Genomic DNA, 114,658 nt, shown 5'->3' with positions numbered 1-114,658 from the left:
ACAAACGTTTTTAAACGTGACACTTGCCATGTCGCTCGCCCTCAATCGCTTTTCATTAATTCGGCTCAATACGCATTATAGGTGGTTGTGTTATTCAATATCGGCCATTTTTGAGCGTTATCTTTTTTGTTGAACGCTGTTTGGTCATTGATTAAGCACATTGGATAGGTTCCACCCGATGCTTTTTTGATGACAGCAGTGTCGCGTATCTGCGCAAGCGGTACATCCTCCCGGGGGAAATTATTGCAGGGGGAGTAGGCGGGGAGGAGGATGATCTCCTCCCTAATTTAGTTTGAGGGCGTACATCACAAAATGATTAGCAAATTAGTTGAAGTTGATCACGTACCGTTTATTTTTGTGAGCCGCATCATTAGCGACGAGCGATATGGATCACGAATTCGCTCGCACAGGCGTAGGGCGTAGAAGCCAGGATGATGAGGAATGCGCGGGAATTACCCATGATAGACCGTGAAATACAGCTCATCCTCCATGGAATCGTGCTACACCTCAGTAGAAGAAGGATAGAAAGATGAAAAAATCACTTAGCGCTGTTGCTCTCGGTACCCTCATTGCACTGGGTTCATTTGGCGCACACGCCAATATCGAAGAAGGCCAACTGACGATTTGGATTAACGGTGATAAAGGCTATAACGGCCTAGCAGAAGTGGGTGACCGCTTTGAGCAAGACACGGGGATTCCTGTGACCGTTGTTCACCCTGATGGTTTGCAGGACAAGTTCCCGCAAACGGCGTCAACGGGCGATGGTCCAGATATTGTTTTTTGGGCGCATGACCGTTTTGGCGGCTACGCAGAGTCAGGCCTGTTGGCAGAAATTCGCCCTTCAGAACGTCTTAAAGAAGGCATGGTCGACTTTGCTTGGGATGCGGTGAAATACAAAGGCAAATACGTTGGCTACCCAGTGGCAGTAGAATCGCTTTCCCTTATCTACAACAAAGATTTGGTGCCAAACCCGCCAGAAACGTGGCAAGACGTAGTTGAGATGGATGCCAAGCTCAAAGAGCAAGGTAAGTCAGCCATCATGTGGAACTTAAAAGAACCCTACTTTACATGGCCATTAATGGCGGCTGATGGCGGCTACGCGTTTAAGCAAACGGCAAACGGCTATGATGTTAAAGACGCGGGTATCAATAACCAAGGTGTGCATGACGCGCTACATTTCATGAAGCAGATGGTCAAAGATGGCGTGATTTCATCAGATATGGACTACTCGGTTTCTGAGTCTTCTTTTAACCAAGGTGACACAGCGATGACCATTAACGGCCCATGGTCGTGGGGCAACATCGAAAAGTCAGGTATCAATTATGGTGTCACCACCTTACCTACCTTCCAAGGTGAAGCGTCCAAGCCTTTTGTTGGTGTGCTTAGTGCCGGTATTAGCACCGCATCGCCAAATAAAGCACTAGCGGTTGAGTTCCTTGAAAACTACCTGCTGACGAAAGAAGGCCTTTCAACGGTCAATGCGGATAAGCCCCTAGGTGCGGTGGCGCTGAATGCGTATCAAGCAGAGCTGGCTCAAGATAGTCGTATTGCTGCGACCATGGAAAACGCCAAACATGGCGAGGTGATGCCGAATATTCCACAAATGAATGGGTTCTGGGCGGCTGCCAAAAACGCCATCATCAATGTGGTCGATGGCCGTCAAAGCGTCGAGGAAGCGCTCGACGATGCGGAAACGCAAATGGTCAAATAAGCTCTATCTGCAGGGGGGCTTGCCTCCCTGCATTTTTTAAAACTATGTGAGTAGCGTTCCTTATGCAGTCAGTCCAAGGTTCCCAAGCTATGACAACGTCAGGCTCTTCTTTGCCCAGCAGCACAAAAGCGTTCATAAAATGGGCGTTACTGGCTACTGTGGCCATCATCAATGGCTATGCCACCGTCTTGATGTATTCGCGTGGTGAAACTGCCTTTGCCCTGTTAACTGTGGTATTAACCGCACTAGCGCTGTACATTTTTGGCAGTAAAAAAACATACGCCCATCGCTATATCTATCCAGGTATCGCGGGGATGATCCTCTTCATTATTTTTCCGTTGGTTTATACCGTTGGGCTGTCATTCACCAACTATAGCGCCAAAAATCAACTCTCTTTCGAGCGTGCCCAGTCCGTATTACTCGAGCGAACCTTTCAAAGTGGCGACAGTTATCCTTTCTCGTTATATCAAACGGATCAAGGCGTTCGTATTGTGGTGGAAGGCGACAACACACGTTTTGCCACCAAGCCATTTGAATTTGCAACACTGGCCGATGAAAACTTGTCACTTAGCCCAATTGACAGTGTTGAGGGACAAAAAGCGTCACTTCGCGATGTGATTCAAAATCGAGAGGCGCTCGGTAATCTAGATTTGCAATTGTCAGATGATCAAACCATTCGTATGAGTGGGTTACGTAAGTTCGCCGCCATTCAGCCTTTGTATAGTTTGCAAGAGGATGGTCGCACGCTGATCAATAATAAGACGGGTGAGACACTCAAACCCAATGATGAGGTAGGGTATTACCAACCGGTTAATGCTTCGGGTGAGTTTGTTGACGACACGGTGTCGCCCGGTTATGTGGTGCAAATTGGCACCGATAACTTTGAGCGTGTCTGGACAGATGAGGGGATTAAAGAGCCCTTTATTGGCATCTTTATTTGGACGATTGTTTTTTCTGTACTCACCGTGGTGTTTACCCTCTTTATCGGTTTGATATTGGCGAGCTTGGTGCAGTGGGAAGAGCTGAAAGGCAAATCGATCTACCGTTTATTATTGATCCTGCCTTATGCGGTGCCAGCCTTTATTTCGATTCTGATTTTCCGCGGTTTGTTTAACCAAAGCTTTGGTGAAATCAACATGGTATTGGAAGCCCTGTTTGGCATCAGTCCGAATTGGTTCTCTGACCCGTTCTTGGCGCGGAGCATGGTGCTAACTGTCAACACCTGGCTTGGTTTCCCTTATATGATGATCCTCTGTATGGGCTTGCTTAAAGCGATCCCCGATGATCTCTACGAAGCTTCAGCGATTGACGGCGCGAATTTCATTCAGAACTTCACCCGTATTACGCTGCCGATGATGATTAAACCATTAACACCGTTGCTGATTGCTGCTTTTGCCTTTAACTTCAATAACTTTGTGATGATTATGCTGTTAACAGAAGGTGGGCCAAACCGCATTGGCACCACGGAGCCGGCCGGTTATACCGACTTGCTGGTCAGCTACACCTATCGCATCGCCTTTGAAGGCAGTGGTGGTCAAGACTTTGGCTTGGCAAGTGCCATCGCCACACTGATTTTCTTGATTGTCGGCGCACTGGCGTTAATCAACCTCCGCATGACGCAGAAAAACGAGCACTGAGGGACGTAAATATGGCAATGGTACAAGGTAAATCCTTAAAATATCGCGTCTGGGCAACCCATATTGGCTTGTGCTTATTTTTGGCGCTGATCCTATTCCCGCTGTTAATGATTATTGCGATTTCATTCCGTGAAGGGAATTTCGCTACCGGGAGTTTGATCCCGAAAAATCCATCACTTGAACATTGGAAATTAGCATTGGGCTTCCCGGTGACTAATCCGGATGGCTCGGTCACGCCACCGCCGTTTCCCGTTCTATTATGGCTGTGGAATTCGGTAAAAGTGGCCGGGATCACCTCGCTGTTTATCGTGGTGCTCTCAACCACCTCGGCGTACGCCTTTGCGCGTATGCGATTTAAAGGCAAGCAAACCATCTTGAACGCGATGATGATCTTCCAGATGTTCCCAGCGGTGTTGGCATTGGTGGCTATCTACGCCTTGTTTGATAAGTTAGGGCAGTACATTCCGTTTTTGGGGCTCAACACGCACGGTGGCTTGATCTTTGCCTACTTGGGCGGGATTGCATTACACGTTTGGACCATTAAAGGTTACTTCGAGAGCATTGATGGTTCATTGGAAGAAGCCGCAGCACTGGATGGCGCCACTCCATGGCAGGCGTTTAGGCTGGTGCTGCTTCCGCTCTCCGTGCCTATCTTGGCTGTGGTCTTTATTCTGTCGTTTATCATGGCGGTAGGTGAGGTGCCAGTTGCTTCGATTCTGTTGTCGGATGTTGATTCGTATACCTTGGCGGTCGGCATGCAGCAGTACTTGTATCCGCAGAACTATCTGTGGGGCGACTTCGCGGCGGCAGCCGTGCTTTCAGCGGTACCGATCACAGGTGTTTTCTTACTCGCCCAACGTTGGTTAGTGGGTGGTTTGACGGCTGGTGGTGTGAAAGGCTAAGGCGTTACGCCCTCAGGCGAAGCAAGAGCACGAAAGTAAAGGCAGCTAACATTAGCTGCCTTTTTGATGTGGGTAATATTGGGCTACAGCCAGTCACCGTCAATACAGACTACAAAGTGCTTGCCTGCCAATATCAGGGACGGTTCGGGTGTGGTGATAGTCGTTTCATTGGTTGCGCTGTCACAGACAATACGCCACTGATGATTTGGTGGAAGCCGTAGGTTGTGCGCGGTGTCGCCGCTGTTAATGGCAATGAGCAGCGATTGACCCGCGTCAGAATGGTGTGCGCCTGGCGTGATCTGACAGCTAAGTGCTTGCAGGCTTGGCCATTGATGATCGTGAATAGAATCGCCATTCGGATGTCGCCACACAATCTGATTGCAATGGCGCTGTGTGCCACTCAACGCATCGATAAAGCGCGGTACGATAGCATTGCGACGTGCAATCATGGTGGCAAGCCAGTTTGACCAAACATGATCCTGCGTTTGCCAGTTTAACCAACTGATGGGGTTGTCTTGGCAATAGGCATTGTTGTTTCCCTGTTGCGAGTGCCCTAAAACATCGGCCATTAGAATGTGCGGCGCCCCCAGCGAGAAGAGGGTGCTCGCCATCATATTCCGTTTTTGCCGAGTTCTTATCTCAATAATATCAGTATTGTTTGTGGATCCTTCAACACCATAGTTGGCGGAGCGATTATCGCCATGGCCATCTCGGTTGTTCTCGCCATTGGCGTGATTATGCCGCTTGGCATAACTGACCACATCCTGCAGGGTAAAGCCATCATGGTAGGTGATGTAGTTGATGGGCAGGTGATCCGGCCAATACGCTGCGCTGAAAAAGTCGCGTGACCCCATCAACCGCGTGGCGAAATCCTGTAGCATACCTGGCTCTCCTCGCCATAAACTGCGCGTGATGTCGCGGATTTTATCGTTACATTCGGCCCAGTTAACCGGAAATTGTCCTAGCTGATAACCATCGGGACCTATATCCCATGGTTCCGCAATCAATTTGACCTTAGAAAGGATCGGATCTTGGGCGATGGCATGGAAAAAGGCATTGTAGGGATCAAAGATATCGCCGTCTCGCCCTAAGGTGGCGGCGAGATCGAACCGAAACCCATCCACGTGATAGTCGGTGACCCACATACGTAAGGTGTCGAGCACCTGCTTCATTGCAGCAGAATGGCGTATATCAATGGTATTGCCACAGCCGGTATGGTTGCGCAGCCGTTGGCCATCATGTAAGTACATGGCATGATCAAGCGCTTTATAATGAAGAATTGGCCCACCTTCTCCGCCTTCCGCCGTGTGATTAAACACCACGTCTAAAATGACTTCGATGTCGCGGCGGTGTAGTTCGCGTATCGCCGTTTTCAGCTCGTCAACCGCATTTTTCTCCGCGTAGCGCGGATCCGGTGCCATCCAAACGTATGGGTTGTAGCCCCAGTAGTTGGTTTTTTGCTGGCTGAGTAAATGCGGCTCCGGTAAGCAACAGGTAATCGGCAGCAGTTGCAGGCAATTAATCTGATGTTGTTGATAGAACGCCAACATCGCTGGTGACACCAAGCCTAAATAACGTCCTTGCTGTGTTGGCGAGACATCTGGGTGCTGTTGAGTTAGCCCTTTAACATGGGTTTCGAAAATAACGGTGTCGCACATTGAGCGTTGGGGCGATGACACGCCTTGCCAATCAAATAAGTCGTGATCGACGACTTGGCAGCGCGCAACCTGTGTGCTTTGCGATAATGTATAGGGAGGCTGATAGGTTAAAGGACCGGTAATGGCCTGAGCATAAGGGTCAGCCACACACCAGATTTGACCATCATGTGAGACCTCAAAGCTGTATTCTTGCCCTGCAACGACATCAGCAACATCTTGTGTCCAGTAGCCGCGCTTATATTCGTGCATAGCGATCCGCTGAGGTTGGTGCGCTTGATGCCACAATAGTAAATGTACGCAGTCCTGGTCTGGCGCATACAGTGTAAACCGACAGCCTGATGGGTGTAATTGCGCCCCTAATACATAAGGAGATGGGAAACAAACCGACATAACTAACACCGTTAAATGAGACGAGTCGCTATTAGAGCGGTTACCTATAAATAATTCAATCTGACGTCACATTTATGCTCATTGCCCCTCATGTAATAAAGTTTCATATTGCTATGAATAAAATTATTAATAGTGATCTGTTCGACGTTTTGTAGGGGGTAAAAAAGAAACCCAATTACCAATTACGCCTTGGTTCAGTGATCGATGTCGACAAGTTAGGATAATCCGCCTTAGCTCCTCCTTACTCCTCCTCCCCCTTCGCCCTCTCGATCGGATGACGCGAAAATGACCGCTCAGGGATAGGATATTTCCAGGATAACGAAGAAAGCTAAGCCTTGGACACACTGTCTTTTTCCACTACCCACTGCCGGTGTGAAGGGACACGTAAAAAAGGCGCATTATGGAGTAAGGTATGAGAAAAGTAAGTTTAATTGCGGCGGCTGTCGCAGCTGCTGTCACTGCCACCTCAGCGTTCGCTGTTGATTTTAATGGTTATGCTCGTGCGGGTGCTGCGATCGGTGGTGATGGTGCGGGTGATAGTGCTTTTGAAAAGAATAAAGTTGGTCGTTTGGGTAATGAAGACGACAACTATTACGAGTTCGGTTTTTCAGAAGAACTTCAAACGGGTGAGCAATCATGGAAACTGGAATCTATGATTGCCTCTAGCGATAAAGGCCAAAATGGTTGGGAAGATAGCGAAATCAATGTCGCGCAATTTAATGTCCAAGCCAAAGGTGTGATTGCATCCGATCCTGAAGCCGTTATTTGGGCGGGTAAGCGCTATTATCAACGTAAAGATATCCACATTACTGACTTCTATTTCTTGAATACATCAGGTACTGGTGGCGGTATTGAAAATATTTCACTGGGCGATCAAAAGCTTTCTTTAGCGTTTGTTCAAGATGGAGAAAATGATCAGTCCTCAGGCTATATTTTTGATGCGCGCTTAGCCAATATCGGCTTGTGGAAAGATGCTAGCTTAGAGCTCGCTACGGCCTATAACTTTGCGACAGAAAAAGATGACCAAACCGAAGCGGCTGATGATGGTATTATGCTTACCGGTATTGTGCATCAAAATATGGACAATGGTTTCAACCAAACAATCTTGCAATATGGTTCTGCAGGATACGGTGATCAGATTGCTGGCTTTGGTTCTGGTGCATGGTACAGCCGCGGCTCCGATGATAAAAACGATGCGAAAGGCTACCGTATTATCAACTGGGGTGTGATGAATGTTGGGTCATCGATGGAACTCGGACATCAGCTCTCTTATCATAATGGCTCGGACTTGACAGATGGTGAGGGCGACTCTGATATGTTCACTGCTGTTGTGCGTCCTGTTTATAAGTGGAACGACACGATGCGCACTATCGGTGAGGTAGGCTTCTTTGATGGAGAAAATCAAGGAACAGACCAAGGAGGCCACAAGTTTACTTTAGCTCAAGCATGGGCAATGGGTGACAGCTTCTGGTCGCGTCCTGAGATTCGCTTCTACGGTACGTATATTACGGATGAAGAAGGAGATACGTTTGGTGACAAAGGTGACTCAGAGTTCGTAACGGGTGTGCAATTGGAAGCTTGGTGGTAAGTCTTTTTTTAAACTGTCTTTTTTCATAGCCGACAATTGTCGGCTATTTTTTTAGGTGTTTTATATGAATAAGAAAGTGTTATTTATTTCTGGGCTATTATTACTTAGTGGGTGCTCGACGTTCGTTGATAACCAATATAAGGTTGCACCGACAGGAAAGGCAGTGACGCAGCTTGAAAAAGCGAAACAACTGCCGATAACAATGGACAAAGAGATAAAAATAGCGGTCACCGCGCAAACACAAGTCCTCGATATCTATAGCATTGATAGCCCTGGCGTCATTTTCGACTTACCAATGGTAAAAAATGGATTAGCTATCAATATTGAGGCAGAAGTCAACGACAGTGTTTTTGTCCCAAGTGCTAAAGTCATTAACCAGTCTGGCGATATTCGTGCTGAGCTTGATGATGATGGGTTAGTCTATCTAAAGCCCCGTCTAGCCGATGGAAACCGTTTGCAAGGTAATATTAAAGTCCATCCACAAATTGGCGACAGTTCGCTCTATTTAGTTATTTTTACCGATAAAGATAAACTTAATGAAACGGTGGCGGTTAGCCACCCAGCGAAATTGGACGCAGAGGGGAGAGGGAATTACTTTCCGGAGGTAGGTGATATTCAAGTGCCGCGCGCGTTGACTGGCACGTTTTCCATCGAAGCAACCGCTTTGGGCGCACATAACAATGCTCAGCCTATCGTCCTGCCAGCGCTCTCCGCCACTGAACGCCCGCAACAAGAAAGCGTTAGTTTTTATCACCAGGCTATTCGGGCCGCCATTGCAGACAACGATGTCGACAAAGCAATGGGCTTGCTGCGTGATGCGGAGCAATTGGGTATTACTGACGCTGACCAAGTCTTTCGTGACGCGATGAAAGCACAATTAGACAAGAAGTAATCTCACCATTTAAGCTACGTTTTACATCACGTCTTCAACAAGACATAACCTCAAAAGGGCAACGTTGATTGCCCTTTTTAGTATGAGAGGTAAGGCTGGAAACTAGACCGTAAACGTATCGACCAGTTGGCGAATCGTTTTGGCCTCGTGGTTGAGGGTTTGGTTTGCGCCTTGCGCTTGCTCACTGAGTGACAAGGTTTGTTCTATGCGTTGTGACAGTGCTTGGATGTTTTCAGCCACCTGCTGAGAGACTGCACTTTGCTCTTCCGCCGCTCCTGCGGTTTGGTAATTAATATCGCCTAGCTGCTGCACCAAATCAACAATCTCGGTTAAGGTCTCCTGCACGGAAACACTTGCTTGATAACCCTCCGCCGCACCACGTTCACCTTGTTGGATGACGGCTTCAATATCGGTAAGGAGTTGGTTGAAGGTTTCAAGCGTCGATACGATTTGGTCGACAGATTTTTGTGAGTGCTGGGCCAAGGCGCGCACCTCGTCAGCGACGACCGCAAACCCTCGGCCAGCTTCACCGGCGCGTGCCGACTCAATCGCGGCATTGAGCGCTAGCAAGTTGGTTTGATCTGAAATGCCGCGAATGTCGTCGAGTAAGGCGGCAATATCGCTACCACTGGCTTTGACTTCGCTGACAAAACTGTTGGCTTTTTGCAGATCTGTGTTGGCGGTTTGGTTACGTGCCACATTGTTAGCCACATTCTCCATGCATTGATTCAGCGATGAAACCACTGCGGTATTTTTCTCTTTTGAGGCTTCAGAGTTGGTTGCCACATCTTTTGAGGTCGCGGTCAGTTGCTCCATTGCCGTCGCGGCTTGGTGTAATGTCTCGGTATTATCAGACAGGGCTTGGTGGGCATCGGTGATGGCGTTATTGGCGGTCGTTGATGTGTCGGACAAACGTCCACCTGCTTGTTGAATTTGTCCCACCATCGATTGCAGCGCTTCCAACATGTGATTGACTGAGTGTTTAATACGATCAATCTCTGTCTTACCATTAACCGACAAACGCTGCGTTAAATCGCCACCACCTTGGGCTATCGCTTGAATCGATTGCTCGACGCTACTCAGCGGTGCTAATTGACGTTTGATAACGATTTGAATGATCACAAAGGCCAGCAGAAGCACGAGGCCACTCACCCAATATATGGTGTTTTGAATATCGCTTTCGGCGTCTGTCATCATTTGATTCAGCTGTGTGACGGGGGCCATCGCGGCCTGCTTGGGAGTCACAATCATCACTGACCACGTCTGAGACATATTGCCAAATTCGATCGGTTGCGACACATAAAAGTGCGAATCGGTTTGTTTGAATTGGCTTTTATGGCTTTGCTTTTGAAGCTTGGCAAGAGAGTGATAAGCGGGAGAGGATAGTTTGGAGACCGCGGTACCATGCTGGACTTGTTGATCGGTGCTGGCAACGATTCGTCCATTTTGACTGACAACAAACAGCTTACCGTTACTATCAGCACGTTTAGCCAGAATGGACTGGATTTGTGCTGTAGTCAGTGTACTCCCCACCATGGCAACGGTTTTATCGAAACGGAAAACGGGGGTTGTCACATCAAACACCGTTTGGGTTTTGCCATTAATCTCAGCGGTTCTCGGGTCGGTGATACAATCTTTTTGTGTGCTCACCGGGCATTGATACCAAGGGTTGGTTTCAGAGAAATTTTGCGCAGCGGTAAGGCGCATTTCCCCGCTCTCATCCACCGACACAGACGGCACATAGCGCCCATCTGCAGCGCTTGTTGGGTCGCCGTAGTAAAAAGCATCGGCGCCTAACACGTTTTTTTGCCACTCGGTGTAGATATTGTGCCATTCAGGTTGGCGTTTCAAAATCGAATACATGATCCGAGGTATATCATCTCGGTCGAGGATCCGTGCTGACTTATTCTTTTCCGCTTCGGAGGTATAAATCTGAGCGATAGTCCGTACCGTATCGAGGGGAGAGGCAATATACGCATGGATCTCTTCGCTAATCGCTGTCGCGCGATTTTGCATCTTAATCACCTGATCACGCTTTACGTTTTCAGTGACCTGGGATGACATTGCTGACTGACTGCTATTCAGCGTTGACAAGGAAACGGCACTCACTGCTCCAAGACCGATCAGGACGATGGACGAGGCAGCTAAGCTTATCCGTTGACTTATAGAAAGGGTACGCAACTTTTTCATAATCACTATCCGCACAAAGAAAACCGCACAAAGAAATACTCTGATTCGTCGAGTGGCGAGACAATGGCGTCGTGCGAAGAGTGATGGCACAACCGGTAGCGCGCCGACAGAGACGATAAGTGACACTAGTGTTACTTAATTAAGAAAAGGGCACATCCTCCTTAACTAAGTGGTCTTAGGGAGGAAATAAAACTCGTTAGACTCTTTTATTCCCCGCATGATCTGTCGCATATTTTTTTATGAGCAATGACGAGTAACTAGGGGCAAGTTCTCAATTCTTATAAGTTAAGCAGACACCAAAAAGCATTAGTTCACATTTTGCCAACTTGTTTGAGGGGCGTAGAGAGGGGGCGTAGGTTATATCGCTCCGGTTAACATCGCTAAATGACTCCTGGGAACTTGCGACACGAGAGTTATGGGGTCGATGTCTAAAAAAGCGAACAAAAAGTTGAGGCTGACTTAACTTTTCTGGTATTCACACTCAGTCGAATTTTTACTGTGTAAATAAGGAAGGGACATGACAGATACAGCACCTGCACCAGAGAAAGACTTGAAGAGTTTTAAACCCAAAAATAGAATAATTGCACTAATTCTAGGCATGTTTTTAGGGTTTGTCGGCGCAGATAGGTTCTATCTAGGTAAACCTGGTTCTGGGTTACTGAAAGCCTGCACGTTGGGTGGCTTTGGTTTATGGTGGTTTATTGATAATGCATTACTAATGGTTGACTTAATGGGTCATAGTCTAGGCAAAGATACCGGTATTGTTAAAGATGGTAATGGCAATGAGCTACAATTCGGTTTTTCGATGTACCGTTTCAAAGACGGGAAGCTAGAGCGCGATTGGAAATAGGGATAGCGAATATAAATTGCTTCACGTTTGCATAAAGGCGGGGGAAATTGATACGGCAGCCTTTTAAAGAATGTCTCCAATGTAGGCTCCCTCTAAAAAAGAGGGAGTTATCGGGCCTTATCTGTTCGGGAATGCTTTCTCGTCCATTCCCCTCTTTTTCTATTACTTATTGGCGAACAAACCTATCCAACGCTTTCTCCGCACTCATGGGGTTGAAGAAATAGAAACCTTGAATTTCATCGACATGTCACATGGGCAACATGCGTCATTTGCGTAATTGAGAGGCGGTTTCTACGCCTAATGCTGCGGCTGTCAGTCAAAAGAGGCAGGTGGCGAATGCCATGGTTTGAAAATAGGCGAAGGGCTGCCAATGTTCAATCTATTTGGTTTGATGGTGAGGAAGGCGTAACGTTTTACAGTGTAAACTGTGCGGAAGCGTGATTAACGCGGCGCCGCCAGGACGCCGCTTGTGGGCTAAGATGACCCATCAATTGATTTGAGGCTCATTTACGGCGGCAGAACTCTGCAATCACAAACAGGGTTTGGCCGTTTACTTTTCCTTGCACATGAGTAGGATCATCGGTCAAGTTAATGCCGCGTATCACCGTGCCTTGTTTGATCACTTGGCTTGAGCCTTTAACGGGCAAATCTTTAATCACGGTCACGTCGTCGCCTTTTTGCAGTGCCACGCCGTTAGCGTCCAATACTTTGACTTCTTCGATATCTTGACCGGTTTCTGCCCACTTACGGACATCGTCTTCCATATACATCATATCAAGATTATCTTGCGCCCAACTTTCGCTAGAAAGGCGAGAGAGCTGGCGGTAGGCAACTACCTGTACCGCAGGCTCTTGGCTCCACATACTATCGTTCAGGCAGCGCCAGTGGTTCACATCCATATTGTCTGGGTGTTGAAGTTGGTCGTGACACGTGCTGCAAACCAATACGCAACTGTTCGCTGTGGTGTCGGACGAGTAAGGGACTTCATACACAGATAAGTTGTCTGGGCTGGTGCAGAGTTCACATTGGCCGCCACTGCGCGCCTGAAGCGTTTGTTCAATACTCATTGATTATCTCACGGTTGGCAGGGGATCCCTGCAGTTACAGTGCTGCAGAGTGTAATCGCTGAAATAATTTCTTACAAGTTGTAAGGGATTAGGTCATCGCATGACGTTGCTTTATGTAGGCTCAGTACGAACACAAAAATGCCACGCATGGGCGTGGCATGGGTAACGTTTATTGTTTTCAATAATTAGGCATTTGCCGTGTCTTGCTTCACCACTTCATGGTGATCGAAGATGGTCTTATCTTGGCCACCGGTCAATCGAGAGGTGAGGGTACCGGCCGTCATTGAGCCGCTCACGTTCACAGCGGTTCGACCCATATCGATTAATGGTTCGATAGAAATCAACAGACCCGCTAGCGCGACAGGCATATCCAGTGCCGAGAGTACAATCAGTGCCGCAAAGGTCGCGCCGCCGCCCACACCGGCAATACCGAATGAACTGACAGTGACAATCGCAACCAAGGTGGCGATAAAGCCCGGATCGAGTGGATTAATGCCAATAGTAGGCGCAATCATGACCGCCAGCATAGCTGGATACAAGCCGGCACAGCCATTTTGACCCATGGTGGCACCGAATGACGCTGAGAAATTGGCGCTGGCCGGATCGTTACCCAAGTTCTTCATTTGCGAATCGATATTGAGCGGAATCGTGGCCGCGCTTGAGCGAGACGTAAAGGCAAACGTCAGCACAGGGAGCACTTTTTTGAGATATTGAATTGGGCTCATACCGACAAGGCCAATCAATACCAAGTGCATGACTAGGATGGCACCTAAGCCTACATAAGAGGCGGCAACAAAGTTGGCAAGTTCAAGAATTTCACTTACGTTTGAGCCAGCTACCACTTTGCTCATCAAAGCTAAAATACCGTAGGGAGTGAGGCCGATGATCATTCGAACCAACGTACGCACTAATTCTTGAGCCACATCCATAAAGCGCTCAAAACGCTCGCCAAGCTCAGGTTGAGTGCGCGACAATGTGACACCAGCGATACCCACGAGCGCAGAGAAAATCACCACAGCGATAGTCGAGGTTGGACGGCTACCGGCTAAATCTGCAAATGGGTTTTGTGGGAAGAAAGAGATAATCATATCAGCTAGTGATAAGTCTTCGACCGAGCCCAAGCGCTGCTCCAAGGCGGCACCACGCGCCATCTCTCGCGCACCTTGTACGATATCTTGCGCAGACAACCCAAACAGGTTGCTGACGAGTACACCAATGAGCGCAGACGCGGCGGTGGTGGCCAGCAAAATACCGATATTCAAGCTGGAAATTTTGCCCAGTGAGCCTGAGTCTTTCACTTTCAAAATCGCGCCAATAATCGACACCGTAATTAACGGCATGATGATCATCTTGAGCAGGCTGACGTAGCCTGAGCCGACGATATTGATATAGTTGATGGTTTCGCGCGTGATCGCGCCGTCAGCACCGTATAACGCTTGCAGCGCCGCACCGAAAGCAACCCCCAAGCCTAGGCCTGTAAACACACGTGTGGATAAGGATTTTTGTTGCTTGTGCAATTTGACAAGCACCGCCAGCAACAGCGCAAAAGCGATCAGATTTAAAAGGATAACTGTCATAGTCGGCGTTCCAATCTAGAGAATTATAATGACGTGAAGCTCTAACCCCGTTCAATGTATTCGAGGATTAGCGATTGCTTGGCATCATATGCCGGAAGGTGCATGCAATGAAGACCTATGTCACATTCTTGCTAGATAAAAAAAGCACTTATTAAAACCAAAAAGAATATGGCGCAAAATTTCAGCGATATTTGCTGAGTCAGTGTGCAATAGCATGAAAGGTCTACCAATGTTGGAGACGATGACACGGTCGGAGCGAATCTCAATTGGATAAAAACGAACGTTCGTACTATAAATGAAGGTATCGTTGGGTTAAGGTGAACCGACTGCGCCACTGTTAGCAATAGATAGTGGCGTATCAACTCGGCTGCTTTGAGGGAGAGTGTCATGGCCGTTTCCGCAGACTCAACATACTCGCTGTCTAAGCGCGAGCAAACGAGATTGCGTATTCTCGAAGCCGCGTTTGAAGCTGCCAGTGTATATGGGTTGGAGAGTTTAACGATAGGTAGTTTGGCGCGCGACGTGCAAATGTCAAAAAGTGGTCTCTTTGCGCATTTTAATTCGCGAGAAAACTTGCAGATCGCCGTGGTCCATTTTGCGGGCGATTGCTTTGTCGAGCGGGTAATCACTCCGAGCCGTGAAGCGGACCACGCGAGTATTGAAGCTAAATTGCAACACTTACTGCGTAATTGGATGGGTTGGCATCAGCACTTTCAGGGTCAGTGCTTGTTTTTAGATGCGTGGCATGAGCAGCGCGCGAGCAATGATCCCATCCATCAGGCGTTGCAGCGTGTTACTCGCCAGTGGCTCGATTACCTGGCCGCGCAATTTGAAAAGGGCAAACAAGCCGGAGAGTTTCGTGCCGATCTCGATACGTGGCAAGCTGTTTATCAGTTATATGGGCACTATTTGAGTAGCCAGTTATTTCTGCGTTTGTCACTTGAATCGCCGGAAGGAACACGCTTTTGGCATGGTGTCGAGCAGTTGCTCGCGCAAAGTCGCCGCTAATTTTCCCAATAAGATGAAGAGGGTGTCGGTATTGAAAACAACGACACTTTTCAGTGTAAAAACGAACATTCGTTCGATTTTAAGGATTCAATGACCATGAGTAAAAAAGTGTATTTTTCAACGCCGGGTCGCTTTAGCGCCAAACGCACGCTCGTGGGGGCGGTGAGCCGTTGTCATCACCGCTTGGCACCTCGACATGCTAGAAAAGTGGCGCGTAAGCTGTTTCTCACACCAACGCGCAGTCCAATGGTGAACGCAGAGCCTGAAGGTTTAGTGCGCTCTCAAGTGCAAAGCCAAGCAGGGGTCTTGCAAATGTATAGTTTGGGGGCGGGGCCAACTTGGCTGCTGACGCATGGCTGGTCTGGATCCGCCAGCCAGTTTTTCCCTCTGATGGCGCACATTGCCTCATTGGGCTTTCGTGCGGTGGCATTCGATCATCCCGCACATGGACAGAGTGAGGGGAATGAGAGCCATATTCCCGGTTTTGTACAGGCAATCAATGATGTATTAGATCAAGTCGATAATGTCTCTGGGGTGATTGCGCACAGTATGGGCGCTGCCGCAGTGTTGGAAAGCGAACACCCCCAGGTGGATGATTTACCGCTCTTTTTGGTCGCTCCCGTGTTGAATTATCGCGAGAATTTATACGCCACGGTCCGTAAATCGGGGTATTCACTGAAGTTATTTGATGAAATTGTCCAAGAAGTAGGCGATCAGCACGGGTATCCGATCGAGACTATTGAGCCGCTCGAAAAATTGTCGCGTCGCCGTCATCCGGTGGTGATTGCTCACGACAAAAACGACCGGTTTGCCTCCTTCGCCGTCACCGAGCGAGCAACCAGCTACCCGCATGTGACTGTGCTAGCCACCGAAGGGTTGGGGCACGGGCGTATTCTGACCAGTGACGTCGCCATGCAGGCATTCACCGATTTGGCGGCAAAGATGAATCCTGCGGTACACAGTGTGGAAGCACAAACCGAGAATAAAAAGGCATCAGCCTAAACCGATGCCTTTAGAGGATGCGCCGTTATTCACCCGCGATGGATAAGCGGGCGAAACGGATCCGTGGCGCAAAGAAGGCGCCATCATAGTTGGGTAATAAGGTATTGCCGATGGCATCTATCTCATTGAGCATGGTATAGAAATTGCCGGCGACTGTGATGCCGCGAACAGGACGAACGCGTTTGCCATCTCGGCAAACAAACCCACTTGCACCGAAAGAGAAGTCGCCACTGATGGCATTCGCGCCTGAATGCACACCTTGCAGTGACACCAACTCAAGATATTCACCCGCATGCACGTCTGCATCACTGTGTTTACCTGCGGCAATCACATCATGACGAGAGGTAACATCCAAACCGCCCTTAGGACTGCGGCCCGCGTTCGCCGTATGGGGAACACCAAAATGCTGTGCTGTGGCGCTGTTGTGTAAAAAGCCGACTAAGACGCCGTTTTCAATCAAAGGCGTGTCGGTGGTGGCAAAGCCTTCACTGTCAAACGCTTTAATACGCATCCCGCCATCAAGTCTTGCCACATCGGTGATGGTGAGCGCCGTATCAGCAACGGGCTTGCCAACTTTTTCACGCCACGGATTAGTCCCGCGCTTGGCGGCATCGCCGGAGAAGCAGCTGCCAAAGGCGCCCAGCAATTCGCTGAGACAATCATGCTCAAAAATCACCGGATACGAACCGGTTTTCACTGGACCACCCTCGAGCAAGGCGTCAGCGGTTTGGTAGGCCAGTTGGGTCGCATGGGCGAGATCTAGGTCAGCAAAGCGGCGTGACACTGACGCGCCGAGATGCATCGCTTGCTTACCGTCGTGATTGAGCAGTGCTGCGGTGTAGCAGCTAAAGCTACGCTCACTGTGATAGCAGCGTGTGCCTAGAGTATTAGCAAGCAACTGATATTGGGTTTGCTCACTGTAACCATTATAGGGCGCACCCGTTGCGCGGGGTTGGCTGACCACATCTTGCTCAAGGGCGAGCGCCAACGCGATCTTGTCTTCAATCGGCGTGTTATCTGCTTGCAGCAAGCTGGGATCTTGCTGATCAATTTGCTGCCCTTCAGCGCGAATTTGCTGATCCGGATCGGCCTTGGTAAAGCTTGCGTTGGTGAGTGCGGCGTTCACCATGCTGGCAAGACTGTCGCTATCTAGCGATTCTGAATAGCTGGTGGCGACTTGATCCCCTTTGATCACCCGCACGCCGATCACTTGACCAGCGGTGACTTTGTGCTCGGAGAGATCGCCTTGGTCGGCTTTGAGTGACAAGCTTTCGCTGGCGTTGGCAATCACGTCTGCTTGAGCACCTTGCTGTTTCACCAAGCTGAGGACCTGATCGACGGCATCGCTTAGGGTTGCTTTAATGATTTGCTCACTCATGCGTTACCGCCTCCTACTAGGATATTATCGACTTTCAATGCAGGTTGGCCCACGGTGGTGGGGACTGAGCCGCTCACCGAGCCACACATACCGGCGGCAAGGGCAAGATCTTTGCCGACCATGCTGATTTCTTTAAGCACCTTAGGCCCCGTACTGATTAAGGTGGCAGACTTGAGTGGCACAGTGATCTTGCCGTCTTCGACCAAGTAAGCTTCTTGAACCGCGAAGTTAAACTCGCCGGTGCCGGGCTGTACTGAGCCGCCCCCCATCTTCTTGGCGTAGATGCCACGCTCCATGGAGCCAATCATGGCGTCTAAGCTGTCGTTACCGGGCTCAATAAAGGTATTTCGCATCCGCGAGGTCGGTGCGAATTTATAAGACTCACGTCGGCCAGAGCCGGTGCGCGCATAACCGGTTTTCAGGCTGCCCATGTGATCGACCATAAAGGAGGTGAGCTTACCGTCTTTGATCAACTGGGTATGCTGGGTTTCCATGCCTTCATCATCGATATTGATTGAGCCCCACGCATTCGCCAAGGTGCCATCGTCCACCGCGCTCACTACAGGGCTGGCAATCATTTCGCCCATTTGGTCATGGAAGACGGAAGCCTTTTTAGCAACCGAGGTGGTTTCTAACAAGTGGCCACAGGCTTCGTGGAAAATTACCCCACCAAAACCGTTGCCAATCACCACCGGCATTTCGCCTGATGGACAGGCTTGGGCACCAAGCTTAACCAGCGCCTGTCGTGCCACACGCTCGCCCATCTCAACCGGATCGATATCCTGGTGGAATTCCCAGCCTGTGAGCGCACCGGGAGCATCAAAGCCCGTTGACTGTTCCTCACCGTTCGTGGCGACCGCTGTAGCGGCAATACGCGTGTAGTGGCGGGTATCTGTGACATGGAGGCCATGAGAGTTAAAAATTTCGACCTGTTGCTCACGTTGGCCGACACGGCCAATAATTTGGGCGATTTTATCGCTCTCGGCACGAATGCGCGTATCCACTTGGCGTAAGAACGCGACTTTATCGGCCACATGTTGATCGGTCGATAACGGCTCAGACACCGGATGTTTGTCATTTAAATGGGACAAATTAAGTGGACCAGCGGTGGCGATTTGATCGCGCTTATCACGCGCACACAGCAAGCTGGTGACTTTTTTCAATTGTTCTTCATCGCGGCTGTTGGTGTAGCCATAAAGCACTTTATGACCGAAAAACAACCGGATACCAATACCAAAATCAATCCCTGAGCTGACTTTATCCACCTCACCAGACAACAGCTCCACGTTGCCTGAGTGATGGCGTTCGACAAAGAGTTCGGCGAAATCCGCGCCTAAAAACAGGGCATGGTCAATCACCGACTTTGCCGTTGATGGATTCAGCATACTTCCTCCTAAAGAAGTGTGTTAGCGAACCTTTTATTTTACCAAGCTTTTATGCGTAATGATCACCACTTGCAGTGAGTGCATGATATTTCATCATTTTTTGTGCTACTCACTGAGCTGCATATGGCTGGTTCAATGTGCTTTACCAAAAGGCGACGAGTGTGGCGCAATCCGTTACACTACGCTGATGCAGATAACAAGCAGGATAAAGCAATGAGTCAGTTCGCAGCCAACATTATCACTGGGTTTCTTGGCGTGGGGAAAACCACGGCGATTCGTCATTTACTCGCGAATAAACCCGAGCATGAGCGTTGGGCTATCTTGGTGAACGAGTTTGGTGAAGTGGGTGTCGATGGCGCAATCCTCTCTGAACAAGGTGCGCTGGTAAAGGAAGTGCCGGGAGGATGCATGTGTTGTGTGGCCGGCCTACCCATGACGGTGGGGCTAAATACCTTGCTTGCTGAGAAGCCGGATCGAATTTTGATTGAGCCGACGGGACTCGGTCATCCCAAAGATATTATCGGTAAGCTGACTCAGCCGCCTTTCGATACCACCTTGTTGCTGGGCGCGACCATTACTTTGGTGGATCCGCGTTGTATTGATGATGTGCGCTATCGTGAAAATCAAAACTTTCATGATCAAATCGCGCTCGCAGATGTGGTGGTGGCAAACAAGCTTGACCAGTGTAGCGAGGCGCAAATCGCCACCTTTTATGATTATGTCGCCGCGTTTGATGGCGAGAAAAGCTTGGTAACCGGTGTTGAACAAGGGGCGCTCGAGACCGCGTGGCTTGCGTTACCGCGTCACGCTCGTCAAGCGCACTATCATCACCATCACAACGATGCCGAGCCCATGACTACATTAGCTCTGGGTCCGGACGATACCTATACCCGCAAAGAAAACCAAGGGCAGGGCTATGTCAGCTGCGGTTGGTTGTTTGCCGCGCACTGTTGTTTTCCGTTTGATGCCTTGTACGGGCTATTGAGCAACATCAATGCTCAACGGATTAAAGCAGTGGTCAATACAGACGAGGGTTTTTACGCGTTTAACGTCGCTAATCAGGTGGTTACCGTGACGCCTATGTCGATTGAACAGGCCGAGTCGCGCATCGAAGTGATCGATACCGACGCCTTACCTTGGGATGAGCTGGAGTCGATCCTGATTTCTTTTCTTACCCCGTCCAACTAACTGGCACCAACAGATCCTTGCCAGATAAAAAACCGGCCCAAGTGGCCGGTTTGTTGTTTGCTGAAACGGGTCGCGTTTAGCTGGCATATTTAGCGGTGAGCACCTGCCAGCTACGTTTTTGTTGCTGAAAACGTACTTTCAGATCTTTGTACTGTTGCGCGAGCTCGGCGTTTTCGACTTTTTCGCGCAGTTTGTCACGCTCGAGCGCTAACAGCTGTTTTTTCAGCGTGTAGTAGTCCGCCATTTTAGTCACCAAGGCATCATACTCTTGTTGCAGGATTTGCAGACGATGCGATGCGTGTGGCTTGTCACTAAGCTGTTGTGTAACGCGCTGCAATTGCATGGTCGCACGCGCCTTTTCAATCTTCTCTTCGGGGGTTACGCGCAGTTTTTCCGCCATGCCCAACCAAGATGCGGTTTTGATCAGCCATTTAGTCGGATCAAATTGCCACCAGCGAATGCCATTGCGGTAGTCGTTCTCAAAGATATGGTGAAAGTTGTGGTAGCCCTCGCCAAAGGTCATCAAGGCGAGCACGCCATTATCCCGCGCGGTGTTTTTATCGGTATAAGGCTGGCTGCCCCACACATGCGCCAACGAGTTAATGAAAAAGGTGGTGTGGTGGCTTAGCACTAATCGAGTAAAGCCGACCAGTAAGATAGCGCCCCAAAGATCGCCATGGAGCAAACCAAACGCGATAGGGAAGCCAAAGTTGGTGGCCAGTGTCAGCGCAAGGTAGTGCTTGTGTTGCCACATCACGATCTTATCTTTTTGCAGATCGCGACAGTTGCTGTAATCGCCATAGCGGTTGGGATGGTATTCGCGCAGCATCCAGCCAAGGTGTGAGAACCAAAAGCCGCGCTTGGCCGAATAGGGGTCAACATCGTTGTCATCGACATGGCGGTGGTGAATGCGGTGATCTGACGACCAATGAAGCGCACTGTTTTGCAGCGCAAATGCCCCACCAATGGCGAAGACAAAGCGCAGAGCTGGATGGGCCTGATAGGTTTTATGGGCCCACAACCGGTGATAGCCGGCGGTGATCGACAGGCCACAAAAGCTGAATGCGACGATCAGCGCAGTGATCTGCATCCAATCAAAACCATGGTGCCATGCCCATAGTGGCGTTCCTATCACCGCAATCAAAAAAGTGAGGGTAAACACGCTAATATTTAACCAGATTAAACGTGGTTTCTGAGGGGGAGAGGTTGAAGCCTTGGTATCCATAACTCGTTATCTTTATTTAAGCGTACACTTGTACGCTAGAATAGGTGCGTGTTACCGCTTGGTCAAGTCCTCACTGTCGCCTTTGCGCGCAAAAATGTTTCAGGGTTTGTCGTGACTTGCCAAGTTAATGGAAGCACTATATTTTTTAAATTAGCTACAGGTACGACAAATCAGCCACAGGTACGACGGCTTTTATCGCATTATTGTCCGCTCGGTACAGTTTCCCGTACGGAGGCCGATACCCTTCATAGGTGCTGGAGCACGCATTGATATCCGTGAACGATTGACACAAGGTTAGGAAACGATGATGTCCTATCCGGCCATTCCGCATTTTGTGAAAGCGATGGGCCACCGTGTGGTGAGTTACATCCTGAATGTCACAGAAGCGGAAGGCCGTTTAATTTTGATGCAAAAACTCGGCTTGAGCCGGATTCAGCGCGACACACTCAATCAATATATTGAGCTGTGTCGCCAGCTACGCGTGTCTGCGGTTGAGCAAGGGGAAAGTGAACAATCCTTCTTTTATCGTTTACCGCACGTGATGCAAAACGGCCGCCACGTCTTTAATGTTTGGCGTGCACAGCAGGGCGGTGAGCTGGCGACGCGAATTAACAGTTCAGACCCATTAACCAGTGCTTTTTGCCAACTGGCGGGTGAACTCTATCCTTTATTTCTTATTAAAGCAGGACAGCGGCCGCATCTCTTTTATCGAGGCGCCGGCTATCTCACCGCAGCCATTGAGCAATTCCCGGTCAGTAAGCAGGTTCAAAAACGCATGGCGGCAGACCCTGCTCTGTCTCGCCTATTCACTACGTCGGGGAAAGAGCCGCAGCAAACCTGTGGCGACTACAAAGATGCCAGTGGCCACCGCGGCGTGGTCAGCTTGGCCAGTTTACCCGTGTCGATTCTGGTTAATAGCTACGACCTGATGCGTATTCGTGGGGTTGTCAGCCCTGATATGTTCGTAGAAACGGTGCAAGAAATGTTGGAGATGGCACGTAGCTTAGCTGATGGTGAAGTCGCTCATATTCCGATGTTTGTGGGCTTTCGCAATGCGGCGCTCACGAACTTGGCCGAGCTGGATACCAAATGGGGCAGTGTGCGTCGCTATACCCCAGGGATTGCGGAATATGTCCTACAAGCGGCGAGTTTAATGGCTAAACGTCGCGATAACGGGTTCATGCTCGAGTCGGGGTATGCGTTTGCGATTAACTTTGGTGATTTTTTAGAGGACGATGATTGGCCAGAAGAGGTATTGGACGCCACGACTGAACAACAAACCACTGAGCTGAATATTGTTTTGTGTATGGCGCTTTGTTACCTCGGTGAACACAAAGCCTTTGTGGCGCCAGAGTGGGTTTGGCGTATCGATCCATTCTCGCTTGATAACCGACGACAAGACTTTGGTTCAGTGGCAGAAACGGACGATCCTGTTGCTATCAGTGAGACAGACTTAGTCGATATTGAGCGTTGGAGTATGCTCGTGGATGACACCGACTCGAGGGGGATTCGCTTGGCAATGTCTCGCCTTTATACCGCAGCGAAAAAGCCAGACACACAAGACGCATTGGTGGATGTGATTATTGCGCTGAGAAATATTTTTGCCGCGAGTGAAGATATTATCCCGATAAAAAAGGCCTTGAGCCATATTCTTGAGCGAGAGACAGACGTCACTCTGATCGATAGGCTTGCCGAGGATTGGCAAGCGTTACTGACCGGTGAATTTGACGCTTCGCCTGAGCTCATCAGCGAAAAAGTGTACGAATGCGTTCAGCTTTGTTTAACATGTTTGCATTATTTCTACTTGCATGCGCCCAGCCTGATCAGTCGCTCTGATCGCCTTGCTCAATTATGCCAACGACAAGAGTAGCCCCCTGATATAAAAAGAATCATCGCATTTTGACTGGTTTGCCCTCATTCCTCGCGATATTGGTTTATGCTTACAGTGTTTACCCAGCCATACTCTCAGTAAAGATGTAGGAAAGGAGAGGCTTTTGACCACACAAATTCTGATCACTGACGATTCTGCGCTCGCGCGTAAGCAATTAGCGCGAACCTTACCCAACGATTTGGATGCCGACGTGCACTTTGCCGAAAATGGCAATGTTGCCCTGGATGTGTTGAGTAGTCAGCCGATCGACATCATGTTCCTTGATTTGACTATGCCGGAACTTGATGGGTATCAGACACTTGAAGCGATGCAAGAAGCCGGAATGACGGTGCCTGTTGTCGTGGTCTCAGGCGACATTCAGCCGCTTGCCCAGCAGCAAGTGCTGGAGCGGGGGGCCAAAGACTTTGTTAAAAAGCCCATCAGTCGTGAGCGCGTCGATGCATTGATCAAGGCGTATTTACCGACTGCTTCTGCGTCAGAGACCGAGCGTTCACACGCGCCCAAAGAAAAACTCAGTCGCCGAGATATTTACATGGAAGTGGTGAACATTGCGATGGGGCAGGCAGCAGATAAACTTGCCCGACATTGCGGGGTGTTTGTCCACATGCCACTGCCACAGGTCAATGTGTTTGAAGTGACCGAGTTGACGATGACTATCCGGCACTTGGCCCAATCAAATACCATGAACGGTGTGTGTCAGGGTTTCAGTGGGGAGGGGATCGCTGGCGAAGCGCTGATGCTGATTAGTGATTCCAGTATTACCGAGATGGTGACATTGTTGGACTATCCCGAGGATGGGTCGGTCGACAACGAGCTCGAATTGCTGGTCGATATTAGCAATATTCTGATTAGTGCCTTTTTAAAGGGCTTAGGCGATCAAGGCGCGTTAGAGTTTTCGCAAAGCTATCCGGCGCTTTTGGGTCAGCACGCTGAAGTGGATCAGTTGATAGCGGCGATGAAAGGGTCATGGAAACGCACAGTGACCATTGAAGTCAGTTATCAAATTGATGGGACAGATATAAAATGCGATTTGTTACTATTGCTACTGGATGAGTCTTTGCCGCTGCTCGATGCGAAGTTGGCCTACCTAATGGATGAGGAGTAATGCGATGAGCACAGAAGATTTTGACCAATTCCATTGGATGCTCGACATGGTACAGCACATCGACATGGGATTGATTGTGTTAGACAGAGACTTCCATATCCAAATGTGGAATGGCTTTATGGTTCACCATAGCGGTAAACACGCTAAAGATGTGCAAAACCGCTCGTTATTCGAGGTGTTTCCGGAGATCAATGAGCCTTGGTTTCGTGCCAAGTCGCAACCCGTGTTCGATCTCCGTTGTCGCAGTTTTATTGTCTGGCAGCAACGCCCGTATTTGTTCCGTTGTCGTCATGTTCGCCCGATCACCGGTCAGCTTCCCTTTATGTATCAAAACGTCACCATGCACCCAATGGCGAATACGCGGGGTGAGGTCAATCACATGTTTATCTCCATCCAGGATGTGACTAATGAGGCGCTAGCAAGCCAAACCCCGCGTGCCACAGCGCCATCACAACAAGCCGTGCAAAAATAAGCATCTCAAAATAGCCAACTGTGAGTGTCTAGAGTGATTGTTTCCCGCGGTTGTTATTCGTGGTTGCATGATTATCAGGGTCACAGACGGCATAAGTGCCGCCTTTTAGCGATTTCTTCGCATAATACATGGCGGCATCTGAGCAATTGAGCAGCTGTTCGACCGATTCTCCATGATCTGGATAGCAAGCGATACCGATGCTGGCGGAAAGGTGTGCGTGTTGCTGGTCATCTATTGCAAATGGCTGATTGAGACTCGAGATAATTTTCTCGGCGACGCGTGCTGCGTCTTCTGGGTGGCTGGTATATTCTAAAATCACCGCGAATTCGTCGCCGCCCAGGCGAGCGAGGGTATCTGAGTTACGGATGCTTTGGCCCATCCGTTTAGTCGTTTCCACTAACACACTGTCTCCGGCGTCATGGCCATAGGTATCGTTTATTTTCTTAAAGCCATCGAGATCGATAAACAGTAGGGCAAAATGTGCGCCTTGCTGACGTGCTTGCGCCAGCACAATATCCGCACGCTGCTTAAAGGCGACGCGGTTAAGCGCGCCTGTCAGGGTGTCGGTATGCGCCATATGCTCAAACTGCAGGTAAAGACGCTTGGTTTCGTTGATATCTTGGTGCGTGCCCGCCATGCGAATTGGGTTATGGTCGCGATCCCACTCCATGACTTTACCCTTGGCCAAGATCCAAACCCAAAACCCATCTTTATGCAGCATGCGAAACTCACATTCATAAAAAGGGTTAGAGTCGCTAAAGGCGGCATCAATTTCTTTAGACGCGCGCGCGAAATCTTCGCTATGACAAAGCTTTTTCCAGGTTTCAAATGAGGCAGGTATCAGCTCGTGTTTTTGATATCCCAAAATTTCTGCCCAGCGCTCATTAATAACCAGCTCTCCGCTAGGGATATGCCACTCCCAAGTGCCGACATGGGTACCGCGGATTATTTCATCTAAGCGTTTACGCTCCAGTTGCAGCTCATATTCGGTGCGTCGTGACTTAGCGAGAATAAACCACATTGTCGCGAGTCCTGCACCGAGCACAATGATAATCAAGGATGTAATAATCAGTTGGTGATTTTTTTGCGTGGCGATTTGCTCGGTCTGTTGTGCCACCATTTGCTCGAGTCGGTTTTGATAGTGCCACAGTGATGCCTGGGTGGCCCGATAATCACTGATATCGGTGATAATTGAAAAAAGGGTTGGTTCATCGCGGTAGATAATGGGTATCGAGGATACCCTTACGGTTTTGGTCGTGCCGTCCGATAATATATGGCTGAAAACGAAATAGTTTCGGTTTTCTAATTCCGCCAGCTTACGTTCTTCAGCGACGGCATCAGGGGGCAGGGCATTAATGCTGGCGATATTCATTTGGGTCAGCGTCTGCTGTGAATAGCCGTAAAAGTCGCTAGCTGCTGGGTTGGCGGCTTTGATTTCACCAGTATCTGGGTCAAGGAGAAGCATGACCAGTGCATGTTTCTCAAACAGCTGATCGAAAAGATCGTTTGTCTCTTGCGTCGTTGCGAACGCAAACGGCACCTGCAGTATAAAAAAAAATAAGATGAAAAACGGCTTCATCACGCGTGTCGTCACTCGTCCCCAATGAAAACTTAAGCGTAACATATAGGTTAATTTTTTGTGTGACGGGGACGGGCTGTTCTCACGCGACGACGCTTTGTCCGTGTTTGTATGCAGGCTTTGTGATGATGCTCACTATGTTAGTTAAGTGTTTTTACTCTGTTTCTTTGATGGTGGTCGAGGGCACGACGATGTCAAGCGATGGGGCACGTTAGGCAGTTGATTGACACCTGTTTGTAACGCATTAATACGCGTGTCGGGTGATGGATGGGTTGAAAGCAACTCCGGCGGCGCGCCTTTGGACGCTTTTGCCATATTTTGCCACAGGGTAACGCTGGCGCTCGGGTCAAACCCTGCTTGATGCATTAACTGCAGACCAATCTTATCCGATTCTGATTCTTGAGCGCGGTTGTAAGGAAGCAATATCCCCACTTGGACGCCAAGCCCAAGCCCTGCGAGGGCAAGATCGCCATAGGGGTTATCAGAAAGAGTGATGCCGGTAATGGTTAACCCCAAGGCAGTGAGTTGCGAGCGCGATAAGCGCTCGTTACTGTGATCGGCAAGGACGTGCCCAATTTCGTGGCCGATCACTGCAGCCAATTGATCGGGCGTTTTTGCAACGTCGAGCAGTCCGGTGTAAACGCCGATCTTTCCGCCGGGAAGTGCAAAGGCGTTGACTTGATCACTGTCGAATACCACCACTTCCCATTCCGAGAAGTTGGATTGCGGTGGCACCACTTTTAAGATGGCGGCGGTGACGCATTGCACGTAGGCGTTGATGGCTTTGTCGTCACTGATAGGTTGCGACTTTTTCATCTCCTCAAACGAACGCTGTCCCAGATTCGCCATGTCATCACCAGAAAAAAGCAATAATTGGTTTCGTCCTGTTGGCGAGTGAGAGCAAGATGAAAGCATAACCATCAGGCATAGAGATAGCATGACGGTTTTAGCAGTGCGTAGCATGGTCATTTCCTGTATCGTTTTGCGCCACAGTCGCAGTGAATATAAGCAAAGATATCAGAGTGCTAATGTACTGGCTTCTTGGCTTAACGTCTATTGGTGCGCGCAGGCAGCGTTAGGCGCGGCTTGATAGTCCGCGTTTCGCGCAGCGATTTCCTTTCCATCGGGATAAACAGCAATGGGTGAAAGTATTGTGAGTATTTGGAAAAAAGACATGTCGTTAGCGGGGTTAAATGCCTCTTCGACTAATACGTTGGTCGCGCATTTAGGGATTGAATATACGGCTTTTGATGCGCAGAGTTTAACGGGAACCATGCCGGTGGCACCGCATACGCATCAGCCGCTGGGCATGCTCCATGGTGGCGCATCTGTCGTGCTTGCTGAAACACTAGGCTCCTTGGCAGCAAACATGTGTGTGCCAGAAGGAAAGTACTGTGTCGGGTTGGACATCAATGCCAATCATCTGCGTGCGATGCGAGAAGGCACGGTGACGGGCGTGGCGACCCCAGTGCATCTCGGCGCAACCACGCAGGTGTGGAATATCACCATCCAAGATGAACGAGGCCGGGATGTGTGCGTGAGCCGACTCACTATGGCGGTACTCACTGATAAGCGCGCCGATAAATCCTTGGAGGACTGAGCAAGATGGTGGTCGATATAGAACACGGCAAGCTAATCGTGACCGCGCATGAGGTGGTGATCCAATTGCCCGCAATGAAATTGAGCATGCAGGTGCAATCTGACTCGTTACAGATTATCGCCGACGCCAATGTGCTGGTGGCTGATGCCGGTGATGTGCGTTGGTCATTGCCGTTAAGTGCACAACATATTGCGTTGATTTCAGATATGACGGGTATCCAACCTCAGTAGCCACCTTACCAATACCGTGCTAGTGGCAACGATCACTCGCACGGTTGGTTAGAGGCTAACTTGATGCGCCGTTAGCCGTGTGAGGTGCTGACTTCGTAGCTGGTGAATTTACGCACGTTAATCACGCCAGTATCGAAAATCAAATACTGCCCTTTAATGCCTTTCAAAACCCCACTCACCTCGGCATTTTTATCAAAGTTATGTGAACTTATTTTGGTTGGATGCTCAGTGACAGGGTAACTAAAAGTGAGGGCGTCAAGTGCTGCAGGCAAGACCGCATCATTGCCAAATTGCAGGCGGATATCCGCTAATTCTGGCTCGATCGCTTGGGTTAAACGTTCAGCCTCTGCGTGAAGATCAAGCGGGTCATTGTCGCCTTTTAGGAGCGCGCGCCAATTGGTTTTATCCGCGACATGTTTCGCCATCGCGACTTCAACTAGCCCGGAAATCTGGCGTGTTTTAACCCGAAACAACGGGAGAGCTTGCGTGGCACCTTGATCGTGCCAGCGTGTTGGCATCTGGTTAGCGCGGGTAATCCCCACTTTTAATCCCGAGGTGTTGGCGAGATAAACAATATGATCCGTCATGCAGAACTGTTCTCCCCACTCGGGCTCACGACAGGTTCCTTGCGCATAGTGGCAGGTTTCAGGCTTCATAATACACATATCGCAACGCGCGAGCTTTTTCATGCAGGGGTAACAATGGCCTTGCGAATAGCTTTTTTTGGTTTTTCGCCCACAGGCATCGCAAAAGATATTGCCAGTATGCGTCAGGGTTAGTTTCTGCCCAAGCAATGGATTGAGGTGTAGCTCTTCATTACCCACCCGCAGAAAGTATTGTACGTCGGCACCGGCTTCTGTGCGCATCTTATCTAGGGTTCCAATCACGACTTTGCTCATTATGGTTTTATTAAGAGCGGCAAGTGTAGCAAATGGGAGAGAGCGGAGTAAGGCAGAGAGGAAAACAGGCAAGCGACAACCTGCCTGTCTCGAAAACGGATTAGCCGAGGCGAGCTTCTATGCTTTTTTGTGTGTCTGTGGTGTGCTCACGATAAAGCGTAACGGAGACCACTAAGAGGTCTTTCTTGGTATCTTCGCTAACCTGATTGATCACGAAATAATCCGCCTCTTCTTTTGCCACCCCTCGTTCGGCCAGGCGTAAGACATCTTCTTGAATATCGCCTTGTATCTCCACGTTGGCCGTTTCTTCAAAATCACCAAACTCAAGCGTGGACTTGGCAATTAGCTCAGGCGCTGCAGAGGCGTGAAATGATAAAAAAGAGAGAACAAATAGCGCAGTAGAGAGACCTTTTTTCATAAGACATCGGATACATCGGTGGATTTACTGACAACCTACTACGCAGCGGAAAAGGGGTTGTCAGCGTCATGTTAGAAACGTGATATCAACGCCTATCGTGTGGCGTCTTCGATATCGTCGCTAAATACGTCGTTGTCACTGCGCGCGTCTTGGCCTTGGAGCATGCCAATATCGCCGTAGTAGTCGGCTAATAGGTCGTCATCGGTTGGGATGACTTGATGTTGTAAACTATCCATTTTTTCTCCTTGGGTGACTCTAACAGCCCACATGAAGGAAGGCTAACGACCCTTTATGTCATCACCATGACAGCTTGCTAGACTCTCGCAATCTTTTTGGTAGGTCAATGACTTTTAGCGCTTATTGGGGTTTGAACGTCGCCACGACGGGACAATGATCGCTGAGCCTGAAGTTCATGACGTTATGATAGGCAAAATGATGCTGAAAACTATATTGCCACCGAGACGCCAACGATTCGGAGACTAAAATATGATCGATTAAGCGACTGTACATCACTTGGTTCCAGGTCTGAGTCCGCCAGTTATAGCGTCGTGCTTTACAACGTGCGCGGACACTCTCTGTCACGTTAATGATGTTTGTTGGTCTCGAGGCATCGTCGAGAAGGGATTGGCGGAATTGTTGCCAAAACGGATCCTGTTTTTCACTGATATAGCGATTAAAGTCACCCGCAATGAGGATGTTTTTATCACCATGTTCACGCACCCAATCGGCTAACACACTGAATTGCTTGCGTAGTTTTTCGCAGCTTCGTGAGGCTTGAGCTTGCTTAAAACAGCCGGACTTAAGATGCACCGACAGCATATGAACCGGTTCTTGGCCCGGCGGTGTGACCACAATATAGGTGCCATATCGCAGAGAGGGCACGCCAAAAAAACCAGGTAGCGCGATTTGACGCAGATCGCGAGGGTCGTCTACTTTCCAGTCTTTACGGACGGCGAACCCCGTCAGTTGCTGGCTTTGTGTGCTGTCTTTAAGGGCGGCATAACGATCGGAAAAATAGACATTATACGCCTCTGTGGGAATGACTCGTGCCAGTGCCTCAGGACTATCAACCTCCTGAAAAGCCAACACATCGGAGGCGAGTTGAACAAAGATCGACGAAAGCTGTTGATAATCGTCTTGATGACGGACGCCGGCTCGTTGATCACCCTTTAAGGTCAGCCACTCAAAATTCCATGTTGCCACTGTCAGTCCATAGCTAGGGGCTGAAAATACCCCAACAAGCACGAGCAGACCTAAAACTCGAAGTACGATGGTGGATACCTCATTATTACGCGTTCCACTGTGATCCTACTGGAAATGTTGCGCATGCAGTGGAGCATTGTAGCACTTTGCGGAGAACCTTTGATTTTAACTGATAACTATCATAACGAAGATCAGTGAGATTGCGGTACAGATAGGCATTTGATTCGTCGGTTGGACGTTATTCGAGACTTCGATGATCTGTGTCAACACAATGTGCCCCCTAGTTGCTATCTAATACCACATCTTGTGGTTTAGTTTATTTTGTATCCTATATATGGTGTGGAGGGCATATGCCAGCGGTAATTAAGCGCGATGGAACACGCGTCCCATTTGATGCAGATCGGATTGTCCAGGCGGTGACATGTGCGCGAGAGTCGGCGCAATCGATGCGAGAGGCTGAGCTGTGTCAACTGACCGACGCAGACATCCTCCGCTTAGCAGACACCATCGCGACGCAGTTTGCTGGCGAGGCCGAGGTGGATATTGATCATATTCAATATGCCGTTGAAGATGTCCTTATGACCGGACCGCATAAAGCGGTGGCACGTGCCTATATTGAATATCGCCATGATAGAGACATCGCTCGCGAGCGCCGTGGCCGTTTGAATCATGAAGTACAAGGGCTGGTCGGGCAAACTAACACTGAATTGCTGCACGAGAATGCCAACAAAGACAGTAAAGTCATCCCCACTCAGCGTGACTTGCTCGCGGGGATCGTCGCCAAACACTATGCCAAGCAACACATGTTGCCCAGTGCCGTGGTAAGAGCGCATGAGTCGGGTGAAATTCACTATCACGATTTGGACTATTCACCTTTCTTTCCGATGTTCAACTGCATGCTAATTGACTTGGCTGGCATGCTGCAAAAAGGCTTTAAGATGGGCAATGCGGAAATTGCGCCGCCCAAATCCATCTCAACCGCTACCGCGGTGACCGCGCAAATCATCGCACAAGTCGCGAGTCATATTTACGGTGGCACCACGATTAACCGCATTGATGAAGTGCTGGCCCCTTATGTTGAAGCCAGTTATCAAAAGCACTTGTTGGTGGCGCGTGAGTGGTCTGTCAGTGATCCCGACGCTTATGCCCGCGCCCGTGCTGATAAAGAGTGTTTTGATGCCTTTCAGTCGTTGGAGTATGAGGTCAACACGTTGCACACGGCGAATGGGCAGACTCCTTTTGTCACCTTTGGCCTCGGCTTAGGTAAGAGCTGGGCGGCACGTGCCGTGCAACGTGCTGTTTTAGCGAATCGGATTGCTGGTTTGGGTGAAAATCGAAAAACGGCCGTCTTCCCGAAATTGGTGTTTTGTATCCGAGAGGGCTTAAACCGCCGCCCGAGTGATCCCAATTACGATATCAAACAATTAGCACTCGAGTGCGCCTCTAAGCGTATGTACCCAGATATTCTCAATTATGACCAAGTGGTATCCGTCACGGGCTCCTTCAAAACCCCAATGGGGTGCCGAAGCTTTTTAAGCGCTTACGAAGAGGACGGTACACTGGTGCATGAAGGACGTAACAACTTGGGTGTCGTCAGCGTTAATTTACCTCGTTTAGCCATTGAGGCGGAGGGGGACGAAGACGAGTTCTATGCGCGCCTTGATGCAACGTTAAGCCTTGCGCGCCAGGCACTCGATACCCGGATTGCTCGTTTTAAAGGGGTGAAAGCGCGGGTGGCACCGATTTTATATATGGAAGGCGCATGTGGTATCCGTTTGAACCCAGACGATGATGTCAGTGATATTTTTAAACATGGGCGTGCGTCCATTTCGCTAGGTTACATTGGCCTGCACGAGACTATCAATGCGCTGTACGGTAGCGTGCCGCACATCTACGACAGCGTGGTGAAACAAAAGAAAGCCAAAGCGATCGTGGCTTATTTGCATGATGCGACCGAGCGTTGGAAAGCCGAAACAGGTTATGGATTTAGTTTGTACAGCACCCCAAGTGAAAACTTGTGCAGTCGTTTTTGTCAGCTCGATACCCAGGCGTTTGGTGTGATTGAAGGGGTGACAGATAAAGGGTATTACACCAACAGCTTCCATTTGGATGTGGAAAAGCAGGTGACGCCTTACGATAAAATCGATTTTGAGATGGATTATCCGCGCTTAGCCAATGGTGGCTTTATTTGCTACGGGGAATACCCCAACATTCAACACAACCTAGAAGCGTTAGAGAACGTTTGGGACTACAGCTACGATCGTGTGCCGTACTATGGTACCAACACGCCGATTGATGAATGCTACGAATGTGGTTTTACCGGCGAATTTAATTGCACCAGTAAAGGCTTCACTTGTCCGGCTTGCGGCAATCATGACCCAGCACGTGTGTCAGTGACACGACGTGTGTGCGGCTATTTAGGAAGCCCTGATACGCGACCTTTTAATCCGGGTAAACAACAAGAAGTGATTCGCCGTGTGAAACACATGTAGGGGGAAGCGTGAACTATCACCAATACCTTCCCGTTGATGTGGTCAACGGGCCAGGCACACGTTGTACCTTGTTTGTATCGGGGTGCGAACACCAATGCCGTGGTTGTTACAACAAAGCCACCTGGCCGCTAAACAGCGGCCATCCTTTCACTGATCTGATGCAAGAGCAGATTGTTCAAGACTTACTCGATTCACGGATCCCGCGCCGAGGATTATCATTAAGTGGCGGCGATCCGCTTCATCCTGCTAATATCGACAGTGTAAAAGAATTATTACAAGAGGTGGTTGGCCGCGCACCGAGCAAAGACATTTGGCTGTGGACAGGCTATACATTGGCAGAATTGTCATCAAAACAGCGAGATGTTGTCGATTTGGTTGATGTATTAATTGACGGCAAGTTTATCCAAGATGAAGCGGATCCTCATTTAGTGTGGCGGGGAAGTGCCAATCAATGCGTACACTTTCTGTCCGAGCGTGCCCGAAAAGGGCAAGAGAATCATGGTTAAGAGGTTGCCAATTTTCCCGCATGGGGTAGGGTATAGCGTATCTTGAGCATTCAGGCTTAAAAGGACGTAATACTATGTTAGATCTGCTCTCGCCTGCTCAGCAGGATCCGATTCTCTCCTTGTCATTGGCGTATCGTGATGATCCGCGTGAGCACAAAATGGACTTGGGCATTGGCGTATACCGTGACAGTCAGGGTCAAACGCCGATCATGCACGCCGTTAAAGCGGCGCAACAATCACTGGCACAAAGCCAACAAACCAAAGCCTATGTCGGGCTGGCGGGTAATGAAAACTTCAACCAAGCCATGGTTGACCTCTTGCTCAAAGGAACCGATGCTTACCACCGATGTGCGGCGGTGCAAACCCCAGGTGCGAGTGGCGCACTGCGCATGTTGGCTGATTTGATGAATCTGGCCAAGCCGGTGACCACTGTGTGGTTGACCGATCCTAGCTATGTGAATCACAAACCTGTCATGGAAGCGGCAGGCCTGACGGTCAAGTTCTACCCGTATTTTAATCGCGACACCAAAATGGTGGATACCGATGCCATGCTTAATGCCTTGTCGCAAGCTGGTGCGGACGATGTGGTATTACTGCATGGCTGTTGCCATAACCCCACGGGCGCTGATATCAGCTTGAAAGAATGGGAAGCGATTACCGCGCTTGCTAACCGCAATGGTTTCACACCGTTTGTTGATATTGCCTACCAGGGCTTCGGTGATGGGGTAGAGGAAGATGCGCGTGGTTTGCGTATTCTCGCCGACAACGTCGAGGAAATGTTGATTGCCACCTCGTGCTCTAAGAGCTTTGGGTTGTACCGTGAGCGCACTGGCGCAGCGATTGTGGTGGGGAAATCTGCTCAAGAAGCGCAAAATGCGAAAGGGCGTATTTTGCAGCTTGCGCGAAGCACTTATACCATGCCGCCTGATCACGGTGCCGCGATTGTTGAAACCATCCTCACCGACGACGCCCTCACCAAACAGTGGCGAGATGAAATTGAGGCGATGAACACTCGGATCAATACGTTACGTGAAGGGTTGACAGCAGCACTGCGCGACCGTACGGGCGATGGTTATTTTGATTTTATTCAGCACCACCGTGGTATGTTCTCTGTCCTCGGATTAACGGTTGATCAGGTCAATCAGCTACGCGACCGACATGGTGTGTACGCAGTGGGTGATAGTCGGATTAACATTGCCGGCTTGGCTGAACGTCATATTGATAGACTGGCCGATGCGCTGGTGGATGTGACACGCAACGGCTAACTGCTGCGGCGCCAATGGTCGAGACTTAATAAAAAGGGGCTTTAAGTCCCTTTGTTCGTCTATATCTAAATCATCGCTTATTTTTGAGGTAACGTTTACGACGGGCCTCTTTTTTAGCGGCTTTTTCTTGTTCTCGGCGGGCGTTGTCTTCTTCAACCTGTACCAGCTCGGTTTCAATCATATCCGGTTTTTCTAAAGTGAGGCCACCCAGCGCACCAGCGCGTAAGTCGTGCAACAGCACTTCTGAGGCTTTATGCAAGTCGACCCGTCCACCTGCGCGCAAACAACCGCGTTTGGCACCAATCGCTTCCATTAACTCAATGTCTGTTTCGGGTAATGCATCAAGCTGATAGCGTTCTTTAAGCCGCTCGGGATAGGCGCTCGCCAAGTATTCCACGGTATAAAAGGCGACTTCGTCATAATCCATTGCCGTGTCTTTAACGGCGCCGGTTGCCGCGAGACGAAAACCGCTGTGTGGGTTCTCAACCTTTGGCCATAAAATCCCGGGTGTATCGGATAGCACCACGCCGTTTTGCAGGTTGATCCGCTGCTGTTGGCGCGTCACCGCGGGTTGGTTGCCGGTTTTGGCTATCACTCGGCCAGCAAGGCTATTAATAATCGTGGACTTGCCGACGTTGGGGATCCCCATGATCATCGAGCGAATGTTTTTTCCCATGGTTTCACGGTGTGGGGCGAGTGAGCGGCAGCGATCCATGATTTGATTGACTTCATGCGGGTGCGAGGTAGTGATTGCCATCGCCGACACGCCTTGCTCTTTTTCTAGGTGAGCCATCCACATTTCGGTCATCGTCGGATCGGCCAGATCGCGTTTATTCAGTACCTTGATCACCGGCTTTTCACCACGCAGCGTGCTGATGAGCGGGTTTTCGCTACTAAACGGAATGCGCGCATCGAGCACCTCGATGATCACATCGATCTTGGGGACGACCTCTTCGATCTCCTTGCGAGCTTTATGCATATGCCCAGGAAACCACTGGATTTTGTTGTTAACCATGTTTGTACAACCTTGCTGATGCCAGTGCGCCAACACGATATCAGTCAGTGGCGCGGTAATGGCGCGCATCATACCACTTAATCAGAGGGATGAGAAAAGCTGGGGTGCTCTGGATTATCGATGAGAACGCGCGGTATCGGAATAGCCACTCTCACCTAATAGACTATGTACGCAATTTAGATCCTAGTCTAGTTATTCGACACGTTTATACGTTCAGTGTTTACCTGCTGGTATGCTGTTATTAAGAGGACATCATAAAAGCTGTCCGATCTTGATACAGAATCGGTTGAATCAAAGTCGATAAGTTGTTGGGTAAGGGAGTGAAATGGTCGCACCTAAAAGTCTCATTTTTCAGTTACATCAACATTGGGAGGTTGTTGAGCAGTTAACGCGGCTTTCGCGGGAGTTTCCAGCGTTTGAGCTGAGAGTACTTGAGCAGGTGATCAATCAATTCAAAAATAAGCAAACAGACAGTAATACTGTGCTCACTAGCCTTATTAATGCAGATATATTGCAACCTATCAATCGAAGTAGTGACTATCAGCTAAATACATTAGTCGTGGATTTTGTGAGAGGCTTGACGCAAGAGCATGAGCTTGGCCTATCAGCAGTACTTAGAGCGCGAGTGGACGCGATTAAAGACGCCACCAGCCAGGTGTTAGAAGGGCTAGATGGGTCGGACAATGATCTGCTACGTACCGGCTCGAACAGACTCTCAGAGCTTGTCAGAAAGATCATTCAACAGCTAATCCAAGACAAACAAGCAATTTTTGAAATAGCAGAATTAGCGAAATCGGCGGATACCAGTATGCCAATTGAACGTCGTTACCGTGAAGTCCTAGAGGTGTACGATCAATATGTCGAGCCGATGAACGAAATGATGGATAGCGGCCTTGGTGGTAGCTTCTATCCTTTGTTGGAAAAAGCAGAAGAAGCGCTGGATTATGCGGTCGATCTACTCTCGATACGTGGCGCTTTATATCAACAAAGGCTGGCAATGCGCCAGATAGCTTATCAAGTTAAAGAGCTTCGTTATCAAGGACGCGTCATTGCTCAACAATGTGCCGACACTTTGCTGCCATTACGAGAGGAAGCAAGACAGCATAACCAGCTTTCAGCGGTGATTAGTAAGCAGCTCAGTCAAGTTCGTAAAAAGGGATTAGTGCGAGGACTCAACGCCAAGGGATTACCTTTGTGGACAAGTAGCCGTGTCACCAAAATTCAATTGGGCAATGAGGTGCGCGAGTTGATGGCTGAATTCATGAATTTTGAGCCTATTGCTGTTGTTTTCCCTGATGAAGAGGATGGACCGACGAGTTCAACGGTCAGCTGGGTGGATGAAGCGCGGTTGAGAGAACAGTTGAGCGATTCGTTGCCGGTTGACAATCTTATGATATGGCTGAGGGAGCACTATCCGCATTTACCGGACGCAGCGTTATTAAGACTTTACCACGAACTTGTACAAGAGCCTCAATGGGAAAGCACGTTAGGGCCACATTCGAATACCACAGTTTTAAACACCGTCGCCGTTACTTATTACCCTCATAAAATCAGAGCATTAACTGATCCAACTCCTGCAAAGGGTATAGATCATGCAAAATAGTAAAATCGATTTAAATGAACTGGCACATTTGACCGAGTTATTTCACCTTTTTAGTTCTGGACGACACCTTAACCGCTCGGCGGATGCCGCGCTATGGCATGAGCTTGAATTGCAAGCAGAACAGTATCAGTACCTATTTGCAAACCTAGGTTTTGATTTGCGCATTGATGGACGCGGCTTTGCTTGGTTTCATGATGAAGAAGGTAATCAGAACATCAATAAACAATCGCGTCAGTTAGCATTATTGCTGATGGTGCTATTTGATCATCAAGCGGATAGCGGTCGCTCCCTTGGCCAGTTTTACCAATGGACAATTGATAATCCTTTACTTGATGACATTTACGAAAAGCACCAAGGACTTTTGGATACAGAAGAGCTAGACCGAGATGCACTCGTAAAGATACTCGACAACGCTGTGCGAAAAGGTTTTGCCGTTCAAGAGAACAATCACTGGCGTTTGCTGCCGTCGGTATATCGCTACCTTGATCACTTCCAAGCAATTACAGAGCACGCATCTGAGAGTGATATAGCGGCTACGGCTTATGAGGAAGGTGAATCATGTTAAGTTATGGCTTTCAACGTGTAGCGTTAATCGGCAGTGCGGGATACCAGCGTGCTGAACTTCCTCTCGACGATTCTGTGTCATTAATCGCACCCAATAACCATGGCAAAACAAGCCTTATCAATGCGCTTCAATTTCTGCTTATCATCGATCAGAGAAAAATGGATTTTGGCTCACACACGCGAGATCAAACGCGTCGCTTTTACTTCCCAAATAACAGCGCCTACATCTTACTAGAAGTAATTCTACCGCAAACGGGCACAGTGGTGTTTGGGTGTGTAGGTAAAGGGGTGGGTCATGACTATGAGTACTTTGCCTACAAGGGAGAGTTGAATTTAAACGATTATCGCTTAGATGATGGTAATATCGTCAGCCAACCAAAGCTTGTCAGTCACTTAGCAAAAAAGAAATATAACGTCTCCCGATATAACGAGAGGGACTTTCGCCACTTGATTTATGGCGGTGCAAAAAGCAAGAAGACGAGCGATATTGATTTTACCGTATTCAAGCTTGAGCATATTAGCGATGCCCGTTCCTTCCAGCAGGTACTCACCAAGACGCTGCGACTCGACAAACTAAATTCTAGTGATGTGAAAGAATATTTGTTGACGATATTTAGTCGAGAGCTACCCAACGCTAGCATCGATTTTAAGCAGGAATGGGAAAAGGCGTTTCAAGACATTAACATAGAGCGCGAGCAGTACCTAGCCGCTTTCAATAATCGAGAGACGATTTACCAACTCGAGCAAAAGTTTGAGCGAACTTTATCTTTACGAGGAAAGATCGCCGTATGCCAACCGAAAGTGGATGAGTTGCTAAAAGACTGGCATGGTCACGTTCAAACGACGCGGGAACTGCTAGTTAAACAAAAGGCTAAGCTTGAACAAGCCTCACGTGAACTTAGAGACCAAGATATCGCTCAAGCAGGTAAACGCCAAGACTTAGTTAATGAGTTGGCAAAGCTAGATCGCACGGAGCAGCATTATCAAGAGCTTAAAGCGCGCTTTGCCCTGATTCCGAATCAAGAGTTCCTAGAGAGTCAGTTACGATCCGCCGAGAAAGAGTATGAAGCGCAGGCCACATTATGTGTTCAGTCCCAGCGCTTCTCTTCCGAGATGCTTAGCAAACAATTGCAAGAAAAAGAACAGCAGCGCCAGCGGTTGCAGTCTCAACAGCGAACCCTAAATGACAATTTATACCTTCACCTTTCTAAGACGCTCAATACACACGAGTTAGATAATCTAAACAAAGTGCTCAGCCAACAAGTCCTGCTACTGCCCGCTTCGCAGTACTCGCTTAATGCTGAGCAGTTGCGAAGCGTTTTCAATCGCGAGTCCTCACAGCAATGCTTGCTCCCCGGTTTAACATTGTCGCTTCATGAGCTATTGCCTCAGCATGTGCAAAAAACAGAGTCAGAGATATCGGAGGAAATTGATAGCGTTAATGAGCAAATAAACGAGCTCAAAGAATTACTTCAAGCGAGTAGAGAGCAAGAAGCGGCTGAGAGGAAAAAGGCCGAATTAAATAGTGCCGTTAGGCAGTATGAACAAGAGCTAAAAGACTTCCAAAAATTACAGGATTTAACACACAATCAAGCACAGCGAATCGAGCAAAGACAGGCTGTTGAGAAACAGCGAGTAGCGATTAACGATGCGCTTAACAACTCAGGAAAGAAGCAAGTCGATCTTTCAACGCAATTAAGTGAGGTGGCGGATAAGCTTAATAAGCTGGCTTCAGACGAGAGCAGTGTTGAAAAACTAAAAAAACAAAGAATAGATGACCAAGCGCTATTTAGCGGACTTTCTGACCAACCACATTCGCCCTGGATAGCGGGGGATGATTGGTCTTTGGCGTCACTTCCGGATCGTCTTCAGGACTACATTGAAGATTGCAAAGCCCTTGATCAGCTATCAAAAGAATTGCGCCAAATGAAAAATGAATTGGGTCAAAAAGGGCTGACTAAGTTTCAGATGGCGCAAACACAAGATGAAGAATTAGAGGGCATTATTCAATTCAATAATTGTTTGGACGATGAGAAAAAAGCACTGGAAAGGCGGGCCCGATCGGCCGTCGTCAACGTCACTGCCAGTTTAAGAGAGCTGCGCAGTGGGTTATATGCATTGCAAAGTAAGATGAAGGAATTCAACCGCCTGATCAGCCAAAGGCAGCTGTCAGATCTTAAAGTTTTCAAAATTGAGCCAGTCGAACAAAGTCTGCTTGTTGATGCGATGAATGTGCTGATCCAACAAGCAGAGCAAACTGAAAGTGGTCAAAGTTTTGAGCTATTTGATCAGGGCAGTATTCTCGATGATGCTGATTTAGAGCGCGCGAAGAGCCTGCTGATTGATGAGGGCAATGCTCGCCAAGGTTTAAGAGTGGCAGATTTATTCCGGCTTGAATTTGTCGTTGCCAAGCACGACCAGCAGCAAGAGTCATTTGAAGAAATTGATAGTGCCGCCTCTAACGGAACCGTATTGATGGCGAAGCTTGTGACGGGCCTGGCGATGTTGTACCTCATGCAAGATAAACGCCACCAAATGAAAGCAGTCTGTTATTTGGATGAAGCGTCAGCTTTGGATACCCAGAACCAAACGAGCTTGATAGAGATTGCGGATCAATTCGGTTTTGCCTTGATATTTGCCTCACCAGCCCCCTTAACCACCGCGCGTTATTGTGTGCCAATTCACCAAGCCAATGGCAAAAATCATATTAGTCGTAATAGCTGGCAGATTTTCGAACCACTAGAGAGTCAAGAGCTGCCCCAATCATATGCAGAGCCATCGCTATGAGCCAGGCGTTGGTGAAAGCACTCTCGAGACTCGTTGAGGTTTACCCTGATTCCGTTGCCGGGAGTACAATGACACCGTCTCAAAAGAAGCATCTTGAAGCGTTCAATCACAAAACGCGGTGTGTGCAAATTACGCCTAAAGGCCGTGGTGTTGTTTATCGAATTCAAGACATGGATGTAGCCGCCGTTGAACTTGAACGATTAGCCCCCGATCAACATGTATCTTCCAGTGTACCGCAACGAACGGTAAACATAGCCTCGACACGCAGCAGCAAACAAGGATACGCAGGTCTCGATGTCAGTTACGTGCTGGCTAAAACGGTTGCGAACCCTTTGTGGGATGTTTCCGGAGTGCCAACCGAGTACTTAAATGCAGCCACAGAAGCGTTTGGTGTATTCTCGCTTGAAGTTGGCGGAGAGCGAAATAGCCATCTTCACACAGAACATTCCATTTGGCTGGTGGAGAACCAAGCGCTATTTGACAGACTAGATTGGTTGCCCAATAACGACCCTACTACCGTTATTTGGTACCGCGGGCAGCTACACAACAAACTGATTGATTGGTTATCGGCGCCTGAAAGGGCACCGATAGTGTACTTTTTTGCTGACTATGATGGAGTAGGGCTGAATAACTACCGCCGCCTCAAAGAGAAGCTTACAGAAAGAGCAGAGTTTTGGATGATGCCGAATTGGAAGGCGTTTTTGTTGCGTTATGGACAAAACCAGCTTTGGGTTGACACCGCCCGGGACTTTGCCTCTTTCGAACGTAACAGCCAAAGACTTTTAGCACAGTCATCAGAGTTACGAGAGTTGGTAACGGAAATGAAGAAGCATGGCCTAGCTTTAGAGCAAGAGGTGATTTGGTTGAATGGCTAATATCTGTGATTTCATCTTATATTTACAGGTAGACATCAGTGGATTGATGATAATTCAAAATGAATGTTCGTGAATAGGTAAATTAAGAGTGATTAAAAGGGAAGGTGACTTCCCTTTTATTTTAATTAAAATTCAGGTTGTCTGCTTTTACTTAGTCCAACACATGTAGATTACGATACTCGTCATAAGCGTACTGATCGGTCATGCCACTAATATAGTCTTGGATGAGGCGGACTCGAAAATAAAACTCCCAAACATCGCTATCAAATTCGTAGGGTAAGTACGGAGGGTCAGACGGTTTGTTTTTTTCTTGCTCTAATCTTTGTATAGCTATTTCGTATGCTCGTAGATGCTTGTTCGGTAGTTTTTTGTAGAGCCTTCTCTCGTATAGAGGGGCTCCTTTAATGTTGATAAACGTCTCTTTGTTTAGTAGTAATAATGGCCTGTACGCTTCAAGCAACCCCGTGATGATTCTATATCCTTGTAGCTCACTTTTTTCTACTTCTGAATCGCAGAAAGCATAGTTCATGGCCACATTCTTAAGAGCTTTTACTAACGCATGATTATCACTATTATCTTCAATTAGCGCTCTATTGAAGCTCCCATGAAATACCTTCTCTATGTTATCTATAAACTGTTTGCATGCATGTTGTGGTAGGCGTTTGTTTATTTCCACGCGAAGAGTAATGAAGAAGTGGCTGTTCGCACAGTTATCAGCTTTTGAAGCGCTTTCACTGGCGACATCAACGATCTTTTTCATCTCGTCATTGTTTTGCAAATCGTACTCTTTTGCAAGAGATTGATATTCGTCGTCTAAAGCTTCTTTTAGTTGATCTACTGTGAGAATGCCTTTTTCAACAGCATCCTCAATGTCTGCAATGCCGTAGGAAATATCATCTGCAGCTTCCATTATGTATGAAAATGGAGAGCGGCAATGAGAGTCCATTGATAGCACCGTTTTTAGTGACTCTATGTAGCGGTATTCACTTAAGTAATAACCCACTTTTTTCATCAAATAGTTATAGCCGTCTAACTCCGGATTGTTATGTGTTTTAGGCGATGGCTGATCCCCACGGCGAGTATACTTGAATACACTAGATACTTGAGAATAGGTTAGATTAAGTTCGAGTAGAGTGTGAACTAGGCGGATAGCCTGTGCGTTACCTTCGAAATTGGTAAGATCTTGTTGGATAGGCTTTGGCAAGTCGATTTTGGGCTCACCTTTCTTATCCATTACTAGAGATAGTAAATTTTTAGAAAACCAATCGTTTATAGCCCGCTCTCCAAAGTGTCCAAAAGGTGGATTGCCAATGTCATGCATTAAACATGACATTTCGACTATCGACTCAAATTGACGTTCTAATCCGGTTAGTTCGTACTCTTGCTTAGACTCTTCAGAAAGCTCTTTAAAGATTAATTGAGTGATGTATCGACCAACTTGTTGAACTTCCAGAGAATGAGTGAGACGACTGCGAACTGCAGCATTACGTTCGAGGGGAAAGACTTGAGTTTTTTGTTGAAGCCTTCTGATTGCAGCTGAGTTGAGGATCCTGCCTCGATCACTTTCGAAGCTTTCTTGTGCTGCAATTTTACTGGATTCAGTAAGTGGACGAGGTTTAATGGCTTTTCCGTTATGATATACCCTTGTTCCTCGAACTTTTTCTTTGAAGTTGATAGCCATAATAGTTCCTCTTTGTTTAACGCACTGAAGAAACTATACCTAAGATTCTAGTCGGCTTATATTAGATCGGATAAATAATGTGATTAGGGATTTAGTCATTGTGAAGAACATTGACTTGGGGAGGATGACCAAAAAGCTGGTTTGTAGCTGTATTTAGTGAGACGTTCCGGTATTTATCTATTGACTTTATTGTTAACATTAAGCAAGGTTTTTTTGGCAAGTTATAGGGTTTTAATATACTTGGTTCGAGAACAACTGGATTTTGTTGTTAACCATGTTTGTACAACCTTGCTGATGCCAGTGCGCCAACACGATATCAGTCAGTGGCGCAAGAATGGTGCGCATCATACCACTTAATCAAAGGGATGAGAAAAGCTGGGGCAGATGTGAATAACTACGTATCTTTCTTTCTCGGGCTTAATTGCTTATCACACCATTTTTCAATAGAGGGGGCGTATAAGGTGAACAGGCCAATCATCATGGCGATGGCGCAGATTACATAGATAGCTGTCATTGCAACCCTCTTTATTGGTTAACTTTAGTATACACCTTGTTTCGCCTTTCCTCGGCCCCAGGTGCCGAGGAAAGGCGCGTGTTTGGATCAGGTCGATGAAGATGGTTTGGTATCTGTATCAAACTGCTTGATCAGGACCGAGGTGTCGCAACGGCCATAGCCGCGCGCTTGTAACTTGTTATACTGTTGATCCACCTGCTCGGTTAAGGGAAGTCCCACGCCTAACTTGGCGGCTTCTTCTAAACAAAAGCCCAGATCTTTACGCATCCAATCAATCGCAAAGCCAAAATCAAAACTGTCTTCTGCCATGGTCAAAGCACGATTTTCCATTTGCCAAGAGCCTGCGGCCCCGTGCTTAATGGCATTGATCATCTTTTCGATATCGAGATCAGCGGATTGCGCGAAGGTGAGTGCCTCGGATAAGCCTTGTAAGACGCCGGCAATACATATTTGGTTAGCCATCTTGCAGCGCTGGCCACTGCCATGCGGGCCAATATGCTGGATTGCGCTGGCATAGACGTTCATGACGGGTTCAACGTTACTGAACACATTAGGGGTGCCACCGACCATAATGGTGAGTGCGCCTTTTTCTGCACCGGCTTGGCCGCCTGAGACGGGGGCATCGAGAAAGCTCAGGCCTTGACGCTCGCATACTTGTGCCAACTCAAGGGCTAGATCGGCAGAGGTGGTGGTGTGATCGACCAGCGTACTGTCTTTTTTCATATTGGCTAACACACCAATATCGCCATACACCACACTGCGTACGTCATCATCGTTTCCCACGCACATAAAGACGATGTCAGCATCAGCCACGGCTTCGGCTGGCGTTATTCCATATGTGCCTGAATAGGTGTCGCACCAAGCTTCGGCTTTGCCGGTGGTGCGGTTATAGACGCAAGTTGGGTAGCCGTGGCGCTGAAGGTGCCCAGCCATTGGAAAGCCCATCACGCCTAGGCCAATAAAGGCCACCTTGATATCGTTAACTTGCATGGTCATCTTGCTTCCTTGTCGTTTCGTTGTCGTTAATTTATCAGAAACTTAACCTTTCTTGCATGTGTCAATGTTAAGCTTGTATCATCCTTTTTTGTGTTGTAACACGGATAATTATGACAGCACGACAACCTTTCTCGTTAACGATTGCCCATATTAACGACACCCACTCTCACTTTGAGTCCACGCCTGTCTCGCTGAACTTGGATGATAATGCGACACCGGTTTATGCCAATAGCGGCGGGTTCGCACGTATTGCTTCCGCCGTGGCACATTTTCGTGAGCAGGCTAAGCAAGATGACCATGCATTCCTTTTTCTGCACGCAGGTGATTGCTTTCAAGGGACTCTGTATTACTCCTTGTTCAAAGGTAAGGCGAATGCAGATTTGCTGAATCGACTCGGTATTGATGCGATGGCGATTGGTAATCACGAGCTTGACCAAGGGAATGGCCCCGTGGCTGACTTTCTTGATGATATTCAATTCCCATTGCTTGCGGGGAATTGGCATGTGGAGGATGAGTCAAAAGACAAGGACAAGCGCGTCAGTGAGAAACCCGCTTTACTGCCATACATCGCCCCGGAGGAGCGCGCGAGTACACTCATTAAAACCTATGCCGGACACAAAGTGGGCATCTTCAGTTTAGCGGTTGAGCAAATGGCGGCATTGGCACACCCTGATCATGATACTCCTTTCTTGCCTGCAACACGCATCGCCGAAAACACCGTGGCTTTTTTGCGTCAACAAGGCGTGAAAACCATTATTCTATTGAGCCACTTGGGTTATGACAAAGACAAGGAATTAGCGGCTGCGGTTAATGGGATTGATGTGATTGTGGGAGGACATACCCATGTGCTGCAGGGAGACTTTCAAAACCTTGGTTTGGCGAAAGAAGATCCCTACGGCTATAAAGTCAATGATACCTGGATTGTGCAAGCGGGTTGCCATGCGCAAGCCATCGGTCGCTTTACGTTATCTATCGATGAAAACGGTCGGCCAGTTGCCTTTGATGGTCAAAATTACTTGTTGCTCGGGCGCAGTCTCGCGATGGATGCCTCGCGGGAACAGCAATTGACTGAAGGCTCATATCAAGCAGTAAGAAGCTATCTTAACCGACAAGACAATGTACTGATATTACCCAGTGATCTTGCATTGAAACAATATCTACAGCGCACCTACCGTCCCCATGTGGCGCAACTAGAAAGTGACGTTGTCACACATGTGCCGCAACGACTCCGTCATGTGCGCGTGCCTGACAGCGAGGGCGGCAGCGAAGTGGCGCCGCTGGTGACAGAAAGCTTTTTATGGGCGGCTCGTGAGCAAGGTATTGAAGCCGATTTTGCTATTCATAATGCGGGTGGCGTGAGAGTCAGTTTAAACGCCGGGCCGCTCTCGGCCGCTTTAATTGCAGGCGCGTTGTTACCGTTTGCTATCGACGTGATCGCCTACCAGGTAACCGGGGCACAGATCCGTCGTGCGATTGAAGGCGCAATCAACAATGCCACAGATAATGGCATGACGGGCCTCGGGTCAGGCAGTTTTCCGTATTGCGCCGATATACGCTATCGCTACGAAGCGTGGCAGCCGATGGGTGCGCGGGTAACACAACTCGAGATAAAGCGCGGTAATCACTGGATAGCCATAGATAATGAGCGACAATACACGGGTGTGTCGTCATCTTATACCGCCCAAGGAAAAGAAGGATACGATGCGATTCAAACCGGCCACCGTCGCTCGATTGGTTTATCCATGGCGGAGTGCTTTATTGACTATGCGCGTCAGCAGCCAGTGTTAGCGCTACCTACTGAGCCTTTAGTGTGTTACCTCCGAACGTCTAGTGAGAGAAAAACCTGCTGGGGTGAATAACTTGGCCTGCCCCTTGCTTATTGATAGTCAGCTTGGTGTTTACGGCAGACAATTGCCGTTTAAGTTTTTGACAAGATTGTCGATACATAGAGTGAACCTGAATTGATCGACACACTATCGAAAGGTGAGGGGTTATGGAAAAACGTGATTGGTTTGATATCGGCTTGATCAGTTTTTGGTTGGTGGCTTGGGCATCGATTGTCTACTTTGTGCCGGTCATTTAACCCATTTACTGATCCGCGGATTGCGGGGGAACCTGTTTGAGCCGGGTTCCCCAACGCACTAACAATGGTTGTAAATAGATTGGCAGCTGTATCGCGCCGATTAATGGCAGAAATGCTGGCCCGAGCGCGGCACCGGCAACGGTGTACGTTAGCAGTACATTCCGATTGACCGCCGAAACGGCGGCGATCATGCTCGCCTCCCGCCCCCGTTTGCGATATAGCCCATACGCAATGATGAAAAAAAGTATGCAAATTGCAACTGAAATGGCTAAAAGTTCTAACGCATACCCAGAGTCGTTTTGCCACATTGCCCCGAATGGCCCTACTAGCCCTAATGGAAAACTGAACACTAGCACAATCGTAAACTGTGCCAGTTTGCTGTGAATGCGTTTGAGCTTTTCTGGTTTGATCAGCGCGTGAAAAAGCGCGGCAAACAGCATGGGCCCAAAAATGAAGATCACCAATCGCACGGCATAGCTTTGCAGGTCCAGTGAAAATGAGTCACCGGATAGCACCGTGAGATTAATAAACAAGACCACGGGCATCAGCAACGTTGAAGCAATGGTATATGCCATGGCGATGAGCGCATCCATTCCCAAAGAACGAATGATGGCTGGTGTTGCAAACAAAGATCCAGTAGCGCAAATACCACTGATGGCAAGTAACAAAGGTGCAGACGCGCCGAGTAGCCACGCGAGAGAACAAGTGAGTACGGTAAGTAGCACTGAGTGAACTAATGCGTACACCCAGACCTGCCATTGAGCTAACGCTTTCACTAATAGGCCTTGATGAATGCCAAGTAGGGTAAACAGCATCAAGGCGAATAGCACATAAGGTAAAAACGGAAATAAGGCTAATGAGACGCTCGGAAAGGCAAAGCCAATCAATGCGGCAATAAAAAGACACAACGCTGAATGTTTGGCGAGAAACGCGAGCATGGTCAACACCTTGGTCACATGTGTAATCACGATGTTATCAGGTTTACATAAGTAATCGAGTGAAAAATAGTCTTTTTCAATGATTAATACGCTTTGTCGTACAAAAAGTCAGACAGGATAAGGGAGCGAGCAGTGAATTCAAACAGACAAACTGAATTCATTGATGGTTTGTATGTCAGGTAAGTGATTAGCTTATTTTACTGCAACTTAACATAATGAATACGTGCTAACCGGCAAGCACTTTAGATTAGAAAAACTAATCCATTGGTTTAATTTTCATCAGTTTAAATCTCGGGGCAGCACCTTATAATTTGCGGCGAGTGATTAAGACAACAAAGCGAGGATCTTATGACGACTGCAACGGTTAATATGCCCCGTTCTCGTCGATCTTACGCGGTAACAATCAAAGGACTGATCGCTCACGCCATGGATGTGCTGTTCACTAGCAGCACACACGCTCCCGCTTATGATGCCAGTCGCTTACCGGCACATTTGCAGCGTGATATTGGTATAAACCGATAAGACGACTTAAAACGGATAGAACGCGAAACGCCACATCATCGAGATGTGGCGTTTTTTTTATGGTTTAATCGTTCTCGAATGTTTACGTAAAATGAGTGGCTTGCTAAGCCGACGAATGCGATCAATTGAGGAGTACAAAAGATGGGATGGTTCTCTGCACTGTTTTCCAAGGGAAGCGACAAACAACCACAGGTGTCAGTCACCCCCACAGAATACCAAGGCTATTTAATATACCCTGAATCGACCGCCGAAAACGGTCAATATCGTGTCAGTGGCCGCATTTGCAAACCGCTTGATGACAAGGTACTCACTCATACGTTTATTCGCTCAGATTTGCTGGGAAGTCAGGAAGATGCCAACAGCTTGATGGTCACAAAAGCAAAAATGATGATTGATCAAAACGGTGATCGGCTATTTGATTGAGGGGCGTCAACGAATCGCGCGATAGCAAAAATAATGCATAAATATGAGCAATTAATTCGGATAAAGTGTAGCCCAGATCACATTTATGCCCCAATGGCGATCCCCGCCCTGTGGTGATTAAGGAATAAACTCGTTAAGTTAACACTGTTGCGTTGCTAAGCACGAAATACTGACAACAGACCGCAACAGCGTGATAAGCGAATAAAACCGCTTGGAATGCTTATTTTTGTCAGTGAACCTATTTCAGGCCGCGGTTTTAGCGCCTGTGATAACCAAAAAAATTTCTTATAAGCCAACATTCAGGGAATAGCTATGCAGATTGGTGTTCCAAAAGAGAGGCTCGTTAATGAAACGAGGGTAGCTGCGACACCTAAGTCGGTTGAGCAGCTTATCAAGCTCGGTTTTGACGTCGTAGTAGAGAAGGGTGCAGGTGAAAAAGCAAGCTTTGAAGACACTGCGTACGAACAAGCTGGGGCGAACATTGTTGATACAGATGCTGCCTGGCAGTCTGACATCATCTTTAAAGTTAATGCACCAGGCGTGATTGAAGAGACAGGCCAAGATGAAGTGGCATTGCTGCAAGCAGGCACCACCTTGGTGAGCTTTATTTGGCCCGCTCAAAACGAAGAATTACTCGAACGTCTGTCAGCGCAGAACGTGAATGTGATGGCCATGGATGCGGTCCCACGTATTTCGCGTGCGCAGTCATTGGATGCGCTAAGTTCGATGGCGAACATCGCCGGTTATCGTGCGGTGGTTGAAGCAGCGCATGAGTTTGGTCGCTTCTTTACCGGACAAATCACGGCGGCGGGTAAAGTACCGCCTGCGAAAGTGTTTGTCGCGGGGGCTGGCGTTGCTGGGCTAGCGGCGATTGGCGCAGCCGGTAGCTTGGGGGCGATTGTCCGTGCTTTTGATGTTCGTCCTGAAGTGAAAGAACAAGTCGAGAGCATGGGCGCGGAGTTTCTAGAAGTCGACTTTAAACAAGACAACTCAGACAGTGGCGATGGTTATGCCAAAGAAATGTCTGACGAGTTTAATCAGGCGGCGGAAAAGCTTTATGCGCAGCAAGCAGAAGATGTCGACATTATCGTCACGACCGCACTGATCCCTGGTAAGCCAGCGCCCACGCTGATCACCAAAGAGATGGTTGACAGCATGAAGCCGGGCAGTGTGATCGTCGATCTCGCCGCAGCCAATGGTGGCAACTGTGAGTACACGGAAAAAGACCAAGTGATCACCACGCCCAATGGTGTAAAAGTGATTGGTTACACCGATATGGTCGGCCGTTTGCCCACCCAATCGTCACAGCTTTATGCGACTAACTTAGTCAACCTCACCAAACTGCTTTGCAAAGAGAAAGACGGCAACATCCAGATTGATTTTGATGATGTGGTCGTGCGCGGGGTTACCGTGATCAAAGAAGGCGAGGTCACCTGGCCTGCGCCACCGATTCAAGTCTCTGCGCAACCCAAAGCAGAGCCTAAAGCAGAACCCGCTCCTAAGCCGGCACCCAAAAAAACCTCTCGTGCGACCAAGTATGGCCTGATGGCCGCTGCCGCAGGGGCGTTCGGGTGGATTGCCAATTATGCCCCCAGTGAATTCCTCTCACACTTTACCGTTTTCGTACTGGCCTGTGTGGTGGGCTACTACGTGGTATGGAATGTTACTCACGCGCTGCATACCCCGCTGATGTCCGTGACCAATGCGATCTCAGGCATCATCATCGTTGGGGCGTTATTGCAGGTAGGACAAGGCATTGGCTTTGTAACCTTCCTTGCTTTCATTGCCGTGTTGATCGCCAGCATCAATATATTTGGCGGCTTTACTGTTACAAAGCGCATGCTTGAAATGTTCCGTAAAGGGTAAGGAGAAAGAATGTCTGAAGGATTGGTACAAGCTGCGTATATTGTCGCTGCGCTTTGTTTTATTCTCAGTTTGGCTGGGCTATCAAAGCAAGAGTCAGCGCGCGCAGGCAACTATTACGGGATTACCGGGATGGCGATCGCTCTGGTTGCCACTATTTGGGGGCCGGAAGTGCAAGGTGTGGGCTGGATTATTCTGGCCATGGTCATTGGTGGCGCGATCGGTATTTATTACGCTAAGCGCGTAGAAATGACAGAAATGCCTGAGCTGGTGGCGATGCTACACAGTTTCGTGGGTTTGGCTGCGGTATTGGTGGGTTTTAATACCTACATCGATCACCCGCCGCTGACGGGCGCGATGCTTAATATCCACTTGGTTGAGATTTTCCTCGGTGTCTTTATCGGTGCGATCACTTTCACCGGATCGATTGTCGCCTTTGGTAAGCTACGTGGCGTGATTTCTTCTAAGGCTTTGATGTTGCCACATCGCCACAAGCTTAACTTGGCTGCTGTCGTTGTGTCGTTCCTGTTGCTAATCAGCTTTGTTAACGCAGAAGGTTCAACAGCGGCACTGCTGATAGTGACTGTGATTGCGTTAGCGTTTGGTTATCACCTAGTGGCCTCGATCGGTGGTGCAGACATGCCCGTGGTGGTATCGATGCTGAACTCCTATTCAGGTTGGGCCGCCGCTGCAGCTGGCTTTATGTTGGCAAATGATCTCTTGATTGTGACAGGCGCGCTAGTGGGCTCATCGGGGGCGATTCTGTCTTACATCATGTGTAAAGCGATGAACCGCTCTTTCATTAGTGTGATCGCCGGTGGCTTTGGCTCTGATGGCACTGCGTCTTCTGGTGATGACGAAGTCGGTGAGTATCGAGAAAGCACAGCCGAAGAAGTTGCCGAAATGCTGAAAGAGTCTAACAGCGTCGTCATCGCCCCAGGTTATGGCATGGCGGTTGCGCAAGCCCAATACCCTGTTTACGAGGTGACAGAAAAACTCCGGAGTATGGGGATTGAGGTGCGCTTTGCGATTCACCCTGTTGCGGGTCGTTTACCAGGCCACATGAACGTCTTGTTGGCTGAGGCCAAAGTGCCTTATGACATTGTACTGGAGATGGATGAAATCAATGATGACTTCCCTGACACAGATACGGTTTTGGTCATTGGTGCCAACGATACGGTAAACCCTGCGGCGACGGACGATCCATCGAGTCCCATCGCTGGCATGCCGGTCCTTGAGGTTTGGAACGCCAAAAATGTGGTGGTATTTAAGCGCTCAATGAACACAGGTTATGCCGGGGTGCAAAACCCGCTGTTCTTCAAAGACAATAGCAGTATGCTATTTGGGGACGCGAAACAAAGCGTTGAAGCGATCTTTAAAGCATTATAAATGACGTCTATTGATTGGTGGCGTTGCCGAAAAGAGCCAGTTTCGACTGGCTCTTTTTTTTCGCCACGTCTTTTGGCGTGACGGAGAGTGCCGGGCGCGGCCTTGGAACTTACACGGCACTGACATTTTGATAAAAATTGATGGTAAGCTTGCGATCATGCGAATTCTGCTGCTACTCATTCTCACATTGACTGGCTGGCCAACCTTGGCCGCGAGCACGTTCTCGGAACAGATGACTGCCTTTCGTGCGCAGTTATTGCTTGCCGATCCCGTTGCACGCTATAACCTGATTGGTATTAACCGTGCGTTCCCTCGTGTGCTGCTTAGCCCCGATAGCTTGTTGCCGCAGAGCGCTAATTATCCTTTAAAAGATATTCGCCGCCTTTATCAAGCTGCACAAAAATGCCAAGGCCCGTGGCCCGTCAATCCGAAGGTGACAGAGCCGTTGGTGTTCACGCGAGCGATGTGTAATAACACCCAGCTTCCGGTGGCATGGTTCTCTCGGTCTGGCTTTATTCATCCCGGTGGGGGAAGTTACGCGGCAAAATATGCAGAGCAATTTCCTGAGCGGCGCAGCGAACTAATGCGTTTTTTTCATATTCAAGAGCGGCCTCAAGCAGAACCAGACAGCTTGTTGGGACGATTGCAGCGGATGGAGTCTAATGCCGTTGATGCCTTAAACAGCGGCGCTAAATCGTTAATCAGTCAGAATGAGATGTGGGTGCGCGTTGGCAGTTATTACCATTTATACCAAGCCTCGCAATGGCAGCCATTACTGGCCGAGTTTGATTTAAGGATCACCCCTCGTGGGGAGCAAGATTTCTGTTTGGCGCGAGTGGGCAACATTTGTTGGAATGAGGAAAAAGCGCCCAGTTATTGGCCCTACTTGGTCGGAGCATTAATCGTTATCAACCTTGTGGCACTGGGTGGTTGGGCGTTTAACCGTTGGACGGTGCAGCGCCGGTTGATGCAAGAGCGTATGCTGGTGTTGCAAATTCTCACCCATGAACTGCGCACGCCGATTGCGAGCCTCTCCATGACAGTGGAGGGCTTTCGGCGCAAATTTGATAGTTTACCCGATGATTTTTATGAGGAGTTCCGCCGGCTTTGCGAGGATTCGCGACGCCTAAAACAATTGGCAGAGGCAAGTAAAGATTATTTACAATCCAACCAGAAACCTCTCAGTAAAGAGACGATCCCTTCTGTTGAAGAGTGGTTGGGTTATATTTGCGACGAGCACCAAGTTACGTTACACGTAAGCCAAGATGGTGCCGTGCGAGCGAATGTTTATTGGTTAGCAACATCGTTGAACAATTTGATTGCTAATGCGGTCAAATATGGCGTTGCACCCGTCGATGTTCATGCTCACGTGTCTGAGGATCGTTTTACGATCGCGATACGCGATCAAGGGGAACTCACGGCCAAGGACTGGAAACACATACGTAAACCTTTTGTCAGCCAAAGTGGACTTGGACTGGGGCTGACGATTGTAGAATCCATGATTGAGCGAATGGGAGGGAAGTTAATTTTATCTGGCCCACCCACCACATTTACTTTGGAGATTCATTGTGACGCAAGCGACGTTACTTCTGGTTGAAGATGATGCCAACCTGGCTGATGGTTTACTGGCAAGCTTGGAACAAGCAGGCTACCGCTGCTTATATGCAGAAAATGCGACAAAAGTGGCCGAATTATGGAGAGATGCCGATCTCGTGATCCTCGATCGCCAATTGCCAGAAGGCGACTCCATTGAGTGGCTAGCGGATTGGAATAAGCTTAAAACCATTCCTGTGATTTTACTGACGGCCATGGTCTCGGTGCGCGATCGTGTAGGCGGCCTGGACTCCGGCGCCACAGACTATATCACCAAACCCTTTGCGGAGGCCGAGTTGCTTGCGCGCGTGCGTGTGCACCTTCGCCATCCCGTGGGTGAGGTGGAAGTCTCGAGCGATGACCTCATTATCAATGATGTGCGTATTGATACCGCGAGCCGAGCGGTATTTTGTGGCGAAGAAGAGATGACTTTGACACGAACTGAGTTCGACCTTTTACACTTTTTGGCCAAGAATGCGGGACGGGTATTTACGCGTGATGAACTATTGGATCAAGTGTGGGGCTACAACCATTACCCTACAACTCGCACCGTCGATACGCACATATTACAGCTGCGGCAAAAGCTACCTTCGGTCAATATCGAAACCTTGCGTGGCGTTGGCTACCGTATGAAAGCATGATGAAAAAGTGGGTTGTTTCTGGAACATTACTGACGATTTTGACTGCAAGTGGTGTGCATGCAGCATGGTTTGATGGCAATGATGCATTAACCAGTGCCCATCAGCGCCTGTTAGAGGGGAAAACCGCGGCCAGTGTCGAATCGATGATTGAGGCGTGGCAACAGCCCAGTCTTTCAGCGTCGCGTCAGGATCATCTGGCTCAGTTATTGGCACTGGCCATTACTGAAGATTGTGGCCGTAGTTTGAGTCGTCAGACGTTGCCGGATTGGCTGAATAATGTCTCCATTCGTCGAGAAACGGTGCAGACTACCAGTCGCGTTTACTACCGCGTCCAAGTGGCGGGAGAGTCGCAGCCTGGCGTTGAGGCGTTTACACTGAAAAAATGGCCGGACGAAACCGTCATCAGTGACGATTTATCGACAGAGCAACAACATCGCTGGCGCCTTGTGAAAGATGGGCTATCAGAGCCGGTTTCTGAAGGGCTTTACCAGTTAACCGCTGAGTCAGTGGCGGGAGAGACATGGTCTAGTTGGTTATTGCTGACACAACCTCAGCCGCGTCAAACGCTGAGCTGGAAAGACACCCGCAGTTGGCACATTGCGCCTTTTGATGATTTTAACTCAACCTGCCAGCGTCCTTTTTTGACGCTTAATCTTTATCCGCAAAACCAAACTGATGGCGCACCGATTTGGTCGGCAGAGAAGCACAAACGACTCCCGACTCAGTTACCCATGCTGGATGTACCTAATGGACAGTATTGGTTCAGTGTTGCCTTGATTGAGCGTCGCTGGCAAGGCGCGTTATCGATAGAAGAAGTACAGCGCATCGGGCGTGCGATTGATCTGCCGGACTTGGACCCTGGCTCACTTGAGGCGATTGCGCCTGAGGCTGATAATCAGTAAAGCGACGTTTAGATGTGTCGTAGTTTGATAAAGCTCACAGGTTTTAGTGAACGCTCTCCACCCATTGGGTTTTGCCTCTATTCTTGCTTTTAGTAGCGAGACAAACAATATAGAGGCCGCTCAATGACTTTTAAAACGAAAGCACTTGTTCTAGCGTTAGCCACGTGCTCTGCCAGTGCGATGGCTGCAACCAATCCCACCGATGCGCGCGGCAATGCGATGGGCGGGGTGGGTGTCGCATCGGGCGACTACCTCTCTGCTGGCTTTCATAATCCTGCTTTGGCGGCGCTTGACCCTGACAGCGCGTTTGGTGTTCTCGTGCCTTATCTTGGCGCTGAGGTGCGTGACCCTGATGAGCTGGTTGATGGGCTTGATGATGTAGCGGATGCGTTTGATACCAATGATGCCAATCAAATTGAACAATCATTGAGAGCGGTGCAAGGCGATAAAGCGTATCTCAATGCAGGCGTCGGTGCCGCAGTCGGCATTCCTACTGGCTCTGTCTCGGCCACCCTTTATACCTCAGGGTTGATTGAAGGCGCGGTGTTACCTGATATCGACACCAGTGATTTTGGTGTCACTTCCAACCCCAATTCAACTGCGACCATTATTGCCGCGGGTATTGGTGAGTTAGGGGTCGCGTTGGCCACTAACCTCGAGCTCGCGGGTCAGCGAGTGGCGGTGGGCGTGACGCCGAAACTACAGAGAATTACCACCTATAATTACGGTGTCGCGGTCGACGATTACGATACGGATGATTGGGATGATAGTCGCTACCGAGAAGAAGAAAACACGTTTAACCTTGACCTTGGCGCCGTCTGGCAGTCCGGCCCTTACCGGGTGGGGCTTGCAGGTAAAAACCTTGTTAGCCAAGATGTCGATACTGTGACTAGCGCGAGAACCGGTCACAGTTTCACCTATGAACTTGAGCCGCAAGTCACGCTGGGTTCAGCCTTTGTATCTGACTTTGTCACCCTCGCGGCGGATTTGGATTTGAACAAGAAAAAGGGCTTTAAAGGTACCCTGGATGTGGACGATGACACCCAGTTTTTCCGGGTTGGGGCAGAGTTTGATGCCTTTGGTCATGCGCAGTTACGTACCGGTTATCGCGCGGATCTTGAAGATAACGTCGACAATGCGTTTACGCTCGGTTTAGGGTTGTCTCCCTTTGGTGTGGCCAACTTCGATATTGCTGCCAGTATTATTGATAGCGACAGTTATGGCGGATCGGCTCAGCTGGCATTCACATTCTAGCCCTTTATTGATGATGACAAATGATGAGGCAGGCCCTAAAATGGCCTGCCTTTTTTGATCACGATTTACCACCAAGAGAGCTCCCTATGTTTGATGGCGTCACGTTAAACCATGAACAACAGCAAGAAGCGGCAGAACGCATTCATGCACTGATGGCAGAAGGGATGAGCAGTGGCGAGGCCATTATGCACGTTGCTAATGAAATCAGAGCGCAAGCGGCGCAGGCATCTTCGTCTGAAGAGTGAGACAAGCTGCAAACAAATCGCCTTTTTATTTACAATTCCGCCAATCCCTGATTTATTTAAAGGAGATCAGTAAAAGGAGTGTCGGATGAGCAATCGGCTTGAAAAGGCGCGCGAGTGGGCGAGGGTGCGGCACGCACTGCAACGTTATGGTGCCCAGCCTTATCGTTGTCACCTTGATCATGTTGAGCGCATTGCCGCGCCCTTTGGTGAGCAAGCACGCATTGTGGCGCAATTGCATGACATTTTGGAAGATACCGCCACACGTGTTGACGAGATCTCAGCACTTTTCGGCCCAACGGTTGCCAGAGCTGTCATGCTCGTGACGGATCCCCGACGGCCAAGCCGGGAAGAGAGAAAGCGCGCATTGAACCAGCGTTTGATCGCGCTCGATCCGAGCGATGAAGCTGCGTGGCTAGCATTAGTGGTAAAAACCTGTGACCGTTTAGCCAATGTGATTGCCAGTAGTGAGCACAGTCCGCCGCGTTTTTTACAATATCAACGCGAGCATGGAGGCTTCCGGGTCGCGGTGTATCGGCCAGGGTTATGTGATCACCTCTGGCGTGAGCTTGATGGCTTGATTGATGCCGGCCAACAAGCAGACCGGCACCCAGATCATCAACTGCACGCATCCATCTCTTGACTCAGACTAAGCCAGACACGCTTTTCTCCTTAATGCTTTAGTTCATCAATCAGTTATCGAGATCATAAATTGTCGGAATCGGTTGACGTTTGTGCTGTGTGGCTTGGTAAACCTGTATGATTTTCTCCTTAACCGCGTTATCGACAGGCTTGCCCTCAAGAAAATCATCTATTTGCTCATAGGTCAGCTGTAGCGCATCTTCATCCGCTTTTTGCGGTGATAAGTCCTCTAAATCAGCGGTGGGCGTTTTATGCACCAAGATGTCTGGCGCCCCCAATGTGGCCGCGAGTTGACGAACCTGGCGCTTGCTTAAACCAAAGAGCGGCGCAAGATCACACGCACCATCGCCGAACTTGGTATAAAAACCCGTGATGTTCTCAGCTGAATGATCGGTACCAATGACCAGCCCTTGGGTTAATCCTGCTATTTCATACTGTGCCACCATTCTTGCGCGTGCTTTGACATTGCCTTTAGCAAAATCAATACGGCTATCACTATCGGGCAGTAGGCCAACGGCAGATACCGCGTCTAAAACCGATTGGTGGTTACCATCGACACCCGGCTTAACGTTTACTGTGACGGTTTTACTCGGCTTAATAAAAGACAGTGCGAGTTGCGCTTCGTCTTCGTCTTTTTGTTCGCCATAGGGCAACCTAACCGCAATGAATTGATAGTGGTCGTTGCTTGCTTCTTGGTTAAGCTCTTCAACGGCTAACTGTGCCAGTCGTCCACATGTCGACGAATCGACACCACCACTGATACCTAACACGAGGCTACGTGTCCCTGAACGTTGCAACATGGTTTTGATAAAGGCGATGCGACGACGGATCTCTGTTTCAGGCTCGATATTCGGTTGAACGCACATGGCTTCGCGGATCTGGTGTTCCATCTTATGTTCCTCTCAATCACTCTGGCATACGATGTAAATGAAGACGCTATGGGGTTATTGTGCATGATCTCTGTTGGCTTGGGTATAGCGCGAGTGAATCTCCTCACGTTGATGGCGACAGGTTAGGCTTTTGGTTAGATTCATGGCATCATCTCCCGTAATCCCTAAACGCGAGAATGACTTGGCGAAGAGCGTATAATGACAGAGCAAATAGCCGTATTTGGTAGTGCATTTAATCCACCCACTCAAGGTCACGCGTCTGTTTTGGCGCAATTGTGTCATTTTGACAAGGTGCTGCTAGTGCCAAGTTATAAACACGCATGGGGCAAAATGATGGCACCTTACGAGACACGATGCGGGTGGGTACAGGCATTGATTAATGATTTGCGCTTACCGAATCTACACGTGTGTCAGCGAGAGGCGTCGTTAGGGCAAAAAGGTGACGCTGTCACGACATACATGCTGCTTTCCGCGTTACAGCGCGATTACCCTGATGCAGCACTCACGTTCGTCGTTGGCCCTGATAATTTGCTCAAATTTGGCCAATTTGCGCATAGTGCGCAAATACTCTCTCGCTGGTCAGTCTTAGGGATGCCTGAGACGGTGGTGGTGCGTAGTACACATATTCGTGAACGACTGGCGCAAGGCTTACCGATTGATGATCTCACCACACCCAGTATCGCAGCACAGCTGAGCGAGACGGTCTTTTGTCGCTAACGGCCTATCGGTGCGTTTTCAAGAACACGCGCGTTTAGCGTTCAAACACACAGGCATAGCGGGTATACAGGGTGTCAGCGTCGGCTGTGGAGAGTCCGGCCGACTCAGCCGCGCGCTGCGGTGTTTTACCAGACTTTATCGCCGCTCTGAGTTGTCGAACGGTAAAATACTCTTGCAGTTGTGCAATGGTTAGCTGGGTGAGTGCTTGTAATTGGTAGTGTTGCGCTGCGCTCACCGGTGGCTGACCTGTTTGGGCGCACGCCACACAATCTGCCAGCGCTTGCGTGGGCGCATCGAGTTGTTGCGTCGGAGCCAGATGCATGATTTGGTCAAGCAGCACGGCTTGAATGTGATGCGATTGCTGTGCCGTTAATACAGATGCTGTCGGCGTGCCAAGTTCCATCAAGCCAGCGGTCAGTAATGGAGGCAAAACAACATGCCCCACGCGCTCAGGGAGAGGTTGTTGTGTGCGTGGTGATACGGCCAATTGGTGTAAACGGGTATCGGGCGTGATGGTCAGTGCGTGAAGGCACTCAAAAGGTAGCCAGAACCCCTGACCGGTATAGACAGGGATATCTGTTTTTCCTAAGCGAACAAGCACCAAACCGTCCTCAACATAAAGCAGGTTCGCTGTGTAGCGGCGCTTTCGAGGGGTGAATATCAATGAGGGTGTGTGATAAAGAGTGTATTCGCTCGTGTTCTTCATAACCGTGTCTCGATGTAATAAGGCGGCAATGGTGATCACTTTTGTTGTCGAGGTCAAGTCAAGGACGGCAAGTGGAACTCTTAACCCGCTTGAAGGTCTGACCTCCAACCTGTGTAAAATTTCGGTGGGTTCACTTTGAATCCTTTGTTGACTGCGTAGAATGGCGCGGTTTTTACTCGATATAATGGAAGAAAGTGCAGACAGTTAACGATCCCTATCAAGAGATTCGTCCTTATCACGACGACGAAGTTCCCAGTGCGATTCAGCGCCTCATCCAAGATGATGAGTTCATTAATGCGATCTTGTCTTATCGCTATCCACATGCGTCTGGCCCACTTGGTTGGCTTTTAAAGCCAGCGCTTAAATTGTATCTAACCAAAAAGTGGAACAACATCAAAACAGTGCAGGATGTTCAACTGCATGTTGCCAGTTACATGCGCAAGATGATTAAAACAACGTGCGACAAAGTCACGGTTTCAGGCATAGAAAAGTTGGATCCGAATAAAGCGTACCTCTTTGTCTCGAATCACCGAGATATTGCCATGGATCCCGCGTTAGTAAACTGGTGCTTGCATCAGCAAGGGCTTGATACCGTGAGGATTGCCATTGGTGATAACTTATTGCGTAAGCCGTGTGCGACCGAGCTGATGAAGCTCAATAAAAGTTTTATCGTCAAACGCTCTGCCAAAGCACCACGTGAAATGATGAAGTCGCTATCACAGCTTTCTGCCTATTTACGCTTATCGCTGGATGAGGGGCAATCTATCTGGATTGCTCAGCGTGAGGGGCGGGCAAAGACCGGTCAAGATGTCACGGATCCGGCGATCTTAAAAATGTTCTTCATGGAAGGGCGAAAACGTAAGCAAGCGTTTGATGCCTACATGGAGGCACTGAATGTGGTGCCTGTGGCTATCTCTTATCAAAATGACCCGTGTGATGTGGACAAAGCGACTGAATTAGATGCGGTCAATCGCCTTGGCGCCTACGAAAAAAGCGAGTTTGAAGACATTCAAACCATTGTGAAAGGGATTGTCGGAGATAAACGGCATGTGCACGTGGCGTTTGGTGAACCTGTGACGTTGTCACAAGACACGCCCGAGTCAATGGCTGCGAAAATTGATGCGCAAATCCACCAGTTATACCGTTTATACCCCGCAAATTATATTGCCGCTGGGGTAGAACATGACAGTGTCACGCCAGCAGAGCAGCGCTTATATGAGCAAAAGCTTGCTCAGGCTCCCGACGCGGCACGTGATTACTTGCGCCAAATGTACGCAAACCCGGTACTCAACCAATCAAAGACGGTGCCAACCTCCAATACGCCGACCAGCGGTCTCACTGCTGAGCAGCGATAAGTGACGGCGTCACAATTAAGGGCGATCCCAAGTCGGGGGATCGCCAATTTCTTGCAGCATAAAGTCGACAAACTCTCTCACTTTGGGCGCGAGATGCTTGCGTCTTGGGTAAACAATGTAAATGGGTAACTCAAGACAAGGCTTCCATTCAGGAATGAGCTCAATAAGCTCGCCTTTTTCTATTTCCTCGTTGATAAGGTAAGTAGCTAAATAGGCAATGCCAAGTCCCGCCTTTACCGCCTCTAGCACAGCGGGCGCGTTATTTATTGTGTACTGTCCGCTAACATGCACCACTTGCTCTATGCCCGCTTTTACAAACGGCCATTTATCATAGCGGCGTTCACGGCTTTGATAGGTAATGCAATCGTGCTGACGCAAATCACCCAGTTGTTGTGGTGTGCCTCTCGCTTCTAGGTAGCTGGGTGCCGCGACCAGTTTAAATTGGCAATCAGCCAGCTTTCGCGCCACCATGCCTTCAGGAGGATGTTCATGGATCGCGACCCAGCAATCATAGCCTTCCTCGACGAGGTTAGGGCGGTGGTCAAAAAGGTTAATGTTAAGATTAAGCGCGGGATAAGCTTGGCGGAATTTAGCGAAGTGGCGCGTCATTAATGTATTGCCAAACGACTGTGCGACCCCAATTTTTAGTTTTCCTGTCACTTCATTCCGATAGCCTGCCACCATTGCCTCAGCTTCATCCAACGTGGCGATCAGTTGGCTACCGTATTCTGCATATCTGTTGCCTACTTCGGTAAGCGATACGGAACGCGTGTTGCGCTGCACCAACTGCACACCGAGCCGATCCTCTAAATAGCGAACCTGTTTACTGACCTGGGACTTAGAAATTCCTAGTTTTTCTGCTGCGCGAGTAAAGTGCTGCTCTTGCGCAACAGCCGCTAGCACAACGATTTGTTGAAGGTAATCGAGCATTCTACGCACATCCATTTCATCAATAGGGTGAGACTACCACATAACGTCGGCTGTCAGGAATGTGTGTGACAATGTCACGCATTATGTTCGTCTAGGGTGGTCATCTATGCTGCCTCGAATCTATTTTATTAAATGCGAATATGTTGTGACATCGACACGTCTATGAGAGCACGACTTTTTGCCTTTGTAAGCGACAGATGATCACCTTACCTTCATTATCACGATAATCATCACAACATACAAAATATTGTTTTATATGCAAAAATAATGATTGTTTCTCTGAGTAGACACTTAACTTTTAGAGTTGTAAGCACTCACTCTTGTTTGTGTTGTAAACTTACACATCACGATTATGCGGCGCTATGCCTTGTTTATCTATTAATTTAATCGATTCATTAAATCAAAATGTCTTGTTTTTGTTCATTGTTCTATTCGCATACACTCTTAGCAGGAGGTGAGCAATGATTGAGTTGATCAAACAGTTTTTTTTGTTGGGCTGTATGTCCTTTGGTGGGCCCGCCGCCCATGTGGGTTATTTTGAGCGGGTTTTTGTCAAAAATAAGCGATGGTTAAGCGAAGAAACATTTGCTTCGGGTCTGGCAATCAGTCAGTTTTTACCCGGTCCGGGAAGTAGCCAGTTAGGCATGTATATTGGCTATCAGCGTGCAGGGTACCTGGGGGCGTTCGGCGCATTTGTGGCGTTTACCTTACCTTCCTTTGCCTTATTGACAGCAGTGGCGGTATTAAACAGTGGCGCGCAGGCAGCAGACTGGGTGGCAACGATCATCAGTGCGGCGAAGTTATTGGCGGTGGTGGTCGTCATTGATGCGACGGTGTCGATGGGTAAAAAGTTTGTCAGCTCGTGGGTGACTGCCGCTGTCGCAGTTATAACGGCATTGTGGTTGTTACTGACGCCTTCAGGCGTGTTGTACCAAATTCTGCCCATTTTGGTCGCCGGCATGGTTGGCGCAATAGGGTTTGCAAAACCGCAGCAGAGCCACACTGCCGTGTCTATTGCGTGGCGTCGTGGTGCCATTATTATTGGCCTGTTTTTATTATTGCTAACGGTGCCTTGGTTGTTTAACCAGACACTTTGGGTACAAGTGTTTAATCTTTTCTATCAGGCAGGGAGCTTTGTGTTTGGTGGTGGCCATGTCGTGCTACCTTTACTTGAGCCCATAGTTGGTGACGTTGTCACAGATTCTGCGTTGATTGAAGGGTATGCGGCGGCACAGCTTGTGCCTGGCCCTATGTTCACGATGGCGAGCTACCTTGGTGCCAGTATTGATGGCTTGTCACCGCTTTGGGGCAGTATCATTGCCACTATCGCGATTTTCTTGCCTGGCGCGTTGCTGATGTTTGGTGTTTTACCTATCTGGGAGGCGGTGAAAACGCAGCCTCGTTTAGCCGGTGCGATCAGCCTCATTAATGCCAGTGTCGTGGGGTTACTCGCTGCCGCGCTTTACCAACCTGTATGGGTGTCTGCCTATACGCAACCCCTTGATTTATTGCCGATAGCGCTAGGTTTAATGGCACTTATCAAGTGGCGTGTTTCAGTGTTTTGGTTGCTCCTATTGATGATGGTGTATCAGTTTACTCTCGCGTAATACGCGCCGAATTTTGTAGCCCTGCCATGTTCTGGGCTACATTTTGGCATTATAATGCACTATAACTTTAGTGGTTGTTCGAAAAAAGCTCAGTCACATCTGTCAATGTAGCTAAGCTTTATTCATCAATTGGTGAGGATCAGGCTTGGAACTGCCAGGGTTGGCGACTGCCCGTATCAGAGGCTGTTTGTGCCAGCTCAATGGCATAGATAACTTTGCTGGCGGAGATAGGGCAAACAGGCGAGGGTTGGTCATTTGTAATTGCCTGAGCTAACCCGTCGAATAGTCGATGGTATTGGCCATCTTCTAAGGTCAAGGGATCAGGTGTGACGCTGTCACCAATCTCAAGCATTCCCTGATACGCTTGTTCTACTTTAGTGGTTGTTCGAAAAAAGCTCAGTCACATCTGTCAATGTAGCTAAGCTTTATTCATCAATTGGTGAGGATCAGGCTTGGAACTGCCAGGGTTGGCGACTGCCCGTATCAGAGGCTGTTTGTGCCAGCTCAATGGCATAGATAACTTTGCTGGCGGAGATAGGGCAAACAGGCGAGGGTTGGTCATTTGTAATTGCCTGAGCTAACCCGTCGAATAGTCGATGGTATTGGCCATCTTCTAAGGTCAAGGGATCAGGTGTGACGCTGTCACCAATCTCAAGCATTCCCTGATACGCTTGTTCTACTTTAGTGGTTGTTCGAAAAAAGCTCAGTCACATCTGTCAATGTAGCTAAGCTTTATTCATCAATTGGTGAGGATCAGGCTTGGAACTGCCAGGGTTGGCGACTGCCCGTATCAGAGGCTGTTTGTGCCAGCTCAATGGCATAGATAACTTTGCTGGCGGAGATAGGGCAAACAGGCGAGGGTTGGTCATTTGTAATTGCCTGAGCTAACCCGTCGAATAGTCGATGGTATTGGCCATCTTCTAAGGTCAAGGGATCAGGTGTGACGCTGTCACCAATCTCAAGCATTCCCTGATACGCTTGTTCTCCGAAGCCGGAGACGGTGACCATTAAACCGGCGCGTAGTTGATCCTCTTGGATATCTAAACCAAACGTACTAAAGGTCGCTTTTTCACCATGAACAACAAAACGCTCTGTGGTCCCAGATCGATAGGGACTTGAGGAGAGAACCACCTCTTTGTCTGGGTAATGCAGGGTGACTTGAAAGTAGTCTGTCGTCTCACTGCCTGGCCGGAGTGCGCGGCAACTGGCCGAAACCGCATTCGGATCCCCTAATAAGTGCAGTGCTTGGTCAATTAAATGTGAGCCCAAATCATACAAGATACCAGCGCCTTCACCTGGTTGCTCACGCCACCGTTGACGAACCTCTGGGCGGTAGCGATTAAAGCTAGAGTGCATGACTTTGATGTCACCGAGCTCGCCTGCGAGGTGTAAGCCTTTCAGAGTGAGAAAATCACCATCCCAGCGGCGGTTATGATAGGGGCACAATACTAAGCCTTTCTGTTTAGCCAGCGCGGCCAGCTCAAGGCCATCACGACTATTGGTGACAAAAGGCTTTTCCACTAAGACATGACAACCGGCTTCTAATGCTTGTTTAACATGTTGGTAGTGGAGATGGTTGGGCGTGGTGATCACCACCAAATCCGGGGTTTGTTGTGCTAATAAGGTGCTGAGATCATCAAAGCAGGCCGCTTTAGGTAACCGTTGTGCAACCTGATCGGGTTTACTGGACACGACAGCTGAGATAGCAAACTCAGAGATTGCGCTCAGAAAAGGAACATGAAATGTATTGGCAGAAAAGCCAAAACCCACCAAAGCTGTTTTTATCATAAAGCTCACTCGCATTGACGACGTATTATCAGCACTTTATCGGACATCGACATGCCAATCAATCCAAGCGAGATGAGGTGTGATAACGCGTCGCTGTTGAATGCGCTAAGGCATACAAAAGGGCGACATCATAAGAATGCTTTAGATCGTTGATACGGTTGCGAGGTTTGGTCAATCCAAAACGAAAGAATGTCGCGAGCTGTGTAAGGTTATCGGTCTCATTGTGGACAAAATTAAACATTAGGTCCACAATGAGAGTGTGCAAACATGAAATGGTGAATGATATGACAGCAGCACAAGCACTAAAAGCGGCAGACAAGAAGAGAATGGCTCAGGTCGGCTTCAAGGCTGCTGTAAACATAATGGAAGGATGGGGATGTACCGGAGCAGACATGCAACGAATTCTTCGCATACCAAGGTCTACGTTCCAAAAGTATAAGGCTAACCCAGACACGATCTCTATGGATGATGATCAGCTTGAGCGTTTAAGCTACATCGCAAACATCCACGGTAGTCTTCGAATCATCTTCGATAACCAAGAGAACGTTCAGGGGTTCATGTCTATGGAGAACAAAAACGCTTACTTTGAAGGGCGGACTCCTTTATCTATTATTAGTAGCGGCAAGTTTGCTGACCTCTACGAAGTGTTCTGTCGTGTCGACGCGTTACGTTCAGGTCAGTGGGGATAAAATGCTGAATGCTCGAGAAAATCAAGCGGTAGGATATAGGCTTATTCCGTCTAAGTACCCGACGATTGACTTGTTTGATGATGTCCTCAACCCTGAGGACTTTGAGGTGATGTATCAACTGCAAGCATTGACGAATCCACGTATTCGCGATGAAGTGGGCGATGTATCCCTGATTAAGCCGGAAGAAATCCCGTACCACTGTGAGCGTGAGCGTGGGCGTAGCTATGCTGTCGCTGCCTTTACTCACATTAATCGTGATGGTTCACGTTTCGCTGATGGCAGCTTTGGAATGCTGTATATCGGCGACACCGAACAAACCGCTTTAAAGGAAGTCATGTATCACCAGCGCAAGTATTGGACTGATGTTAATGGGCTTCATTATGATCGCTTGGTGTTTAGGGCGCTTCGTTTCACATTTGATGACGATAAAGTGATTGATGTATGCGATAAGCCAATGACCGATCCAATCTACGACCTTATTGATTACTCCGCGGCACAGACGCTTGGTCGTCAGGTTCGGCAAGATGATACATTAACAGGGATCCGCTACAACTCAGTACGAAATGAAAAAGGGAGCTGTTGGGCGATGTCTACGCCACAAGTCGTTAGCGACGTCATACAATGCTTCCATGCAGAAATGATTTGGAACGGAAAAGAAATCAGTCAGGTCGAGAAGATTTACTCAATGGCGTAATCGACGCGATTGCATGTTAACAAACAAACCCTCAGTGCGCATTATGTATGAATCGGTGAACTTTTTTTAATCATGGCCGGCAGGACAAGCCTTTTCTTAAGGTGTTGATTAGTCTTGGATTTTCTTCTTTTTCCTGCAGCACTCTCCAAACTACATTTTGATCGGTATCACCGGCCAAATCGACCAATTCAAAGACTGCAGACCACTCAGGAATGCTTTTCTTAACACGCCACTTTGAAACCGTGGAAGGCTTTAAGTTTAATTTCTTAGCTAAAGCATAGTCAGAGGGCAGACCCTGACAAGACTTTGCTTTATCCATTAGTTCAATTATCACGCTCATTTTTCCAGCCGCCAACTCACCTCGATTGTTAAATCATAGGCGTACAAAATGATCTTATCCATAATCGACTGCCAGTTGATATGCGATTGTTGGTTGATGTTAAATGCTTGATGACGTTTTCGTGAACTCGGGCAAGAGGATCAACAACATGGAACCAGCCAACGGCAAAGCATGGATTGAGAAAATCCGTCGCGATCTCGACTTACCAAAACCAAAGCATATCAAGTGGGGTTGTCCAGACCGCCGCTACTCACGCGCCTATCAAATCGCGGCCAAACGTGCCGCACAGGCTCGCCGTGCGCGGGTATTGGGGGGCGTATGAGTGCAACCACATCACACAGTTTCGCTCACGCGGAAACGTCCGGCGGCGCGGCTCCTTGTGAGCCGCAAAGCCACTTTATTTGGACGTGCGCCGCGTCCGGCAACGAATACCAAATCTATGAGCAAGGCGGCCAAGCGCGCTTTGTCGCTGAGTTTGTCGGCGGCGTAATTTTTATCGCGCCGTACCAGGTGTTTTACTGCGATAAAGGCCGCGAACCCGCAATGATGGCCGTTTTCACGCCGGAAAGTATCGAGCCTATCGGCGTGATGGTGGAAAGCGTCTTGATGTTTGAAATGCTGCAAGCGTTTCGCGCGGTGGGCGTTCTGGTCGTGGAGGATAGCGAGTTATGAGCATGCGCTTTGAGCTGACAAAAGAAGAAATAGAAGAAATTGTGTGCTGTGTCGTGGATTGTCAATTAAGCCGCGATGCTGCTTGCTATTACGCGATACGGGCAGCAAGAGAAGCAATGGCCGAGCGCTGTGGTCTGGTTATGGATTGCGAATTAAGACGAGGCACAGACATAGAGGTGGAACGGCGAAGAGATAGAAATCTCGAGCAAATGATAGATGATGGCCGAAATCTAATCGCGGAGATGATGGAGGCAGGCTTTAAGCTGTTGAGTGAGGAAATTTTAATCTCGTCGCAAGGGGTGGGGGTGGAGCTTTACAGAGAGGCAGAGCACATCGAAGCCAATCTAATGAATAAAGTTTTTGATGAGAAAGGTGATTTTTCTCTGGTTGAAAGAGCAGCGGCAAGAAAGTCATGCTAGACCAAAATGCCATCTTATTCGCCACGGCGGGGGTAGTCAAAAGCGACCCCGCCAAAATGCGGAATAACATTATTAACCCGCAGTTAGCCGAGGGCGCAACGCCAGCGGCTTTTTTTGTATCCAAAAACCATGAGTTACAGCGTCACCAGTATTATCACAGCCAAAATTTTGCACTCAGTGACAACGAGCGCGAAACCGCCCGCGCAGCGGCGGCACGAAGTGCCGGAGACGCTAGGCTAGTCAAAGGGTGCGAAAGTCCGACAGGACAGAGCAAGAAGAAAAAAGCGATTTTGCACAAATCGCGCGTGCTCAAAAAATCGATTGACCGCGAAAGCGGCAAAAACCTTGTTGAAACCGTTCACGCGGAAGCGTGGAGCGACGGCAGCGCCAGCGCACCGGAGAAAAACCGCCGCTTTGTGGTGTCACATCAGGAATGGTCGGGCAAATGGCGCGCGGGGATCCATGTGCAGCCACGGCCAACGGACGCGCCCGACGCGCAAACAGGCGCGCGCTTTACTGAAAACCTGACCGCTAACGCAGTGCGTAAAATTTTCGAGGCGGCGGCGTATGTGGCGACGTGTCACGGCGGCTTTACCACGTTCCTGACGCTCACGTTTGACGAGCAAACGCGCCAACGGCTTTTTTGCGCCGATGACGCAGAGCCAGAAACCACAATCGGCCGCGAAGTGTCGCGCTTTCTCGATGGTGCCAAAAAAATGTATCAGCGCGGCTGGACGTCAACCTATCAGACAGAGCGCGATTCAGAGAGCAAACGCCTATTTTGTCCGATTGACAGCCAGCCTACCAAAATCGACGGCGCAGGCCGTGACAGTGATTTTCACTATATGTGGGTCGCGGAGTGTCCGGCCAACGAGAACGGCGAGCCCAATCCACACGTGCACTTGTTGATGCGTTGGAACGTCGAAAAGCCCTTTTTCGATAACTGGGCGAAGCGGTTAGAAGGCATTTGGGGGCATGGGTTCGCCAAGTTAGAGCACATCCAGCGGCCAATGGCCGCAGGCACCTACATCATCAAGGCCGTTGGCTATGCCGCCAAGGGAAAGAACGCGGAGCAAGGCTTAATCCGTGGAAACCGCTATAACATCGCGCGCGCCAGTCGCGCCCCCGCCTTTGAAGTGGTCGCCAGCTTTGAAGCGGAGCGCATGGGCGCGATTATCGCCGGATTGCGTGAGCAGTTGGAGGCATGGAAAGCGCCCAGGTTAAAAGCACGCGCCAAGCTCAAAAAGCAGGTGGCAGCCAGTGCGCGCGCGTATTCGATTGTGAAAAAGTCCAAAAAGCTCACACAAGCGCAAATCGAAAAACGGTTAGAAAAATTAAAAGCGCGGCTGAAACAAGCAGATAGCCAAATTGACGCCATCAACGCCGAAATCAAAGCGCGCGGCGTGACGGTGTCGCGTGATCATCCGCTTGTCCACTTTGACGGCGCGGACGCTGAGATTAATCTCAATAGCTTTCTGGTTTATGCCGCCGGAGCCAAAGGCTGGAGCATGGCCGAAACGCGCTTAGACACAGACAGCGGCGCGCACTATTGCGCGCTTGACTGGCAGCCAATACGCCAGAAAGCGGCCAAAGAGCTAGGCAGCAAAGACGCCGCGCGGCGCTTTGCTGAGAGTGTCGAAAAACTAAAAAACGACAAAAGAGAGTAGTTATGGATAACCAACGTCAGTTAATCAACGAGCTAGAAGAAGAAACCAAAACGCTAAGCACCGCGCCAATGGTTGGCGCAAAGGTCGCGGCACCGCTGCGCCTTTTAATCGTGTGGATGCGCGGCATCGTTGATGAATTACAACGCATCAAAGAGCGGCTAGATGATTTGGAGGCGCGCCAGTGACACTACCCAAACGCAAAACCAAAAACGAGGCCATAGGCGTTAAACGCTGCGGCTGTGGTGACGTGATGACGATTCACCGCGCCACCGGAACGCGCGCCGGAACGCTTTACAGCATTTGTGACAAATGCGGCGTTGACCAGCGCAACGGCGACACGCCCCAAGCCTTTTTTGCCGATCACTTTGACAGTCTCGAAGCACTGGAGGCCAGCGAGGCCGCGCCAGCACTCGGCCAAGAGACCGAAAGCGAGGGCGAGACAGGGGCGGAAATCATGGCGGCAGAGGCCGCCAATGATGCCGAAATGATAGCGAGCGAGGCCGAAACCGAGGGCAAAAAAGGCGCGGCATCGTTCGCCCTAGTGGCCGCCATCGTGGGCGGCCTTGTTGGCCTATTGGCCTTGGCCGCGAAACTCAAAGAAAAACCACAAACATAATGAAAATAGGGCTAGGTATGGAGCACACAGAAAACAACGAGCAATCCGTAGTAAATCCGGAGTCCGGAGCAAGTCCGGAGCAAGACGTACTTTTTGCAGAACTGGCCGCGTATGACGCCGCCAACGATCCCGAAATCAAGGCCGAAACCGAGCAGGCAGAGCAGGCCGAAGCGCAGGCAGAACAGGCCGCCGCCGAAATGGCACCCATGTCAGCCATGTTCGCCCTGATGGGGATTGAGCAGGCAATCAAAGCGTTTGTCCATCCGCGCTTTGAAATCAGCGACGAACGCCGCGAGCAAGTCGCGCGTGATTGTGCCCCCGCGCTGATTAAGTACGGCGCAATGCTTCCGGCATGGCTGGCCGAATACGAGGCGGAAATCATGGCGGTTAAAGCCGTTGGCGGCCTGACCATTGAATCTGTCGGCCAAGTAAAACGCCTACAGGCCGAAGACGCCGCCACGCTGGCCGCGATGCAGGCCGATGAAGCGGCCAACGATGACGACGAGAACGAGAACAAGGAGGACGCGGCCTAATGCAACCGATAAACGCTAACAACGCGCTACGTAACGGCCATATCTGGATTGCTGGCATGTCAGAAAGCGGCAAAACCAGCTACGCGAAAAAGCACACGCTGGAAAAAACCGATCACGTGCTGATTTTTGACCCGTTCGGCGATTATGAGGGCAAGCTCGCAGGGCTCACGGTACGCACCTTTGATAAGCTCGCCGATGTGTACCAAGCGGCATTAGCGGCGCGGTGTAAACAATCAGGCTTTCGTATCGCATGGCACCCCAAACGCCCCAGCAAGCCCGCCGACTTTGACAAGTTCTGCCAGCTCGCGTGGGCGCTGGGTGACGGCAGCAAGCAGGCATTAAAAGTGCTACTGGAAGAAGTCGCGGAGCATTCCGAAACCGCAGGCAAGGCCAGCGGCTACCACGGCCAGCTATTGCGCGTGGGGCGAAAATTTAACATTCACACGATCAATTTGTTCCAACGCGGCCAAGAAGTCAGCAAAACGATTCTTGACAACTGCCGCCGCTGCGCGGTGCTGATGCAAAAAACCGATGACTCGGCGCGATACATCCAGCAAAAAACCGGCATCCCAGCGGAAGAAATCGCCACCTTGGCGCAACTTGAATACATCGAGCAGGACGGCAAAGACTGGACGCGCGGAAAAATTCGCTTCTAAAACGTGATAACAGTCACAAATTAAAAAGGGCGAGGGCTATAGGCTCCCGCCCTTTTTTTGCTTGAAAGTATGGCGGCGGGGAGTGTTGAGATAGTGGCTCGTTAATCACTGCTTTTTAAACACACAAAGGGCAAAACCATGAAAAAAACCACTATGACCACTATCGGACTCGCAGCGATTGTCGCGGCGGTTGTTGTGTGGGCATCAAATAACGTTGATGCAGTCGAAGACGCGATCGGTTAAGGGAGCGAAGCATGTTTTACAATCCACGACCTAAAGAGCTGGATCCAGTCGAGGGCGTCTATTGGGGACGCCAAGCACACTTGCGCTTGGTCACGGGTCCCACGTACCAGCAAATTGAGCTGGTCACGAACATCACAGATCCAGCCGATATTGATTATGTCCGTCTAACGCTCAACGGCTCGCCAGTTGTCGATGTAACAGGCCAAGACTTGGTGGACATCCAAGAGCACCGCGGTAACTACGTCGAAGATGGGCGCTATATCATCCCGTTTGCTGATTTGGGTATGAAAACCAAGCAAGGTATCCGCCACGGCGAGCTAGTCACGCTGCCTGGCGAGCTATGGATGATGTACATCCAGCTCAAAAACAAAGACGGCGACGCCGCGCCGCCATCCATCGAAGCGCGCGCGCACACCACCGCCGCACAGCAAGAGCGTTATTTTCTGCCCGAGCTGAAAACCTTTACGTGGAATGGCTCGAAAGTTGGCCGCCAGTTGTTCGATTACCCCGAGCGCAGCCCCTACAACGCCATTAAGCGCATGCATTTTCAAACCGATGATATTGCGCGCGTTCGTGTCGTGCGTGATGACGTCGAAGAAATCAACGTGACACGCGAAGATAACGGCTTTGATTTGCGTGTGGTGGGGCTTGAGCAAAACAGCGGTTATTTCTCGCTCGACTTTGTGCGCTTTGGGTTTGGATCTGAGGGCAAGCTCAATACGGCTGCACAGCGCCAACTCGGCTTTGAGTTGGACTTAGAAAAGGTCGGCCCAGTGAATGTGCTCATTGAAGGCATCAAGCAAGTGAAGCCATTACCCAGCAACGGTTAAGGGGGATAAATGGCCATCTCGAAAAAGAACACCAATAGCGCAGATGTCAGCGGCGGTTGGTTTGATGGAATGCTTGAGTCAACGGGCGAACTGATTGGCGGTATCTATGATGATGCCGTCGATATTACAAAAGACGTCGCGTCCGGCTGGTTCGAGAGCCAAAAAGCGGCCAGAGAATCGGCGAATCCAGAAGATAACCGCACACCGGAGCCAGCACAAACTCCCAACGGTCAGCCGTTGCAGCAAGGGTTTAGCCTGTCGAATCCTTACGTGATTGGCGGCGGCGTTGGGCTCCTGTTGCTCGTTGTTTTGGTTTTAATGCTAAAGGAGTAAGCGCCATGCCATTTGCGATTCCGTTAGGTTACGCGGCAGTAGCCGCCACGGCGGGCGGTCTGGGGCTCTGGTTCGGCTCTGAACTGTCCAAAAAACTCTGGCTTTTCTTGCTGTTGGCCGCGTTTTACTACTTGTATCAGAACAAATAAGGGGGCGCGTATGAATCCAGCAGCAATGGGCGCGCTCGCCAAGGGTGCAAAAGGAAACAGTCTAGATTGGGGGGCGGGGCCCTCCAGCGCTTACGGCCAGAGCAGCAACACGCAGAACGCCGGAAATATCCATTTCGGTAACGTGCTGTTTCCGTCTTGGTTCCTGATTGCGCTTTTGATTGTGGGCGGGTGGTACGCATGGAAACACGCTTAACATTCATCACGCCAAACACCCCCGAGGCCAGCGCCGCCGCCGTGCAGTTGCGGCGCGCCTACTCGCACCTTGAAAACGGCCAAAAGCACTTTGCCGATATTTGCAAAATGATCGCAAACGGTGAGGCGGGGGTGTATCTCGCGCACGACGAAAACACCGCGCTTTATATCGTCGGGGAGACCGTCGGCACCGATTATCACTTGCTCGCCGTTGGGGGGCGTGGCCTACGCCGTGGCATTAGCGCGCTAATCGCGCAAGCAAAGAAAGCCGGATTTAAGGCGATTGTTTGGGAGACGGCAAAGCGCGGCGTGCGTCGGCTGCAAGCCGTGTTTGATGGTGTGACGGTGTCACAAATAGAGCAGGGGGAGGGCTTGCCGCCACTCACCATGCATAAATTGGAGCTTTAAACATGGGCGGTTCATCAAGTAGCAGCAAAACAAAAAACGTTAACACGAACGTCAGCGGCCAGAACGCCATTCAAGGCGATAACCTTGGCGTGGCGATTTCGGGCGTCAATAACTCGACTATTAACGCCACGGTCACAGACCATGATTCTGTTAATCGCTCGTTTGATTTTGCCGAAGAATCGTTAAACGCGGTCACCGAAACAACAGCGGATGCGATGCAAGCGCAAGCCGTGCAAAGCTCGGAAGCCATGCAAATGCTGCAAGGGCTCGCAGGTAATCAAGCCGAGCAAAACGCGGAAAATATCAAAGCGCTCAAAGAGCTGGCAGAGAAAAAACGCGATCAAGAAAGCGGCGGCAAAGAGTCAGAGCAAAAAACCTATTTATGGATTGTCGCGTTGTCGGTGGTCGGCATGTCGGCGGTGACATTTTTTGCCGTGCGGGGAACTAACTAATGTTTGAGAAATTTGTAGAAGCGCGCGAAACCTTTGATTTTCCGGTATCCGGCACGTTTTTGTACATCATGGAAGCGCCAGCGGCGGGGCTTTTGGTCAAAGCTGGCGAGACCGTGCAAACACTTTACGCGCGTGACCAAATCAGCAATCTAAACTTGCGTGGCACCGTCACCGTGCAAAATCTGGGCGATGCGGGCTGGGTGCGTGTGCGCTATGGCTTTGGGCAGTTTGAGCCCTCGCCGGAGAATTTAGGCGTTAAAGTACGCGAAATGCCACCTGTGAAAGTCGAAAGCCTGCCAGCCGTGACGGTGGAAAGCCTGCCAGCGGTTAACGTCGAGGCGTTGCCAGCAGTAAAGATAAGCAAACTGCCGCGCGTCAAGTTTGAAAACGGCCAAACCGTGGCCGTCTATGCCAAAAATCCGCTAAACGTGCGACCCGTACAGCCAAGCCACTGGCAAACGCAAACGCTCACGCTCGACGAGAACGGACGCGCAGAGATGGAAGCCAACGCCGCGCGCTTGTCGATGACCATCACGCCAGCCGCAGAGGTAACGGCTTACCCAAGCACCGACGATGCCGAGGCCGACACAAACGGCCTAACGATTACCCAGGCATTTGAAACCAGCATCACAGGCGGCCTTGTCTTTGTCGGTGAAGCAAAAACAACAATTAACATCGTGGAGCTATGCGCATGAACGAAAAAGAGTTACCAGCCGCACTACCTGAGGGCTCAAACCGAAACAAAATCGAATGGTTAGCGCGTGAACTGGCGTATGCCAAGCGAAAGCCAGCGATGAATTTGCTACGCAATCCATCATTTTTAAATTGGATTCCCAGAAACGTCCAAAAACCAAAAAAATCCAAATTCAGTTGGAGTAAGTTTCACAACGAATATGACACAGGGGCTTACGATTTTTACGGTATGGGCGGGTTTTTATTCCAAGAGGCCAAAGATAGTTGGTTACAACTGCGATGGGAGCTTTCGGAAAGCTGGACAATGTTTACAAACTCGTATGATTATGAGCTGGGTTACGCAGGGTCGGGCTTAATGTTTATAAATGGCTGGATGCAATGGCATCAGGCGGTGCAAGCCCCTCAAATTGACAGCGAAAACTTTGCAGATGATGAAACGTACGGCTTTCGCGTCAAGTTTAACGCCAAGGGAAAAGGAGCGGTACGACTGATAGCAGCTAGCACCTTTGAAAATGTAACCAGCGGCGGCGGTATGATGTTTATGGCTGGCGTTGGCAATCAATACTCTGAATGGGTAGATATAGAAAATAATAACGACGAGCCAAAAGAATACGAAGCGAAACTCGGCACATCTATAAAAAGCGCTGACGGACGCTATATAGTGACCGTCGAATTCAAAAGTAGTGATAAAAGCCTAAGCGTTGAGCCAATTCGCGCCGATTTTGTGAAAACCAAATATTCCGTTGGCCGTGACGGGCAATACATCCCCGATTTCGGTGGGCTAAATATTATTGATAAACCGCTTGAATTTATTCGTGTAAACCCAGTGTTTACAGCGGTGCCAGTTGAATATAACTACACAAAACAGCAGGTTAAAGCGCGCATCATGAACGGCTATTTTGGCGGTGATGAAGAGGCGCAGGGTATGGGTTGGGAGTATCAAGCGTGTGATTTACCGATAACCTACGACTTCACCTCGCAAGTCACATTTAATATGCCGTCGTTTAAGTTAAAAGACGGTACAAAACGGCGGCCTGTTTTAGGGGTGGGGCTAGTCGGATATGAAAGCGGTTATGTGTATTTTGACTATTCCAAAGCGCTCTTTTTAGATGAAACAGGTAAAAAAGTTGCGGACGCAAAAGACGTGGTAGCAATGCGTGCAACATCAATTTTTGTCACTAACTGGCCGATGGTCACAGACCGAATCGCTCACCGTCCACAAGTAGAAACAGAAATCGGTGAGCCGTGGGAGGCAGAAGCCTGCCACAACCCAAACAGCGTATGAAAAAAGCCACACTAACACTTGCCGTGTTAGCCGTTTTGTTAATGCTGGCACGGCTCAAGACAGGAAAAAACACAATGACGGTATCAGGTGATAAAGAGCGCGGCATTCGCAATAAAAACCCGCTCAATATCGAATATCAAAAAAATAACGATTGGCACGGCCAAACAGGCCATGATGGGCGCTTTGCCATTTTTTCCAGTCCGGTTTACGGCTTTCGAGCGGCGGCGCGGATTATCGAAAATTACCGCGAAAAATACGGCCTCGACACCTTGGCCGGAGTGATTTGCCGCTGGGCACCAAAGAGCGAAAACAATACCTCCGCTTATATCAGTTACGTGGCAGAGCAAACAGGGCTAGCGCCGAATAGCGTGATTGATGCAAGTAACATTGTGCCAGTGCTCGCGGCGATGGTCGCGTTTGAAAATGGCGCGGAGTATGCCAGCTATTACGACACAGACACGATAGCCAAAGGAGTGCAGCTAGCATGAAAAGCCAAGAGCTAACCGCGCGCGTGGTGGTCGGTGTCATCACCATGGTTGCGGGCAGCATCATCATCAAACAACTCAAGACAAAAGGAGTGATCTAGTGATTACGCAATTTTTCAAAGAATACATTAGCCAAGGCAGTACGTGGCGGGGGCTTGCACTGCTTGGCAGTGCGGCGGCTGGCGTACTCGGGTACGGTGATTTAGTGTCCGTGTCCGTGGCGAATGACGGCTTACAGTTCGGCGGTGTGCTCGGCGTGGCCGTGCCTACGTTAATCGGCGCGTATGAAGTGGCGCGCAACGAATACAAAAACGCGAAAAATGAAAAACAGTGATTTCTTACTGGTGCTGTTTTTGATTTGGCTAACACTAGGCGTATTAAAAGCGGTTGGCCGTCGGGGGAATCCATGGAATTAACGCAATATTTAATCATGTCCGGCATGACAGGCTTAGTGACCAGCGTCGCAACCGTGGTCGCGCTAAAAGTCGATATTCGCTGGATGAAAAACACACTCGCAGATCATGAAAAGCGTTTGCGAGTAATCGAGGGGGTACGGTATGGCGAGTAAATCAATGACAGTTCGCCAAGCAGGCCGAAAAGGCGGCCAAGCAACGGCGAAAAAATGGAAAAATAATAAGCGGTGGGCGGGAATGATGCGGAAGAAGTTACGCACCGCAGGCAAGAAAGGCGCGACAGCACGTAAGCAGAGAAAGCTTTTTTAGTGGAAAATGCGATATCTTGAGTGGCGACTCGCAAAAATTAGGGCGTTAATTTTGTTATAGTGAAAAACCTTCAGTTGAGGGCTGTTAAAAATAAGCCCTATTTCTCTCCTTCAGCCGCAGTGTTAAACTGCGGCTTCTTTTTTATGCGTTCATAGATAGCTAAGGCTTATTAGAGATGAAAACAGAAGTAGATAACCCTGCATTGATCTATCACTACACGACACAAGAGGCATTGCTTGGAATTCTTCAAGGAGGAGGTATTTGGTTAACTGACATTAGCAAAATGAACGATCCTCACGAAAAAGAACTAGGACTAAAAGTTTTAGAGGGTGAGCTGTTAATTAGATATAACGATGAAAAAGCACGTGAAATAATGGAGAGGGTCAGATATTTAACTAGGAATATAATTTATTTTTCGTGTTCATTTTCTGACAAAGAAAATGATCTCTCTCAGTGGCGATCATATGCATCTGATGGTGAGGGTTTTTGTCTAGGGTTTGACAAGGACTCTTTAAAGGATTTTTGTGATAATGGAGAGCATGACTTTAGAATGATGAAGCTTTCACCTGTTACATATGACAGTGAAAACTTCAAAGAGTTAATTAAAACGGAATTGCTGTCAAAGGACGAGATACATCGTATCTGTGAAATGTCAAAAAAAGATTCCGACCCTAATGATTTAATATCTACTATCGGAGCGATAGTATCACTGTCGTGTTTGATAAAGGATCCTATATACTCTGTTGAGAGTGAGCTGAGGCTATTAACAGAGGTAAATATTGATGATTTTCGAGTTTTTAATGAGGCTTTAGAGCTCAAGAAGAAGATTGATTTTACTGCTGGTGATATGAAAGACCAGCTCTCAAATTATCACGGAGAGAATAGAGTAAATAAAGAAAAAGAAATTGATGTAATGCAGTCAAAGTGTGAAAAAGCAGTGAATGAAGCAAAGGTTCTTTGGGGAGGAATAGTGGGTAATTTAAATTACAGAGCCACTAAATATGGAATAGCACCATACCTCACATTAGATATCAGAAAATATATAAAAAAGATAATTATTGGCCCTGATAATAAAAACTCAATTGAAGATATTAGACGATTTTGTGTAATAAATAATTTAGAAGACGTAGAAATAGAGTACGTTGGCTATAAATATCGCGGATAGTATAGCCAACATATACTAAATTACTTTAGTTTTTCCTTAATAGGTATCCACGGCACTGGCTCACAGCGCCTACCGCCTCGAAATGGCTTGGGATGTTCGCGGGGTGGTTGTACCTTGATAGGGCCTTGAATGTGGCCGTAGCGCCGTAAAAATTCTAAGTATTCAGCCCTCCATAGTGGCCAAGCGTCTAAATCTTTTGGGTTGAAAGCGCGTCCCTCTGGTGTGATTAGCCAACCGTTTTTTTCATCGATACGAAAGCCTGCCCAGCGCGTATCGTTAGGTAAGTAGCCACGCGCTTTGATTATCAATAGCTTCTCAGCCATGGGATTAGGGGGAATAGAGCCGTCAAGCCAACGTTTGACGGTGATAGGTTTTACGTGAAAATACTGAGCGCCAGCATCGAGACTCGTGAACTCTCGCCAAAAAAGCGTGCGGAAAGCGTCAATCATCATGTGACAAACCTCGCAAATACGTCTTTAATTTTTTGGTTTTTTTCGATTGATAGGCGCGCAAATAATCGATAAAAGCGAAATAATGCCGCTGATTTTGAAGTTATTTGAAACTGTGAAATCATTGGCATAAGCAACACGATACAAATAAGAGTTTCAAAAACAAGGAATGATGATTTTAAGTGGTTGATTTTACGAGTTATTATTAAAGTTGGCATGGTAAAAAACTCTATTTGTTAATAAATCAACCCTAAGTGCGCATTATGTATGTTATGTTAAATAAAGTATTGATCAGATGACGACTCGCATTGATAAGACAAGCGCCTTGACTCCTCACCTCCATTTTTCTCCCTCTTGAGTATTCTGACGCGACGATTCAACATAAGTGCCCATTTACCATAAAATAGCTAATCACCACTTTCTTTAATCAACTAAGTTCAAATGCTCCGCTTGACCTAAGCTGCTCCAAGCGCGCGGTGATAAGCCAAAAAGATCTGCGTTATCTTATACTTTTACCGCATTGAAGCGTCAGCTCGTCAAAGTCATCAATCACTTTAACCATGTTGGGTGGCGTATCACTCCATCGCCAAAATACGATGTTTTTCATCTCTCGGGTGGCGCCACGCGCAAAACTGGGCACAATAATGGCGTTGACCTTTGCACTGATAAGCTGTTTCGATAAGTGCCAACTATCGGGAGTTTGGCTTTGGGTCACTTGATCTAACCAAGCACAGCTTAGCGTCGAGGGCTTGATGCCACAGTTTAGCAGCACTGTCTCATCGGTCAGGTCGAGTACATTGTCACAGTCGACATCATACTGACATATTGTCAAAGGCTGAGCTTTAAAACGAAACCCCTGCTGAGCCTCTACCCATGCACCCGATTGAGACCATGAGGTGTACAGAGCGGCAACGCCTTTGGGGTTAAAGCGCCCACCATTGCGTCTTGCTCCTTCCCCACTGTTAGGCGCGTATGACCAGCGAGGGTTATGGCCACGAAATACCGCACCTTCAAAGCGAAATAGGTATTCCTGTAGCTTTTCTTTACGCATAACCGCCTTCGCTCGTATGGTTAAGGTAGGCTCTCAGCGCGTCCATTCGATCGTGTTTAACCAGTTGCTCTGCGGTTAATCCGCCAAACTCTGGTAATCCTTCGCTCCGATACCATGCGTAGGCATGAAATTCATTCCCCGTCCACGGAAGGATTCGGTTGATCACTTCAGTGCAGTTACGCAGTTGTTGCTGTGCCTTGATCGTTGAGTATCGCTCTGTGCGGCTTAACGTGGAATAAGGTAATCCAGACAAAGACGCGATTTCTTTCAAATTGGTATGGAAGAACGCGGCCATTTTGCTTGGTTCGACGATACCTTCTGCGTTCATGACTGCATCTAAAATGGATTGGTTCATTTCGCTCACCATGTCAACAATATTTGACTTATATACATCCAATATGATTGTCAGTATGGTTATTGTCAAGGCGAGTATGCGCTTTGCTTAACGTGCCAATCATGGCACGTGTAGGGCGACGGATTGTGAAAAGTCATCTTATCGGCGAATTCCACCTGTTAACCTTTTTAGTCTGCAGAAGGTTTGCTAAAGTCTCGCTAGTTCTAAACTGATTCGTTACATAAGGATAACCATGAAAGCGCACATTTGGGCTTGTTTGCTCGTGGCGTTGGCAAGCTTCAGTGTTATTGCTGAAGATGAAAACGATGTCAAGCATACCAAAGCGGCGAAAGAGCCGACGTCGTATGCTGAGCAAAGTATCTACGATAAGCCGTTGATGGAAAGATACGTTTTGGATGAAATCCGAAACTTAAGAACAGATTTCCAGGCGCTAGAAAAGCGAATGGTGACGGAAATTACCGATCGTGAGCTGGACGTAGCGGATAAGTCATTGAACTATGCCAACGTGACGGTGACCTACTTCTTTTATTTGATAGCCGGTGCGGCCTCATTGATTGCATTGGTTGGTTGGCAGTCGTTGCGCGATATAAAAACCAATACCAAAGAGTTGGCCGATCAACAACTGTCAGAGATTGCAGAGCAATATGAACGCAAGTTCCAAGCCTTGGAGCGGGACTTGAAGCGTAAAACACGCATTATTGCAGAAAACAATAAAGAGATTGAGCGTATCAACGAGATCCATAACTTATGGCTACGCGCTCAACACTCGCAGACGCCTGAGCAGCGGATGGAAATTTACAATGAAATCCTGAAAATCCGCCCTGGAGACCTCGAGGCGCTCACCCATAAGGCGGATGCGGCAATGGAAATGGGCGAATACCATTGGGCGCTTAGCATCAGTAACCGCGTACTGGAAGTGGATGAACGTAATGCCAACGCCCTCTTCCAGCGTGCGTGCGCCTATGCGCGATTGGGGGCTGAAGATCAGGCAGTGTCTGACTTAGAGCTGGCGGTTGCAGAAAGTGCGTCGCTGCGCGAAGCCGCCCGTGAAGAAGCGGACTTTGAATCATTGCATGGTAATGAGCGCTTTGATGCCTTGATTGATGCTGAAGGCCAAGTTTAAATAAGGCGGAATACAAAAAGGCAGCGTGGGCTGCCTTTTTTACTTCTATTAGGATGTGGTTTTTAACACCTAGCCACCTGCCAGTTTCACCGTATGGCCTTTCTTTTCTAGATGCGCCTTGAGGGTATCACGCTTGTCCCCTTGGATTTCAATGACGCCCTCTTTGACTGCGCCACCACACCCGCACACTTTTTTAAGCTCGGCGGCCAGCAGTTTCAGCGCGCCATCATCAAGATCCAACCCGGTTACCAGGCTGACGCCTTTGCCTTTGCGCCCTTTTGTTTGTCGCTGAATACGAACGATGCCATCACCTTTAGGTCGGCTTGGCTTTTCTGGCTCGGCTTTAATTCTGCCCGTTTCGGTCGAGTAAACTAAATGATTATTGTCAGACATAACTCTGTCTCGTTGAAGCGTTTGACCTCACTATATCAAAGCTGAATCAACTTAGCAGCCAGTGACAGGATGAGCAACTCGGTGACTATCCGTGTTAAGCACGGAGTTGCTCTGCATTTTTATCAATAAATTGTTTGAGCGCAGGCAGCGAGCCTTTCATCAAATTACCACGCACAATCATATACCAGCCTTTGCTGTCTTTATCAGGGTTATCATTCATGATACGAAAGCCCTTGTATTCCTCGACTTGGCGCGTTCCGGTGCCGTCTACATCTTCCTCCTCGAGATCCGCAGGATCAACCAAAGTACTGGTGTCCGCCCACCATTCAATTGATTTCTTCACCGCTTGTAGGCTGCCTGATATCACCTTTCCACCTAACCTAGCGCGGTATTCTTCTGTAATGTCTCCGCTGCCCTCGGTTTTCTCAATCGCATACCCGCGATGAAAAAGGCGTCGAGTCATGGCTCTCTCCTTTCGCGAACAATAATCCGATACCTATGTATGCAATGGATTACGAACATTCTTCATTTTTAGACTATTATCACGTGTTGTTCGAGCAATTTCATCAAGCCTAAGCCGCTGATAGACCGAGTAATAGGCAAATTGAGATATGTTTCAAACAATTTGCACTGATGTCTGATATATTAGTGCTAACAATAAAAAGTTATAGTGCATTATGAAGAAATTATTATCATTAGACCCAAGTGACATTGAAGCAAGTCAAACTCGCTTTAACACTGGTGCATTAAGCATTGAAGAATGGTCGTCCATCACACAAAACGCCTACAGCAAAAACTCGCTATTGAGTTATCGCAACGACTGGCGCGTTTTCGTTGCTTTCTGTCAGGAACAAAACGTGACGCCCCTTCCTTGTGCCGTCACCACACTGCGCCGCTTTGCTGAAATAACGGCGAACCAGCGCAAGATTTCTGCAGTGCGGCGAATGGTTATCACCGTCGGTTTGGTGCACAAGCTTCACCAATTAAAAGACCCGAGCAAGCATCGAGAAGTGAAGTACGCAATGGCGCGCCTTCTGCAAGAGAAATTACCGGAAAGCCGCGAAGCCACACCTTTTCAAGCCTATCACTTAGCTAGCTTAAATCAGCAGCTTGCAAGCTCTAAGCGCCTAAAGGATATTCGAGACCGTTTGGTTTGGTCGCTTTGTTATGAAGGATTATTAAAGCGAAGTGAATTAGCCGCCCTGTCGGTGGAGGACCTTGTCACCGCTGAAGGCCAAGCGTTCATTTTGGTGAAAGAGCAACGCGTGCCGCTGTCTGAATCAGTCGCAACGCTGCTCATGGACTGGCTCGAAAAAACAGGGATCAGCCAAGGTCCCCTACTGCGTCGAATCAACAAACATGGTCACCTAGGAGAAGCGCCTCTCGACCCTTCCTCTATCTATCGCGTGTTCCGCCGAGCCAGTACACTTTTAGACGAGTCGGTCACTTTCTCTGGTCAGTCACCGCGTGTGGGAGCGAGCCGATCGCTGGCGAAACAGGGAATGTCCATTAAACAAATTCAGTATATGGGACGTTGGAAAAGCCCAGCCATGCCAGCGCAATATGTCGGTAACACGGTAGCTAGTGAGCAAGCCAAGTCGCGTTACCGACGCAAAAAGCTCACCGATTAATCAATTAACCCGCCGGCCCGTGGCCGTGCTAATACAGGATGCCAAATATTCATGGAATGCCAAGCCATGGTGCTCCACCAGTTTGGGGAACATAGAAATAGGTGTCATGCCAGGAAACGTATTGATTTCATTAACTAAGATTTCGTTGTCTTCCGTTAAGAAGAAATCGATACGCGACATATCTTTTAAACGTAGTTGCTTGAATGCTTGATGTGCGTAAGAACGAATTGCCTCGACCTGCTCTTCGGTCAGATCTTCTGCCTCAATGTAGGTATTACTGTGGCTACCCTCGCTATACTTTTCTTCGTAAGTGTAAAAGCTCCCTTCAGGGCAACGGATTTCCCCAGGGCGCGTCACGATTATTTCACCGCCCACTTGAAACGCCGCCACTTCTAATTCACGCGGCTTGATGGCTTTTTCGATCAGTACTTGGTCCGAGAAGGTAAATGCATCGGCAATCCGCGCTTGTAGCTGCGCTGCATCCGTTACGTGGTAACAACCCACACTGGAGCCTTGGCTCGCCGCTTTCACAAACACCGCCTGATGGTCGGCTAAAAACGCGGAGGCACGTGCTTGACTCTGCTCGCCTTGGTCGGTGATAAACACATAGGGAGTATTGGGGATGCCCAGTGCATCAAACCATAGCTTTGACGTTATTTTATTAAAACAAATCTGGCTGCCTTCCGCGTCACACCCCAAATAAGGAAGGCCAGTGATCGTCAGTAATGACTGAATATCGCCTGTTTCGCCCGGGAAGCCATGAAGGCAAGGCACGACATAGTGAATTTGCGTGTGTTCTACTTTACTGCACAGGTTGCCATCTGTATCGAGGTGACAGCGCATGCCATCATCAAGGCGCCACCCGTCTTGGGTCATTTCAACTTTATGCACCTTAATGCGCGGTAATTTAGCCAATTGTGATTCAATATACTGAGCAGACACGAGGGAAATATCATGTTCTGCCCCGCCGCCGCCGCATAACAAAAGCAGGTTGAGTTTGGTCATTTTCTTCTCTCATCACGCGTCGAAACGCGCTATTCGGACATTAACGCCATAGTAGACAAATGCCGTTTCGCTTTCATCTATCAGAGACGTTTTATTGGTTGATTAGAGCCCATTTGCTGCAGGTTTGTTCAATCTGTGCTGCCAATGCGTCTCCACAATACAGGGATAAACGCCACGCAACAAAAAAGCTGGCATTCGCCAGCTCTTTTCAACCACACCAATTTGCGAATTAATTTACACGGATCATCTCAGGTGTTGAAGACCGTTTTATTTTACCAATATCGCGTACAAAAGGACCATATTGCTGAATCGTTTGTGGCAGCGCTTTAATCGCACGCTTGGCCGCATCACGGCTTGGGTACTCACCATACAACAAGGTGTACCAAGGCAAACCATCTACCATTTTTTTGTTGCTCCATAATGGCTGGTCGCTCGGAAGCCGTTTGGCATAATCACTGAACCCTCTATCATGGCTAAGGGCAACGACTTGGATGGTATACCCAGCGCCTTGCGTCGCTGATTTCACCGTTTGCTTTTTCGGTGCCGGCTTCGGCTCAGGCTTGGCCGTGTTCATCATTGGCTCGGCGTCTGCCGTTTGCGCGGTATCGCGCTTGTCAGTTGATTCAATTGTCTGACTGTAGATTTCAGTGGTAACGCCACCGCTACTGCACCCAGTTAGCAGTATCGCGATGGCCAGTAAGCCCAATTTTTTCATTGTGATTCTGTCAGTTATCCAAGTTTGTTTCATTGTGCCCCCGACCCAGTAGCCATTCAACCAAAAGTTATCCTCTTGCACGAGGTTTCCGGCTACAGCTCACAGATAGTCATGTTAAACATCGTTTTTTAGTCTATCTCACGGTTCACTTTCTGCCATGCCGAGATCACATTGCGTTAAAAAAAACCGTTGAATTCAAGCGCGAACCGATAAACTGGCTTGTGAACACGCTTGCGCCATTGCGCACCACAAGCAAGCACTCGTCAAACCAACGGAGGGCATCATGGCCGGTATCGATCAACTCCTCAAGCCAAAGTCCATCGCGGTGGTGGGCGCCTCTGATCACAGTGGTCGTGCAGGCTACGTTGTTACACGCAATTTGCAATCCGGCGGCTTCCAAGGCCCTATCATGCCCGTGACACCCAAATACCAAGCGGTCGCCGGTATCTTGGCCTACAAAACAGTGGCAGATCTCCCCTTGGTACCTGATTTGGCCATCCTCTGTACGCGTGGCGAGATCACGCCTCCTCTTATTGAGCAGCTTGGCGAGCGCGGAGTAAAGCTCGTGATTGTGCTAGCAGCGGGAATGCGGGGGCAATTAAATGCTGAGGGGGTAAGTCAGTACGACGCGATGCAACAGATCGCGGCGAAGTATACCATGCGGGTGCTCGGTCCCAATAGCCTTGGCATGATCTTACCTTGGCTCAATCTCAATGCGTCGTTTGCGCCAGTACCCGCCAATAAAGGCAATATTGCCTTTGTGTCTCAATCAGCCGCCGTTTGTACCACCATCTTAGATTGGGCGCGGAACAAACGCATCGGCTTTTCCACCTTTATCTCGCTCGGTGAAGCGAGCGATATCGACTTCCCAGAGTTACTCGATTTTCTTTGTCGCGACAGTAAAACCGACGCCATTTTGCTGTATGTCGACTCTATACGCGACGCGCGCCGATTTATATCAGCTGCTCGTGCCGCTGCCCGTAATCGACGAATTCTCGTGCTTAAAAGTGGCCGCACACGAGGTGGCTCTGTCGCACTCGAGCAGCTCAGTCATACCAACATTGGCTTAGATGCCGCTTATGATGCGGCTATTCGCCGCTCTGGGATGCTACGTGTCAACAATACCCACGAGCTTTTTGCCGCTGTTGAAACGCTTTCTCACTCGGTACCACTTCGCGGAGAACGCCTTGCGATTATTACCAATGGGGGTGGGCCGGCGGTGATGGCCGTCGATACGCTCATGGATGCCGGTGGCAAACTGGCCACGCTCAGCGAGCAGACGCTCGACGCATTGCACCAGGTCCTTCCCAAAAGTTGGTCGCAAACTAACCCCATTGACATTGTTGGTGACGCCGACATGCAAAGATATCAAGCGGTGATTGATATCGTACTAAACAGTGACGATGCCGATGCCGTGCTCATCATGCACTCTCCTTCTGTCACGGCACCAGGACTAGCGACCGCTAAGGCCATAATCCATTCACTCAAAGAAAACCCGCGCGCGCGTCGATTCAATATTCTGACCAACTGGCAAGGCGAAGGCGATGATGCCACGGTCGCGCGTCTCGCTTTTACCCACGCCGGGTTCCCGACCTATCGCACACCCGAAAGCGCCGTCACCGCCTACATGCACCTTGTAGAATACAGGCGCAATCAAAAGCAATTAATGGAAACGCCCACCTCAACCGGGAGTATGGACTACGACTTGCCCGCCGCTCGCGCCTTTATCGATCAAGCAGAAGATATCGAGCATTTGACCTTAACTACCCATGAAGTCCGTCCCTTGCTCGAAGCCTATGGCATGCAAGTGATATCGACATGGCTCGCCACCGATTCCGTCGAGGCGGCACAAATTGCCGAGCAAGTCGGCTATCCTGTGGCGGTAAAACTCCGCTCCCCAGATATTCGCCATAAATCCGATGTACAAGGCGTGATGCTCAATCTACGCACCGGCGCCGAAGTCGCAAATGCCGCCCAAGCAATTGTTGATCGCGTCGCGGTCACGTTCCCAGAGGCTCGAATTCAAGGCTTACTTGTTCAATCCATGGCTTCCCGCGCTGGCGCGCAAGAATTGCGGGTCACCATCAGCAACGATCCCGTATTTGGTACCATTATTCTGCTGGGTGAGGGAGGCTCGGATTGGGATGTGACCAAAGATGCCGCCGTTGCGATCCCGCCATTAAACATGGCATTGGCACGTTATCTGGTCATTGGCGCGATAAAGAGCGGCAAAATCAAACAACGTGGTTTTCCGATCTCCATTGATATTGCCAGTTTGTGTCGCTTTTTAGTGACCCTGTCACAGATGATCATTGATTGCCCCGAAATTGATGAACTCGATATTCATCCTTTATTGGTGTCTGGCAATGAGCTGACTATTTTGGATGCATCCCTACGATTGCGCGATTACGCAGGTAGTCAACAAAAGCGGTTAGCGATACGCCCCTACCCGAAAGAGCTTGAGCAGTCTATCCAACTCAAAAACGGGCAGACCATTCTGCTGCGCCCCATCCTCCCCGAAGACGAGCCGACGCACAAAGCCTTCGTAGAAAAAGTGTCCGAAGAAGATTTGTATCGTCGATTTTTTTCTGACGTCGGCGAGCTCAACCATGAAGCGCTCGCTAATTTAACCCAAATTGATTATGACCGTGAAATGGCAATCGTGGCTACTTGTCATCTTGCGTCTGGCGAAGAAGAGATTTGGGGGGTAGCACGCTTGCTGGCTGACCCACAAAACACCGACGCTGAGTTTGCCGTGCTCGTGCGCTCCGACCTAAAAGGAGTGGGGTTAGGTCGCGTGCTCATGCAAGCCATCATCGATTATGGTCGTCAAGCGGGGTTGTCGCGGATCACCGGGATGACCATGCCCAATAACCGTGGGATGATCGCATTGGCACAAAAATGTGGTTTTAGTATTGATGTGCAAATGGAAGATGGCATTGTCGATATGCAACTGTCTTTGCACCCAAACCCGCCGATTAACGATTAAGAGCGTCTCGGCGGTCTTCGACTGTGTTCGTACGCCGTGCGATCGGACTCACTGATCGCGGCTAAAGACGAGCGAGCGTCCCCCTATTTCATCGACTTGTCAGCAATAGGCATATCCCCAGCTTGTAAGTAGGGTTCAAGTAGCTTGGGAAGCTGGCGTACTAACCATGACTTAGCATTGCCCATTCGGTTGCGTTTCCACGCCAGCCCGAGCGTTAACTCGAATGGCTCTCCGCCTTTTAAACGTTTCAAACGACCCGTATTAAGGTCATCTTGTATCCAGAACCAAGGTAAGGTACCGATCCCTTGTCCGTTTAAGATGGCTGCGTACTTATCGTGCATTGAGCTGACAGTAAGCCGTGGTTGGTCTTCTAATACATTGAAGGTTTTAGGTTGCATACCTCGCGCGGTATCCGCCACCGCCACCCCGCGATATTTGGCTCGTACATCAGGCTCTACGGGACGCGCTTCTTTGTGAATAGGATGGTCGGGCGCTGCCACCCAGTAGGCACTCATATCGCCCAAAGGCTGAACTTTGATGCCCTGCGGCACTGTGTCGGGAATGGGTGCCACCAACACATCGGTGCGGTCTTGAGCCAGCGCTTCCCAACATCCTGCTAATATTTGTTCCGACAGCTTAAGGCGTGTATTACTTTTTTTCGCCAAGCGCTCAATCAAGGGAAAGAAGAAATGGCTTTTAAATAACCCGTCATACGCTAAGCAAATTTCTAATTCCCAACCATGCGCCAGAGAAGCGGCGTCGGCCACCATTTCATCTGCTGCGTTCAACAGCATGCGCCCACGTTCAACTAATAAATACCCGGCATCGGTGAAGGTTGCACGATGCCCTGAACGGTCAAAGATGACTAAACCGAGCTCGTCTTCCAACTTCTGAACCTGATAGCTCAGCGATGATGGCGCACGATTCAATGATTCAGCTGCCGCGGCAAAACTTCCTTTTCTCTCAATGGCATCAAGCACTTGCAAAGCTTCAAATGATAGCATGACGGTCTCTTAGTCGTTGCCCATTAGGGGCGAGATAACTCATGTTAAACACTATATCAGGGTTTGGCTCACCGCCATATCGCAAATCTGGCGCTAACATGCGCTCGCTTAAATGCAATAAATCAGGCATATAGCACAAAACCATCACGGGTTTGGTTTCCTTTTTAGTGAAGGTGTCATACTGTAAAACAGAGGTGACGATGAGACTAGACCGAATTGAAATAGCAGGCTTTCGTGGTATAAATCGCCTGTCACTGCAAGTAGATGAACTGACCGTTTTAATCGGTGAAAACGCATGGGGAAAATCGTCTCTGCTTGATGCGCTAGAAATTGCATTGCACCCAAGTGGCGATAAACCCCAGTTTAAACGGTCGGACTTTCACGTTGACCATGTCTTAGGTGTCTTGCCTGAACAACAGTTTCAAATCATCCTTCGCTGGCAAGAGAGCTTTCCCGGTGAGCATAAGGCGCGCCGCTATCGTCGTTTTAAACACGTTTGGAATGGGAGCAACGCGGGGTGTCGAACCCTTGATTATTGCTTAAGCGCCACCATCCAAGAAAGTAAAGTCGCGGTACGGAGAGAGTTTTTATCCTCACAAGGCGATATTATTGAGCAAGCAGACAGCGACGCGCTCGCCAGCCACCTAATGCAAATTCACCCAGTTGTTCGTGTGCGTGATGCCAGACGCATGCGCGTGCCAGGGCAAGCAGTGACAAAAGATAACACCCGCCTTGAGCAGCGGTTAGACAACACCTATCGCCGCCTGTTGATGATGCCCGGCCATGTGAATAAAGGCGAGATAAAAAGTGGCCTGCATGCCATGCGTCAATTGCTCGATCACTATTTTGCCGCCTACGAGCATGACCGCGATCCTTATCCCATTCATGCCCCGGGCGCATTAGCCATCACTCATAACCAAATGCACCCGCTCGAAGCGGTGGCCGCCAATACCTCTAATCAAAGTCGGCTCGTGCTCATGGGCTTATTGAGTGCATTTGTCCGGGCGCGCGGGCCAAAACAGCTCAAACGTAATGCGCGGCCAGTGATGTTATTTGAAGATCCAGAAGGGCGACTTCATCCAACCTTACTGAATCAAGCGTGGCGCTTGATTCAGTTGATGCCGATGCAAAAGTTGCTCACCACAAACAGCGGTGACTTGCTCGCAGGCGTACAACTGGATCATATTCACCGACTGGTGCGACACCCCACTGAAACGCATAGCCACCAAGTACCGCCTCACCTTCTTAGCAAAGACGAGCGCCGCCGCGTGACCTTCCATGTCCGTTTTCACCGACCCAGTGCGCTATTTGCACGCTGCTGGTTGCTGGTGGAAGGAGAAACGGAGATATGGCTGTTTAACGAGCTAGCGCGATTGCAAGGTTATGACTTAGCTGCAGAGGGTGTACACCTTATCGAGTTTGCCCAAAGTGGATTACGCCCGCTTATCAAGGCTGCAAAAGCATTAGGTATTGAATGGCATTTGGTGGCGGATGGTGATATGGCTGGTAAGAAGTACGCTGCGACGGCGCGCGGGCAAATAGAGCATCAACCAGAGGGCGCGCGTTTAACCGTGCTGCCTGATAGAGATATTGAGCACTACTTGTACAACAACGGTTATGAGCCTTTGTTTCGCGACATGGCCGGCGTCACCAGTCAACAGCCCCACATGAATGACAAACGTATTATCGCCAAAGCCTTAAAACGCTATGCCAAGCCTGACGCCGCGTTGGCGATCATCGCCTATACCGAGAATGAGTTAAAAGCACCCATTCCCAAGCTGCTGCGCTGGATTATTCAACGCGCAATCGGTTTGGCCAGAGGTGTTGGTTAACGCCTCTGACTCGTCGTATTCGCGAACTATTGCTCCACCCGCTCAAAAAACAGCGTGACTTTGCCTACTTCAATCCCCCACTTGCGCATTGAGGTAACGTTAAAAAGGCGATCTTGGTCTTGCCGAAACATCCAGTCATCAAAGTGAAGCTGATATTCGCTATCGCCGACGGGAACCACTAAATCATAACGCCAATTAAGCGCATTGCCCGCCACAACACCTGTTGCTGTCCCGACGATATCGCCCGCCGTCCCCGTGTAAGTCCCATCAGAGTGACGTTTAATCGTCCAAACCCGGGTTTGCGTTTCGCCATCAGCATACACAAAGGATTCATCCAGTGTCAGTGTGTCGCCTTCTACCACACCGTCGATATCGACAACGAAGCGTCGGGTTTGCTCGCCGGTAAAATCTTGTACCATGCCCCACGCTTTTGTTTGTCCCTCAAAGTACTCAAACAAGTTAAAGTCTGGCTTGCGCCCTTGATAGTCTTCAATGTCGGCAGAGCACGCCGCCAATAGCACAGCACTCACCAATACCGTCAGAATTTTGCCTATCGTCTGCGTCACTTGTCTCATGGCGTTTCTCCTAATAATGCTCGACGATGATCTGGATAGTCAGTGTCTTCTGATAACCAGATTGCGAGAAAGGCATCTGCCAACTCGATGTCCTTGACCGTCAAGGTCTCTTCCCAGTCTTTCCCTTTTGGCTGAGCGTAAAAAACGCCCTTTTGCGCGTGGCGAACAAACGCAAGACGATCGCCCTCTGTTATCTCTCCCCATGCGTTGTCCAGCGCTTGTTGCCAACGCGTTCGTTGTGCTTCCGAAAAGCCCAAGTGCTCCCATTGATCGTTTGTTGCTTTCATCAGTCGTTGGTCACTGATATCGCGCGCGTAGGTAATCACTAAAGCATGAGGCGCTTGCGCTTGATAACGCCCGGTCGGTGAGCGCAGTGATGACTGATATATCGTCCACCAGCCCCAAGTTAGCGTCGCTTCGCCAACTTGTGGCCAGCTTTGCCATGTCATTGAAGACGAGGTCGCCCCCATGGTGGCGTAAGGCGTTGCGAGCGCGAGCATTAATACAAGGTGTTTCACCCACTTATTCATGGCTCTCTCCTTGTCGCGGCAGAACGGACATCTAACTGGTGTTGCAGCCATTGCATCAGGTTAATCAGGATGATGCTGTAGACTAACCAAGTGCCAATCAGCACCGCGCCAGTGACCCATATGGACTCTGGGAAGCTTAAAACCCCTAAACGCTCTCCTGCCCAGTAACTGCTTGCGCCACCCAAACTGCCCAGCGCCGCCATAAACCAAAATGCGCGTGCGAGGATAAGCTCACGCATTAACCACGCAAAGCTGCAAAACCCTAGCCAGAGTAATAGTAGCCACAGCGGCATCACAACGTACTCGGCCTCAACAGCCAACCACTGTGTGTGGAGTAATAAGCTATCTCCAATCAACCCAACAGGCGTAAGCACGGCAATGGCCCACATCACGCTGCGGTCATAAAAGATCGCGCCCAGTAGCATCGCGACCATTAACCACTGAAAGCTCGGCGGGCCAAGCGCCGCCGAAAACCAGTAAACATTGAACAATAAAGAGATAACGACAAAGCGCACAGATTATGCCTCTCGCCAAGCAGGACGGCTTAGGAGTAGCTGGACCGCACTGATCGTACGTTCCTTAAAGCCGCCCTCACAATAACAAAAGTAATAGCGCCACAAACGTGCAAAACGATCGTCATAGCCGTAATCGCGCAGTACCTCCGTCTGCTGATTGAAGCGTGTGTGCCAATCAGCCAAGGTTTGTGCGTAATCCAAGCCGATGTCTTTTAGATCTCTGATCACAAAATCGGTTTGAGCGGTGAGGTGAGACAACAATACGCTCACTGAGGGTAAAAACCCTCCGGGGAAAATATGCTTTTGAATAAAGTCGACGTTACGGCTGTAATGCTCGTAGCGCTGATCAGCAATGGTGATCGCTTGGATGGCCATTAAACCACTGGGCTTAAGCAATGACTGGCATTGACGGACAAAGGTATCTAGATACTCTTTCCCCACCGCTTCAATCATTTCAATCGAAACCAGTTTATCGTATTCACCGGTCAGATCACGGTAGTCTTTTTGTAGCAGCGTGATCTTATCTTCCAGCCCTTCTCGCTCGACACAGGCTTTTGCCCAAGTATATTGCTCTTGTGAAATCGTGGTAGTGGTCACGCGGCAGCCGTAATGCTTAGCCGCGTAGACCGCCATTCCTCCCCAGCCAGTGCCAATCTCGAGCAAATGATCGTTTGAGGTCAGCGCCAGCTGTCGGCACAGCCGGTCCATCTTTTCCACTTGGGCCTGCTCTAGGGTCATTTCTTTGTCAGTGTAAATAGCACTGGAATATAGCATTTGCTCATCAAGAAAATGACGGTACAAGTCGTTGCCGAGGTCATAATGTGCTGCGATATTGCGGCGTGCGGTCTCTTTTTCATTGCGATTGCGCCAGTGAGCCAGCTTGTTCCCTATTCCCACCAGCCAGCCAGTGTGCTTTTCAATTCTGTCGATAGCAGGCAGGTTGCGAGCAAATACGCGAATTACGTCGGTCAAATTCGGTGATTCCCACCAACCATCGATGTAAGCCTCGGCCGCCGCAATGCTACCGCCGGTTAAAATCCGGGTGTAAAAACGTGGGTCGTGTACCAGCACGGATGCATGTAATTGTGCCTGAGGATCACCACACTGTAAGGTTTGGCCCTGCTCATCAACCAGCGAAATACACGCTTCATCAACATGTGCTAGCAGGGTATAAACCAACTGTTTAGCGTAGTGCTCTTTACGTGTCAGTGTGCGTTGACTCTGAGGTACGTCCGTTGCAGACATAATTACTCCTTCTTCGCACTCGGGTGCGGATAAAACGGTGCGCCCTTTATCCAAAGTTTGAGCGCTTGCCAATAAATACCAATGACAACTTTTACTGTTTCCATCGGCGTCCGGATCAATAACTTACTCAGTGTTTTTGACGTAAATGGACGTCGCTGCAGTCCAAGTGTGGCGTCGAATTCTTTCTGTTGTCGGTGAGCCTCGAGGTGCAAGTGAACCCGCGTACCTAAAGGGCGAAGACGCCAGTGATAACGTTGCTTAATGGGATTAAACGGAGAGACATGAAACGCTTTGTCATGCTCATACCGCTGACCCGCAGGCACGGCATAATAATGCCGCTCTCCCCACGGGGTATTACTCACTTCGGCTAATAAATAACGCCAGTTATGGGCTTGGTCATAGAGGTAATAAAAGTTGGCCGGACTGAAATACACGCCCAAATAACGTAGCTGGCACAACGCATACACTTTCCCCTCAATGCGCTCGCCCGTCAGTTCCTGAACCTTATCGATGCATGCCGCTTTGGTGTCGGCTTGTCCATTCAAATAATCGCGATGATCAAAGGCAGCTAACCCCCACTTACCCAAGCGAAACCCTTTGACCTGTGATGCCAGCAAACTGAGCTCATCAAGATCAATCACAGGCATAAACACCGAGTAATTGAACGTGTGTTTTATCGGGCTAAAACGCCGATGCCGCACTTGCCCGACATACAAACCGCTATTTAGTGCTGAAACCGACTCACTCACGAATTAATCCCCTCCACGACATCAAGCGCACTCCGCACACCATCCTCGTGAAAGCCGTTATACCAATAGGCGCCACAGAACCAGCTGCGTTGCTGGCCATTAACCCGATGGCGCTGCTGCTGTGCGGCAACACTGTCGGTATTAAACACGGGGTGAGCATAGACAAATTGCTTAAGAATTTTACTCGGCTCGATCCTGTCGGTTTGATTTAACGTCACGCAAAATGTCTCAGGCGCCTGAATTGACTGCAATATATTCATATTGTAGGTCAAAGCCGCTGGTTCTGTGTCTATTTTGTCTGACAAAGGTAAATGATAATTCCAACTCGCCCACGCGCCTTGACGCTTAGGCAACAGCGACGTATCAGTGTGAAGCACAACCTCATTGTCTTGATAGGGAATCGCCCCAAGCACCTGTTGTTCCGCTTCACTGGGATCAGCCAGCATGGCCAAGGCTTGATCACTGTGACACGCAAAAATCACCTGCTCAAACGCCTGATCACCGGCTTCTGTCGTCACCCACACCGCATCAGGGGTCCGGCGGACCTTTGTCACGGGTGAATTCAGATGGATCTTATCCTCAAAGGCAGGCGTGAGCTTTTTAACGTACTCACGTGAGCCTCCGGGGATCACATACCATTGCGGCCGATTCGTGATATCCAACAGGCCGTGATTTTGGAAAAAACGTAAAAAGAACGCCAAGGGGAAGCCACGCATATCCGACAAGGTAGATGACCAGATAGCCGCGCCCATGGGGAGAATATAGTTTTGACAAAAATAATCACTGAACCCATGTTGATTGAGAAAGTCGCCCAGTGTATTGAGTGCGCCTTGCCGCTCGGCCTCCCCCGTTTCGTGTGCGTCGCGCGCGAGGCGGTTGAATCGCATGATCTCCGCCAAAAAGCGGTAGAAGCGTACATTGATGACATTACGCTTCTGCGCAAATAACGAGGACAGGCTATGCCCGTTATACTCCAGTCCATTCGCATCATTGCGAACACTAAAGCTCATCTGAGAAGGTTGACGACCCACACCAATTTCATTGAGTAAACGTTCATAATTCGGGTATGTGCGATCGTTAAAAACGATAAACCCGGTGTCAATCGCGTACTGTCCACTGGCGACGTCGACATCGACCGTGGCCGTGTGGCCCCCCAAATAATCATTCGCTTCAAACAAGGTGATGTCATGCTGTTTATTGAGATAATGAGCACACGTCAAACCGGCAATGCCTGAGCCGATGATGGCAATTTTCATGATTTAGTTCCTTGTCATACGTCGTGCGAGAGCTCGCTGCCAGGACATAGGCAATAGCGCGAGAAACTTGAGAATAAAGGTAAATTTTCGCGGAAAATGTATTTCCGTTTTTCCTTTTGCCAATCCTTGTTGAATCGCCGCCGATGCTTGCTCCACCGTAATGCGCATTGGCATCGCGAAGTCGTTTTGGTCTGTCAGTGGTGTCTTTACAAACCCTGGCGAAATAAGTGACACCGTCACTCCTTGTTGCGCCAGATCTGCCGATAAGGTGTTGGCTATGTAGCTAATCGCCGCCTTCGATCCGCCGTATGCCTCCGCACGTGGCAGCGGCATGTAACTGGCCGACGAGCCGACAATGGCAAGATGCGTAGTGTGGGTGAACCGACTCTGTAGTGCTTCAATACAGTGGAGGACGCCGAAGACATTGATCTCAAAAACGCGTTTAAACAGCGCCACATCGACTTTGCCATGGTCGATATACTCACACGTCCCAGCATTTAGAATAATTAAATCGGGAAAGACGCTTAGGTTACTCAGCGCTTGATGCGTTTTTTCGCCATCCGTGGCATCAAACGCCAATGCGTCTAATGATGCGTGATCGCGAGCCATGGTGTTGAGCTTGTCTTGGTTTCGCCCACAGGCCGTTACCTGCCAACCTTGACGTGCATAGTCTCTTGCCAATTGCTCACCAATTCCCGACGTGGCACCGGTAATCAATACGTGTTTCATTGTCCTAGCCTCGTTTTGATATGTTTGAGCAGGCGACCTATCACAGGCAGCGCCTCGTACAGCATTTCACCTAAGTCGAAGTAATCACGATGGCGAATGATTTTGCCGTCATAAAAACGTAAGTGAGAGCAGCCCTGAACTTGTCGCGTTTTCCCCCCATCCAACTTGGGATGCGTTAACATCATGGTCCAGGTCACAAAGGCATCGTCTCCGTCTACCGCGGTCGTGTGTATATGAAATTGACAATCGGTAACGTTTTCGTACAGCAGCGAAAAATACTGGATAAACGCTTCTAAGCCGGTTATCTCATGCGCCGGGTCGACAAACACAATCTTGGGGTGATAAATCGTCGCCAGTGATGACAAGTTATCTTTATTGAGCGCTTGATAGGTCGTCACAAATTGCGACACACCGACATGGGTTGGCGAGCGAGTCATGGTGTTTGCTCCTGAGGCTGATTCTTCGCCGCTTCAAAAATGGCCAGCGCCTTTTTGCGCTGAGTGGCGTGATCCACCACCGGACGCGGATAATCTAGCGTCTGGGCGTAGTGATCTGCCCATTGCCAAGGCTGGTGAATATGCTTGCCCGGCACCTGTTTAAGCGCCGGTAGCCAGCGACGAATAAAGCGCCCATCACTATCAAACCGCTCTCCCTGTGTGGTTGGATTAAAGATCCGAAAGTAAGGTTGAGCATCGGTCCCTACCGACGCAGACCATTGCCAGCCCCCGTTGTTGGAGGCAAAATCGCCATCAATCAGCTTGGACATGAAGTAGTCTTCTCCCCAGCGCCAATCGATAAGTAGATCTTTGGTCAAAAAGCTGGCCACAATCATTCTCAACCGGTTATGCATCCAGCCCGTTTGATTAAGCTGGTGCATGGCCGCATCAACAATGGGAAAGCCCGTTTTGCCCGCCTTCCACGCCTCAAACAATGTAAGGTCGTTATCCCATACCACTGACTCGCCCCAAGCTAAAAAGCTATACTTTTTGCTGATTGCCGGATTTTGTGCACTCACTTCCTGATAGAAATCACGCCAAATAAGTTCCGAAAGCCAGGTAGCTGCCCCTGTATCGGGCTCACGCCAATCGGCATGCTCTTGTTGTAAACGTGCCAAGCATTGACGTGGGGATAACGCGCCAATGGCCAAATAAGGAGAAAGTTGACTGGTGGCATCAACAGCGGGAAAGTCACGCTGTCTCTTATAATCAGCCACTTGCTCGCGGCAGTAACGACGCATGTGCGCGAGGATCCCTTTCTCATCGGACGCCCAGTCCGCGACATCCTCCGTCGGATAATCAAAGTGAATCGGTTTAAGCTGTGAAAAGATCGCGTCGACGGCCGAATTTGTCTCGCGTTTGGGTGGCTTTTGGCGCGGTGAGGCATCCATGCTGTCTAAGGCACGTAAGCAGGCCTTTTTGAAGGGAGTAAACACCTTATACGGTTCACCTTTTCCCGATTTTATGGTGTCCGGTGCAAACAAATTGCGGTCATCATAGGCATACCATGCGATGCCTTTGTCCGCTAACGCCACGCGCGCCTGTTCATCACGCTTGCTTTCATTGAGCTCGTACTCCTTGTTGGCAAATACCGCTGCTGCACCAATGCGGTGGGCATAGTCAGCCACTTTTTCCGCCGATTGAGAAAAATCAGCCGCACGCTCAACCACCAACGGAATGTTTTGCGCGCGAAGCTCTTCACGTAACGCCTCTAGCCGTGCTTTGATAAGGCCCGCTTGTTTGGGGGCAAGATGGTGCGATGCCCACTGTTCCGGTGTCTCAATAAATATCCCGACCACGGGAACGGACGCTTCGCTGGCTGCGCTCAAAGCACGGTTATCCAGCCCACGTAAATCGCGCCGAAACCAGACTAGATGCATAACGTTTTGTTCTCCTTAAGTTCTTCGAGCTCGTCACCGTGTACGGAGCAGATAAAAGCTTGGCTCACAACGTCAATGTCATTTTGAGCAAGACAAAGGCGTACTTGATTGATTTGGGCGCGATCGAGACGACGATTAGCCATTAAGGCCAATGTTGTCACCCCCTGCTCGCGCATCACCTCAACCACCAAATTCAATTGCTGATGCGGACTGGATAATATTGTGACACTGTAACCCTTCTCGTTGAGTGCCATCGCCATAAGCACGCGTTGGTATTCGCTGGTTACCGTTAATGAGACAAGCCAGCATCGAGACTGGGCATGCCGTTTGGCATTCGCCGCCAGCGCCGTTCTGCATCGGTCAATCACGGCGCTTTGCCACAGATCGCGCTGCAATACACGAACCGCTTCATCCTCGTCACCTAACCATTGGTCGACCGGTGTAAAGGCATGTTCAACTAACCAATAAAAGGGGTACTCTTTTAAAATCATATCCAGGGCTTTCCCAAGCCGTTTGACTGAGAATGTATGAATACAGTCAATCAGCTCTTGTGCCACGCTGTCGTCTTCGGCGTCGGCCGACGTGGGACTGTGAGCCAGCAGAGGTTTGACCTTGCTGATCGGTACGCCTTTATCTAACCATTGAAGAATATGAGCGATAGTCTCTACATCTTCTTGGCGATAAAGCCGATGCCCCTTAGCCGTTCGCTCAGGCGCAAGCAATCCATAACGTCGCTGCCAAGCACGCAATGTCACGGGGTTAACCCCTGTTTGATCCGCTACCTGACTGATAGTTAGAGTGTGAGGCGTCTTATAGGCCATAGCGAAGCCTCAGCGCATCAGGATAAGGCTTGAGATAAGCTTGGTTAGCTAAGTACGCATCAGGGTGATTATGAAGATGATGCGAAATCAACGTCAGCGGTGCCAATAAGGGCATCGTGCCCTGACGATACGCATGGATAAGATTCGCTAACTCAGCTTTCTGGCGTTTATCGAGGTTGTTTTTAAAATAGCCTTGCAGGTGCATTAACACGTTGGTGTGTTTTTTACGCGTCGCACGAATGGCAATGGCTTGCATAAACGCGGTGCGGTACTGTTCGAAAAAACGATCAAGGTCATAATGGCCGATGTTGGCCATAAATCGCCCCAGTTCACGGTATTTTTCGGGCGAATGCGCCATCAGTACCAACTTATAGCGCGAGTGGAAATCAACGAGGGCTTTCTTGGTCACCCCTTGCTCGACACTCTTGTAAAGATCATCAAGCGCAAATAGCCGAAAAACAAAGTTCTCTTTGAGAATAGGATCGTTAAGCCGGCCGTCTTCTTCAACAGGCAACCAAGGCATGCGCGCCATCAGTGCCTGCGTGTAAAGCCCTACCCCGGAAATATCTGAGGCGTAACCATTCTCGCGGTAGACTTTCACCCGCTCCATGCCACAGGTCGGTGACTTGGCACAGACAATGTAGCCACGCAGTGCTTTGTGAGCGAGCTCTTCCGCTTTTTGTTCACTGAACGCTGTCATTTTTTCGGTGTAGTCTTTTTGCTGATCTTTGGTTTCTACCATCCTCACTGATAGATCGCCTTTGTCGACTAACCGAATAGCGGGGCGCGGCACCGGGAGTCCAATCCCGACTTCAGGGCACACTGGCACGAAGTCGACATACGGTGCCAACTCTTTGGTGACAAATGGGCTACGCTTATGACCACTGTCAAATCGTACTTTTTCGCCAATAACACAGGCGCTAACACCTACAGGGAATGACATGTCTCACCTCTACACTGACCGCGCAGCATCGGCTACGGAGTTGTACATTTATAATATGTTGTACAACTAAGAGTAGAAGATAGATCAAAATTGTACAAAAAAAATTATTTGTACAAGTAAGTGCCCTGTCGCATCCACGTCAGTTACTGGGTTAACGCCGAGATTTTGTTGGCAGCAAGCGGCCGATCACTGTCTCAGTATTGATACGCGCAATCCCCCATTCTTAGCACTACACTGGAACTATCTGGTTGTCACCATAAGCCTTACGCGCAGGCCCTATGCCTTTATCAACATTCAATGATCACAACGAGGATCCACTCACACTTGCCAGGCGGTCGGCACAGCCTCGTGGCCGTGCGATCATTTTCATCGCGCTCGTCTGTTTTGGTGTGCTCGTCGCGACGTTTTTGTTGTATCAGGCTGCCCAGTCACAACAAGCGCAACGCACAGAAAAGCTTCTCAATGTGGAAGTTCAAGCCTTGTCCAGCGCCGTCGAACGCAGCATTAATACCCAACTCACACGGCTTAGTTCATTAGCCAGTAACATCGAGTTGGATGTGCCCTCGACCTTCTCGACATGGCAAGCTTTGGTGCAACAAACCCAACAAGACAGTGCCTATATTTCATCATTGTTTTGGGCGGACAGTCGAAAGGAAATAAGTTGGCAAACACACGCAGATACCAGCCATAATAAACCGCGTTTTTCGTTTGACGTAGTGGGCGAGCCAGAGGGCCAGCTTGAAACGGATCAGCCCGATCTCACCCGTTGGCGAATTGCTTACCCGATTTACAGTCATAGCCGCGCCGCGCCAAGTTACTATCTTGGCGCAGTCGTTAATCTTGACGCGCTTGTTGGCGAGGTTGCGTCCGACTATCTCAATAAACATCAACACCTCACCATGACCCGCTGGGCAAACGACACCGTGTTGATTGGTGACACCATCTCGCCGTTTGCCGCGGTTGGGTCGGCACCTTTAACCTTAGCAGGTACGCAACCCGCTATGCAGCTCGCGCTTTGGCAAGAGCCAGGCGCCAGTCAATTTATCTCATTACCCATTCTGATTTATATCGCCGGCATGCTTGTGGCTCTTTTATTGGGCGTCGCGTTGTATTTGGCTGAGGTGAATTTGATGTCTCGCCGGGCGGCGCAGACCACGATTGACTATTTAAAAAATGAAATTGAGCAACGCAAAGACGTCGAGCAACAGCTACATTTTATCGCGAATCACGACGCCTTGACGTACCTGCCCAACCGTCATGCCCTCACTCGCTATATTCAGCAGCGTGTACATGAATCTAACGCGCACCCCCACGATCTGGCGTTAATCTGTGTGGACATTGATAATTTGAAAGAGATCAATGATTTGTACGGGCAAGCGGTGCATGACCAGCTTTTAGTTGAATTGGCACAACGTCTACAACGCGTGAGGCAAACCGATGACTATATTGCCAAAATCAGCGACGACCAATTCGCGATTGTCGGCAGCGAGCTTTCACCGCTAAAAGCGGAGATTTACGCGAAACAGATCCGAAAAGCCATTGAGCAGCCCTTCTTCCACGACGCAGAGGAGATTATTGTGACCTGTGCCGTCGGCATTAGTTATCGATACGATGCTTCCATGCCCGCTCAGGAACTGTTGCGTCACGCAGACACCGCGGCGCATCGCGCTCGTCAACTCTCTCATCACAGAGTCGTGGTGTTTCAAATGGCAATGCGAGACCACCTGCATCAGAAAAAGGATACCGAGTACGCCATCCGCAAAGCGATTCAAGGTAACGAGTTGAGCTTACATTTTCAGCCACAAATCGATCTAAAAGATCACAGCATTGCGGGGATTGAAGCCCTGGTACGCTGGCAAGATACAGAGGGCGCGGTGATTTCGCCAGATACCATCGTCCGCACCGCAGAAGACACTGGGCTTATGCGGCAGTTAGGCACTTGGGTGGTCAATGAGGCATTAGAGACCTATGCAACCTTGCTGGCGCAGCACTGTGCCCCCCCATTTATCGCGATAAATATCTCTGGGCATGAATTTCAAGACAGCTTCCTTGCTGATACCATTCTGCGCGCCATTGAACGCCATCAAGTCCCGCCCGAACGTGTGCAAATTGAACTGACAGAACAAGTTTTCATTGAGAACCTTAGCCAAAACCAACATACCTTACACACACTCGCGGCAGCAGGTGTTTCTTTGGCGATTGACGATTTTGGCACCGGATACTCATCTCTGGCCTATCTTAAGCATTTCCCGGTGGACACCGTCAAAATCGATCGCAGTTTTGTCGCCGATCTGCCTCACTGCAAAGACGATATCGTGATTTGCCAAGCCGTCATTAACATGGCGCAATTGCTGAAATTAAAAGTGGTCGCAGAAGGTGTGGAACGTGAAGATCAACGTGACTTTTTGTTTGACCTGGGGTGCCGCTATGCGCAGGGGCACCTTTATTACCCCTCAATGAATATCCATCAGTTGACTGCGCTCCTCACGCAATCACAACCCATCACTCGTTTATTTAATTAATCAACACCATTGTCACGCACACAACAAAAGCGTGCACATAGCGCTTCCTTACGCTGCTTCGGCCATTGCTTTATTTGCCATTCGCGCTGCATCGCCGTTCGCTGTTCCATCGGTTGCGATTGCCACGCCAGTGACAGCGGTCCTTTCCCTCGTAGCGCACGTGCACCTTTACCTTGGCGATGTTGTATCAACCGGCGGCTAACATCCGTTGTTACGCCACAGTAAAGCTGCCCTTGGCGCGTTCGAATCAAATAAACAAACCAAGGCGTATCCATAGGTGTTATCGCTCCAAAACAGCCTCTAACATCTGACGTAGTTCGGCCACTTCTTGCTCCAACGCACCCACTCGCGTCACCAAAGAGGCATCGGTGGTCGGTTCTGGTTCCGCTTGCGGTGCTGAGTTCGCCGGCATATTAACGCCGTCAGTAAATAGGTGTTGATAGCGCGACTCGCGCTTCCCAGCCTCACGCGGCAATTTTTTTACCCAGTTTGACGTAATCATGTCAGCCAATGTGCGCTCGACATCTTCGACACGATTAAAGGCATAGAGGCGCTGTGTACGGGTTCTCAACTCCCCGGGCGTCTGAGCGCCTCGCAATAACATGACACAAAGGATCGCTTTCTGTGGCTCACTGAGGGTTAGGTCGCCAAATTGTGTATTACAGAAACGATGTTGATACTTGGCAACACGCCCACCGCTGCCCTCTTGCGGGCTAACCAGACGCATCTCAATCAAGGTCTCTACGATATCTAATACCTCTGAATCGGCCATCTCATAGACAGGATCACGGTTGCTTTTTTGATTCACGGCGGTGGTCAGCGCATTGAGTGTGAGCGGGTAATGATCCGGGGTGGTGACTTCTTTCTCAAGTAAACAACCGATGACACGTTGCTGATACGGTGAGAGTGTCCTTGACATAGCGATGATCCCATTTAGTCGATTTCATCGAGTTATATCAACTGAATGTCGTGCAAGCAATCACTGCGCCGATAACCGCGCAATAATCCACCCGAGGCGACGATCACCAATACTGGTAGCAGGATCACATCTTACGCATCGGGTTGTACACCAGAGCGCCACCATCTGTGCACAGCTAATGATATACTTGACCAAAATGATGTATGTGGAGTGCACGACATGGGTCTGTTTAGTTCAAAGTCTACCCCGAATCATGGCTTATCGATCGTCGCCAGAAACTGTAAAGTGGTCGGTGATATTGATCTTGAGGGTGATATTCAAATTGATGGATTTGGGGAAGGCAATATAACCCAGGCTAACGCCGTTGTTATCTCAGCATCTGGCCACTTTCGCGGTACCATCAACGCTAAGCATATCACCATCAATGGCTTAGTAGAGGGGCAATGTGATGCAGACGCTATCGATATTCTCTCGCAGGGAAAGATGAAAGGCGTACTGAATACCGAGCAACTGACCATTGAAAAAGGTGGGCTTCTTGCTGGTGAGAACCGTGCCACTCTATCAACAGACACAGTGGTACCCTTAGCGGAACAAGCAAGATCAGACGATAAAGCAAGCAAAGACAAAAAAGCTCATCCACCCTCCTCGAAACAGTCGTAAGGAAGCCTGTGAATGTCCGACTCTAATCAATCCCCCGTCAGCTTTGATAGCTTTTCTCCTGAGCTACAATGCGTGATTCGTTATGAACAAGCCCCTGAAGCCATGTACACGATGATCGCCTCGGTACATGATGCGTCCAGTGCCAGTGTCAAAGAAGCGTGGGAGAAACTGCCTGCCAGTGCGCAAAACATTCTCGACAACTATGATCAATTTCACGCACTCGTCGCCATAAGTCAAAGCTATGCGGGTATCGATGCGCTGAGCGAGCTCGAAAAGGTTGACTTAAGTGATATGTCTGATGAAGGGCGCGACAACTACAAAGCGCAAATTCTTGATGATGTGCTCAGCTCTTGTGTCAAAGATTTATCGAAGCAACTGAAACAAGCACGTTTAAAGCCTGGATTAAAACGCGAGTTTCAAGCTATTTTCCAAAAATAAGAAAGGCCAGTGCCATGCACTGACCCCTATGATTCGCCCCCACCGGTTGGGGGCTTCTTGTGACTAAACAGACGCAATTAAGCGGATTCACTGAGCGGCGTCATCTTTTCACGACGTGCACGCACAGAGGCCGCCAATTGATGGAGCACTCTCTCCGTATCTTCCCAACCAATACAACCGTCCGTAATGCTTTGACCATAGGTAAGCGACTGACCGTCCGTTAAATCTTGGCGACCTTCGACGAGATGACTCTCGATCATCACACCAAAGATGGCTTTGTTGCCTGCTGCAATTTGCCCCGCCACATCTTCGCTGACGTCTTTCTGCTTTTGATATTGTTTGCTGCTATTGGCATGGCTCAAATCAATCATCAATTTTTGCCGTAACCCAGCATCAGCCAGCGCCCCACAGATCTGATCGACATCACCCGCGTAATAATTAGGCGTTTTGCCTCCACGTAGAATCAGATGACAATCCTCATTACCTGCGGTTGCGACGATCGCAGAGTGTCCATACTTGGTCACTGATAAAAACTGGTGCGGTGAACTCGCTGAGCGAATGGCATCCGTGGCAATTTTGATATTCCCATCTGTGCCATTTTTAAATCCAACAGGACATGATAGCCCAGAGGCAAGTTCGCGATGCACCTGAGACTCTGTAGTCCGTGCCCCAATCGCGCCCCAACTAATTAAATCGGCCATATACTGTGGCGTGATCATGTCAAGAAATTCACCCGCCGCAGGCAAACCAGAATCCGCAATATCTAGCAGTAAGTTACGCCCTAGTCGCAGCCCATCATTAATTTTGAAACTGTTGTCTAAATACGGGTCATTAATCAGGCCTTTCCAACCAACCGTCGTGCGCGGCTTTTCAAAATAAACCCGCATCACCACTTCCAAGTCGGCACTTAATGTCTCACGCAGCTGTTTAAGTTTTTTGGCGTAGTCGCGCGCAGCATTAGGGTCGTGAATAGAACAAGGCCCTACAACGACAACCAAACGATCGTCTTGGTCGTTTAAGATCTTATGGATCGCCTGACGTGCATTAAATACGGTGTGTTCCGCCGCGTCGGTCGCTGGAAATTTTTCCAGTACAGCGATAGGTGGAAGGAGTTCTTTTATTTGGTCAATTCTAACGTCATCGGTTGGGTGTACACTCATGGGCTAATCCTGTGTTTGCGTGTCGCTGACTCACGTAGCTGATTGCCACGTTTTCGTTATTCGACTCCTACGCTAACCTGCCACATTCTTTTGTGCAAATATTTTTTTACGCAATAGTAAAAGCCTAAATCAAACAAAACATTGACACATCAATCCTCGTGAATTAATGACGCAATGTGCGCTGTGGTTTAAATATGGGCGCAAGATCGGCTAAGTTATTGCACTGACTACGTTGAAGCTATTACACTGATGTTAAATGCAAATGGAGTAAATGCTGTGATCACACGCCTCAGTAAAGCGGCACTATTGGCCATGACCCTGTCCGTACCCGCTGCACATGCGACCAATTTTGATTACAACCATATTCAGGTCAACGTCCTTGCAAATCCTAGTGGGATTGGCGGGTTGGGACGTTTTGCATTTACGGAAGGCGCACACTTCGTCGCTAAAGGGGATACGCAATTCGAAGGTGACTGGTATACCTCGGGCGGTGTTGGCTTTCATGCCCCAATTAACCAGTTTGTCGATGTGTATGGCGAGCTGGAAGGCGCATGGTTTCGGCGGCCAGACGACGACAAGCACGATACCGGTGATTTTGCCACTGTGATTGGTGCCGGATTGCGCGGCTGGGTAGCCCCACCGATTGAGGCCAATTTGTATGTCGGTTCTATCATTTTTGATCAAGACGACACCACCAGCTTAGTGGAAATTGGCGGGCGCTTTCACTCCACTGAAACCTTGTCGTTAGGCGCAACGTGGCGTGCCAATGGCTTGGAACAAAATCGCTTGATTTTTTCTGTCAGATACCTGTATTAATAGCAAACGGTAACCATCTCACTCCCTTGTGTTGCCGTCCAGTGTGACCTCTCTCACTGGTTATATTGTCAATCTAAACTAAGTTTAAGGTATAGACGTAATCGCTGTTACAAGGCGGGCGTCTTAGTGCGTGGTGCAACTCCCACAGCGATGCTCGTTGTGATTGTGCGTGGGAACTGTCGGAGGGTATAACGATGGTGATGACTCAACGTATTGATGAATTTGAAAGAAAAATCCAAGAAGCCTATCAAGAAGGCAACATTGAAACCGCTCATCGCTTGGAAGAGCAAGTAACGATGTTACGGCGACGTCAACTCAAGCCTGCTGCTGACTTCCAAGCCGCCAGCCAAGTAGAAGACTTTCATGAAGTGTCAGACGGTGACTATTACGACAACTGACGCCGAGCATCGAAACACGTAAGCATAAAAAAGCCTTCTCCATGGAGAAGGCTTTTCATTTTTGCTGAATAAAACGAGTGTGTATAAAAGGGCTCAATCAGCAGATTATTGTGCAGCACGTTCACGGCGAACAATCCACGCCGCAGCAGTGATAAAAGCAACGACCAGTGCAGTTTCCACAGCAATTTTCCCAGTTTAAAAATGATAGACAGAGTGATACGCGTTTCCAGCAGCTCAAGTTGTTCAAAGGATGAGCGCTTTCCAACAGATGGACGTAGTTTACGGATAAATCACTGTAAAATCAGCCGTAGAATCGATCTCACGCAAAGAAAAGTGAGTTTTTTGGCCAACTAGACAGTTGAACGCATAAAGTTTCATCACTTAACACCTTGTGGTGCGACAAAGCGCAGCTTTCACTGTTAGCGATACATCACATTTAACCAAGGACGCCTTTAGTTAGGGAAGTTGCCACGATATTGAGGCAAAGGCAGAGATAAATCGTGGAGAGAGGTTTGATACTCGGCCTAGGCCTTAAAAGTAACATTAAAGTGGCAGAGCAATCGTTATATTGCGTAGTCGAGAGGTTCCGCTACACCATTTGGCATAGCGGAAGCGTCAGTGTTTAATGGTCAGCGCCAACACGCTCAGCCATTACAGCTCGATTAAGACTCAGGTTTGGACTTCTTTTTTACCAAAGGCGCATCACCAACCGGCACATTGGTATAAAAGCTTCTATCTCGCTTTTTTGGCGCCTTTTTCTTGTTCTTAACGGGTGCTTTTTTGGGTTTAGCTGATCTTGAAGGTTTTGCTTTTTCAGCTTTTTTCTCTTTAAAGCCTTTGAACTTTCCTTCAAAGCCTTCAATCTTAGTAAAGTCGAGTTTTTGCTGTAAAAAACCTTCGATATTTTTAAAACTACGCCAATCTTTAGGCCCTACCAGTGAGTAAGCCAATCCTTGCTGCCCAGCACGACCGGTACGCCCTACTCGATGAATGTATTCTTCCGCATGCTTTGGCATGTCAAAGTTGATCACCAAGGACACATTCATTAAATCCAAACCTCGCGATGCCACGTCCGTGGTCACCAAAACCTCATGAAATCCACGCTCAAACTCGTTCATGATCCGGCTGCGTGTGGCTTGGTTCAATTCACCACTGAGTGCAATCGCTTGGTAGCCAGCCTGAGAAAAACGTTCAGCTAAACGCTCTGTGTCAGCGCGTGTCGCGGTAAAAATCATGACTTGCTTATGCGCATTAGCTTTTACCAGTTCCTCAAGCAGCGCATGTTTATGGTCGAGGTGATCACTCAGCACAAAGTGTTGCTCAATATCGCTATGTAGCGCTTCAATTTCCCCTACGGCAATACGTTTAGGAGACTTGAGCATCCCCGCGGCGATGTCTGTCACTTGCTGATGATCCAAAGTGGCAGAAAACATCAGTGTCTGCCTTAAACGGTGATCCGCATGTTGGTTAACCGCGTCGAGCTGCGCTTTAAAGCCCAAGTCAAGCATACGATCCGCTTCGTCCAAAATCAGCATTTCCAATCCCGACAAAGACAAGTGGCGTTGTTCAAGATGATCAGCTAATCGACCTGGCGTCGCGACCACAAAGGTTGGCGACTGGCGAAACACCTTCGCTTGCTCGTTAAAATTCTCGCCACCGAGTACCAAGGCCGGTTTGTGGCTGGTGCCGCTGGTCAACATACGCAGCTGACCATACACCTGTTTTGCTAGCTCACGGGTCGGCGCCAAGATCAAGACACGCGGATCGCGACGACTGAGGGGCTTAGAACGCAACACACGCTGCATAGCTGGCAACAAAAACGCCAGCGTTTTCCCCGATCCTGTTTTTGAAGAGGCCAGTAAGTCTTTGCCTGCCATTACAACGGGGATGGCTTGACGTTGAATGTCTGTTGGCTGTTCAAATCCACGGTGGGCAATAAGCGATAGTAAGCGTCTATCGAGTCCCAGATCGTCAAATTGCAAGGTATCACTCCAAAGGTCAATCAAAAGCAAAAGGCGTGCACACGCCAATTAAGGCGGCGAATGCTATCATACTTTAGCAAAAAACACCGCACCAAAAATATTGATTACGCCACGAATGGAGAGCCACGCTAACATGAATGACACACTACGCTACCAGTGGAAAAAGCTCAGCTTGGTGGAAACCCATACACAGACACCTGATGGTCTGCACCACGTACACCACGTCATACGCCACCCTGGTGCCGCCGTGATATTACCTCTGTCAGAAGATGGCAATATACTGCTGCTCAAGCAATTTCGTCCTGCCATCAATCAATGGATTATCGAAGCGCCTGCGGGCACACTGGAAGCGAAGGAGCCACCGCTAGAAGCCGCCAAAAGAGAGTTAGAAGAAGAGGCCGGTTATGTGGCGACTCGCTGGCATTTTCTCGGCATCGCTCACCCTGTGCCCGGGTTTTGCGATGAAGTGCAGTATTTTTATATTGCCCAAGCGCTCACTCCCACCCAAACGCAATTAGATGACGATGAGTTTATTGCGCCTTATTGGGTGAGCCCTTCCCAGTTACAGGCGCTCGTTGCAAATGGACAAATCACAGACACCAAAACTTGCGCCATTATTCTCCGTGCCCTATTTGATGGGTTGATCCCGACAATGGGCGTCTAACCTCTGAAAAATAAAGCACTAGGCCACAACTTTGTTAACAAGATGTTGACGGCAAATTGAGCACCAAGGTAGCGTAACAGGTACGATCAGATAACAAGGAGTGTCTATGTTCTCGTCTCCGTTAGCACGCGCTAATCAACATTTGTCGTTGTTTGGCTTTTTAAAAGTACCCATGATCGGTTGGTGTCGGCCCAAGATCCTCTCCATCGACGATAAGCATGTCACGATGCGAATCCCGCTGGGGCGACGTACCAAAAACCACCTCAACAGTATGTATTTCGGCGCGTTGGCAGTTGGCGCTGATGTCGCGGGTGGCTTTCTTGCCATGGCCATGGCCGAGCAACGCGGGGTTAAAATTAGCTTAGCGTTTAAATCCGTCAACGCTGATTTTCATAAACGACCAGAGGATGACGTGGTGTTTACGTGTCTTGATGGAGACAAGATTAACCAGATGATCAGTGAATCAATCGAAACGGGTCATCGCGTTAATCAGCCTGTCACCATTGTGGCCACATGCCCAAGCTTACACGGGGATGAGCCTATGGCGACCTTTGAATTGACGCTATCGGTCAAAAAAATCGGCGAATAATCCCCCATCACCGCACTTGTCTCTTTTTATTGTTTGTCACGCCTTCAGCCAGTCTGTATCGTCAATAGACTGGCTTGGTTATCACTACACTATAATCAACCAGTTACATAATGCCTAGCATCATTGTGACTTTGGTTCTGAATTCTCCGTTATATTATTGACTTTACACAACGCCGATAAAATCGCGAGATTGCGGTGAAATTCACCGAGTTATCAACCGTTTTTGTGGATGAAATTCAAGTTATACACAGGCGCTTTTGTCTTAAGGTTGAAACAAAAAAGCACCGTCAAAACGGTGCTTAAGGTGGGATTATTCAGGATTATAGCGAATTTGGTAGAAGATACGATATAGCACAGGCACCACAATCAACGTCAGCACGGTGGCAAACCCGAGCCCAAACATAATCGTCACCGCCATCGGCCGGAAGAAAACATCCGGCAATAAAGGAAGCATCCCTAAAATAGTGGTAATGGCCGTCATGCACACTGGGCGTACCCGGCTCACCGCCGCATCGACGACGGCTTGATAGCGCTGCTTACCACTGGCCACTTCGATATTGATCTGATCGATCAATACAATACCGTTTTTGAGCAGCATCCCACTCAAGCTTAAAAAGCCCAATAGCGCCATAAAACCAAACGGGGTATCCAACAACAGCAATCCTGTGGTGACCCCAACCACCGCCAAGGGAACCGTCAGCCAAATGATCAATGACTCTTTCACGGAATTAAACAGCAATATCGTGACCAAGAACATAAACAAATAACCAAGCGGCATAATGCTAAATAAGCCCTCTTTCGCCTCTTTGGAAGACTCGTACTCCCCGCCCCATTCAATGCTGTAACCTTCAGGCAGAGGAATTGACTCAATATCAGTGCGCACGCGGCTTAGTAAGGTCGCCGCGGTGGTTTCCCGTAACGGATCGGGGTCGGCCAACACGGTGAGCATTCTTTTGCGGTTTTTGCGCATGATAATCGGATCTTCCCAACGCATGTCGTAATCGAGAATGACTTGCTGCAAAGGAATGTAGTCTTTCAATACCGGGCTCCATATTTTCATCCCTTCTAAGGTATTGATATTCACGCGCTCCTCATCGGGCAATCGAGCAACAATCGGCATAAGGTTGGTCCCATCCCGATAAACACCAATCCGTTTGCCGCTGAATGTCATTGTCAGCAACTCGTCGACATCTTTTTTGGTGATGCCATAGCGCCGTGCCTGACTTTCATTAAACGCCGGCTCAAGGACTTTGGTGCGATTACGCCAATCATGGCGGATATTTACCGCATCAGGATCCTGATGCAATCGCGCTTCTACTTGTTTAGCAATCGCGCGTAACTTGGTGGGATCTGAACCAAAAATACGCGCCTCAATTTTCGAGCCGGTAGCAGGGCCTAAGGAAATAGGCTTCAGTTTAAGCTGCGCATCTGGGTACTGGCTACGAACATGCTTTCGCACCATGCCCATAGTGGGTTTAACATGATCGTATTGATCAACGCGGACGATCAGCTCGCCATAAGCGGCGTATGTTTTCTCCGGTGAATAGGTCAACATAAAACGTTGCGAACCTTGTCCGGCACTGGTAGAGACATAGTTGACGCCTTGTTGTTTACTCAGCCAGCTCGACACCTCATCCAGTGTACTTTGTGTGGCACGAATATCGGTGCCCTCTGGCAACCAAACGTCGACCATAAACATGGGCGTGGTGGAGTCAGGGAAAAACGACTGCTTGAGGTGACCAAAGCCATAAATACTGGCCCCCAGTGCCACTACCATCACCAACAAGGTGATATAGGCGTGATGCATGCAGGCGGTAAGAAAACGTTTATACACCACAAACAGAATCCCGTTGTAGGGATCACTGCCCTCATCCCCTTCTTCAAGCGGTGTTTCTTTGAAGAACACGCTGGCAAAGAAAGGCGTTAACGTGATAGCGGTAAACCAACTTAACAGTAAGGAGATTAATAACACTGTAAATAAGGTGCCGCAGTATTCGCCCGTTGCATCCTCTGACAAGCCAATCGGGGCAAAAGCCGTTACCGCGATCACCGTCGCTCCAAGCAAAGGCCACTTGGTTTGCGTCACTATGTCGTGAGCCGCCTGTAGACGGGTTCGTCCTCGCTTTAAGCCCACGAGTATCCCTTCGACGACCACGATGGCATTATCCACCAACATCCCTAGGGCAATGACCAACGCCCCGAGAGAGACGCGTTGCAGGTTAATCTCGAAGTAGTACATGAATACAAACGTACCCAGTACCGTCAGCAATAACACCAAACCAATGAGTAGTCCTGAGCGCAGGCCCATAAAGAAGAGCAGCACGATAATCACAATCGCCACCGCTTGGCCTAAACTGGAGACAAATCCGCTGACTGAGCTATCGACCTCATTGGGTTGGTTATAGACATGATGGACATTGATTCCCACGGGCTGATCACTGTTCAACGCCGCGAGACGCTTATCCACACTGTCGCCGACCTCTACCACATTCACACCATCAGCAAACGATATTCCTACCTGTAGCGCTTGTTTGCCGTTGTACGAAATAATCTGCCGCGGTACCTCTTGATATCCACGTTTTACCTCGGCAACGTCACGTAAGTAAATCAGCCCCTGTGACCCAGCTTCGGTCAGGATCAAGTTGCCCAACTCATCCACGGAGGAAAACTCCCCGGTTGGGTGAATGCGAATATATTCATCACCCACACGCAATGCCCCTGCGTTGCTCACGAGGTTTTGCGTCGCCAATAAATTAAACAAGGTGTCCGGTGAGATCCCTAAGCTACTTAACCGTTGAATCGAGACCTCAATGAAGACTTGCTCTTGCTGCGTGCCACTGACTTGTACCTTGCCTACGCCATCAACAAGCTCAAGCTCGCGGCGCAAAAAGTCAACATAGTCTTTTAGTTCGCTGTAGCCGTACCCTTCGCCAGTGACGGCTAGCATGATCCCAAACACATCACCAAAATCATCTTTCACCTGTGGCGGATTGACACCGGGAGGAAGCGACCCACGCGCATCATGGACTTTTCGTCGCAACTCATCCCAAATTTGTGGCAAATCATCGGCGCGGTATTTGGGTTTCATTTTGACCGTGATTTGGGACAGGCCACGACTGGAGATCGAACGCACTTCATCCACATAGGTCAGCTGCTGAACCGCTTTCTCCAGCGGATAAGTGACTTCTTCTTCCACCTGTTGGGGGGTGGCACCTGGATAACTGGTCACCACCATCGCATCTTTGATGGTGAAAGCAGGGTCTTCCAACCGCCCTAACCCCAAAAATGCAAGGGTGCCACCAATCAGGAAAATCAACGTGATCATCCAGCTAATCACTTTATTTTGAATAAAATATCCCGCTACACCCTGCTTCATGATGCATTTTCCTCTTTCGATGCCAGCGTCACTTTTTGCCCCTCAGACAGGTGATTGGTTCCTCCCACCACGATACGATCTCCTTTAGACACACCCTGGGTTATTTCTAGCCGCTGACCATGAATGCGCCCCATCGTTACCCGCTGTTTCGCCACGGTTTGTGTGGTGCTGTCGTAAATCCATACATAACTGTGGTCTCGATCCAGTGGATCCCCGTCTTGGTTAAACACCGCTTCGATGGGCACGGAAAGTCCGG

General features: G+C 49.2%; 117 protein-coding genes and 1 pseudogene (2 of these 118 running past the window's edge). 68 read left to right on the top strand and 50 right to left on the bottom strand.

The features are described from left to right. Positions 1-30 carry the 5' portion of a maltose/maltodextrin ABC transporter ATP-binding protein MalK gene (gene malK, locus WN56_RS15930; RefSeq protein WP_046075901.1) on the bottom strand. 1,110 nt of this gene lie to the left of the window's left edge, so the window shows 30 of its 1,140 coding nt (coding positions 1-30); the start codon lies at positions 28-30; its stop codon lies off the left edge, out of view. Positions 31-529: 499 nt separating this feature from the next. Between malK and malE the strand changes: the two genes are divergently transcribed. The 3 genes from malE (at position 530) to malG (ending at position 4,250) form a co-directional block, all read left to right on the top strand. Continuing rightward, the gene (gene malE / locus WN56_RS15925; RefSeq protein WP_046075900.1) at positions 530-1,711 is read left to right on the top strand and encodes a maltose/maltodextrin ABC transporter substrate-binding protein MalE; all 1,182 of its coding nucleotides are present in this window, start codon (positions 530-532) and stop codon (positions 1,709-1,711) included. A gap of 62 nt (positions 1,712-1,773) precedes the next feature. Further along, positions 1,774-3,348, top strand: coding sequence for a maltose ABC transporter permease MalF (gene malF, locus WN56_RS15920; protein ID WP_046075899.1), 1,575 nt, complete (start codon positions 1,774-1,776; stop codon positions 3,346-3,348). A gap of 11 nt (positions 3,349-3,359) precedes the next feature. Next, on the top strand, positions 3,360-4,250 hold the full coding sequence (gene malG, locus WN56_RS15915) for a maltose ABC transporter permease MalG (RefSeq protein ID WP_046075898.1): 891 nt from the start codon (positions 3,360-3,362) through the stop codon (positions 4,248-4,250). Positions 4,251-4,333: 83 nt separating this feature from the next. Here malG and WN56_RS15910 read toward each other — a convergent pair whose 3' ends face one another. Further along, the gene (locus WN56_RS15910; RefSeq protein ID WP_082084483.1) at positions 4,334-6,298 is read right to left on the bottom strand and encodes a glycogen-debranching protein; all 1,965 of its coding nucleotides are present in this window, start codon (positions 6,296-6,298) and stop codon (positions 4,334-4,336) included. 412 nt (positions 6,299-6,710) lie between these two features. Here WN56_RS15910 and lamB point away from each other — a divergent pair, with 412 nt between their 5' ends. Both lamB and WN56_RS15900 read left to right on the top strand, forming a co-directional pair. After that, complete coding sequence (gene lamB / locus WN56_RS15905; protein ID WP_046075897.1) at positions 6,711-7,886, top strand: maltoporin LamB; 1,176 nt, start codon at positions 6,711-6,713, stop codon at positions 7,884-7,886. A gap of 64 nt (positions 7,887-7,950) precedes the next feature. Then, complete coding sequence (locus WN56_RS15900; protein ID WP_052708141.1) at positions 7,951-8,778, top strand: MalM family protein; 828 nt, start codon at positions 7,951-7,953, stop codon at positions 8,776-8,778. 102 nt (positions 8,779-8,880) lie between these two features. Here WN56_RS15900 and WN56_RS15895 read toward each other — a convergent pair whose 3' ends face one another. Then, positions 8,881-10,842 (bottom strand): methyl-accepting chemotaxis protein, encoded by a 1,962-nt coding sequence (locus WN56_RS15895; protein ID WP_197075772.1) that lies wholly within the window; start codon positions 10,840-10,842, stop codon positions 8,881-8,883. A 643-nt stretch (positions 10,843-11,485) separates the two neighbouring features. Between WN56_RS15895 and WN56_RS15890 the strand changes: the two genes are divergently transcribed. After that, the gene (locus WN56_RS15890) at positions 11,486-11,818 is read left to right on the top strand and encodes a TM2 domain-containing protein (protein ID WP_046075895.1); all 333 of its coding nucleotides are present in this window, start codon (positions 11,486-11,488) and stop codon (positions 11,816-11,818) included. Positions 11,819-12,321: 503 nt separating this feature from the next. On the opposite strand, the gene WN56_RS15885 is transcribed toward WN56_RS15890, so the two are convergent. Beyond that, entirely contained in the window at positions 12,322-12,885 is a 564-nt protein-coding gene (locus tag WN56_RS15885; protein WP_046075894.1) for a PhnA domain-containing protein, read from the bottom strand. Between the two features lie 185 nt (positions 12,886-13,070). Further along, the gene (locus WN56_RS15880; protein WP_046075893.1) at positions 13,071-14,462 is read right to left on the bottom strand and encodes an L-cystine transporter; all 1,392 of its coding nucleotides are present in this window, start codon (positions 14,460-14,462) and stop codon (positions 13,071-13,073) included. A gap of 417 nt (positions 14,463-14,879) precedes the next feature. On the opposite strand from WN56_RS15880, the gene WN56_RS15875 reads away from it, so the two are divergent. Together WN56_RS15875 and WN56_RS15870 are read left to right on the top strand one after the other, a co-directional pair. Then, the gene (locus WN56_RS15875; RefSeq protein WP_046076083.1) at positions 14,880-15,470 is read left to right on the top strand and encodes a TetR/AcrR family transcriptional regulator; all 591 of its coding nucleotides are present in this window, start codon (positions 14,880-14,882) and stop codon (positions 15,468-15,470) included. Between the two features lie 96 nt (positions 15,471-15,566). After that, positions 15,567-16,472, top strand: a complete 906-nt coding sequence (locus WN56_RS15870) for an alpha/beta hydrolase (RefSeq protein WP_077579190.1) — start codon at positions 15,567-15,569, stop codon at positions 16,470-16,472. 25 nt (positions 16,473-16,497) lie between these two features. Here WN56_RS15870 and WN56_RS15865 read toward each other — a convergent pair whose 3' ends face one another. Then, positions 16,498-17,850, bottom strand: a complete 1,353-nt coding sequence (locus WN56_RS15865) for a TldD/PmbA family protein (protein ID WP_046075892.1) — start codon at positions 17,848-17,850, stop codon at positions 16,498-16,500. Further along, a complete protein-coding gene (locus WN56_RS15860) occupies positions 17,847-19,235 on the bottom strand; it encodes a TldD/PmbA family protein (protein WP_046075891.1) in 1,389 nt (462 codons plus the stop codon). Before WN56_RS15860 ends, WN56_RS15865 begins: the two co-directional genes overlap by 4 nt. 213 nt (positions 19,236-19,448) lie before the next feature. Here WN56_RS15860 and WN56_RS15855 point away from each other — a divergent pair, with 213 nt between their 5' ends. Continuing rightward, entirely contained in the window at positions 19,449-20,423 is a 975-nt protein-coding gene (locus WN56_RS15855; RefSeq protein ID WP_046076081.1) for a GTP-binding protein, read from the top strand. Positions 20,424-20,499: 76 nt separating this feature from the next. On the opposite strand, the gene WN56_RS15850 is transcribed toward WN56_RS15855, so the two are convergent. Beyond that, on the bottom strand, positions 20,500-21,648 hold the full coding sequence (locus WN56_RS15850) for a fatty acid desaturase (protein ID WP_046075890.1): 1,149 nt from the start codon (positions 21,646-21,648) through the stop codon (positions 20,500-20,502). Positions 21,649-21,952: 304 nt separating this feature from the next. On the opposite strand from WN56_RS15850, the gene WN56_RS15845 reads away from it, so the two are divergent. From WN56_RS15845 to WN56_RS15835, 3 genes are all read left to right on the top strand, one after another. Beyond that, complete coding sequence (locus tag WN56_RS15845; RefSeq protein WP_046075889.1) at positions 21,953-23,518, top strand: hypothetical protein; 1,566 nt, start codon at positions 21,953-21,955, stop codon at positions 23,516-23,518. Positions 23,519-23,642: 124 nt separating this feature from the next. Beyond that, positions 23,643-24,644, top strand: coding sequence for a response regulator (locus WN56_RS15840; protein ID WP_046075888.1), 1,002 nt, complete (start codon positions 23,643-23,645; stop codon positions 24,642-24,644). A gap of 4 nt (positions 24,645-24,648) precedes the next feature. After that, the gene (locus tag WN56_RS15835; protein ID WP_046075887.1) at positions 24,649-25,116 is read left to right on the top strand and encodes a PAS domain-containing protein; all 468 of its coding nucleotides are present in this window, start codon (positions 24,649-24,651) and stop codon (positions 25,114-25,116) included. A 28-nt stretch (positions 25,117-25,144) separates the two neighbouring features. Here WN56_RS15835 and WN56_RS16675 read toward each other — a convergent pair whose 3' ends face one another. After that, positions 25,145-26,695 carry a sensor domain-containing diguanylate cyclase gene (locus WN56_RS16675; RefSeq protein ID WP_052708140.1) on the bottom strand — a complete coding sequence of 517 codons (1,551 nt, stop codon included), beginning with the start codon at positions 26,693-26,695 and terminating at the stop codon, positions 25,145-25,147. A gap of 144 nt (positions 26,696-26,839) precedes the next feature. Beyond that, positions 26,840-27,664, bottom strand: a complete 825-nt coding sequence (locus WN56_RS15825) for a M48 family metallopeptidase (RefSeq protein WP_082084481.1) — start codon at positions 27,662-27,664, stop codon at positions 26,840-26,842. A gap of 184 nt (positions 27,665-27,848) precedes the next feature. Here WN56_RS15825 and WN56_RS15820 point away from each other — a divergent pair, with 184 nt between their 5' ends. Beyond that, on the top strand, positions 27,849-28,295 hold the full coding sequence (locus WN56_RS15820; protein ID WP_046076078.1) for a hotdog fold thioesterase: 447 nt from the start codon (positions 27,849-27,851) through the stop codon (positions 28,293-28,295). Between the two features lie 5 nt (positions 28,296-28,300). Continuing rightward, a complete protein-coding gene (locus WN56_RS15815) occupies positions 28,301-28,525 on the top strand; it encodes a DUF3389 family protein (protein WP_046075886.1) in 225 nt (74 codons plus the stop codon). A gap of 71 nt (positions 28,526-28,596) precedes the next feature. Here WN56_RS15815 and WN56_RS15810 read toward each other — a convergent pair whose 3' ends face one another. The 4 genes from WN56_RS15810 to WN56_RS15800 all read right to left on the bottom strand — a co-directional run bounded on the left by WN56_RS15810 (position 28,597) and on the right by WN56_RS15800 (position 31,045). Continuing rightward, positions 28,597-29,424, bottom strand: a complete 828-nt coding sequence (locus WN56_RS15810; protein WP_046075885.1) for a DUF2797 domain-containing protein — start codon at positions 29,422-29,424, stop codon at positions 28,597-28,599. Between the two features lie 100 nt (positions 29,425-29,524). Next, entirely contained in the window at positions 29,525-29,842 is a 318-nt protein-coding gene (locus WN56_RS15805) for a hypothetical protein (protein ID WP_046075884.1), read from the bottom strand. A 92-nt stretch (positions 29,843-29,934) separates the two neighbouring features. After that, positions 29,935-30,078 carry a hypothetical protein gene (locus tag WN56_RS16925; RefSeq protein ID WP_156146701.1) on the bottom strand — a complete coding sequence of 48 codons (144 nt, stop codon included), beginning with the start codon at positions 30,076-30,078 and terminating at the stop codon, positions 29,935-29,937. Between the two features lie 121 nt (positions 30,079-30,199). Next, the gene (locus WN56_RS15800; RefSeq protein ID WP_046075883.1) at positions 30,200-31,045 is read right to left on the bottom strand and encodes an endonuclease/exonuclease/phosphatase family protein; all 846 of its coding nucleotides are present in this window, start codon (positions 31,043-31,045) and stop codon (positions 30,200-30,202) included. 350 nt (positions 31,046-31,395) lie between these two features. Here WN56_RS15800 and nrdD point away from each other — a divergent pair, with 350 nt between their 5' ends. From nrdD to WN56_RS15785, 3 genes are all read left to right on the top strand, one after another. Then, positions 31,396-33,537 carry an anaerobic ribonucleoside-triphosphate reductase gene (gene nrdD / locus WN56_RS15795; RefSeq protein ID WP_046075882.1) on the top strand — a complete coding sequence of 714 codons (2,142 nt, stop codon included), beginning with the start codon at positions 31,396-31,398 and terminating at the stop codon, positions 33,535-33,537. 8 nt (positions 33,538-33,545) lie between these two features. Further along, entirely contained in the window at positions 33,546-34,043 is a 498-nt protein-coding gene (nrdG, locus tag WN56_RS15790; RefSeq protein ID WP_046075881.1) for an anaerobic ribonucleoside-triphosphate reductase-activating protein, read from the top strand. A gap of 74 nt (positions 34,044-34,117) precedes the next feature. Further along, positions 34,118-35,308, top strand: coding sequence for an amino acid aminotransferase (locus WN56_RS15785; RefSeq protein ID WP_046075880.1), 1,191 nt, complete (start codon positions 34,118-34,120; stop codon positions 35,306-35,308). Between the two features lie 70 nt (positions 35,309-35,378). On the opposite strand, the gene ylqF is transcribed toward WN56_RS15785, so the two are convergent. Then, entirely contained in the window at positions 35,379-36,323 is a 945-nt protein-coding gene (ylqF, locus tag WN56_RS15780; RefSeq protein ID WP_046076077.1) for a ribosome biogenesis GTPase YlqF, read from the bottom strand. Positions 36,324-36,648: 325 nt separating this feature from the next. Between ylqF and WN56_RS15775 the strand changes: the two genes are divergently transcribed. From WN56_RS15775 to WN56_RS15760, 4 genes are read left to right on the top strand one after another with little or no spacing between them, the layout of a single operon-like run. Then, the gene (locus tag WN56_RS15775) at positions 36,649-37,926 is read left to right on the top strand and encodes a hypothetical protein (RefSeq protein ID WP_046075879.1); all 1,278 of its coding nucleotides are present in this window, start codon (positions 36,649-36,651) and stop codon (positions 37,924-37,926) included. Then, positions 37,916-38,491: a hypothetical protein gene (locus WN56_RS15770; RefSeq protein WP_046075878.1), complete on the top strand. Its 576-nt coding sequence runs from the start codon at positions 37,916-37,918 to the stop codon at positions 38,489-38,491. Before WN56_RS15775 ends, WN56_RS15770 begins: the two co-directional genes overlap by 11 nt. Then, positions 38,485-41,277, top strand: coding sequence for a hypothetical protein (locus tag WN56_RS15765; RefSeq protein ID WP_046075877.1), 2,793 nt, complete (start codon positions 38,485-38,487; stop codon positions 41,275-41,277). Before WN56_RS15770 ends, WN56_RS15765 begins: the two co-directional genes overlap by 7 nt. Further along, on the top strand, positions 41,274-42,152 hold the full coding sequence (locus tag WN56_RS15760) for a Wadjet anti-phage system protein JetD domain-containing protein (RefSeq protein WP_046075876.1): 879 nt from the start codon (positions 41,274-41,276) through the stop codon (positions 42,150-42,152). Before WN56_RS15765 ends, WN56_RS15760 begins: the two co-directional genes overlap by 4 nt. Positions 42,153-42,303: 151 nt before the next feature. Here WN56_RS15760 and dgt read toward each other — a convergent pair whose 3' ends face one another. Together dgt and WN56_RS15750 are read right to left on the bottom strand one after the other, a co-directional pair. Continuing rightward, positions 42,304-43,833 carry a dGTPase gene (gene dgt, locus WN56_RS15755; protein WP_046075875.1) on the bottom strand — a complete coding sequence of 510 codons (1,530 nt, stop codon included), beginning with the start codon at positions 43,831-43,833 and terminating at the stop codon, positions 42,304-42,306. Between the two features lie 601 nt (positions 43,834-44,434). After that, positions 44,435-45,346 (bottom strand): annotated as a pseudogene (locus tag WN56_RS15750) (NAD(P)-dependent oxidoreductase); the annotation flags it as partial. A 107-nt stretch (positions 45,347-45,453) separates the two neighbouring features. Here WN56_RS15750 and WN56_RS15745 point away from each other — a divergent pair. Continuing rightward, positions 45,454-47,202, top strand: coding sequence for a bifunctional UDP-sugar hydrolase/5'-nucleotidase (locus tag WN56_RS15745; RefSeq protein WP_046075874.1), 1,749 nt, complete (start codon positions 45,454-45,456; stop codon positions 47,200-47,202). A 229-nt stretch (positions 47,203-47,431) separates the two neighbouring features. Here WN56_RS15745 and WN56_RS15740 read toward each other — a convergent pair whose 3' ends face one another. After that, a complete protein-coding gene (locus WN56_RS15740; RefSeq protein WP_172969897.1) occupies positions 47,432-48,364 on the bottom strand; it encodes a hypothetical protein in 933 nt (310 codons plus the stop codon). 663 nt (positions 48,365-49,027) lie between these two features. Between WN56_RS15740 and WN56_RS15735 the strand changes: the two genes are divergently transcribed. The 9 genes from WN56_RS15735 to WN56_RS15700 all read left to right on the top strand — a co-directional run bounded on the left by WN56_RS15735 (position 49,028) and on the right by WN56_RS15700 (position 57,836). Then, a complete protein-coding gene (locus WN56_RS15735) occupies positions 49,028-49,309 on the top strand; it encodes an HlyU family transcriptional regulator (RefSeq protein ID WP_046075873.1) in 282 nt (93 codons plus the stop codon). Positions 49,310-49,621: 312 nt separating this feature from the next. Continuing rightward, positions 49,622-51,175 (top strand): Re/Si-specific NAD(P)(+) transhydrogenase subunit alpha, encoded by a 1,554-nt coding sequence (locus WN56_RS15730; RefSeq protein ID WP_046075872.1) that lies wholly within the window; start codon positions 49,622-49,624, stop codon positions 51,173-51,175. Between the two features lie 9 nt (positions 51,176-51,184). Then, a complete protein-coding gene (gene pntB / locus WN56_RS15725) occupies positions 51,185-52,561 on the top strand; it encodes a Re/Si-specific NAD(P)(+) transhydrogenase subunit beta (protein WP_046075871.1) in 1,377 nt (458 codons plus the stop codon). Between the two features lie 157 nt (positions 52,562-52,718). Next, the gene (locus WN56_RS15720) at positions 52,719-54,158 is read left to right on the top strand and encodes a DUF3404 domain-containing protein (RefSeq protein WP_046076074.1); all 1,440 of its coding nucleotides are present in this window, start codon (positions 52,719-52,721) and stop codon (positions 54,156-54,158) included. Next, on the top strand, positions 54,130-54,795 hold the full coding sequence (locus WN56_RS15715) for a response regulator transcription factor (protein WP_046075870.1): 666 nt from the start codon (positions 54,130-54,132) through the stop codon (positions 54,793-54,795). Before WN56_RS15720 ends, WN56_RS15715 begins: the two co-directional genes overlap by 29 nt. Continuing rightward, positions 54,792-55,697, top strand: coding sequence for a DUF2861 family protein (locus tag WN56_RS15710; RefSeq protein WP_231637471.1), 906 nt, complete (start codon positions 54,792-54,794; stop codon positions 55,695-55,697). The genes WN56_RS15715 and WN56_RS15710 overlap by 4 nt, the downstream gene beginning before the upstream one ends. A gap of 123 nt (positions 55,698-55,820) precedes the next feature. Next, a complete protein-coding gene (gene traF / locus WN56_RS15705; protein WP_046075868.1) occupies positions 55,821-56,951 on the top strand; it encodes a conjugal transfer protein TraF in 1,131 nt (376 codons plus the stop codon). Positions 56,952-57,037: 86 nt separating this feature from the next. Then, positions 57,038-57,196, top strand: a complete 159-nt coding sequence (locus WN56_RS16810) for a YoaH family protein (RefSeq protein ID WP_077579155.1) — start codon at positions 57,038-57,040, stop codon at positions 57,194-57,196. An 85-nt stretch (positions 57,197-57,281) separates the two neighbouring features. Further along, positions 57,282-57,836, top strand: coding sequence for an HD domain-containing protein (locus WN56_RS15700; protein WP_046075867.1), 555 nt, complete (start codon positions 57,282-57,284; stop codon positions 57,834-57,836). 49 nt (positions 57,837-57,885) lie between these two features. Here WN56_RS15700 and nadE read toward each other — a convergent pair whose 3' ends face one another. Further along, a complete protein-coding gene (gene nadE, locus WN56_RS15695) occupies positions 57,886-58,725 on the bottom strand; it encodes an ammonia-dependent NAD(+) synthetase (RefSeq protein ID WP_046075866.1) in 840 nt (279 codons plus the stop codon). Between the two features lie 198 nt (positions 58,726-58,923). Between nadE and WN56_RS15690 the strand changes: the two genes are divergently transcribed. Then, positions 58,924-59,442, top strand: a complete 519-nt coding sequence (locus WN56_RS15690) for a nicotinate-nicotinamide nucleotide adenylyltransferase (RefSeq protein WP_046075865.1) — start codon at positions 58,924-58,926, stop codon at positions 59,440-59,442. A gap of 34 nt (positions 59,443-59,476) precedes the next feature. Here the strand turns inward: WN56_RS15690 and WN56_RS16670 are convergent, their stop codons facing one another. After that, positions 59,477-60,148: a hypothetical protein gene (locus WN56_RS16670; RefSeq protein ID WP_052708139.1), complete on the bottom strand. Its 672-nt coding sequence runs from the start codon at positions 60,146-60,148 to the stop codon at positions 59,477-59,479. A gap of 194 nt (positions 60,149-60,342) precedes the next feature. Here WN56_RS16670 and WN56_RS15680 point away from each other — a divergent pair, with 194 nt between their 5' ends. Next, positions 60,343-61,503: a 1-acyl-sn-glycerol-3-phosphate acyltransferase gene (locus WN56_RS15680; protein ID WP_046075864.1), complete on the top strand. Its 1,161-nt coding sequence runs from the start codon at positions 60,343-60,345 to the stop codon at positions 61,501-61,503. Between the two features lie 15 nt (positions 61,504-61,518). Here WN56_RS15680 and WN56_RS15675 read toward each other — a convergent pair whose 3' ends face one another. After that, positions 61,519-62,433 (bottom strand): LysR family transcriptional regulator, encoded by a 915-nt coding sequence (locus WN56_RS15675; RefSeq protein WP_046075863.1) that lies wholly within the window; start codon positions 62,431-62,433, stop codon positions 61,519-61,521. Positions 62,434-62,894: 461 nt separating this feature from the next. Between WN56_RS15675 and chrA the strand changes: the two genes are divergently transcribed. Then, positions 62,895-64,040 (top strand): chromate efflux transporter, encoded by a 1,146-nt coding sequence (chrA, locus tag WN56_RS15670; RefSeq protein WP_046075862.1) that lies wholly within the window; start codon positions 62,895-62,897, stop codon positions 64,038-64,040. A gap of 139 nt (positions 64,041-64,179) precedes the next feature. On the opposite strand, the gene WN56_RS15665 is transcribed toward chrA, so the two are convergent. The 3 genes from WN56_RS15665 to WN56_RS15655 form a co-directional block, all read right to left on the bottom strand. Further along, the gene (locus tag WN56_RS15665; protein ID WP_046075861.1) at positions 64,180-64,392 is read right to left on the bottom strand and encodes a hypothetical protein; all 213 of its coding nucleotides are present in this window, start codon (positions 64,390-64,392) and stop codon (positions 64,180-64,182) included. A 94-nt stretch (positions 64,393-64,486) separates the two neighbouring features. After that, positions 64,487-64,699 carry a hypothetical protein gene (locus WN56_RS15660; protein WP_046075861.1) on the bottom strand — a complete coding sequence of 71 codons (213 nt, stop codon included), beginning with the start codon at positions 64,697-64,699 and terminating at the stop codon, positions 64,487-64,489. A gap of 94 nt (positions 64,700-64,793) precedes the next feature. Beyond that, positions 64,794-65,828: a Gfo/Idh/MocA family oxidoreductase gene (locus WN56_RS15655; protein WP_046075860.1), complete on the bottom strand. Its 1,035-nt coding sequence runs from the start codon at positions 65,826-65,828 to the stop codon at positions 64,794-64,796. Positions 65,829-66,112: 284 nt separating this feature from the next. Here WN56_RS15655 and WN56_RS15645 point away from each other — a divergent pair, with 284 nt between their 5' ends. Next, the gene (locus WN56_RS15645) at positions 66,113-66,517 is read left to right on the top strand and encodes an antitoxin Xre-like helix-turn-helix domain-containing protein (protein WP_046076072.1); all 405 of its coding nucleotides are present in this window, start codon (positions 66,113-66,115) and stop codon (positions 66,515-66,517) included. Next, positions 66,483-67,211 (top strand): RES family NAD+ phosphorylase, encoded by a 729-nt coding sequence (locus tag WN56_RS15640; protein ID WP_231637470.1) that lies wholly within the window; start codon positions 66,483-66,485, stop codon positions 67,209-67,211. The genes WN56_RS15645 and WN56_RS15640 overlap by 35 nt, the downstream gene beginning before the upstream one ends. Before the next feature lie 70 nt (positions 67,212-67,281). On the opposite strand, the gene WN56_RS15635 is transcribed toward WN56_RS15640, so the two are convergent. After that, positions 67,282-67,530, bottom strand: coding sequence for a transcriptional regulator (locus tag WN56_RS15635; RefSeq protein ID WP_197075771.1), 249 nt, complete (start codon positions 67,528-67,530; stop codon positions 67,282-67,284). Positions 67,531-67,699: 169 nt separating this feature from the next. Here WN56_RS15635 and WN56_RS16920 point away from each other — a divergent pair, with 169 nt between their 5' ends. From WN56_RS16920 to WN56_RS15550, 21 genes are all read left to right on the top strand, one after another. Next, positions 67,700-67,873, top strand: coding sequence for a hypothetical protein (locus tag WN56_RS16920; protein ID WP_156146699.1), 174 nt, complete (start codon positions 67,700-67,702; stop codon positions 67,871-67,873). Continuing rightward, positions 67,870-68,223: a hypothetical protein gene (locus WN56_RS15630; protein ID WP_046075856.1), complete on the top strand. Its 354-nt coding sequence runs from the start codon at positions 67,870-67,872 to the stop codon at positions 68,221-68,223. Before WN56_RS16920 ends, WN56_RS15630 begins: the two co-directional genes overlap by 4 nt. After that, entirely contained in the window at positions 68,220-68,642 is a 423-nt protein-coding gene (locus WN56_RS15625) for a hypothetical protein (RefSeq protein ID WP_046075855.1), read from the top strand. Before WN56_RS15630 ends, WN56_RS15625 begins: the two co-directional genes overlap by 4 nt. After that, the gene (locus WN56_RS15620; protein WP_052708138.1) at positions 68,636-70,309 is read left to right on the top strand and encodes a TMF family protein; all 1,674 of its coding nucleotides are present in this window, start codon (positions 68,636-68,638) and stop codon (positions 70,307-70,309) included. The genes WN56_RS15625 and WN56_RS15620 overlap by 7 nt, the downstream gene beginning before the upstream one ends. Before the next feature lie 2 nt (positions 70,310-70,311). Next, positions 70,312-70,494 carry a hypothetical protein gene (locus tag WN56_RS15615; RefSeq protein ID WP_046075854.1) on the top strand — a complete coding sequence of 61 codons (183 nt, stop codon included), beginning with the start codon at positions 70,312-70,314 and terminating at the stop codon, positions 70,492-70,494. Further along, positions 70,491-70,925 (top strand): hypothetical protein, encoded by a 435-nt coding sequence (locus WN56_RS16665; protein WP_052708137.1) that lies wholly within the window; start codon positions 70,491-70,493, stop codon positions 70,923-70,925. Before WN56_RS15615 ends, WN56_RS16665 begins: the two co-directional genes overlap by 4 nt. Positions 70,926-70,942: 17 nt before the next feature. Beyond that, positions 70,943-71,458, top strand: coding sequence for a hypothetical protein (locus WN56_RS16660; protein WP_156146698.1), 516 nt, complete (start codon positions 70,943-70,945; stop codon positions 71,456-71,458). After that, a complete protein-coding gene (locus WN56_RS15600; RefSeq protein WP_046075853.1) occupies positions 71,458-72,114 on the top strand; it encodes an ATPase in 657 nt (218 codons plus the stop codon). The genes WN56_RS16660 and WN56_RS15600 overlap by 1 nt, the downstream gene beginning before the upstream one ends. 254 nt (positions 72,115-72,368) lie before the next feature. Beyond that, positions 72,369-73,187 carry a major capsid protein P2 gene (locus WN56_RS15595; protein WP_046075852.1) on the top strand — a complete coding sequence of 273 codons (819 nt, stop codon included), beginning with the start codon at positions 72,369-72,371 and terminating at the stop codon, positions 73,185-73,187. A 9-nt stretch (positions 73,188-73,196) separates the two neighbouring features. Next, positions 73,197-73,520 carry a hypothetical protein gene (locus WN56_RS15590; protein ID WP_046075851.1) on the top strand — a complete coding sequence of 108 codons (324 nt, stop codon included), beginning with the start codon at positions 73,197-73,199 and terminating at the stop codon, positions 73,518-73,520. Between the two features lie 5 nt (positions 73,521-73,525). Beyond that, positions 73,526-73,669: a hypothetical protein gene (locus WN56_RS16915; RefSeq protein WP_156146697.1), complete on the top strand. Its 144-nt coding sequence runs from the start codon at positions 73,526-73,528 to the stop codon at positions 73,667-73,669. A gap of 10 nt (positions 73,670-73,679) precedes the next feature. Beyond that, positions 73,680-73,883, top strand: coding sequence for a hypothetical protein (locus WN56_RS15585; protein ID WP_046075850.1), 204 nt, complete (start codon positions 73,680-73,682; stop codon positions 73,881-73,883). Further along, on the top strand, positions 73,868-74,290 hold the full coding sequence (locus WN56_RS15580) for a hypothetical protein (protein WP_046075849.1): 423 nt from the start codon (positions 73,868-73,870) through the stop codon (positions 74,288-74,290). Before WN56_RS15585 ends, WN56_RS15580 begins: the two co-directional genes overlap by 16 nt. 2 nt (positions 74,291-74,292) lie before the next feature. Beyond that, positions 74,293-74,742, top strand: a complete 450-nt coding sequence (locus tag WN56_RS15575) for a hypothetical protein (RefSeq protein WP_046075848.1) — start codon at positions 74,293-74,295, stop codon at positions 74,740-74,742. After that, positions 74,742-75,437, top strand: a complete 696-nt coding sequence (locus WN56_RS15570) for a hypothetical protein (protein WP_046075847.1) — start codon at positions 74,742-74,744, stop codon at positions 75,435-75,437. Before WN56_RS15575 ends, WN56_RS15570 begins: the two co-directional genes overlap by 1 nt. Next, on the top strand, positions 75,434-76,720 hold the full coding sequence (locus tag WN56_RS15565) for a hypothetical protein (RefSeq protein WP_046075846.1): 1,287 nt from the start codon (positions 75,434-75,436) through the stop codon (positions 76,718-76,720). The genes WN56_RS15570 and WN56_RS15565 overlap by 4 nt, the downstream gene beginning before the upstream one ends. Before the next feature lie 74 nt (positions 76,721-76,794). After that, positions 76,795-77,208: a hypothetical protein gene (locus WN56_RS15560; protein ID WP_156146696.1), complete on the top strand. Its 414-nt coding sequence runs from the start codon at positions 76,795-76,797 to the stop codon at positions 77,206-77,208. A gap of 97 nt (positions 77,209-77,305) precedes the next feature. Then, positions 77,306-77,539, top strand: coding sequence for a hypothetical protein (locus WN56_RS15555; RefSeq protein WP_231637469.1), 234 nt, complete (start codon positions 77,306-77,308; stop codon positions 77,537-77,539). A 72-nt stretch (positions 77,540-77,611) separates the two neighbouring features. Beyond that, positions 77,612-77,773, top strand: coding sequence for a hypothetical protein (locus WN56_RS16910; RefSeq protein ID WP_156146695.1), 162 nt, complete (start codon positions 77,612-77,614; stop codon positions 77,771-77,773). After that, a complete protein-coding gene (locus WN56_RS16905) occupies positions 77,763-77,927 on the top strand; it encodes a hypothetical protein (protein ID WP_156146694.1) in 165 nt (54 codons plus the stop codon). The genes WN56_RS16910 and WN56_RS16905 overlap by 11 nt, the downstream gene beginning before the upstream one ends. A gap of 175 nt (positions 77,928-78,102) precedes the next feature. Continuing rightward, on the top strand, positions 78,103-79,092 hold the full coding sequence (locus WN56_RS15550) for a DUF2971 domain-containing protein (protein WP_046075844.1): 990 nt from the start codon (positions 78,103-78,105) through the stop codon (positions 79,090-79,092). Between the two features lie 20 nt (positions 79,093-79,112). On the opposite strand, the gene WN56_RS15545 is transcribed toward WN56_RS15550, so the two are convergent. The 3 genes from WN56_RS15545 to WN56_RS15535 all read right to left on the bottom strand — a co-directional run bounded on the left by WN56_RS15545 (position 79,113) and on the right by WN56_RS15535 (position 80,947). Beyond that, positions 79,113-79,544: a phage protein gene (locus tag WN56_RS15545; RefSeq protein WP_046075843.1), complete on the bottom strand. Its 432-nt coding sequence runs from the start codon at positions 79,542-79,544 to the stop codon at positions 79,113-79,115. A 496-nt stretch (positions 79,545-80,040) separates the two neighbouring features. Then, positions 80,041-80,592 carry an RES family NAD+ phosphorylase gene (locus WN56_RS15540; RefSeq protein WP_046075842.1) on the bottom strand — a complete coding sequence of 184 codons (552 nt, stop codon included), beginning with the start codon at positions 80,590-80,592 and terminating at the stop codon, positions 80,041-80,043. Continuing rightward, positions 80,585-80,947 (bottom strand): hypothetical protein, encoded by a 363-nt coding sequence (locus WN56_RS15535; protein WP_046075841.1) that lies wholly within the window; start codon positions 80,945-80,947, stop codon positions 80,585-80,587. Before WN56_RS15535 ends, WN56_RS15540 begins: the two co-directional genes overlap by 8 nt. A gap of 232 nt (positions 80,948-81,179) precedes the next feature. Between WN56_RS15535 and WN56_RS15530 the strand changes: the two genes are divergently transcribed. Then, the gene (locus WN56_RS15530) at positions 81,180-82,070 is read left to right on the top strand and encodes an alkyl sulfatase dimerization domain-containing protein (RefSeq protein WP_077579138.1); all 891 of its coding nucleotides are present in this window, start codon (positions 81,180-81,182) and stop codon (positions 82,068-82,070) included. Positions 82,071-82,139: 69 nt separating this feature from the next. On the opposite strand, the gene yciH is transcribed toward WN56_RS15530, so the two are convergent. Both yciH and WN56_RS15520 read right to left on the bottom strand, forming a co-directional pair. Then, positions 82,140-82,463 carry a stress response translation initiation inhibitor YciH gene (gene yciH, locus WN56_RS15525; RefSeq protein WP_046075840.1) on the bottom strand — a complete coding sequence of 108 codons (324 nt, stop codon included), beginning with the start codon at positions 82,461-82,463 and terminating at the stop codon, positions 82,140-82,142. Between the two features lie 94 nt (positions 82,464-82,557). Next, positions 82,558-82,926: a DUF3319 domain-containing protein gene (locus tag WN56_RS15520; protein WP_046075839.1), complete on the bottom strand. Its 369-nt coding sequence runs from the start codon at positions 82,924-82,926 to the stop codon at positions 82,558-82,560. A gap of 214 nt (positions 82,927-83,140) precedes the next feature. On the opposite strand from WN56_RS15520, the gene WN56_RS15515 reads away from it, so the two are divergent. Next, positions 83,141-84,094 carry a tyrosine-type recombinase/integrase gene (locus tag WN56_RS15515; protein ID WP_046075838.1) on the top strand — a complete coding sequence of 318 codons (954 nt, stop codon included), beginning with the start codon at positions 83,141-83,143 and terminating at the stop codon, positions 84,092-84,094. Here WN56_RS15515 and WN56_RS15510 read toward each other — a convergent pair whose 3' ends face one another. Further along, complete coding sequence (locus tag WN56_RS15510; RefSeq protein WP_046075837.1) at positions 84,095-85,099, bottom strand: D-alanine--D-alanine ligase; 1,005 nt, start codon at positions 85,097-85,099, stop codon at positions 84,095-84,097. Positions 85,100-85,328: 229 nt separating this feature from the next. After that, positions 85,329-85,814, bottom strand: coding sequence for an SPOR domain-containing protein (locus WN56_RS15505; protein ID WP_167369751.1), 486 nt, complete (start codon positions 85,812-85,814; stop codon positions 85,329-85,331). Between the two features lie 283 nt (positions 85,815-86,097). Here WN56_RS15505 and WN56_RS15500 point away from each other — a divergent pair, with 283 nt between their 5' ends. After that, the gene (locus WN56_RS15500; protein WP_046075836.1) at positions 86,098-88,803 is read left to right on the top strand and encodes a bifunctional acetate--CoA ligase family protein/GNAT family N-acetyltransferase; all 2,706 of its coding nucleotides are present in this window, start codon (positions 86,098-86,100) and stop codon (positions 88,801-88,803) included. An 83-nt stretch (positions 88,804-88,886) separates the two neighbouring features. Here the strand turns inward: WN56_RS15500 and WN56_RS15495 are convergent, their stop codons facing one another. Further along, the gene (locus tag WN56_RS15495) at positions 88,887-89,807 is read right to left on the bottom strand and encodes a LysR family transcriptional regulator (protein ID WP_046075835.1); all 921 of its coding nucleotides are present in this window, start codon (positions 89,805-89,807) and stop codon (positions 88,887-88,889) included. A gap of 200 nt (positions 89,808-90,007) precedes the next feature. On the opposite strand from WN56_RS15495, the gene WN56_RS15490 reads away from it, so the two are divergent. Continuing rightward, on the top strand, positions 90,008-91,639 hold the full coding sequence (locus WN56_RS15490; RefSeq protein WP_046075834.1) for a DUF2813 domain-containing protein: 1,632 nt from the start codon (positions 90,008-90,010) through the stop codon (positions 91,637-91,639). A 26-nt stretch (positions 91,640-91,665) separates the two neighbouring features. Here the strand turns inward: WN56_RS15490 and WN56_RS15485 are convergent, their stop codons facing one another. The 11 genes from WN56_RS15485 to WN56_RS15435 are packed head-to-tail and all read right to left on the bottom strand — an operon-like array spanning position 91,666 to position 100,878. Further along, on the bottom strand, positions 91,666-92,214 hold the full coding sequence (locus WN56_RS15485; RefSeq protein WP_156146693.1) for a DUF3833 domain-containing protein: 549 nt from the start codon (positions 92,212-92,214) through the stop codon (positions 91,666-91,668). Then, complete coding sequence (locus tag WN56_RS15480; protein WP_052708135.1) at positions 92,211-92,744, bottom strand: hypothetical protein; 534 nt, start codon at positions 92,742-92,744, stop codon at positions 92,211-92,213. Before WN56_RS15480 ends, WN56_RS15485 begins: the two co-directional genes overlap by 4 nt. Further along, positions 92,741-93,259 (bottom strand): DUF2878 family protein, encoded by a 519-nt coding sequence (locus tag WN56_RS15475; RefSeq protein ID WP_046075833.1) that lies wholly within the window; start codon positions 93,257-93,259, stop codon positions 92,741-92,743. The genes WN56_RS15480 and WN56_RS15475 overlap by 4 nt, the downstream gene beginning before the upstream one ends. A 3-nt stretch (positions 93,260-93,262) precedes the next feature. Continuing rightward, positions 93,263-94,504, bottom strand: coding sequence for a cyclopropane-fatty-acyl-phospholipid synthase family protein (locus WN56_RS15470; protein ID WP_046075832.1), 1,242 nt, complete (start codon positions 94,502-94,504; stop codon positions 93,263-93,265). A 2-nt stretch (positions 94,505-94,506) separates the two neighbouring features. Further along, positions 94,507-95,253 carry a DUF1365 domain-containing protein gene (locus WN56_RS15465; RefSeq protein WP_046075831.1) on the bottom strand — a complete coding sequence of 249 codons (747 nt, stop codon included), beginning with the start codon at positions 95,251-95,253 and terminating at the stop codon, positions 94,507-94,509. Next, positions 95,250-96,509 (bottom strand): NAD(P)/FAD-dependent oxidoreductase, encoded by a 1,260-nt coding sequence (locus WN56_RS15460; RefSeq protein WP_046075830.1) that lies wholly within the window; start codon positions 96,507-96,509, stop codon positions 95,250-95,252. The genes WN56_RS15465 and WN56_RS15460 overlap by 4 nt, the downstream gene beginning before the upstream one ends. Positions 96,510-96,512: 3 nt before the next feature. Then, positions 96,513-97,238, bottom strand: a complete 726-nt coding sequence (locus WN56_RS15455; RefSeq protein WP_046075829.1) for an SDR family NAD(P)-dependent oxidoreductase — start codon at positions 97,236-97,238, stop codon at positions 96,513-96,515. Further along, the gene (locus WN56_RS15450; protein WP_046075828.1) at positions 97,235-97,675 is read right to left on the bottom strand and encodes a nuclear transport factor 2 family protein; all 441 of its coding nucleotides are present in this window, start codon (positions 97,673-97,675) and stop codon (positions 97,235-97,237) included. Before WN56_RS15450 ends, WN56_RS15455 begins: the two co-directional genes overlap by 4 nt. After that, complete coding sequence (gene phrB, locus WN56_RS15445; protein WP_046075827.1) at positions 97,672-99,114, bottom strand: deoxyribodipyrimidine photo-lyase; 1,443 nt, start codon at positions 99,112-99,114, stop codon at positions 97,672-97,674. The genes WN56_RS15450 and phrB overlap by 4 nt, the downstream gene beginning before the upstream one ends. Further along, on the bottom strand, positions 99,105-99,935 hold the full coding sequence (locus tag WN56_RS16655) for a MerR family transcriptional regulator (RefSeq protein ID WP_052708134.1): 831 nt from the start codon (positions 99,933-99,935) through the stop codon (positions 99,105-99,107). The genes phrB and WN56_RS16655 overlap by 10 nt, the downstream gene beginning before the upstream one ends. Further along, on the bottom strand, positions 99,925-100,878 hold the full coding sequence (locus WN56_RS15435; protein ID WP_046075826.1) for a DUF523 and DUF1722 domain-containing protein: 954 nt from the start codon (positions 100,876-100,878) through the stop codon (positions 99,925-99,927). Before WN56_RS15435 ends, WN56_RS16655 begins: the two co-directional genes overlap by 11 nt. A gap of 278 nt (positions 100,879-101,156) precedes the next feature. Here WN56_RS15435 and WN56_RS15430 point away from each other — a divergent pair, with 278 nt between their 5' ends. Beyond that, the gene (locus WN56_RS15430; protein ID WP_082084478.1) at positions 101,157-103,400 is read left to right on the top strand and encodes a bifunctional diguanylate cyclase/phosphodiesterase; all 2,244 of its coding nucleotides are present in this window, start codon (positions 101,157-101,159) and stop codon (positions 103,398-103,400) included. Here the strand turns inward: WN56_RS15430 and WN56_RS15425 are convergent. Next, positions 103,397-103,675 carry a GIY-YIG nuclease family protein gene (locus tag WN56_RS15425; protein ID WP_046075825.1) on the bottom strand — a complete coding sequence of 93 codons (279 nt, stop codon included), beginning with the start codon at positions 103,673-103,675 and terminating at the stop codon, positions 103,397-103,399. The two genes, WN56_RS15430 and WN56_RS15425, sit on opposite strands and share 4 nt — an antisense overlap. 5 nt (positions 103,676-103,680) lie before the next feature. Beyond that, positions 103,681-104,319: a YceH family protein gene (locus WN56_RS15420; RefSeq protein WP_046075824.1), complete on the bottom strand. Its 639-nt coding sequence runs from the start codon at positions 104,317-104,319 to the stop codon at positions 103,681-103,683. A 219-nt stretch (positions 104,320-104,538) separates the two neighbouring features. Between WN56_RS15420 and WN56_RS15415 the strand changes: the two genes are divergently transcribed. Both WN56_RS15415 and WN56_RS15410 read left to right on the top strand, forming a co-directional pair. After that, positions 104,539-104,979: a polymer-forming cytoskeletal protein gene (locus tag WN56_RS15415; RefSeq protein ID WP_046075823.1), complete on the top strand. Its 441-nt coding sequence runs from the start codon at positions 104,539-104,541 to the stop codon at positions 104,977-104,979. Positions 104,980-104,991: 12 nt separating this feature from the next. Next, positions 104,992-105,417 carry a DUF3069 domain-containing protein gene (locus WN56_RS15410; protein ID WP_046075822.1) on the top strand — a complete coding sequence of 142 codons (426 nt, stop codon included), beginning with the start codon at positions 104,992-104,994 and terminating at the stop codon, positions 105,415-105,417. A 77-nt stretch (positions 105,418-105,494) separates the two neighbouring features. Here the strand turns inward: WN56_RS15410 and aroG are convergent, their stop codons facing one another. Then, positions 105,495-106,577: a 3-deoxy-7-phosphoheptulonate synthase AroG gene (gene aroG / locus WN56_RS15405; protein WP_046075821.1), complete on the bottom strand. Its 1,083-nt coding sequence runs from the start codon at positions 106,575-106,577 to the stop codon at positions 105,495-105,497. Positions 106,578-106,853: 276 nt separating this feature from the next. Between aroG and WN56_RS15400 the strand changes: the two genes are divergently transcribed. After that, positions 106,854-107,393, top strand: coding sequence for a hypothetical protein (locus WN56_RS15400; RefSeq protein WP_231637467.1), 540 nt, complete (start codon positions 106,854-106,856; stop codon positions 107,391-107,393). A gap of 200 nt (positions 107,394-107,593) precedes the next feature. Beyond that, complete coding sequence (locus WN56_RS15395; protein WP_131825352.1) at positions 107,594-107,791, top strand: hypothetical protein; 198 nt, start codon at positions 107,594-107,596, stop codon at positions 107,789-107,791. A 662-nt stretch (positions 107,792-108,453) separates the two neighbouring features. Here WN56_RS15395 and WN56_RS15390 read toward each other — a convergent pair. Beyond that, positions 108,454-109,773 (bottom strand): DEAD/DEAH box helicase, encoded by a 1,320-nt coding sequence (locus tag WN56_RS15390; protein WP_046076061.1) that lies wholly within the window; start codon positions 109,771-109,773, stop codon positions 108,454-108,456. 133 nt (positions 109,774-109,906) lie between these two features. On the opposite strand from WN56_RS15390, the gene WN56_RS15385 reads away from it, so the two are divergent. Beyond that, on the top strand, positions 109,907-110,437 hold the full coding sequence (locus WN56_RS15385; RefSeq protein ID WP_046075818.1) for an NUDIX hydrolase: 531 nt from the start codon (positions 109,907-109,909) through the stop codon (positions 110,435-110,437). A 106-nt stretch (positions 110,438-110,543) separates the two neighbouring features. After that, positions 110,544-111,026, top strand: coding sequence for a PaaI family thioesterase (locus WN56_RS15380; RefSeq protein ID WP_046075817.1), 483 nt, complete (start codon positions 110,544-110,546; stop codon positions 111,024-111,026). 310 nt (positions 111,027-111,336) lie between these two features. Here WN56_RS15380 and WN56_RS15375 read toward each other — a convergent pair whose 3' ends face one another. Together WN56_RS15375 and WN56_RS15370 are read right to left on the bottom strand one after the other, a co-directional pair. Further along, entirely contained in the window at positions 111,337-114,402 is a 3,066-nt protein-coding gene (locus WN56_RS15375) for an efflux RND transporter permease subunit (RefSeq protein WP_046075816.1), read from the bottom strand. Further along, positions 114,399-114,658, bottom strand: partial view of an efflux RND transporter periplasmic adaptor subunit gene (locus WN56_RS15370; RefSeq protein ID WP_046075815.1) — the end only. 835 nt of this gene lie beyond the right edge of the window; 260 of the gene's 1,095 nt are visible here — the last part of the coding sequence; the start codon falls outside the window, past its right edge — the gene reads right to left on this strand; its stop codon occupies positions 114,399-114,401. Before WN56_RS15370 ends, WN56_RS15375 begins: the two co-directional genes overlap by 4 nt.

This window comes from Salinivibrio sp. KP-1, assembly GCF_000968645.1.
Lineage (GTDB): Bacteria > Pseudomonadota > Gammaproteobacteria > Enterobacterales > Vibrionaceae > Salinivibrio > Salinivibrio siamensis.
This window is presented reverse-complemented; position numbering and strand designations above follow the sequence as displayed.

Bases quoted from the DNA above. Each gene is read 5' to 3' on its own strand.
- WN56_RS15855 (WP_046076081.1), top strand. From the start codon at position 19,449: ATGAGTCAGTTCGCAGCCAACATTATCACTGGGTTTCTTGGCGTGGGG.
- WN56_RS15860 (WP_046075891.1), bottom strand. From the start codon at position 19,235: ATGCTGAATCCATCAACGGCAAAGTCGGTGATTGACCATGCCCTGTTT.
- WN56_RS15630 (WP_046075856.1), top strand. From the start codon at position 67,870: ATGAGTGCAACCACATCACACAGTTTCGCTCACGCGGAAACGTCCGGC.
- WN56_RS15415 (WP_046075823.1), top strand. From the start codon at position 104,539: ATGGGTCTGTTTAGTTCAAAGTCTACCCCGAATCATGGCTTATCGATC.
- WN56_RS15505 (WP_167369751.1), bottom strand. From the start codon at position 85,814: ATGAAAAAATTGGGCTTACTGGCCATCGCGATACTGCTAACTGGGTGC.
- WN56_RS15730 (WP_046075872.1), top strand. From the start codon at position 49,622: ATGCAGATTGGTGTTCCAAAAGAGAGGCTCGTTAATGAAACGAGGGTA.
- pntB (WP_046075871.1), top strand. From the start codon at position 51,185: ATGTCTGAAGGATTGGTACAAGCTGCGTATATTGTCGCTGCGCTTTGT.
- WN56_RS15545 (WP_046075843.1), bottom strand. From the start codon at position 79,544: ATGATGATTGACGCTTTCCGCACGCTTTTTTGGCGAGAGTTCACGAGT.
- WN56_RS15660 (WP_046075861.1), bottom strand. From the start codon at position 64,699: ATGCTTGAGATTGGTGACAGCGTCACACCTGATCCCTTGACCTTAGAA.
- WN56_RS15580 (WP_046075849.1), top strand. From the start codon at position 73,868: ATGGAAACACGCTTAACATTCATCACGCCAAACACCCCCGAGGCCAGC.
- WN56_RS16920 (WP_156146699.1), top strand. From the start codon at position 67,700: ATGGAACCAGCCAACGGCAAAGCATGGATTGAGAAAATCCGTCGCGAT.
- WN56_RS15575 (WP_046075848.1), top strand. From the start codon at position 74,293: ATGGGCGGTTCATCAAGTAGCAGCAAAACAAAAAACGTTAACACGAAC.
- WN56_RS15835 (WP_046075887.1), top strand. From the start codon at position 24,649: ATGAGCACAGAAGATTTTGACCAATTCCATTGGATGCTCGACATGGTA.
- WN56_RS15710 (WP_231637471.1), top strand. From the start codon at position 54,792: ATGATGAAAAAGTGGGTTGTTTCTGGAACATTACTGACGATTTTGACT.
- phrB (WP_046075827.1), bottom strand. From the start codon at position 99,114: ATGCATCTAGTCTGGTTTCGGCGCGATTTACGTGGGCTGGATAACCGT.
- WN56_RS16810 (WP_077579155.1), top strand. From the start codon at position 57,038: ATGTTTGATGGCGTCACGTTAAACCATGAACAACAGCAAGAAGCGGCA.
- WN56_RS15870 (WP_077579190.1), top strand. From the start codon at position 15,567: ATGAGTAAAAAAGTGTATTTTTCAACGCCGGGTCGCTTTAGCGCCAAA.
- WN56_RS15495 (WP_046075835.1), bottom strand. From the start codon at position 89,807: ATGCTATCATTTGAAGCTTTGCAAGTGCTTGATGCCATTGAGAGAAAA.
- traF (WP_046075868.1), top strand. From the start codon at position 55,821: ATGACTTTTAAAACGAAAGCACTTGTTCTAGCGTTAGCCACGTGCTCT.
- WN56_RS15515 (WP_046075838.1), top strand. From the start codon at position 83,141: ATGAAGAAATTATTATCATTAGACCCAAGTGACATTGAAGCAAGTCAA.
- WN56_RS15655 (WP_046075860.1), bottom strand. From the start codon at position 65,828: ATGATAAAAACAGCTTTGGTGGGTTTTGGCTTTTCTGCCAATACATTT.
- WN56_RS16655 (WP_052708134.1), bottom strand. From the start codon at position 99,935: ATGGCCTATAAGACGCCTCACACTCTAACTATCAGTCAGGTAGCGGAT.
- WN56_RS15420 (WP_046075824.1), bottom strand. From the start codon at position 104,319: ATGTCAAGGACACTCTCACCGTATCAGCAACGTGTCATCGGTTGTTTA.
- WN56_RS15380 (WP_046075817.1), top strand. From the start codon at position 110,544: ATGTTCTCGTCTCCGTTAGCACGCGCTAATCAACATTTGTCGTTGTTT.
- WN56_RS15770 (WP_046075878.1), top strand. From the start codon at position 37,916: ATGCAAAATAGTAAAATCGATTTAAATGAACTGGCACATTTGACCGAG.
- WN56_RS15590 (WP_046075851.1), top strand. From the start codon at position 73,197: ATGGCCATCTCGAAAAAGAACACCAATAGCGCAGATGTCAGCGGCGGT.
- WN56_RS15385 (WP_046075818.1), top strand. From the start codon at position 109,907: ATGAATGACACACTACGCTACCAGTGGAAAAAGCTCAGCTTGGTGGAA.
- WN56_RS15900 (WP_052708141.1), top strand. From the start codon at position 7,951: ATGAATAAGAAAGTGTTATTTATTTCTGGGCTATTATTACTTAGTGGG.
- WN56_RS15535 (WP_046075841.1), bottom strand. From the start codon at position 80,947: ATGAACCAATCCATTTTAGATGCAGTCATGAACGCAGAAGGTATCGTC.
- WN56_RS15485 (WP_156146693.1), bottom strand. From the start codon at position 92,214: ATGAGACAAGTGACGCAGACGATAGGCAAAATTCTGACGGTATTGGTG.
- WN56_RS15550 (WP_046075844.1), top strand. From the start codon at position 78,103: ATGAAAACAGAAGTAGATAACCCTGCATTGATCTATCACTACACGACA.
- WN56_RS15845 (WP_046075889.1), top strand. From the start codon at position 21,953: ATGATGTCCTATCCGGCCATTCCGCATTTTGTGAAAGCGATGGGCCAC.
- WN56_RS15740 (WP_172969897.1), bottom strand. From the start codon at position 48,364: ATGCTCGCGTTTCTCGCCAAACATTCAGCGTTGTGTCTTTTTATTGCC.
- WN56_RS15665 (WP_046075861.1), bottom strand. From the start codon at position 64,392: ATGCTTGAGATTGGTGACAGCGTCACACCTGATCCCTTGACCTTAGAA.
- WN56_RS15625 (WP_046075855.1), top strand. From the start codon at position 68,220: ATGAGCATGCGCTTTGAGCTGACAAAAGAAGAAATAGAAGAAATTGTG.
- WN56_RS15620 (WP_052708138.1), top strand. From the start codon at position 68,636: ATGCTAGACCAAAATGCCATCTTATTCGCCACGGCGGGGGTAGTCAAA.
- WN56_RS15450 (WP_046075828.1), bottom strand. From the start codon at position 97,675: ATGACTCGCTCGCCAACCCATGTCGGTGTGTCGCAATTTGTGACGACC.
- WN56_RS15815 (WP_046075886.1), top strand. From the start codon at position 28,301: ATGGTGGTCGATATAGAACACGGCAAGCTAATCGTGACCGCGCATGAG.
- WN56_RS15785 (WP_046075880.1), top strand. From the start codon at position 34,118: ATGTTAGATCTGCTCTCGCCTGCTCAGCAGGATCCGATTCTCTCCTTG.
- malE (WP_046075900.1), top strand. From the start codon at position 530: ATGAAAAAATCACTTAGCGCTGTTGCTCTCGGTACCCTCATTGCACTG.
- WN56_RS15810 (WP_046075885.1), bottom strand. From the start codon at position 29,424: ATGAGCAAAGTCGTGATTGGAACCCTAGATAAGATGCGCACAGAAGCC.
- WN56_RS16925 (WP_156146701.1), bottom strand. From the start codon at position 30,078: ATGGATAGTTTACAACATCAAGTCATCCCAACCGATGACGACCTATTA.
- yciH (WP_046075840.1), bottom strand. From the start codon at position 82,463: ATGTCTGACAATAATCATTTAGTTTACTCGACCGAAACGGGCAGAATT.
- WN56_RS15850 (WP_046075890.1), bottom strand. From the start codon at position 21,648: ATGGATACCAAGGCTTCAACCTCTCCCCCTCAGAAACCACGTTTAATC.
- WN56_RS15690 (WP_046075865.1), top strand. From the start codon at position 58,924: ATGACAGAGCAAATAGCCGTATTTGGTAGTGCATTTAATCCACCCACT.
- nrdD (WP_046075882.1), top strand. From the start codon at position 31,396: ATGCCAGCGGTAATTAAGCGCGATGGAACACGCGTCCCATTTGATGCA.
- WN56_RS16670 (WP_052708139.1), bottom strand. From the start codon at position 60,148: ATGAAGAACACGAGCGAATACACTCTTTATCACACACCCTCATTGATA.
- WN56_RS15530 (WP_077579138.1), top strand. From the start codon at position 81,180: ATGAAAGCGCACATTTGGGCTTGTTTGCTCGTGGCGTTGGCAAGCTTC.
- WN56_RS15460 (WP_046075830.1), bottom strand. From the start codon at position 96,509: ATGAAAATTGCCATCATCGGCTCAGGCATTGCCGGTTTGACGTGTGCT.
- WN56_RS15825 (WP_082084481.1), bottom strand. From the start codon at position 27,664: ATGACCATGCTACGCACTGCTAAAACCGTCATGCTATCTCTATGCCTG.
- WN56_RS15490 (WP_046075834.1), top strand. From the start codon at position 90,008: ATGAGACTAGACCGAATTGAAATAGCAGGCTTTCGTGGTATAAATCGC.
- WN56_RS16910 (WP_156146695.1), top strand. From the start codon at position 77,612: ATGGAATTAACGCAATATTTAATCATGTCCGGCATGACAGGCTTAGTG.
- WN56_RS15570 (WP_046075847.1), top strand. From the start codon at position 74,742: ATGTTTGAGAAATTTGTAGAAGCGCGCGAAACCTTTGATTTTCCGGTA.
- WN56_RS15865 (WP_046075892.1), bottom strand. From the start codon at position 17,850: ATGAGTGAGCAAATCATTAAAGCAACCCTAAGCGATGCCGTCGATCAG.
- malF (WP_046075899.1), top strand. From the start codon at position 1,774: ATGCAGTCAGTCCAAGGTTCCCAAGCTATGACAACGTCAGGCTCTTCT.
- WN56_RS15805 (WP_046075884.1), bottom strand. From the start codon at position 29,842: ATGAAAAAAGGTCTCTCTACTGCGCTATTTGTTCTCTCTTTTTTATCA.
- malG (WP_046075898.1), top strand. From the start codon at position 3,360: ATGGCAATGGTACAAGGTAAATCCTTAAAATATCGCGTCTGGGCAACC.
- nadE (WP_046075866.1), bottom strand. From the start codon at position 58,725: ATGGAACACCAGATCCGCGAAGCCATGTGCGTTCAACCGAATATCGAG.
- chrA (WP_046075862.1), top strand. From the start codon at position 62,895: ATGATTGAGTTGATCAAACAGTTTTTTTTGTTGGGCTGTATGTCCTTT.
- WN56_RS15880 (WP_046075893.1), bottom strand. From the start codon at position 14,462: ATGACAGTTATCCTTTTAAATCTGATCGCTTTTGCGCTGTTGCTGGCG.
- ylqF (WP_046076077.1), bottom strand. From the start codon at position 36,323: ATGGTTAACAACAAAATCCAGTGGTTTCCTGGGCATATGCATAAAGCT.
- WN56_RS15760 (WP_046075876.1), top strand. From the start codon at position 41,274: ATGAGCCAGGCGTTGGTGAAAGCACTCTCGAGACTCGTTGAGGTTTAC.
- WN56_RS15375 (WP_046075816.1), bottom strand. From the start codon at position 114,402: ATGAAGCAGGGTGTAGCGGGATATTTTATTCAAAATAAAGTGATTAGC.
- WN56_RS15635 (WP_197075771.1), bottom strand. From the start codon at position 67,530: ATGGATAAAGCAAAGTCTTGTCAGGGTCTGCCCTCTGACTATGCTTTA.
- WN56_RS15675 (WP_046075863.1), bottom strand. From the start codon at position 62,433: ATGCTCGATTACCTTCAACAAATCGTTGTGCTAGCGGCTGTTGCGCAA.
- WN56_RS15565 (WP_046075846.1), top strand. From the start codon at position 75,434: ATGAACGAAAAAGAGTTACCAGCCGCACTACCTGAGGGCTCAAACCGA.
- WN56_RS15425 (WP_046075825.1), bottom strand. From the start codon at position 103,675: ATGGATACGCCTTGGTTTGTTTATTTGATTCGAACGCGCCAAGGGCAG.
- WN56_RS16905 (WP_156146694.1), top strand. From the start codon at position 77,763: ATGGCGAGTAAATCAATGACAGTTCGCCAAGCAGGCCGAAAAGGCGGC.
- WN56_RS15435 (WP_046075826.1), bottom strand. From the start codon at position 100,878: ATGTCATTCCCTGTAGGTGTTAGCGCCTGTGTTATTGGCGAAAAAGTA.
- WN56_RS15560 (WP_156146696.1), top strand. From the start codon at position 76,795: ATGACGGTATCAGGTGATAAAGAGCGCGGCATTCGCAATAAAAACCCG.
- WN56_RS15775 (WP_046075879.1), top strand. From the start codon at position 36,649: ATGGTCGCACCTAAAAGTCTCATTTTTCAGTTACATCAACATTGGGAG.
- WN56_RS15645 (WP_046076072.1), top strand. From the start codon at position 66,113: ATGACAGCAGCACAAGCACTAAAAGCGGCAGACAAGAAGAGAATGGCT.
- WN56_RS15520 (WP_046075839.1), bottom strand. From the start codon at position 82,926: ATGACTCGACGCCTTTTTCATCGCGGGTATGCGATTGAGAAAACCGAG.
- WN56_RS15735 (WP_046075873.1), top strand. From the start codon at position 49,028: ATGGGATGGTTCTCTGCACTGTTTTCCAAGGGAAGCGACAAACAACCA.
- WN56_RS15885 (WP_046075894.1), bottom strand. From the start codon at position 12,885: ATGAGTATTGAACAAACGCTTCAGGCGCGCAGTGGCGGCCAATGTGAA.
- WN56_RS15890 (WP_046075895.1), top strand. From the start codon at position 11,486: ATGACAGATACAGCACCTGCACCAGAGAAAGACTTGAAGAGTTTTAAA.
- WN56_RS15585 (WP_046075850.1), top strand. From the start codon at position 73,680: ATGAATCCAGCAGCAATGGGCGCGCTCGCCAAGGGTGCAAAAGGAAAC.
- WN56_RS15595 (WP_046075852.1), top strand. From the start codon at position 72,369: ATGTTTTACAATCCACGACCTAAAGAGCTGGATCCAGTCGAGGGCGTC.
- WN56_RS15700 (WP_046075867.1), top strand. From the start codon at position 57,282: ATGAGCAATCGGCTTGAAAAGGCGCGCGAGTGGGCGAGGGTGCGGCAC.
- WN56_RS15600 (WP_046075853.1), top strand. From the start codon at position 71,458: ATGCAACCGATAAACGCTAACAACGCGCTACGTAACGGCCATATCTGG.
- WN56_RS16660 (WP_156146698.1), top strand. From the start codon at position 70,943: ATGGAGCACACAGAAAACAACGAGCAATCCGTAGTAAATCCGGAGTCC.
- WN56_RS15455 (WP_046075829.1), bottom strand. From the start codon at position 97,238: ATGAAACACGTATTGATTACCGGTGCCACGTCGGGAATTGGTGAGCAA.
- WN56_RS15395 (WP_131825352.1), top strand. From the start codon at position 107,594: ATGACTCAACGTATTGATGAATTTGAAAGAAAAATCCAAGAAGCCTAT.
- WN56_RS15510 (WP_046075837.1), bottom strand. From the start codon at position 85,099: ATGACCAAACTCAACCTGCTTTTGTTATGCGGCGGCGGCGGGGCAGAA.
- WN56_RS15895 (WP_197075772.1), bottom strand. From the start codon at position 10,842: ATGTCATCCCAGGTCACTGAAAACGTAAAGCGTGATCAGGTGATTAAG.
- WN56_RS15765 (WP_046075877.1), top strand. From the start codon at position 38,485: ATGTTAAGTTATGGCTTTCAACGTGTAGCGTTAATCGGCAGTGCGGGA.
- aroG (WP_046075821.1), bottom strand. From the start codon at position 106,577: ATGAGTGTACACCCAACCGATGACGTTAGAATTGACCAAATAAAAGAA.
- WN56_RS15615 (WP_046075854.1), top strand. From the start codon at position 70,312: ATGGATAACCAACGTCAGTTAATCAACGAGCTAGAAGAAGAAACCAAA.
- WN56_RS15480 (WP_052708135.1), bottom strand. From the start codon at position 92,744: ATGAATAAGTGGGTGAAACACCTTGTATTAATGCTCGCGCTCGCAACG.
- WN56_RS15410 (WP_046075822.1), top strand. From the start codon at position 104,992: ATGTCCGACTCTAATCAATCCCCCGTCAGCTTTGATAGCTTTTCTCCT.
- WN56_RS16915 (WP_156146697.1), top strand. From the start codon at position 73,526: ATGCCATTTGCGATTCCGTTAGGTTACGCGGCAGTAGCCGCCACGGCG.
- dgt (WP_046075875.1), bottom strand. From the start codon at position 43,833: ATGGCTATCAACTTCAAAGAAAAAGTTCGAGGAACAAGGGTATATCAT.
- WN56_RS15540 (WP_046075842.1), bottom strand. From the start codon at position 80,592: ATGCGTAAAGAAAAGCTACAGGAATACCTATTTCGCTTTGAAGGTGCG.
- WN56_RS15745 (WP_046075874.1), top strand. From the start codon at position 45,454: ATGACAGCACGACAACCTTTCTCGTTAACGATTGCCCATATTAACGAC.
- WN56_RS15500 (WP_046075836.1), top strand. From the start codon at position 86,098: ATGGCCGGTATCGATCAACTCCTCAAGCCAAAGTCCATCGCGGTGGTG.
- WN56_RS15470 (WP_046075832.1), bottom strand. From the start codon at position 94,504: ATGTCTGCAACGGACGTACCTCAGAGTCAACGCACACTGACACGTAAA.
- WN56_RS15910 (WP_082084483.1), bottom strand. From the start codon at position 6,298: ATGTCGGTTTGTTTCCCATCTCCTTATGTATTAGGGGCGCAATTACAC.
- WN56_RS15720 (WP_046076074.1), top strand. From the start codon at position 52,719: ATGCGAATTCTGCTGCTACTCATTCTCACATTGACTGGCTGGCCAACC.
- lamB (WP_046075897.1), top strand. From the start codon at position 6,711: ATGAGAAAAGTAAGTTTAATTGCGGCGGCTGTCGCAGCTGCTGTCACT.
- WN56_RS16675 (WP_052708140.1), bottom strand. From the start codon at position 26,695: ATGAAGCCGTTTTTCATCTTATTTTTTTTTATACTGCAGGTGCCGTTT.
- WN56_RS15430 (WP_082084478.1), top strand. From the start codon at position 101,157: ATGCCTTTATCAACATTCAATGATCACAACGAGGATCCACTCACACTT.